This is a genomic window from Duganella radicis, from assembly GCF_009720825.1.
GTDB classification, from domain to species: Bacteria; Pseudomonadota; Gammaproteobacteria; order Burkholderiales; family Burkholderiaceae_D; genus Rugamonas; species Rugamonas radicis.
Genome location: NZ_WNKY01000012.1, coordinates 56,231 through 162,155, shown reverse-complemented (window position 1 = coordinate 162,155; position 105,925 = coordinate 56,231). Strand labels below are relative to the sequence as shown.

General features: G+C 62.9%; 96 protein-coding genes (1 of these 96 only partly in view). 30 read left to right on the top strand and 66 right to left on the bottom strand.

From position 1 onward, the window contains the following. The first annotated feature begins 172 nt into the window (after positions 1–172). From GM676_RS13680 to GM676_RS13660, 5 genes are all read left to right on the top strand, one after another. Positions 173–1,300 (top strand): hypothetical protein, encoded by a 1,128-nt coding sequence (locus tag GM676_RS13680; protein WP_155464153.1) that lies wholly within the window; start codon positions 173–175, stop codon positions 1,298–1,300. Continuing rightward, positions 1,291–1,896 carry an ABC transporter ATP-binding protein gene (locus GM676_RS13675; RefSeq protein ID WP_155464152.1) on the top strand — a complete coding sequence of 202 codons (606 nt, stop codon included), beginning with the start codon at positions 1,291–1,293 and terminating at the stop codon, positions 1,894–1,896. Before GM676_RS13680 ends, GM676_RS13675 begins: the two co-directional genes overlap by 10 nt. Before the next feature lie 83 nt (positions 1,897–1,979). Next, on the top strand, positions 1,980–2,462 hold the full coding sequence (locus GM676_RS13670; protein WP_155464151.1) for a cyclic nucleotide-binding domain-containing protein: 483 nt from the start codon (positions 1,980–1,982) through the stop codon (positions 2,460–2,462). After that, positions 2,459–3,592 (top strand): AI-2E family transporter, encoded by a 1,134-nt coding sequence (locus GM676_RS13665; RefSeq protein ID WP_155464150.1) that lies wholly within the window; start codon positions 2,459–2,461, stop codon positions 3,590–3,592. The genes GM676_RS13670 and GM676_RS13665 overlap by 4 nt, the downstream gene beginning before the upstream one ends. A 16-nt stretch (positions 3,593–3,608) precedes the next feature. Then, a complete protein-coding gene (locus GM676_RS13660; RefSeq protein WP_155464149.1) occupies positions 3,609–4,517 on the top strand; it encodes a hypothetical protein in 909 nt (302 codons plus the stop codon). A gap of 22 nt (positions 4,518–4,539) precedes the next feature. Here the strand turns inward: GM676_RS13660 and GM676_RS13655 are convergent, their stop codons facing one another. Next, entirely contained in the window at positions 4,540–4,773 is a 234-nt protein-coding gene (locus tag GM676_RS13655; RefSeq protein WP_155464148.1) for a hypothetical protein, read from the bottom strand. Positions 4,774–4,840: 67 nt separating this feature from the next. On the opposite strand from GM676_RS13655, the gene GM676_RS13650 reads away from it, so the two are divergent. Next, positions 4,841–6,205, top strand: coding sequence for an aminotransferase-like domain-containing protein (locus GM676_RS13650; protein ID WP_155464147.1), 1,365 nt, complete (start codon positions 4,841–4,843; stop codon positions 6,203–6,205). 52 nt (positions 6,206–6,257) lie between these two features. On the opposite strand, the gene ahpF is transcribed toward GM676_RS13650, so the two are convergent. The 12 genes from ahpF to GM676_RS13590 all read right to left on the bottom strand — a co-directional run bounded on the left by ahpF (position 6,258) and on the right by GM676_RS13590 (position 22,276). Further along, entirely contained in the window at positions 6,258–7,856 is a 1,599-nt protein-coding gene (ahpF, locus tag GM676_RS13645; RefSeq protein WP_155464146.1) for an alkyl hydroperoxide reductase subunit F, read from the bottom strand. 107 nt (positions 7,857–7,963) lie between these two features. Continuing rightward, positions 7,964–8,527: an alkyl hydroperoxide reductase subunit C gene (gene ahpC, locus GM676_RS13640; RefSeq protein WP_155464145.1), complete on the bottom strand. Its 564-nt coding sequence runs from the start codon at positions 8,525–8,527 to the stop codon at positions 7,964–7,966. An 86-nt stretch (positions 8,528–8,613) separates the two neighbouring features. Then, entirely contained in the window at positions 8,614–11,418 is a 2,805-nt protein-coding gene (locus tag GM676_RS13635) for an EAL domain-containing protein (protein WP_155464144.1), read from the bottom strand. Positions 11,419–11,511: 93 nt separating this feature from the next. Next, on the bottom strand, positions 11,512–13,005 hold the full coding sequence (locus GM676_RS13630; protein ID WP_155464143.1) for an RCC1 domain-containing protein: 1,494 nt from the start codon (positions 13,003–13,005) through the stop codon (positions 11,512–11,514). Positions 13,006–13,157: 152 nt separating this feature from the next. Continuing rightward, positions 13,158–15,575 carry a YgiQ family radical SAM protein gene (locus GM676_RS13625; protein ID WP_155464142.1) on the bottom strand — a complete coding sequence of 806 codons (2,418 nt, stop codon included), beginning with the start codon at positions 15,573–15,575 and terminating at the stop codon, positions 13,158–13,160. A gap of 220 nt (positions 15,576–15,795) precedes the next feature. Further along, positions 15,796–16,071 (bottom strand): DUF4404 family protein, encoded by a 276-nt coding sequence (locus tag GM676_RS13620; RefSeq protein ID WP_155464141.1) that lies wholly within the window; start codon positions 16,069–16,071, stop codon positions 15,796–15,798. Between the two features lie 37 nt (positions 16,072–16,108). Further along, positions 16,109–18,232 (bottom strand): M3 family metallopeptidase, encoded by a 2,124-nt coding sequence (locus GM676_RS13615; protein WP_155464140.1) that lies wholly within the window; start codon positions 18,230–18,232, stop codon positions 16,109–16,111. Positions 18,233–18,258: 26 nt separating this feature from the next. Next, the gene (locus tag GM676_RS13610) at positions 18,259–20,382 is read right to left on the bottom strand and encodes a M3 family metallopeptidase (RefSeq protein WP_229262669.1); all 2,124 of its coding nucleotides are present in this window, start codon (positions 20,380–20,382) and stop codon (positions 18,259–18,261) included. Positions 20,383–20,587: 205 nt separating this feature from the next. Further along, positions 20,588–21,154 (bottom strand): TMEM175 family protein, encoded by a 567-nt coding sequence (locus GM676_RS13605; protein ID WP_155464139.1) that lies wholly within the window; start codon positions 21,152–21,154, stop codon positions 20,588–20,590. Positions 21,155–21,306: 152 nt separating this feature from the next. Beyond that, positions 21,307–21,537, bottom strand: coding sequence for a PIN domain-containing protein (locus GM676_RS31830; protein WP_211923223.1), 231 nt, complete (start codon positions 21,535–21,537; stop codon positions 21,307–21,309). Beyond that, the gene (locus GM676_RS13595; RefSeq protein ID WP_155464138.1) at positions 21,537–21,770 is read right to left on the bottom strand and encodes a type II toxin-antitoxin system Phd/YefM family antitoxin; all 234 of its coding nucleotides are present in this window, start codon (positions 21,768–21,770) and stop codon (positions 21,537–21,539) included. The genes GM676_RS31830 and GM676_RS13595 overlap by 1 nt, the downstream gene beginning before the upstream one ends. A gap of 59 nt (positions 21,771–21,829) precedes the next feature. After that, positions 21,830–22,276 (bottom strand): SRPBCC family protein, encoded by a 447-nt coding sequence (locus GM676_RS13590; protein ID WP_155464137.1) that lies wholly within the window; start codon positions 22,274–22,276, stop codon positions 21,830–21,832. Positions 22,277–22,421: 145 nt separating this feature from the next. Here GM676_RS13590 and GM676_RS13585 point away from each other — a divergent pair, with 145 nt between their 5' ends. Continuing rightward, the gene (locus GM676_RS13585) at positions 22,422–23,624 is read left to right on the top strand and encodes a TonB family protein (RefSeq protein ID WP_170304291.1); all 1,203 of its coding nucleotides are present in this window, start codon (positions 22,422–22,424) and stop codon (positions 23,622–23,624) included. A 53-nt stretch (positions 23,625–23,677) separates the two neighbouring features. After that, entirely contained in the window at positions 23,678–24,145 is a 468-nt protein-coding gene (locus tag GM676_RS13580) for a heme-degrading domain-containing protein (protein WP_155464135.1), read from the top strand. Here the strand turns inward: GM676_RS13580 and GM676_RS13575 are convergent, their stop codons facing one another. The 3 genes from GM676_RS13575 to GM676_RS13565 are packed head-to-tail and all read right to left on the bottom strand — an operon-like array spanning position 24,146 to position 26,971. Beyond that, positions 24,146–24,361 carry a SlyX family protein gene (locus GM676_RS13575; protein ID WP_371866227.1) on the bottom strand — a complete coding sequence of 72 codons (216 nt, stop codon included), beginning with the start codon at positions 24,359–24,361 and terminating at the stop codon, positions 24,146–24,148. 38 nt (positions 24,362–24,399) lie between these two features. After that, complete coding sequence (locus GM676_RS13570) at positions 24,400–24,855, bottom strand: cache domain-containing protein (RefSeq protein ID WP_155464134.1); 456 nt, start codon at positions 24,853–24,855, stop codon at positions 24,400–24,402. Positions 24,856–24,907: 52 nt separating this feature from the next. Next, positions 24,908–26,971, bottom strand: a complete 2,064-nt coding sequence (locus tag GM676_RS13565; RefSeq protein ID WP_155464133.1) for a UvrD-helicase domain-containing protein — start codon at positions 26,969–26,971, stop codon at positions 24,908–24,910. A 118-nt stretch (positions 26,972–27,089) separates the two neighbouring features. Between GM676_RS13565 and GM676_RS13560 the strand changes: the two genes are divergently transcribed. Next, positions 27,090–27,572, top strand: a complete 483-nt coding sequence (locus tag GM676_RS13560) for an SRPBCC family protein (RefSeq protein WP_155464132.1) — start codon at positions 27,090–27,092, stop codon at positions 27,570–27,572. Here GM676_RS13560 and GM676_RS13555 read toward each other — a convergent pair. Both GM676_RS13555 and GM676_RS13550 read right to left on the bottom strand, forming a co-directional pair. Next, entirely contained in the window at positions 27,569–28,660 is a 1,092-nt protein-coding gene (locus GM676_RS13555) for an HD-GYP domain-containing protein (RefSeq protein ID WP_155464131.1), read from the bottom strand. The genes GM676_RS13560 and GM676_RS13555 overlap by 4 nt on opposite strands. A gap of 54 nt (positions 28,661–28,714) precedes the next feature. After that, positions 28,715–30,157, bottom strand: a complete 1,443-nt coding sequence (locus GM676_RS13550; protein WP_155464130.1) for a dihydrolipoyl dehydrogenase — start codon at positions 30,155–30,157, stop codon at positions 28,715–28,717. 97 nt (positions 30,158–30,254) lie between these two features. Between GM676_RS13550 and GM676_RS13545 the strand changes: the two genes are divergently transcribed. Then, positions 30,255–31,145: an ArgP/LysG family DNA-binding transcriptional regulator gene (locus GM676_RS13545; protein WP_155464129.1), complete on the top strand. Its 891-nt coding sequence runs from the start codon at positions 30,255–30,257 to the stop codon at positions 31,143–31,145. Here GM676_RS13545 and GM676_RS13540 read toward each other — a convergent pair. The 3 genes from GM676_RS13540 to GM676_RS13530 all read right to left on the bottom strand — a co-directional run bounded on the left by GM676_RS13540 (position 31,142) and on the right by GM676_RS13530 (position 36,036). Beyond that, the gene (locus GM676_RS13540) at positions 31,142–33,157 is read right to left on the bottom strand and encodes a primosomal protein N' (protein WP_155464128.1); all 2,016 of its coding nucleotides are present in this window, start codon (positions 33,155–33,157) and stop codon (positions 31,142–31,144) included. The genes GM676_RS13545 and GM676_RS13540 overlap by 4 nt on opposite strands. Positions 33,158–33,891: 734 nt before the next feature. Beyond that, a complete protein-coding gene (gene hemE / locus GM676_RS13535; RefSeq protein WP_155464127.1) occupies positions 33,892–34,965 on the bottom strand; it encodes a uroporphyrinogen decarboxylase in 1,074 nt (357 codons plus the stop codon). Positions 34,966–35,025: 60 nt separating this feature from the next. Further along, positions 35,026–36,036: a DUF4351 domain-containing protein gene (locus GM676_RS13530; RefSeq protein WP_155464126.1), complete on the bottom strand. Its 1,011-nt coding sequence runs from the start codon at positions 36,034–36,036 to the stop codon at positions 35,026–35,028. Between the two features lie 283 nt (positions 36,037–36,319). Here GM676_RS13530 and GM676_RS13525 point away from each other — a divergent pair, with 283 nt between their 5' ends. The 4 genes from GM676_RS13525 (at position 36,320) to GM676_RS13510 (ending at position 44,758) form a co-directional block, all read left to right on the top strand. Next, positions 36,320–38,263, top strand: a complete 1,944-nt coding sequence (locus GM676_RS13525) for a S9 family peptidase (RefSeq protein WP_155464125.1) — start codon at positions 36,320–36,322, stop codon at positions 38,261–38,263. After that, a complete protein-coding gene (locus tag GM676_RS13520; RefSeq protein ID WP_155464124.1) occupies positions 38,260–42,417 on the top strand; it encodes a DEAD/DEAH box helicase in 4,158 nt (1,385 codons plus the stop codon). Before GM676_RS13525 ends, GM676_RS13520 begins: the two co-directional genes overlap by 4 nt. An 87-nt stretch (positions 42,418–42,504) precedes the next feature. Beyond that, positions 42,505–44,412, top strand: a complete 1,908-nt coding sequence (locus GM676_RS13515; protein ID WP_155464123.1) for a DUF885 domain-containing protein — start codon at positions 42,505–42,507, stop codon at positions 44,410–44,412. A gap of 103 nt (positions 44,413–44,515) precedes the next feature. Further along, the gene (locus GM676_RS13510) at positions 44,516–44,758 is read left to right on the top strand and encodes a hypothetical protein (protein ID WP_155464122.1); all 243 of its coding nucleotides are present in this window, start codon (positions 44,516–44,518) and stop codon (positions 44,756–44,758) included. Between the two features lie 11 nt (positions 44,759–44,769). On the opposite strand, the gene tatC is transcribed toward GM676_RS13510, so the two are convergent. The 30 genes from tatC to GM676_RS13360 all read right to left on the bottom strand — a co-directional run bounded on the left by tatC (position 44,770) and on the right by GM676_RS13360 (position 74,059). Continuing rightward, positions 44,770–45,525 carry a twin-arginine translocase subunit TatC gene (tatC, locus tag GM676_RS13505; RefSeq protein ID WP_155464121.1) on the bottom strand — a complete coding sequence of 252 codons (756 nt, stop codon included), beginning with the start codon at positions 45,523–45,525 and terminating at the stop codon, positions 44,770–44,772. Continuing rightward, positions 45,526–46,035, bottom strand: coding sequence for a Sec-independent protein translocase protein TatB (gene tatB / locus GM676_RS13500; protein WP_155464120.1), 510 nt, complete (start codon positions 46,033–46,035; stop codon positions 45,526–45,528). It lies immediately after the preceding gene. Between the two features lie 13 nt (positions 46,036–46,048). Continuing rightward, positions 46,049–46,252, bottom strand: a complete 204-nt coding sequence (gene tatA / locus GM676_RS13495) for a Sec-independent protein translocase subunit TatA (protein WP_072783665.1) — start codon at positions 46,250–46,252, stop codon at positions 46,049–46,051. A 91-nt stretch (positions 46,253–46,343) separates the two neighbouring features. Beyond that, positions 46,344–46,712, bottom strand: coding sequence for a histidine triad nucleotide-binding protein (locus GM676_RS13490; protein WP_371866226.1), 369 nt, complete (start codon positions 46,710–46,712; stop codon positions 46,344–46,346). A 12-nt stretch (positions 46,713–46,724) separates the two neighbouring features. Further along, complete coding sequence (locus GM676_RS13485) at positions 46,725–47,063, bottom strand: phosphoribosyl-ATP diphosphatase (protein WP_155464119.1); 339 nt, start codon at positions 47,061–47,063, stop codon at positions 46,725–46,727. Next, positions 47,060–47,485 (bottom strand): phosphoribosyl-AMP cyclohydrolase, encoded by a 426-nt coding sequence (hisI, locus tag GM676_RS13480; RefSeq protein ID WP_155464118.1) that lies wholly within the window; start codon positions 47,483–47,485, stop codon positions 47,060–47,062. Before hisI ends, GM676_RS13485 begins: the two co-directional genes overlap by 4 nt. Next, the gene (gene hisF / locus GM676_RS13475; RefSeq protein WP_155464117.1) at positions 47,482–48,255 is read right to left on the bottom strand and encodes an imidazole glycerol phosphate synthase subunit HisF; all 774 of its coding nucleotides are present in this window, start codon (positions 48,253–48,255) and stop codon (positions 47,482–47,484) included. The genes hisI and hisF overlap by 4 nt, the downstream gene beginning before the upstream one ends. Before the next feature lie 2 nt (positions 48,256–48,257). Continuing rightward, positions 48,258–49,046, bottom strand: a complete 789-nt coding sequence (hisA, locus tag GM676_RS13470; RefSeq protein ID WP_155464116.1) for a 1-(5-phosphoribosyl)-5-[(5-phosphoribosylamino)methylideneamino]imidazole-4-carboxamide isomerase — start codon at positions 49,044–49,046, stop codon at positions 48,258–48,260. A 30-nt stretch (positions 49,047–49,076) separates the two neighbouring features. After that, entirely contained in the window at positions 49,077–49,715 is a 639-nt protein-coding gene (gene hisH, locus GM676_RS13465; RefSeq protein ID WP_155464115.1) for an imidazole glycerol phosphate synthase subunit HisH, read from the bottom strand. Between the two features lie 10 nt (positions 49,716–49,725). Beyond that, complete coding sequence (gene hisB, locus GM676_RS13460) at positions 49,726–50,316, bottom strand: imidazoleglycerol-phosphate dehydratase HisB (protein ID WP_092280997.1); 591 nt, start codon at positions 50,314–50,316, stop codon at positions 49,726–49,728. A gap of 18 nt (positions 50,317–50,334) precedes the next feature. After that, positions 50,335–51,429: a histidinol-phosphate transaminase gene (hisC, locus tag GM676_RS13455; RefSeq protein ID WP_155464114.1), complete on the bottom strand. Its 1,095-nt coding sequence runs from the start codon at positions 51,427–51,429 to the stop codon at positions 50,335–50,337. A gap of 13 nt (positions 51,430–51,442) precedes the next feature. Further along, a complete protein-coding gene (locus GM676_RS13450; protein WP_155464113.1) occupies positions 51,443–52,234 on the bottom strand; it encodes a DNA-methyltransferase in 792 nt (263 codons plus the stop codon). Beyond that, positions 52,231–53,538: a histidinol dehydrogenase gene (gene hisD, locus GM676_RS13445; RefSeq protein WP_155464112.1), complete on the bottom strand. Its 1,308-nt coding sequence runs from the start codon at positions 53,536–53,538 to the stop codon at positions 52,231–52,233. The genes GM676_RS13450 and hisD overlap by 4 nt, the downstream gene beginning before the upstream one ends. Beyond that, positions 53,535–54,200 carry an ATP phosphoribosyltransferase gene (gene hisG / locus GM676_RS13440; RefSeq protein WP_155464111.1) on the bottom strand — a complete coding sequence of 222 codons (666 nt, stop codon included), beginning with the start codon at positions 54,198–54,200 and terminating at the stop codon, positions 53,535–53,537. The genes hisD and hisG overlap by 4 nt, the downstream gene beginning before the upstream one ends. 4 nt (positions 54,201–54,204) lie before the next feature. Then, positions 54,205–55,455 (bottom strand): UDP-N-acetylglucosamine 1-carboxyvinyltransferase, encoded by a 1,251-nt coding sequence (gene murA / locus GM676_RS13435; protein WP_155464110.1) that lies wholly within the window; start codon positions 55,453–55,455, stop codon positions 54,205–54,207. A gap of 2 nt (positions 55,456–55,457) precedes the next feature. Continuing rightward, entirely contained in the window at positions 55,458–55,694 is a 237-nt protein-coding gene (locus GM676_RS13430; RefSeq protein WP_155464109.1) for a BolA family protein, read from the bottom strand. A gap of 15 nt (positions 55,695–55,709) precedes the next feature. After that, a complete protein-coding gene (locus tag GM676_RS13425) occupies positions 55,710–56,477 on the bottom strand; it encodes an ABC transporter permease (protein ID WP_155464108.1) in 768 nt (255 codons plus the stop codon). Continuing rightward, positions 56,474–57,388: an ABC transporter ATP-binding protein gene (locus tag GM676_RS13420; RefSeq protein WP_155464107.1), complete on the bottom strand. Its 915-nt coding sequence runs from the start codon at positions 57,386–57,388 to the stop codon at positions 56,474–56,476. The genes GM676_RS13425 and GM676_RS13420 overlap by 4 nt, the downstream gene beginning before the upstream one ends. A 159-nt stretch (positions 57,389–57,547) precedes the next feature. After that, on the bottom strand, positions 57,548–57,982 hold the full coding sequence (locus GM676_RS32945) for an STAS domain-containing protein (protein WP_155464106.1): 435 nt from the start codon (positions 57,980–57,982) through the stop codon (positions 57,548–57,550). A gap of 9 nt (positions 57,983–57,991) precedes the next feature. Further along, on the bottom strand, positions 57,992–58,636 hold the full coding sequence (locus GM676_RS13410; RefSeq protein WP_155464105.1) for an MlaC/ttg2D family ABC transporter substrate-binding protein: 645 nt from the start codon (positions 58,634–58,636) through the stop codon (positions 57,992–57,994). A 31-nt stretch (positions 58,637–58,667) separates the two neighbouring features. Beyond that, entirely contained in the window at positions 58,668–59,471 is an 804-nt protein-coding gene (locus GM676_RS13405) for an MlaA family lipoprotein (protein WP_155464104.1), read from the bottom strand. Further along, positions 59,468–59,938: an outer membrane lipid asymmetry maintenance protein MlaD gene (mlaD, locus tag GM676_RS13400; RefSeq protein WP_155464103.1), complete on the bottom strand. Its 471-nt coding sequence runs from the start codon at positions 59,936–59,938 to the stop codon at positions 59,468–59,470. Before mlaD ends, GM676_RS13405 begins: the two co-directional genes overlap by 4 nt. 26 nt (positions 59,939–59,964) lie before the next feature. Then, positions 59,965–60,750, bottom strand: coding sequence for a lipid asymmetry maintenance ABC transporter permease subunit MlaE (mlaE, locus tag GM676_RS13395; RefSeq protein ID WP_155464102.1), 786 nt, complete (start codon positions 60,748–60,750; stop codon positions 59,965–59,967). Next, positions 60,747–61,562, bottom strand: a complete 816-nt coding sequence (locus GM676_RS13390; protein WP_155464101.1) for an ABC transporter ATP-binding protein — start codon at positions 61,560–61,562, stop codon at positions 60,747–60,749. Before GM676_RS13390 ends, mlaE begins: the two co-directional genes overlap by 4 nt. A gap of 253 nt (positions 61,563–61,815) precedes the next feature. After that, positions 61,816–63,279 carry a glutamate synthase subunit beta gene (locus tag GM676_RS13385; RefSeq protein WP_371866224.1) on the bottom strand — a complete coding sequence of 488 codons (1,464 nt, stop codon included), beginning with the start codon at positions 63,277–63,279 and terminating at the stop codon, positions 61,816–61,818. A 30-nt stretch (positions 63,280–63,309) separates the two neighbouring features. Beyond that, entirely contained in the window at positions 63,310–68,034 is a 4,725-nt protein-coding gene (locus GM676_RS13380) for a glutamate synthase-related protein (RefSeq protein WP_155464100.1), read from the bottom strand. Between the two features lie 226 nt (positions 68,035–68,260). Further along, positions 68,261–68,953 carry a transposase gene (locus GM676_RS13375; RefSeq protein ID WP_155464099.1) on the bottom strand — a complete coding sequence of 231 codons (693 nt, stop codon included), beginning with the start codon at positions 68,951–68,953 and terminating at the stop codon, positions 68,261–68,263. Positions 68,954–69,058: 105 nt separating this feature from the next. Continuing rightward, positions 69,059–69,739 carry a response regulator transcription factor gene (locus GM676_RS13370; protein WP_008443102.1) on the bottom strand — a complete coding sequence of 227 codons (681 nt, stop codon included), beginning with the start codon at positions 69,737–69,739 and terminating at the stop codon, positions 69,059–69,061. Between the two features lie 51 nt (positions 69,740–69,790). After that, the gene (locus GM676_RS13365) at positions 69,791–70,927 is read right to left on the bottom strand and encodes a PAS domain-containing sensor histidine kinase (protein WP_155464098.1); all 1,137 of its coding nucleotides are present in this window, start codon (positions 70,925–70,927) and stop codon (positions 69,791–69,793) included. A gap of 3 nt (positions 70,928–70,930) precedes the next feature. Beyond that, entirely contained in the window at positions 70,931–74,059 is a 3,129-nt protein-coding gene (locus GM676_RS13360) for a DEAD/DEAH box helicase (RefSeq protein ID WP_155464097.1), read from the bottom strand. A gap of 185 nt (positions 74,060–74,244) precedes the next feature. On the opposite strand from GM676_RS13360, the gene GM676_RS13355 reads away from it, so the two are divergent. The 3 genes from GM676_RS13355 to GM676_RS13345 all read left to right on the top strand — a co-directional run bounded on the left by GM676_RS13355 (position 74,245) and on the right by GM676_RS13345 (position 77,555). Beyond that, entirely contained in the window at positions 74,245–76,593 is a 2,349-nt protein-coding gene (locus GM676_RS13355) for a Tex family protein (protein WP_155464096.1), read from the top strand. A 67-nt stretch (positions 76,594–76,660) separates the two neighbouring features. Continuing rightward, entirely contained in the window at positions 76,661–76,978 is a 318-nt protein-coding gene (gene grxD, locus GM676_RS13350; protein ID WP_155464095.1) for a Grx4 family monothiol glutaredoxin, read from the top strand. Then, entirely contained in the window at positions 76,971–77,555 is a 585-nt protein-coding gene (locus GM676_RS13345; RefSeq protein WP_155464094.1) for a UbiX family flavin prenyltransferase, read from the top strand. The genes grxD and GM676_RS13345 overlap by 8 nt, the downstream gene beginning before the upstream one ends. Here GM676_RS13345 and GM676_RS13340 read toward each other — a convergent pair. Both GM676_RS13340 and GM676_RS13335 read right to left on the bottom strand, forming a co-directional pair. Next, a complete protein-coding gene (locus tag GM676_RS13340; protein WP_155464093.1) occupies positions 77,552–77,734 on the bottom strand; it encodes a hypothetical protein in 183 nt (60 codons plus the stop codon). The genes GM676_RS13345 and GM676_RS13340 overlap by 4 nt on opposite strands. Positions 77,735–77,952: 218 nt before the next feature. Continuing rightward, entirely contained in the window at positions 77,953–78,360 is a 408-nt protein-coding gene (locus GM676_RS13335; RefSeq protein ID WP_155464092.1) for a hypothetical protein, read from the bottom strand. Between the two features lie 302 nt (positions 78,361–78,662). Here GM676_RS13335 and GM676_RS13330 point away from each other — a divergent pair, with 302 nt between their 5' ends. The 6 genes from GM676_RS13330 (at position 78,663) to GM676_RS13305 (ending at position 85,282) form a co-directional block, all read left to right on the top strand. Then, a complete protein-coding gene (locus GM676_RS13330) occupies positions 78,663–79,046 on the top strand; it encodes a MerR family transcriptional regulator (RefSeq protein ID WP_155464091.1) in 384 nt (127 codons plus the stop codon). A gap of 140 nt (positions 79,047–79,186) precedes the next feature. Further along, the gene (locus GM676_RS13325; protein WP_155464090.1) at positions 79,187–80,371 is read left to right on the top strand and encodes an isovaleryl-CoA dehydrogenase; all 1,185 of its coding nucleotides are present in this window, start codon (positions 79,187–79,189) and stop codon (positions 80,369–80,371) included. A gap of 88 nt (positions 80,372–80,459) precedes the next feature. Then, positions 80,460–82,277 carry a bifunctional isocitrate dehydrogenase kinase/phosphatase gene (gene aceK / locus GM676_RS13320; RefSeq protein WP_155464089.1) on the top strand — a complete coding sequence of 606 codons (1,818 nt, stop codon included), beginning with the start codon at positions 80,460–80,462 and terminating at the stop codon, positions 82,275–82,277. After that, positions 82,270–83,469, top strand: a complete 1,200-nt coding sequence (locus GM676_RS13315) for an acetyl-CoA C-acyltransferase (RefSeq protein WP_155464088.1) — start codon at positions 82,270–82,272, stop codon at positions 83,467–83,469. The genes aceK and GM676_RS13315 overlap by 8 nt, the downstream gene beginning before the upstream one ends. Then, the gene (locus tag GM676_RS13310; protein ID WP_155464087.1) at positions 83,469–84,137 is read left to right on the top strand and encodes an SDR family oxidoreductase; all 669 of its coding nucleotides are present in this window, start codon (positions 83,469–83,471) and stop codon (positions 84,135–84,137) included. Before GM676_RS13315 ends, GM676_RS13310 begins: the two co-directional genes overlap by 1 nt. 17 nt (positions 84,138–84,154) lie before the next feature. Beyond that, positions 84,155–85,282: an acyl-CoA dehydrogenase family protein gene (locus tag GM676_RS13305; protein ID WP_155464086.1), complete on the top strand. Its 1,128-nt coding sequence runs from the start codon at positions 84,155–84,157 to the stop codon at positions 85,280–85,282. On the opposite strand, the gene GM676_RS13300 is transcribed toward GM676_RS13305, so the two are convergent. The 5 genes from GM676_RS13300 to GM676_RS13280 form a co-directional block, all read right to left on the bottom strand. After that, the gene (locus GM676_RS13300; protein ID WP_155464085.1) at positions 85,279–85,854 is read right to left on the bottom strand and encodes a flavin reductase family protein; all 576 of its coding nucleotides are present in this window, start codon (positions 85,852–85,854) and stop codon (positions 85,279–85,281) included. The two genes, GM676_RS13305 and GM676_RS13300, sit on opposite strands and share 4 nt — an antisense overlap. Positions 85,855–85,864: 10 nt before the next feature. After that, positions 85,865–86,776: a signal peptidase I gene (lepB, locus tag GM676_RS13295; protein ID WP_170304290.1), complete on the bottom strand. Its 912-nt coding sequence runs from the start codon at positions 86,774–86,776 to the stop codon at positions 85,865–85,867. A gap of 61 nt (positions 86,777–86,837) precedes the next feature. Further along, positions 86,838–87,062 carry a hypothetical protein gene (locus GM676_RS13290; protein WP_155464083.1) on the bottom strand — a complete coding sequence of 75 codons (225 nt, stop codon included), beginning with the start codon at positions 87,060–87,062 and terminating at the stop codon, positions 86,838–86,840. A 401-nt stretch (positions 87,063–87,463) separates the two neighbouring features. Next, positions 87,464–88,381, bottom strand: coding sequence for a YihY/virulence factor BrkB family protein (locus GM676_RS13285; RefSeq protein WP_155464082.1), 918 nt, complete (start codon positions 88,379–88,381; stop codon positions 87,464–87,466). Between the two features lie 20 nt (positions 88,382–88,401). Beyond that, positions 88,402–90,045, bottom strand: a complete 1,644-nt coding sequence (locus tag GM676_RS13280) for an ABC transporter substrate-binding protein (RefSeq protein ID WP_229262668.1) — start codon at positions 90,043–90,045, stop codon at positions 88,402–88,404. Positions 90,046–90,164: 119 nt separating this feature from the next. On the opposite strand from GM676_RS13280, the gene GM676_RS13275 reads away from it, so the two are divergent. Both GM676_RS13275 and dacB read left to right on the top strand, forming a co-directional pair. Beyond that, positions 90,165–91,403 carry a spore maturation protein gene (locus tag GM676_RS13275; RefSeq protein ID WP_155464081.1) on the top strand — a complete coding sequence of 413 codons (1,239 nt, stop codon included), beginning with the start codon at positions 90,165–90,167 and terminating at the stop codon, positions 91,401–91,403. Next, the gene (gene dacB / locus GM676_RS13270) at positions 91,387–92,931 is read left to right on the top strand and encodes a D-alanyl-D-alanine carboxypeptidase/D-alanyl-D-alanine endopeptidase (protein WP_155464080.1); all 1,545 of its coding nucleotides are present in this window, start codon (positions 91,387–91,389) and stop codon (positions 92,929–92,931) included. The genes GM676_RS13275 and dacB overlap by 17 nt, the downstream gene beginning before the upstream one ends. Here dacB and GM676_RS13265 read toward each other — a convergent pair. Next, entirely contained in the window at positions 92,891–93,790 is a 900-nt protein-coding gene (locus tag GM676_RS13265) for a LysR family transcriptional regulator (RefSeq protein WP_170304289.1), read from the bottom strand. The two genes, dacB and GM676_RS13265, sit on opposite strands and share 41 nt — an antisense overlap. A 103-nt stretch (positions 93,791–93,893) precedes the next feature. Here GM676_RS13265 and GM676_RS13260 point away from each other — a divergent pair, with 103 nt between their 5' ends. The 3 genes from GM676_RS13260 (at position 93,894) to ampC (ending at position 97,850) form a co-directional block, all read left to right on the top strand. Then, positions 93,894–94,871, top strand: coding sequence for an aldo/keto reductase (locus GM676_RS13260; protein ID WP_155464079.1), 978 nt, complete (start codon positions 93,894–93,896; stop codon positions 94,869–94,871). A gap of 68 nt (positions 94,872–94,939) precedes the next feature. Beyond that, on the top strand, positions 94,940–96,685 hold the full coding sequence (gene blaOXA, locus GM676_RS13255; protein ID WP_155464078.1) for a class D beta-lactamase: 1,746 nt from the start codon (positions 94,940–94,942) through the stop codon (positions 96,683–96,685). 40 nt (positions 96,686–96,725) lie between these two features. After that, positions 96,726–97,850, top strand: coding sequence for a class C beta-lactamase (ampC, locus tag GM676_RS13250; protein ID WP_155464158.1), 1,125 nt, complete (start codon positions 96,726–96,728; stop codon positions 97,848–97,850). Here ampC and GM676_RS13245 read toward each other — a convergent pair. The 7 genes from GM676_RS13245 to GM676_RS13215 are packed head-to-tail and all read right to left on the bottom strand — an operon-like array spanning position 97,847 to position 104,837. Continuing rightward, entirely contained in the window at positions 97,847–98,461 is a 615-nt protein-coding gene (locus GM676_RS13245) for a M15 family metallopeptidase (protein WP_155464077.1), read from the bottom strand. The two genes, ampC and GM676_RS13245, sit on opposite strands and share 4 nt — an antisense overlap. Before the next feature lie 7 nt (positions 98,462–98,468). After that, the gene (locus tag GM676_RS13240) at positions 98,469–99,341 is read right to left on the bottom strand and encodes an N-acetylmuramoyl-L-alanine amidase (RefSeq protein WP_155464076.1); all 873 of its coding nucleotides are present in this window, start codon (positions 99,339–99,341) and stop codon (positions 98,469–98,471) included. 18 nt (positions 99,342–99,359) lie between these two features. After that, complete coding sequence (locus GM676_RS13235; RefSeq protein WP_155464075.1) at positions 99,360–100,259, bottom strand: N-acetylglucosamine kinase; 900 nt, start codon at positions 100,257–100,259, stop codon at positions 99,360–99,362. Positions 100,260–100,261: 2 nt separating this feature from the next. Further along, complete coding sequence (locus GM676_RS13230; protein WP_371866223.1) at positions 100,262–101,923, bottom strand: glycoside hydrolase family 10-like protein; 1,662 nt, start codon at positions 101,921–101,923, stop codon at positions 100,262–100,264. Positions 101,924–101,955: 32 nt separating this feature from the next. Continuing rightward, complete coding sequence (locus tag GM676_RS13225; RefSeq protein ID WP_155464074.1) at positions 101,956–103,215, bottom strand: MFS transporter; 1,260 nt, start codon at positions 103,213–103,215, stop codon at positions 101,956–101,958. Next, the gene (locus tag GM676_RS13220; protein ID WP_155464073.1) at positions 103,212–104,093 is read right to left on the bottom strand and encodes an N-acetylmuramic acid 6-phosphate etherase; all 882 of its coding nucleotides are present in this window, start codon (positions 104,091–104,093) and stop codon (positions 103,212–103,214) included. The genes GM676_RS13225 and GM676_RS13220 overlap by 4 nt, the downstream gene beginning before the upstream one ends. 3 nt (positions 104,094–104,096) lie before the next feature. Continuing rightward, positions 104,097–104,837 (bottom strand): GntR family transcriptional regulator, encoded by a 741-nt coding sequence (locus tag GM676_RS13215; RefSeq protein ID WP_155464072.1) that lies wholly within the window; start codon positions 104,835–104,837, stop codon positions 104,097–104,099. Between the two features lie 100 nt (positions 104,838–104,937). Here GM676_RS13215 and GM676_RS13210 point away from each other — a divergent pair, with 100 nt between their 5' ends. Together GM676_RS13210 and GM676_RS13205 are read left to right on the top strand one after the other, a co-directional pair. Continuing rightward, positions 104,938–105,375, top strand: coding sequence for a YchJ family protein (locus tag GM676_RS13210; RefSeq protein ID WP_155464071.1), 438 nt, complete (start codon positions 104,938–104,940; stop codon positions 105,373–105,375). Positions 105,376–105,484: 109 nt separating this feature from the next. Further along, positions 105,485–105,925, top strand: the 5' end (the start) of a protein-coding gene (locus tag GM676_RS13205; protein WP_155464070.1) for a carboxyl transferase domain-containing protein. 1,167 nt of this gene lie beyond the right edge of the window; the window shows 441 of its 1,608 coding nt (coding positions 1–441); its start codon is at positions 105,485–105,487; its stop codon lies off the right edge, out of view.

The window sequence follows — 105,925 nt, the reverse complement described above, 5'->3', positions numbered from 1 at the left end:
CCAAGCGGCTACATGCAGCTCTACAATACAAAACGCCCGATGAAGTTCATCGGGCGTCTTTGCTGGAGCTTAATTAACGGGTAACGAAAAAGGCGGTTACCCGTCAACTTATTCCAGGACTAGTCACTGCTTTTCATTTTCAATTCAGAAATGCGATGTAAGCTGATTGGCAATGAAAAATTCCTATCTTCACTTCCGCATCCGGCTGGCGCGGCACGCGCTGCTGCAATTTGCCCGCAGCCTCCAGAGTTCGCTTGAATATATTTTGCTGGGCTTCGGCACGGTGCTGGTGGGATTGCTGGCGGTGATCGCGCTGCCTGGCATGTTTGCCGCCACCCAGCCGTGGCCTGAGGCACTGGGCTTGTTTGGCGGCCAAACCTTGCTGGTCAGCGCACCGGTGTGGCTGCTGCGCAAGCGCTTGCTGCCATCCGATGTGCTGGCGTGGAGCAGGCCCTTGCCCATTGCGGCGCGCAGCCGTTGGGGCGCGGATGCCGTCGTCGCCGGCATGATCGTCGGGCCGCTGAGCGCGGCTTATGCTGTCTCCGCCGCGATCTGGCTGCACCAGTGGCCGGACTGGTTGCGTCCCGTCGACGTGCAAGCCGTGGCGCTGACCGTGGCCTCGCTGCTGCTGGCCTGGCTGCTCTCGACGCTGACGCTGGCCCACCGCAGCCGCACACCCGCAGCCCGCAAGCCGGCCCGCGCCCGCCCCGCCGCCACCGCCTATGCGCCCTCCGCCACGGCGCGCCGCATCGCCGCCACGACGCCCGGCCGCGGCCTTCTCGCGCTGGCTTACTATTGGCGGCAGCTGTTCTGGCTGCCGTTCTGGCGTTCCGAGAACGTCGTCGGTGTGCAGCAAACGCTGCTGCTGGCCGGGGCGCTGGCCAGCATCGCTGTCTGGCTGTGGCATCCGCCGCTGGTGCCGCCGGCGCTGTGGGGCGCCTGCGCCGCCCTGTTCACCATGCTGCTGACCGACCGCGGCGACAAGGCCGTGACTGAACAGATCGCCCTGCTGCGCCCGGTCTCCGCGCAATGGCCGCTGCGCGCCGAACACCTGTACCGCCTCGCCATCGGCTTCACCCTGCTGCCCGGCCTGTGCGTGCTCGGCTGGTTCGCCCTGCTGACGCTGGGCCGCGCCTCCGCCGGCTACAGCCACACCGTCGCCACCGTCTGGCTGTGCTTCGCCGCCACCGCCCAAGTCGCCGTGGTGGCCCTGCGCCGCCTGAGCGTGCGCGGCCGCGTCGGCCTGGTGATCGGCGCCATCGTCATCCTGACCGCCATTGGAAGCGAATTATGGAACTAAGAATCGAACAACTCACCTTCGAATACGCCAGCCACCCGCTGTTCAAGCAATTCAACCTCACGCTGGGCAACGGCATCACCTGGCTGCGCGGTGAAAACGGCGCCGGCAAGACCACCCTGCTGAAACTGGCCGGCGGCGCGCTCAGTCCGCACAGCGGCAAGATCTGGCTGGACGACATCGAAATCCACGCCCAGCCGCTGACCTACCGCCTGCACTGCTACTACTGCGGCGGCGACACGCCCCAACTGCCCTGGCTGACCGTGCGCGAAGTGCTGGACATGCACATCGCCCTGTACGCCGGCGCCGATGCCGAGCGCCTCAACGCCGAACTGGCCGCCTTCCACTTGCTGCCGACGCTGGACCAGCCAGTCACCACGCTCTCGCTCGGCCAGCACAAGAAAATGCAGCTGGCGCTGGCCCTGTCGCTGCCGGTCGGCCTGCTGCTGATCGACGAGCCCTTCAACGGGCTCGACGCCGACGCGGTAGCCTACCTGCGCCAGCAACTGTCGGCGCCGGAGCGGCTGGCGCGCCAGTGCATCCTGCTGACCAGCCACGTCGAGCCGGCCTTGCCGCTGCTAAGCACCGTGCAACTGTGATTTCTTAACAACAAACATGCAGCGGCGGGGCAAAACCGGCGACAATAACAGGCACTGTCCCTGTTTCCGTCCCTGGAGTTCCCTTGATTTTCGGTTTTCTCAAATCGCCCGAGCTGTCGCCGCGCCTGCTGCGCCTGAAAGATTCGGCCCTGTTCTCGTCGCTGACCCCGCTCGAACTGAAAATCGTCGACGGCCTGATGCACGAACGCCGCTACCTGACCGACGAAATCATCTTTGACGAAGGCGAGGAAGGCCAGGCCCTGTACCTGGTGATGTCGGGCCGCGTCATCATCAGCCGCCAGCTGGGCGCGGGACGCGAAGTGGTGGCCGAACTGTCGGCCGGTTCCTTCTTCGGCGACCTGGCGCTGCTGGACAATTCGCCGCGCAACGCGCAGACGCGCGCGCTGGAAAACTGCGAACTGGCGGTGTTCTTCCGCGCCGACTTCATGGGCCTGATGGAAACCGACCCCGTGATCGGCTACAAAATCTCGCTGGCCCTGGCGCGCCACATCGGCCGCCGCCTGCGCGACTGGATGACCGGCAAGCCGCAGATCGAGGCCCTATGAACCTGCTGCCCTCCCAACAGCGCGGCGGGCCGGTGGTGTGGAGCGGCATCATCGCCGCCACCTGCGTGCTGCTGTTCCTGCTCCAGCAGATGCTGTTCCTGGCCATCCCCTTCCTGCTGGGCATCGTGCTGTACTACATCCTGCAACCGCCGGCGCAGCGGCTGGTGCGCATGGGCTTCAGCCAGAACGGCGCCACGCTGCTGGTAGGCGCCGTGTTCGTGCTGATCGTCACGCTGGCGGTGGTGGCGGCCGTGTTCTGGAAAACCTCGCCCACCACCTCGTGGCAGGACATGCTGGGCATCTACCTGGCGGGCGGGCTGGAGTTCGTGCGTCACACGCTGGTGGCGCTGGAGGAACAGTTCCCCATCCTGCATCAGGTGCAGCTGGCCGACACCATCAATCAGCGCATGACCGAATACACCGGCGACTTCCTGCAATCGCACCTGACCGACATTCTGGTGTCGGTGGTGGAGTGGCTGCCGTCGCTGCTGCTGGCGCCATTCCTGACCTTCTTCTTTTTGCGCGACGGCCTGCGCTTCAAAAAATTCCTGGCGCGCGCCGTGCCGAACGCCTTCTTTGAACGCACCCTGTGCCTGCTGCACGAAGTCGACCAGACCGCGCACCGCTACTTCCAGGGCCTGATCCGCCTGACCATGCTCGACACCGTGGTGCTGGCGTTTGGCCTGTGGGCGATCGGCGTGTCCTCGCCGCTGGTGCTGGGCTTGATTTCGGCGGTGCTGGCGTGGGTGCCGTATGTGGGCTCCATAGTCGGCTGCGTGCTGGTGGTGATGGTGGCCTCGACCGATGCGCCGGCCGATCCCTCGGTGGCCTATCTGGCCATCGGCGTGTTCATCATGGTGCGCCTGCTGGACGACTTCGTCTTCATGCCATTGACCCTGGGCCGCAGCCTGCACATCCATCCGCTGATCACCGTGCTGATGATCTTCATCGGCGGCTCGGTGGCCGGCGTGGCGGGCCTGATGCTGGTGCTGCCGCTGCTGGGCGTGGTGATGGTCGTCGGCGAAACGCTGGGCCGCCTGATCACCGACCCGCGCCTGCGCGCGCGCCACCGCAACGCCATGGAACTACGCGCCAGGCAAGCCAGCTACGACCTGACGTCCTGGGAATAACTCAAGAGGGAGCGCAATGACAAGTGGAAGCCTGATCGGCATCGCCGCCATACTGATCGTTTTCGCAGGCCCCTTATCACTTGCCTTGGCGGGGCGGTCGCCAGCATCTGGCGCATCACCTGCCTCGGCCCGGATCAAGCCGTGGGAACTGACGCTGATGTCGGTGCTGATGTATGCGGTGGCTTTCAATCTCACGTTTTTCATCCAGGAGCTGTTTCTGGTATTGCCCAAGGCCTTTACGCCGGGGTTGCGGCCGACGCTGTTTCACAACAATCACAGCTGGGAGGGCGCCAACCCACTGGCCAGCCTGTTCCAGGGAAGCGGCGCGCTGGCAACCTTGCTGAGCGGTGGCCTTTGCGCGATGTTGCTCGGAAGAGGCGTTGGCCGGTCCGCGGCGCAACGCCTGTTTTTATTCTGGATGGCTTACAGCGGCGTGTTCATGGCGCTGCCTCAGATCGTGATTGGCGCCCTCAGCGACCAAAGCGATATCGGCATGGCGATGGCCTATTTCGGTCTCGGCACGACCAGCAAAACGCTCGCTGCCCAGGCCGCGCTGGCGCTCATTCCGCTGGCTGCCGCCCGGCTCGGTCGCCTGCTGCTTGACCAGTGCGGCGGCCCGGCCCTGGCCGCGAGCGCGACAGAACGGCAACGTTTTGTGTTCGGGTCGGCCACCTTGCCGGCATTGTTGGCGTTGCCGCTCATCGTCTTGTTCCGCATACCGCGTGAGTGGATCGAAGTGCTGCTGGTGCCGGTGGTGGTCAGCGTGGTCGGCGTGGTGTGGATCCAGGCTGGCGCCTGGCGCTCCTCCGGCAAGGCCGTCGGCAAGCGTGCCGTGGTTGGATCCCTCGCAGCGCCGCTGGTCGCGGTCCTGAGCTTGCTTCTCGTATTCCAGCTCTTGCTGAGGCCGGGAATACGCTTCTACTGAAGAACCCGCATCGGCTGCGGCGTCATGGGAAGGTCAAGTCCATGCCCAGCATCCTGACCAAGGCGAAGGTGACCAGTCCGAGGCCCAGCAACGATAGCACGAAGATCGCGGCCACCTGGCCGCTCGCGCGCAGCACCGCCCGCTGCGGCTTGCCCTTCTTCCCCTGGTCGTAATGCCACTTGACGGCATAGAACATGCCCGTGACCAGCACAAGCGCCTTGAACGCAACGAAGATTACCGGTATCCATTCGATCATTTTGAGTGCTTCCAGATTATTCCTTGATGCATACTACTTAAAAACAATTTCCATACATTGAGACAAAATGTCCCAGTTGAAATCCATACAAGGCTGGTCGCCGCGATTGGCCATGCAAGGCGGGCCGCGTTTCTTGCAGATCGCGGACGCCTTGCAGGCGGCGGTGGCGGACGGCTCGCTGAAACCGGGCGACCGCCTGCCGCCGCAGCGCCAGCTGGCGGCACAGCTGGACGTCGATCTGACAACGGTCACGCGCGCCTACGACGAAGCCCGGCGCCGCAACTTGCTGGAAGGGCGCGGTGCGCGAGGCACTTATGTCGCGGCGCCCAAAGTTGAATTGAACGCCATCCTTGATCTGAGCATGAATACCCCGCCACCGCCGGATGGCGTGGACTTCGACGACATGTTGAAACAAGGCCTGTCGCAAGTACTGATGAGGGCAGACAATGCATCGCTGATGACTTACCACCTGGCGGGCGGAAGCGATGCCGACCGCCAGGCCGGCGCCCTATGGCTGGCGCCGATGCTGGGGCAGCTGGAGGCATCGCAGGTACTGGTCTGCCCGGGCGCGCAGGCGGCAATCGCCGCCTTAATCCTGGCGCTGACGGAGCCTGGCGATGTCATCCTGGCAGAGCCAATGACCTATCCCGGCTTGCGTGCCGCCGCCACCCAATTCGGCCGGCGCCTGGTTGCGGTGGAAGCGGACCAGCACGGCATGATTCCCGAGATGCTTGCGCAAGCCTGCCGCCAGCACCAGCCCGGACTGGTCTACCTCAATCCGACCTTGCAGAACCCGACCGCCATCACCATGCCGGAAAGCCGGCGCAAGGAACTCGCCAGCATCGCCAGGCACTGCCAGGTACGCATCGTCGAGGACGATCCCTACTGGCTGCTGGCCGACGCCCCGCCGCCAACTATCGCCAGCCTGGCACCGGAACAGGTGATCTACCTCGCCACCCTGTCGAAATGCCTGACGCCCGGCTTGCGGGTGGCCTTCGTGCTGATCCGCGACCCGCAGGAACGCGAACGCTTCCTGGCCGCGCTCAGATCATTCGCGCTGATGGCGGCGCCGCTGTCGGCCGCGCTGGCCACGCAGTGGATACTGGACGGTTCGGCGAGCAGCTTGATGGCAGGCGTGCGCAAGGAGGCCCGGCTGCGCCACCGCATGGCCCGGGATATTCTGGCGGGCCGCTACAGCGGCGCCGGAGACGGCCTGCATGTATGGCTGGAGTTGCCGGCGTATTGGAAGTCCGCCCAGCTCGCACACGCGGCCGGCAGCGAAGGCATCGCCGTGACGCCGGCCGAAGCCTTCGCAACCGGCAGCGCCGCCATGAATGCCATCCGCATCTCCCTGGGCAGCATCCAGGACCGTGGCCGCTTGCAGGCGGGTCTGCAACGGCTATCCCATCTGCTTGCACAGCGGCCAGAATAACAAAGCCCCGGGGCTGTTTCCAGCGCCGGGGCTTTGATGACGGGAGGCGAGCTTAAGCGGTCAGCGCTTGCTTGGCGGCCGATTCGTCGACGGTTTCTTCATCGTCCGAGCGGATCAGGTGGTCGAAGGCGGACAGGGCCGCTTTCGCACCTTCGCCGGTGGCGATGATGATTTGCTTGTACGGCACCGTGGTGACGTCGCCGGCGGCAAACACGCCTGGCACCGAGGTCTGGCCACGGGCGTCGACTTCGATCTCGCCGTGACGCGACAGGGCCACCGTGCCTTTCAGCCACTCGGTGTTTGGCACCAGGCCGATCTGCACGAACACGCCTTCCAGCTCGACCTGGTGCGACACATTGGTGTTGCGGTCGGTGTAGCTCAGGCCGGTCACTTTCTTGCCGTCGCCGTGGATCTCGGTGGTTTGGGCCGAGGTGATCACGGTGACGTTCGGCAGGCTGCGCAGCTTGCGTTGCAGCACGGCGTCAGCGCGCAGTTCGGCGCCGAATTCGATCAGGGTCACGTGCTTGACCAGGCCGGCCAGGTCGATCGCCGCTTCCACGCCGGAGTTACCGCCGCCGATCACCGACACGCGCTTGCCCTTGAACAGCGGACCGTCGCAGTGCGGGCAGTAGGCCACGCCGTGGTTGCGGTATTCCTTCTCGCCCGGCACGTTGATCTCGCGCCAGCGGGCGCCGGTCGCCAGAATCACCGACTTGGCTTTCAGCACGGCGCCGGAGGCGGTCTGCACTTCCACCACTTTACCAAGCGGCACCAGCTTGCTGGCGCGCTGGGTGTTCATGATGTCGACTTCGTATTCCTTGACGTGCTGTTCCAGCGCGACAGCGAATTTCGGGCCTTCGGTCTCTTTCACCGAAATGAAGTTCTCGATCGCCAGGGTGTCCAGCACCTGGCCGCCGAAACGCTCGGCCAGCACGCCGGTGCGGATGCCTTTGCGGGCGGCGTAGATGGCGGCCGCCGCGCCGGCGGGACCGCCGCCGACCACCAGCACATCGAACACGTCTTTCTTGCTGATCTCCGCTGCCTGGCGCACGCCGGCGTTGGTGTCCAGCTTGGCGAGGATTTCCTCGACCGAGGTGCGGCCCTGGCCGAAGTGCTCACCGTTCAGGAACATCATCGGCACCGCCAGGATCTGGCGCTCTTCCACTTCCCTGGCGAACAGGCCGCCGTCGATGGTGGTGACTTTGATGCGCGGGTTAATCACCGACATGGCATTCAGCGCCTGCACCACGTCCGGGCAGTTATGGCAGGTCAGCGACATGAAGGTTTCGAACGCGTAATCGCCTTCCAGATTGCGGATCTGTTCGATAACGGCTTGGTCAAATTTGATGGTGTGGCCGCCGACTTGCAGCAGCGCCAGCACCAGCGAGGTGAATTCGTGGCCCATTGGAATGGCGGCGAAACGCACGCCAATCTCGGTGCCTGCACGGTTGATGCTGAACGACGGGGTACGCACGCCAGCTTCGGTGCGCTCCACCAGCGAGATCTTGTCGCTCAACTCGCTGATTTCGAGGAGCAGTTCTTTCATCTCACGGGCTTTGGCGCTGTCATCGAGAGAAACGACCAGCTCAAGTGGCTGAACCACTTTCTCCAGGTAGGCTTTCAACTGGGTTTTGAGGGTAGCGTCCAACATGATTTTCTTCCTTTTCACAAATATTTAGGCGTATGCCGGGCCGGACGCCCGGTCCGGCATCGCGGTAACTACTTGTTTGCTGCTTTGTTGCTCAAGCTAAGCCGAACTTAGATCTTGCCAACCAGGTCCAGCGATGGGGTCAGGGTGGCTGCACCCTCGGTCCATTTGGCTGGGCAGACTTGGCCTGGGTGCTCTGCAACGTACTTGGCGGCTTTTACTTTGCGCAGCAGTTCGGTGGCGTCGCGGCCGATGCCGTTGTCGTGCACTTCCAGCACTTTGATGAAGCCTTCCGGATTGATCACGAAGGTGCCGCGCAGGGCCAGGCCTTCTTCTTCGATCATCACCTGGAAGTTACGCGACAGGGTGCCGGTTGGGTCGCCGATCAGCGGGTAGTTCACTTTCTTGATGGCGTCCGAGGTGTCGTGCCATGCTTTGTGCGCGAAGTGGGTGTCGGTCGACACGCCGTACACTTCCACGCCCAGCTTGGCGAATTCAGGTTGTTGCTCGGCCAGGTCTTCCAGTTCGGTTGGGCACACGAAGGTGAAGTCGGCTGGGTAGAACATCAGAACGGACCACTTGCCTTTCAGGGACTCGTCGCTCACGTCGATGAATTTACCTGCGTGGTATGCGGTGGCCTTGAATGGTTTGATTTGGGTATTGATCAGGGACATTGTGGTTTCCTCGTTGGGTTGTGAATCATTGAGACGCCAGTTTAAGGGCTTTTACCCTATTTGCAAAATTGATTGTTCCAATAGTTTCAATTGGATTTGACTATCGATGCTGCAAACGGGATAGCATTATCTCGCAGGAAAGCATCGAACTGGGCGGCGGGCATGGGTTTGGCGAACAGGTAGCCCTGGCCGTAGTCGCAGCCGGCGGCGGCCAGCAAGTCGCGCTGTTCCGGCGTTTCCACCCCTTCGGCGATGACTTTCAGGTCCAGCTTGTGCGCCATGACGATGATGGCTTCCGACAGCGCCATGTCGCTGGAGTCGGGCGCCAGGTTGCGGGTGAAGGAGCGGTCGATTTTCAGGTAGTCGATGTCGAATTTTTTCAGGTAGGACAGCGAGGAATAGCCGGTGCCGAAGTCGTCCAGCGCCACCTGGATGCCGGCGTCGCGCAGTTGCAGCAGGCGGTTACTGACCGAATTGCTGGCGTCCAGCAGCAAGCCTTCAGTGATTTCCACCACCAGCGACTGGCCCGGCAACGCCAGCGATTGCAGGTGCGCCAGCCAGCATTCATAGGACAGGCCCTCGCGCTGGAATTCCAGCGGCGACTGGTTCAAGCTGACCTGGAAGTCCGGATGCACCTCCTGCCGCCAGCGCCGCACCCAGCGCGCCGATTCGCGGAACACCCAGGCGCCGATCTCGACGATCAGGCCGCTGGACTCGGCCAGCGGAATGAATTCCATCGGGCTCACCACGCCGCGCTGCGGATGGTTCCAGCGGATCAGCGCCTCGGCCTTGTGGATGGCGCCGCTGTCCAGATGCACGATGGGCTGGAAGTACAGCTCGAACTGCTCGCCCTTGAGCGCGTTGCGCAAGTCGTTGGTCAGGCGCATGCGGCTGAGCGCCGCCACCTGCAAGGTCGGGGTGAAATAACTGTAGCGGTTGCGGCCGGCGCCCTTGGCCGCGTACATGGCCTGGTCGGCGTGCTTGAGCAGGTTGTCGACGTCCAGCGCATCGTCCGGGTACAGGGTGATGCCGATGCTGGCCGACACGAAGGCCTGCTCCGCCCCCAGCTCGAACGGCTGCAACAGCCGGGTCAGGATGTCCTGGGCGATGCGCTCGACACGCTCGGTGCTCTCCAGCTCGCACAAAATCACGGTGAACTCGTCGCCGCCCAGCCGCGCCACCGTGTCCGACTTGCGCACGCAGGCGCTGATGCGGCGCGCCGCGTCCACCAGCAACACGTCGCCCTGCTGGTGGCCCAGCGTGTCGTTGACTTCCTTGAAGTGGTCGAGATCGATGAACAGCAGGGCGATGCGCGAGCGGTCGCGCTGGCTCTTGAGCATGTCGTGCGCCAGCCGGTCGAGGAACATGCGGCGGTTGGGCAGATGGGTCAGGGTGTCGAAATTGGCCTGCTGCCAGATCAGCGCCTCGCTCTGCTTCTTGGCGGTGACATCCTCGATCATGCACAAATGATGCGGATGGTTGCCGGCCTCGGCATCGATGGCGTTGACCGAGACCTCGATCCAGGCCACGCTGCCATCCGGCTTGAACAGCCGGCTGAGCGCCTTGAAGCTGCTGATCTGCCGTGTGGTCAGCAAGGCCATTTGCGCCCTGATCGGCACCACATCGTCCGGATGGCCGACCTCCAGCCAGCGGATGGCGCGCAATTCCTGCTGGGTGCGGCCCAGAATCTCCTGGTAGCGCGCATTGATATCGCTGTACTCGTAGGTCACCGAATCGATCAGGGCGATGCCCACCGGCGCCGCCTCGAACATGGTGCGGAAGCGCTGCTCGCCCTGACGGATGGCTTCCAGCGCGCGCTTGCGCTCGCGCGCCAGCAGACTGAAATGGATGGCCGCCCCCAGCACCAGCACCAGCGCGGCCGCGCCCAGCACACGGTACAGCCACAGGCGGTTGCCGCGGCTGTTGTCGACGCGGTACATGAAACCGTCGAAGCTGGCGCGCTTGGGCAGCATCCCCAAGCTGGCGTAGACGTCGGCGATATGTTGCCAGCGGTCCGGATTCATGTAGCCGATCTCCACCAGCACCGGCTGCACCAGCGGCACCATTTGCCGCGCCTCGTACAGCAGATGCTGGCGGTCGGCGCGGCGCGTATATTTGTTGAGGATGAGATCGGCCGCTTCCTCGTGGTGGCTCATGGCCCATTGCCAGCCGCGCATGCTGGCGGCACGGAAGGCTCGCACCCGCTCAGGATGGTTGGCAATCTCCTGCTCGCTGGTGAACAGGTTGTCGCCATAGAAATCGATGCCGACCGCGCGCGGGCTGTAGATATCGTAGGGGAAGCCCAGCCGGTCGAAGGTGTCCGGCTCGTTGGTGGTGTAGATCGCCATCGCGTCGACCTTGCCGCTGATCAGGTCTTGCGGGTTGAAGCTGTGGTCCACGCGCTGGAAGCTGCTGGCCGGCACGCCTTCCTTGGCCAGGTAGGCCAGCAATTCATCGGCGTTGCTGAGGCGGTCGGTCGACAGGCCGATCATGGCGCGCTTGCCGATCAGGCGGCGGATGTCCGGATCGCCGCCGGTCTGGCCCATCGCCAGCGCATACGGCGAATGCTGAAAGATCACCGCCAGCACCACCACCGGCTTGCCGGCTAGCCGCGCCAGCAGCAGGCTGCTGCTGCCGGTGGCGTATTGCGCCTTGCCGGCCACCACGTCGCGCTCGGGCGCATCGCCGTCCTGTCCCTCCAGGATGCGCACATCCAGCCCGGCTTCCTTGTAATAACCCAGCTCCTGCGCCGCATAGTAGCCGGCAAACTGGAACTGGTGCCCGTACTTGAGCTGCAAGGTGACTTTTTCCAGCGCCATGGCGGGGCCCGCGGCCAACCACAAGGCAGCGGCGGCGCACAAGCTGGCAAGGAGGAAGGAGCGGGAGCGCATGGCTCTAGTGTAACGTAAGCCATCCCGCCCGTACAAAAAGCAACGGACGGCCAGGCTGACGCCTGCCGTCCGTTGTTGCGGAAAAAAAACCGCTTAGTTTGGTGTCGGGTTAGGAATGTTCACCGGGATCGAGGAATTGAGGTTCTTGCCGTTGCCCAGCTGGCCGTCAGTATTGCGGCCCCAGGTCCACAGCGAGTTGTCGGCCTTCAGGCCGGTGCTGTGGCCGTCGCCAGCGCTGATCGCCACCCAGGTGCGGTCCAGGCCGATCTGGCGTGGCGAAATCGCGTCGTCGGTGCCGGTGCCGTCGCCCAGCTGGCCGTCGAGGTTGGCGCCCCAGGCCCACAGCGTGCCGTCCTTGCGCACCGCCAGGGTGTGCAGGCCGCCGGCCGAGACCAGGTTCCAGTCCGAGTCCGGGCTGATCTGGCGTGGCGCGGTCACGGTGCCGCCGGTGGTGTTGTTGCCCAGCTGGCCGTTGCTGTTGCCGCCCCAGCCCCACAGGGTGCCGGTGGTGGCGATCGCCATCGAGTGGCTGGCGCCGGCCGACACCAGGTTATAGGTGGCGGTGCCGATCTTGGCCGGGGTCGAGACCGGGGTCGAGCCGCTGGTGGCGTTGCCCAGCTGGCCGTTGGTGTTGTCGCCCCAGGTCCACAGCGTGCCATCCTTCTGGATGCCCATCGAGTGGGTGCCGCCGGCGGCAAACCCGATCCACACGGCGGTGTTGGTCTTGTCGGTGCCGCCCACCTTGACCGGTTCCTGGCGGCCCAGCAGGGTGGTGTCGCCCAGCTGGCCTTCGCTGTTGCGGCCCCAGGCCCACAGCGTGCCGTCGGCCTTCAGGGCCAGCACGTGGTACTTGCCGGCCGAGACCGATACCCAGGTGGCGTCGGTGCCGACCTGTTTCGGCACCGAGGAGTTGATCAGGTTTTTCTGGCCCAGCTGGCCGTTGTTGTTCAGGCCCCAGGCCCACATGGTGCCGCCGGTGGTGGTGCTGCCGGTGCCGGCGCGGATGCCGACCGCGAACTGGTCGCCCACCGCCACCTGTTTCCAGGCGGTGGTGCCGGCGCCGTTGTTGACCGCGACCGGAGCGTTGCGGGCCAGGTTGCTGTTATCGCCCAGCTGGCCCCAGTTGTTCTGGCCCCAGGCGTACAGCTTGCCGTCGGCGCGGCGGGCGATGGTCTGGAAGCCGCCGGCCGACACCTGGGTCCAGGGCGCCGTCACGGCGATGGTGACCGAGCCCACCACGCTGTCCTGGGTGGCGGTGATGGTTTCCGAGCCGACCGCGATGCCGGTCACGCGGCCGGTGGCGCTGGCCACGGTGGCCACGGCGCTGCCGCCGCTCTTGGTGGCCCAGGCCAGGCCGCCGGCCACGGTCAGGGTCTTGGTGCTGCCGTCCGAATACGTGCCAGTGGCGGTCGCGTCCTGGAAGGTGCTGACCGGGATGGTGGTCGAGCCGATGGTGATGGCGATGCTTTTCAGGGTCGGCGTGGTGTTGGTCGAGCCGCTGTTACTGCTGCCGCCACCGCCGCCGCACGCCGCCAGCACGGCAAACAGCGGGGCCAGCAACAAAGATGAGAATTTAAAGTTTTTCATGATCTTCCAGTTCACAGAATAAGGTCTGCTGAGCGGCTAGTGTAACCGCGCGCCGCCGCGGCGCATCGCCCAAGCAGACCTGAATTATCCACGCATTTGCGCGGATAAGGAAATTTACAACATTTCCCCTGAGAACGTCGATCTCAACTTCTTTACTTCCGGCCGCGTGGCGCCGCCGCCCGGCCCGGATTGCCGCCCTTGGCGGGCGCCGGCGCCTTCTTGATCTTGATGGTGTCCAGGATCGATGGCTTGGCCTTGGTTTCCACCGTCTGGCGCGCGGTCAGCGAGCCGGTCAGGGCGTTGGCCTTGCCCCGTCCGCCCGCCATCGGCAGGCCCTTGCCGCCGCGCCTGTCCGCGCCCGGCGCCAGCATCGGCATCGCGCGCTTGCCCTGTGAGGCCTTGAAGTTCTCCTCGCCCGGCGTGTACGGCGGAATCAGGTGACGCTCGCCGGTGCCGATCAGGTCGCCCCGGCCCATGTTGCGCAAGGCTTCGCGCAGGATAGGCCAGTTCTTCGGATCGTAGTAGCGCAGGAAGGCCTTGTGCGCCTGGCGCTGCTTGAGGCTGCGCGGCGTGAACACTTCCTCCGAATCCTCGGTGACCTTGTGCAGCGGATTGCGGCGCGAGTGGTACATGGCGCTGGCCATGGCCATCGGCGTCGGCATGAAGGTCTGCACTTGGTCGAGGCGGAAATTGTTCTTCTTCAGCCACAGCGCCAGATTCAGCATGTCCTCGTCGGTGGCGCCCGGGTGGGCGGCGATGAAGTACGGAATCAGGTACTGCTTCTTGCCCGCTTCCAGCGAATACTTCTCGAACAGGGCCTTGAACTCGTCGTAGGCGCCGATGCCCGGCTTCATCATCTTGCTCAGCACATTGGATTCGGTGTGCTCGGGCGCGATCTTCAGCAGGCCGCCGACGTGGTGGGTCACCAGCTCCTTGACGTATTCGGGCGAACGCACCGCCAGGTCGTAGCGCAGGCCGGACTGGATCAGGATTTTCTTCACGCCCGGGATTTCACGGGCGCGGCGGTACAGCTTGATCAGCGGATTGTGGTTGGTGCCCAGGTTGACGCAGATCGACGGATACACGCACGACAGGCGGCGGCAGGTCTGCTCGATTTCCTTGTCCTTGCAGGACAGGCGGTACATATTCGCGGTCGGGCCGCCCAGGTCGGAGATGATGCCGGTGAAGCCCTTGGTCTTGTCGCGGATGTGCTCGATCTCGCGCAGGATGGACGGCTCGGAACGGCTCTGGATGATGCGGCCTTCGTGCTCGGTGATCGAGCAGAAGGTGCAGCCGCCGAAGCAGCCGCGCATGATGTTGACCGAGAAACGGATCATTTCCCATGCCGGGATATTGGCGTCGCCATAGCTCGGGTGCGGGGCGCGGGCGTAATTCATGTCGTAGACGTTGTCCATCTCGTCCATGGCCAGCGGCAGCGGCGGCGGGTTCATCCACACGTCGCGGTCGCCATGGCCCTGCACCAGCGCGCGCGCGTTGCCGGGATTGGATTCCAGGTGGAACACGCGCGAGGCGTGCGCGTACATCACCGGATCGCTGGACACGGTTTCAAACGACGGCAGGCGCACCACGGTCTTGTGGTGTTTTTCCAGCTCCATGGCGCGGCGTTCCTCGCGGCTCATGATGCGGATCGGCTTGTACTCGGACGGCGCCGGAATCGGCTCGGGCTCGGGCGCGGAAACCGGCCCGGCGGCGGCCTTGGTCGGCTCGACCATGGCCGGGTTCACTTCATCGGCCGGCTTGCCGTTCGGGTCGCTGCTGGTGGCGCAGGTCGGCGAGTTCGGTTCGACCATCAGGTAAGGGTCGACGTGCTTGTCGATCTTGCCCGGCGTATCGACGCGGGTGGAATTGTGCACGCCCCAGTCCTCGCCCGGCATCCAGCCGGCCGGCACCAGGAAGGCGGTGCCGCGCAGGTCGCGGATGGTCTTGATGTTCTCGCCATCGGCCATGCGTTTGGTCAGGTCGACCAGCGCGCGTTCGGCGTTACCGAAGATCAGCATGTCGGCCTTGGACTCGAACAGCACCGAGCGGCGCACCTTGTCCGACCAGTAATCGTAGTGGGCGATGCGGCGCAGCGAGGCTTCGATCGAGCCGATCACCACCGGCGTGCCGGGGAAGGCTTCGCGGCAGCGCTGGGCGTACACCGACACCGCGCGGTCCGGGCGCTTGTTCGGCTCGCCGTTTGGCGTGTAGGCGTCGTCCGAGCGCGGCTTGCGGTCCGCCGTGTAGCGGTTGACCATGGAGTCCATATTGCCGGCGGTGACGCCGTAGTACAGGCGCGGCTTGCCGAGCGTGCGGAAAGCGTCGGCCGATTGCCAGTCCGGCTGGGCGATGATGCCGACGCGGTAGCCTTGCGCTTCCAGCAGGCGGCCGACCAGGGCCATGCCGAAGCTCGGATGGTCGATGTAGGCGTCGCCGGTCACCAGGATGACATCGCACTGATCCCAGCCGAGGGTGTCCATCTCTTGACGGGACATCGGCAGGAAAGGCGCAACGGGAGCGCGTGCAGACCGCTTCGGGACGGCCGCAAATAAATTGGTAGGGGGATTCATGGGGCGGTATTGTACCGGAAATGCGTGCGCTACGCTCACCGCCAAATAAATTTTCTTTTACTATTCAATCACTTGCAAGAAATGATGTCAGTCTCGCATTGAATTGGGGTGGATCTTTGCTATAACGGAGGAGCGGCAGGACACTTCTGCCAGCAATCGCCGGTGTTTAAGTAACACTGGCCGCCCGGGGACCTGGCTTCCCCGGGTTTTTTATTGCCTTTTAAATACCCATGTTCGACAGGATGGTGCCCAGTTCACGCAAGGCCGGCTCCAGCTGCGGATGCTTGACGGCGAACTTGGCCGACAGCTCCTGCGAGCGCTCGGCCAGGCCATAGGTGGAGGTCTCACCGGGCGGCGCCTCGGTGCCGCGCTCCAGCAGCGCCTTGATGTCGCTGTCCAGCTGGAGCAGCAGCTCCTGCAATTCCTCGTCCACCGGGCCGGCTTGCGCCAGCCGTGCGTGCAGAGTCTTGAGCGATGCTTTCAGGTTGCCGTCCATGGTGAGTCCCCTGTCGTTTTGGCCTTTCGAGTATATCTTACTCGGTCAGGCCACGGCGCTCCAGCAGCGGTTGGATCTTGGCATCGCGGCCACGGAAGTTGCGGTACATCTGCATCGCGTCCAGCGTGCCGCCCTTCGACAGCAGCATTTTGCGGAAGTAGTCGCCGTTCTTGCGCAGCATGCCGCCGTTTTCGATGAACCATTCGACCGCGTCGGCATCCAGCTTCTCGGCCCACACGTAGCCGTAGTAGCCGGCCGAATAGCCGCCGGCGAAGGTGTGCGAGAAGTAGGTGGTGCGGTAGCGCGGCGGCACCGGCGCGTAATCGACGCCGGCCTCTTTCAGCGCGGCGGCCTCGAAGCCCAGCACGTCGGTCGGGATCTGGTTCACGCCCAGCTGGTGCCATTTCTGGTCCAGGATGGAGGCGGCCAGGTACTCGGTGGTGCGGAAGCCTTCGTTGAATTTCTTCGAGGCGATCACCTTGTCCAGCAATTCCTTCGGCATCGGCGCGCCGGTCTGGTAGTGTTTGGCGTAATTGGCCAATACTTCCGGCCATACCGACCACATCTCGTTGACCTGCGACGGGAACTCGACGTAGTCACGCGGCACACGGGTGCCGGAGAAGCGTGGGTATTTCACGTTGGAGAACATGCCATGCAGCGCGTGGCCGAACTCGTGGAACATGGTGCGCAGTTCGTCGTAGGTCAGCAGGGTCGGCTCGCCGTCGTTCGGCTTGGGAATGTTGAGGTGGTTCGCCACCACCGGACGGGTACCCATCAGCGACGATTGCGACACGTAGGCATTCATCCAGGCGCCGCCGCGCTTGTTGGAGCGGGCGTAGAAGTCGGCGATGAAGATGGCCAGCTGTTTGCCATCGGCATCGAACACGTCGAACACGCGCACGTCCGGGTTGTACACCGGCAGGTCCTTGCGCTCCTTGAACGACAGGCCGTACACCTTGTTCGCCGCAAAGAACACGCCGTTGGTCAGCACATTGTTGAGTTCAAAGTACGGACGCAGTTCGTTGGCGTCGAAGTTGAAGCGCTCGGCCTTCACCTTGTCGCTGTAGAAGGACCAGTCCTGCGCGGCCAGCTGGAAGCCGCCGTTTTCCTTGTCGATCACCTTCTGGATTTCGGCGCCTTCCTTCCTGGCGTTGGCCACCGCGGGGCGGGTCAGCTCGGCGAGGATTTTGTTGACGGACCCGGTGTCGTGCGCGGTCTGGTCGGCCAGCGCGTAGGCGGCATAGTTAGGATAGCCCATCAGCGCGGCCTTCTCGGCGCGCAGCTTGACCAGCGACAGCACCACTTGCGTGTTGTCGAATTTGCCGCCATGGCTGCCGCGCGCCAGCGACAGCGCCATCAGCTTTTCGCGCACGGCGCGGTTGGTCAGCACGGCCAGATTGGCCTGGCCGGTGGTGTTCACCACCGGGATCAGGAATTTGCCGTCCATGCCCTTGGCCTTGGCGGCGGCAGCGGCGGCGTCGATCGCCTTGTCCGACATGCCGGCCAGTTCCTCGCGGGTGTCGACCACCAGCGCCGAGGCGTTGGCCTCTTCCAGCACGTTCTGGGCAAAGGTGGTTTGCAGCTTGGCCAGTTCGCCGTTCATGGCTTTCAGTTTGGCCTTGTCGGCATCCGACAGCTGGGCGCCGGCGCGCACGAAGTCAGTGTGGTAGCGTTCCAGCAGGTACTTGGATTCGGCATCCAGGTGCAGCTTGTCGCGCTTGTCGTACAGCGACTTGATGCGGGCGTACAGCTTGCCGTTCAGGCGGATGGCGTCGTTGTGTGCCGCCAGCTTGGGCGACAGCTCGCGCTCCAGCGCCTTGAAGGTGTCATTGGTGTTGGCGCCGGACAGGCTGTAGAACACGGTCGATACGCGGTTCAGCAGCTGGCCGCCTTTTTCCATGGCGACGATGGTGTTGTCGAAGGTGGCCGGCTTCTTGTTGTTGGCGATGGCGTCGATTTCGGCGGCTTGCTGGCGCATGCCTTCTTCAAATGCCGGTGCGTAGTCTTCGTTCTTGATCTTGTCGAAAGCCGGATAGCCGAACGGCAGGGTGCTTGGCTTGGCGAACGGGTTCGATGCCGGCAGCAGCGAGGCCGGTTCCGCGTGGGCGAGGCTGAAAACAGCCGCCACGCTGGCGGCGATGATGAGGTTGGTGTGGTTCATGCGGTTATCCTTATAAACTGTTTATATTATTTCAGGCCACGACGGTCCAGCAGCGGCTCGATGACAGGATCGCGGCCACGGAAGTTGCGGAACAAATTCATCGCATCGTCGGTACCGCCGCGCGACAGCAACTTGGCGCGGAACCAGTCGCCGTTCTTGCGTTGCAGGCCGCCGTTTTCCTTGAACCATTCGACCGTGTCGGCATCCAGCTTCTCGGACCACAGGTAGGCGTAGTAGCCCGCCGAGTAGCCGCCGGAGAAGCTGTGCGAGAAGTAGGTGGTGCGGTAGCGCGGCGGCACCGGCGCGAAGTCCACGCCCATGTCCTTCAGCGACTGCGCTTCAAAGGCCAATACATCGGTCGGGATTTGCGCCGGCGTCAGCTGGTGCCAGCGCTGGTCCAGCAGCGAGGCCGCCAGGTATTCGGTGGTCATGAAGCCTTGGTTGAATTTCTTCGATGCGATCACCTTGTCCAGCAGCTCCTTCGGCATTGGCGCCCCGGTCTTGTAATGCTTCGCGTAATTGGCCAGTACTTCCGGCCATACCGCCCACATCTCGTTCACTTGCGATGGATATTCGACGAAGTCGCGCGGCACGCTGGTGCCGGAGAAGCGCGGGTACTTCACGTTGGAGAACATGCCGTGCAGCGCGTGGCCGAATTCGTGGAAGGCGGTCTTCACCTCATCGTAGGTCAGCAGCGTCGGCTCGCCGGCCGGTGGCTTCGGAATATTCAGGTGATTCGCCACCACCGAGTGATTGCCCAGCAGCGCCGACTGCGACACGTACTCGTTCATCCACGCGCCACCCTGCTTGTTGGAACGGGCGTACATATCGGCGATGAAGATGGCCAGCTGCTTGCCGTCGGCGTCGAACACATCGAACACGCGCACGTCGGGGTTGTAAACCGGCAGATCCTTGCGCTCCTTGAAGCTCAGGCCATACAGCTTGTTGGCTGCGTAGAACACGCCGTTGACCAGCACATTATCCAGCTCGAAATAGGGCTTGAGCTGGTTCTCGTCGAAGGCGAAGCGCTGCGCACGCACCTTGTCGGTGTAATAGGCCCAGTCGGCGGCGCCGATCTGGAAGCCGCCTTTTTCCGCATCCACCACGGCTTGCAGATCGGCCGCTTCCTTCCTGGCGTTGTTGACGGCCGGCTTGGCCAGTTCGCCCAGCAGCTTGTTGACCGAGGCGGTATCGTGCGCGGTCTGGTCTTCCAGCGAGTAGGCGGCGTAGTTGGCGTAGCCCAGCAGGGCGGCTTTCTCGGCGCGGGCCTTGGCGATTTTCAGCACCAGCTCGCGGCTGTCGAATTCGCCGCCATGGCTGCCGCGCGCCAGCGACAGCGCCATCAGCTTCTCGCGGGTGGCGCGGTTGGTCAGATCGGCCAATGGCGGCTGACCGGAGGTGTTGACCACCGCCACCAGGAACTTGCCGTCCAGGCCCTTGGCCTTGGCGGCAGCGGCTGCGGCGTCGATGGCGGCATCGCTCATGCCAGCCAGTTCGGCGCGGCTGTCCACCACCAGCGACGAGGCGTTGGTTTCCTTCAGTACGTTCTGGGTGAAGGCGGTTTGCAGCTTGGCGATGTCGCCGTTGATGGCTTTCAGCTTTTCCTTGTCGGCGGCGGACAGCTTGGCGCCGGCGCGCACGAAGTCGGTGTGATAGCGTTCCAGCAGGTGTTTGGATTCCGCATCCAGCTTGAGCGCATCGCGCTTTTCGTACAGCGCATTCACGCGCGCCCACAGTTTCGGATTCAGATAAATGGCGTCATTGTGCGCGGCCAGCTTGGGCGACATTTCGCTGTCGACGGCATCCAGCTTGTCGTTGGTGTTGGCGCCTTGCAGATTGTAGAACACGGTCTGCACGCGGATCAGCAGCGCGCCGGATTTTTCCATCGCCACGATGGTGTTGTCGAAGGTGGGGGCGGCCTTGTTATTGGCGATGGCCTCGATTTCCTTCAGCTGCTGGCGCATGCCTTCGTTGAAGGCCGGAATGAAGTGCTCGTCCTTGATCTTGTCGAACGCCGGATAGTGGAACGGCAGGCTGCTGGCGGTGGCCAGCGGATTGCCGGCCAAGGCGGCGGCCGGTGCCGCCAGGACGGTTTGCGAAAACGCCACGCCAAGCGCAGCGGCAATGACAAGCATGTAAGGACGGTTCATAAGGCTTCTTTCTCAATAGAAGCCGACGATCATAGCAGGGGAATTAAGCGGGAGTCACCCGCAAACCATGCTGCACTGCAATTGATCGGAAACCGCCGTGGTTTTCCAAACATTGCTTGGCGAAACTGGTATTTGAGCGTGAGATACTGGACGAGCCAGCAATTTCACCGTGGAAACGCACGCCCGGACAACACCGTCAGCTCACTCAGGATTTGTAACGTGATTCGATGCGGCGGTCTGGCAGGAACCAGATCACCGCCACCAGCACGTAGACGCCAAAGCCCAGCAGCGGATAAACGAAGGACAGGCAGACGCCGACCAGATACATCAGCATCGAGATCTTGCCCTTGCGGTCGCTGCCGAGCGCAGCCTTCACCGCCTCGTTATTAGCCTCCAGGCAGCGCACCAGCAGCAGGTAGGCAAAGCTCGACATGAACAGCACGAAGCCGTAGCACGCCAGCGGCACCGCCGCGAGATGATGTTCGCCGATCCAGCTGGTCACGAACGGAATCAGCGACAGCCAGAACAGCAAATGCAGGTTCGCCCACAGCACGCCGCCGGTGGTCTTGGTCACGGCATGAATCAAATGATGATGGTTGTTCCAGTAGATGCCGACATAAATAAAGCTGAGCACATAACTCAGGAACACCGGCAACAGCGGCGCCAGCGCCTCAAACTCCGCCCCATGCGGCACCTTCAACTCCAGTACCATAATCGTGATAATGATCGCGATCACGCCATCGCTGAACGCTTCCAACCTGCCTTTGCCCATACCTGCTCCCATCAAAATTTCCGCAAGCTTAACTGACCTGCCTCAATTGTGCGAGCTATGCGACCACGGATTTCCGCATTCTGTTCGGCGTCAATCTGACCGCTGCCATCGGCACCTTCCTCATCTTCGTCAAAATGCAGGGCTGGTTCTGATTACAGCAGGATGACAGGCACACCAAGCTTTGGGCCGGCAGCTGCCATTTTGCGGTCCAAAGTGTAGACGGTAGATCCGTGCGCCGAGGCTATGGCCAAATGAAGACTGTCGTCGGTCCAGCTGCTAACCACCAGCATTCCGCCAGCGCTTAGCATGAATGCCTCGGCGGTTTGGCTATGTGGTTCAGGCGTCAGATAAGAAACCAGTACGCTGGTGTCGACATAGCGCATCAGTATCGCTCGCTATCCCGTAATCTGCGTATAAAATCGCCTGCCGATTCGGTTTGCATCGGTAGCCTTGCCCTTAGATCGGCAAGGCTGGGCAACTGCTGCAAGAGGCGTGGAGCCGCCATCCTTGCGACAGGATGCCCATCCAATGTGATGGTCACTTCTTCGCCTGCCGCAATCAGATCGATCAGCTTGTCCAGCTGCTTTTGTGCTTGCTCTAGCGTGACTGTCTTCATGATGGCCTCCCCGGTCTTTTGAGCTTAGCACTCTGACGCAGGAAGGACATGAGATTTGTCTACTCGCGGATTTCCGGTTCCACCAGCTGGGCCAGCAGAGTCAGTGATTCCTGCCAGCCGAGGTAGCAGGCCTCGGCCGGGATGACGGCGGGGATGCCTTCCTGCACCACGTGCATCTCCACGCCGCAGAACACTTCGCGCAAGGTGACGGTGGTTTGCATCCGGCCCGGCAGGTTGGGGTCGTCGAATTGCGCGGTGTAGCGCAGCTTGCGGCCCGGCTCCAGTTCCAGGTATTCGCCGCCGAACGAATGGCTGCCGCCGGTGGTGAAGTTGGTAAAAGACATGCGGTACTTGCCACCCACTTTGGCGTCCATTTCATGCACAGTGCCGAAAAAGCCATGCGGCGGCAGCCATTTGGCCAGCGCGTCCGGATGCAGGAAGGCCCGGTACACGCGGTCGGCAGTGGATTTCAGCACGCGATGCAGTTGTATGGTGTTGGTCGTCATGATCGATTCCCTTCAAAGAAGTCAGAGGACAGCCCTCTACATCCTACGACGAACCAAGGTACCGCAAATCGACAATCGCGGACAAGATGGACAGATTACTATTTTCACAATAAGATCATCCGCTCCAACACTATACATGCCCCCAATGCGCCTGCTCGTCCCGCTTCTGCTGACAATTTCCGCCCTCAATGCCACTCACGCCGCCGAGGCGCCCGTCAAAACGCCTGCCACCGTCGACTTCAAAACCTGCGACAAACCGGAATGGCCGAAAGAAGCCTTGCGCAAGGAACAAACCGGCACCGTCATGCTCGGTTTCCTGATTGGTGAAGAGGGCAAGGTCATCGATGCCGTCCTGTATCAGTCGAGCGGCTTCCCTCTGCTGGACGAGGCTGCCCTCAACGGCATCAAGCGTTGCCAGTTCATTCCGCGCAAGATCAATGGCGTGGGCATCAGCAGCTGGACCCGGATGCAATATGTGTGGGTGCTGGACACTCCGGAAAAAGTCAAACGCACCCTGGCCGACGCCGAAACCTACCGCACGGCCGCGCTGGCCGGCGACACCACGGCGTTGTATAAACTGGCCCGCATTTTCCGCGATGGCGTCGGCATCCAGCATGACAACGAGCATTACTCGAAACTGTTGCGCGGTGCTGCCGACCGCGGCAACGCGGAAGCCGAAGCTGAGCTGGCCAGCAACTACTTCTACGGGCAGGCTGGCATCAAGAAAGACACGGCGCAGGCACTGGCCTGGTATCAGCGCGCCGCCACCCACGGTCATGCTTACGCCCAGCTGCGTATCGCCAATGTCTACAACGCGCCTAAGGCCACGCCGGCCGAGCTGGCGCAGGCGGCTGACTGGTATCGCAAGGCCGCCGAGCAAGGAAATCAGGACGCGGCGTACAAGCTGGGCCTGCTGTATGAAAACGGACGCGGTGTCGCACAGGATTATGCCGAAGCAGCCGCCTGGTACCGCAAGGGAGCGGAAGGCGGCGATGCCGCCGCCAGCTATGGCCTCGGCACGCTCTACCTGCGCGGCCTGGGCGTCGAGCGTGATCCGGTCCAGGCGGCCACCTGGTTCAGCAAGGCCGCGGGCAAGCGCATGCCGTCGGCCGAGGCGGCATTGGCCAATTTGTATTTCACCGGATCGGGCATGCCGCAAAACGATGAGGAAGGCGTGAAGTACCTGCGCCGCGCGGCCATCGCCAGCAATCTCGGCGCCATGCGGCAGTTGGGACAAATGCTGTCGCAAGGCGACCATATGCTGGCCGACCCGGCCGAAGGCGCAGTCTGGCTGGACAAAGTGGCGCGTTTGAGCGGCCCGCTGACCGAAACCGAAGGCGACTGGTGAAGCACAGCTACGCTACACTTCGGTCTGGCTACGATCAACCTCGGGAATACGGAATGGAAAACTACGCGGAACTGCTGCAAACGCTCACGCAGCAGGAACAGGAATTGCAATTTACCGCGTTCAGCAGCGACACCGCGCTGACGCTGGGCCTCAAATTGGTGGAACTGGCCAGGGCCGGCAATAAAATCATCACGATTAACATCACCATCAATGGCAAGGTGCTGTTCCATCACGCCATGCAGGGCGCCTCGGCCGACCAGGCCGACTGGATACGCCGCAAGAACAATGTGGTGGCGCGCTTTGGCCGCTGCTCGTTCTACGTCGGCATCGACCACAAGCATCGCGGCGTGGTGTTTGAAGAGATCAAGTATCTCGATCCGAAGGACCACGCGGCCAACGGCGGCGCCTTCCCGATTACGCTGAAAGGCACCGGCATCGTCGGCACCGTCACCGTCTCCGGCCTGCGCCAGGCCGAAGACCATGCGCTGGTGGTGGAAGCCCTGCGCGCCGTGCTGGCGTAATCAATAATGCGGCGGGCGCTCGTGCGGCAGCTGGGCGCCGCCGCCGTTGTTTTGCGCCAGGGTGCGCACGTGCTGGACCAGCGAGGCGCACATCTGCTCCAGCTTGTCGATCTGCTGTTGCTGCTGGTGGATGCGCTGGCTCAGCGAGTCCACCATGTCCTCGGCATACGCCAGCTTGATTTCAATGTCGATGAAGCGGTCTTCGGTATTGCTCACGGTCTTACTCCTGCCTGAAAGCAGGCATTGTACCGCCCTTACTTGAGGTAGACCCCGCCGCACACCACCATGTCGTCCTCGGGCACGCAATACATGGTCTTGGGCTCGATCTTGCCGCTGACCGGGTTGGTGAATTTGTAGTCCTGCCAGAACGGCTTGTTTTTCTTGGCCAGCTCGATCCGTTCCTTGATGAAGTACTTGCCGTCGACGTCCTTGATCTCCATCAGGTTCTTGCCGATCATCTTGCCGTTGGCGCCGTGCGCGCGCACCATGCCGTCCAGGCCGTACACCACCAGGTACAGGTCGCGGTCGGTAAATTGGCCGTCCTTCTTGCTGACTTCGGCATACAGCTTGTCCTTGCCATTGCCTTTCAGGTACTTGAGTGCCTTGCCCACCATGGCCTCGGCCTCGGGCTTGGTGACCACCTCCTCCGCCCGCGCCGCCGGCAGCAGGGCACAGGTCAACACGAAAGCAGCCAGAATTTGCACACGCATCATCATCTCCATCGGTAACGGGCAGGATCGCCCGCTTTGATGCTAGCACAGCCTAGGTCTTCGGTGTCGCTAAAAGTTCCTTCATCCGTGCCAGCCGCTCCTTGGGCGTCAGCACCTCGGACTCCATCGGCGGCGCCGTGCCCTCGTCCAGCTTCATCTCCTTGATGAAGCGCGACGGATCGCAGTGCACCTGCTCGCCGGCGCGCTTGCGCTTCTTGCACCAGGTGATGTGCAAGGTGCGCTGCGCGCGCGTGATGCCGACGTACATCAGGCGCCGCTCTTCCTGCACCCGCGCGGCGATCGATTCGGCCGGCGCATCGGCGTCGCCCTTGTGCGGCAGGATGCCTTCCTCGCAACCGACCAGGAACACGTGCGGATACTCCAGCCCCTTGGACGCGTGCAGGGTCGACATGCGCACCGCGTCGGGGTCCTCGTCCTGCCCTTCCAGCATGGACATCAGCGCCACCATCTGGGTCAGCTCCAGCACGTTCTTTTCCTCGCCGTCGCGGTCCTTGCCGCCACGCCCGCGGTCCTTCAGCCAGTTGACGAATTCCAGCACGTTCTGCCACTTGCTCTGGGCCGCGCGCTCGTCGAACATATCGTATAAAAAGTTTTCGTAGTTGATGGCTTCCAGCATGTCATCCAGCACCTGCGCCGCGTTGTCGCCGCTGCCCGACGGGCCAGGACGGCTGGCGCGCGATTCCAGGTTGTTGATGAAGTTGCAGAAGTCGCGCAGCGGATTGAGCTGGCGGTCTTGCAGCAAGCCTTCGATGCCGCCCTTGAACACCGCCTCGAACAGCGAGCAATTCCACTGGGCCGAGAAAGTGCCCAGCGTTTCCAGCGTCGACTGGCCGACGCCACGGCGCGGCGTGGTCACGGCGCGGATGAAGGCCGGATCGTCGTCGGTGTTGGCCAGCAGGCGCAGGTAGCTGATGATGTCCTTGATTTCCGCCTTGTCGAAGAAGGACTGGCCTCCGGAAATGGTGTACGGGATGCGCTCCTTGCGCAGCGCCTGCTCGATGATGCGCGCCTGATGGTTGCCGCGATACAGGATCGCGTAATCGGACCACTTGTTCTTGCGCGTGAAGTGGTCGACCGAGATCAGCATGGCCACCTGATCGGCCTCGGCGTCGTCGGTCGGCATCGAGGTCACCTGGATCGGCTCGCCCAGGCCGTGTTCCGACCACAGCGACTTCTCGAACAGCTTGGGATTGTTGCCGATCACCGCGTTGGCCGCTTGCAGGATGCGCGTGGTGGAGCGGTAGTTCTGCTCCAGCTTGATCACTTCCAGATCGGGGAAATCGGTTTGCAGGGTCTTCAGATTTTCCACCGAGGCGCCGCGCCAGGCGTAGATGGCCTGGTCGTCGTCGCCCACGGCGGTAAACATCGGCTTCTTGCCGATGCCGGTCACCATCAGCTTGACCAGTTCGTACTGGCAGGTGTTGGTGTCCTGGTACTCGTCCATCAGCAGGTAGCGCAGGCGGCGCTGCCACTTGTCGCGCACGTTCTCGTGGTTGCGGAACAATTCCACCGGCAGGCGGATCAAATCGTCAAAGTCCACCGCCTGATAGGCCGACAGGGTGGCGACGTAGCTGGCGTAGACGCGCGCCGATTGCGCCTGGTCCTCGTCCTTGGCCTGGTTGAGCGCCTGCACCGGATCGATCAGGCGGTTCTTCCACAGCGAGATATCGGTCTGGATGCGCCGCACCACCTGCTTGTCGGTGGTGATGGCCATGTCCTGGATCAGCGAGCCGCAGTCGTCGCTGTCCATGATGGAAAAACGGTCCTTGAGGCCCAGTTCGTTGCACTCCTGGCGCAAAATCTTCACGCCCAGCGAGTGGAAGGTGGACACGGTCAGCTGCTTGGCCTGTTTCGGCTGCTTGAGCAGCTTGCCGATCCGTTCCTGCATTTCCAGCGCTGCCTTGTTGGTGAAGGTCAGGGCGGCGATGGTGCGCGGATCGTAGCCGCGGTCCTCGATCAGGTGGGCGATTTTCTGCGTGATCACGCGGGTTTTGCCCGAGCCGGCGCCGGCCAGCACCAGGCATGGCCCGTCGAGATAGGTGACAGCCTGGCTCTGCGGCAAATTGAGGCCGAATACTGGAACTTTGGTGGACATAGCCCCACATTGTATCAGTCGCCGGGGCCGCTACTGACGTGCCGCATGAAGCGTCTGTGACATTTGCGTTACCATGCGGTGATCCAGGCCCCGGCCTAACCTTACATTGGTTGCAATCATGAAATTTGAACATTTAATCGAAGTCAACGACCCGCTCAATCCCCTGATTGACGCCCTCACCGTGCAGCAAGTCTGGCGCGGCCTGGTGCTGCGCGCCGAGTCGCCCAAGCTGTTCGTGCCGCACCTGGACGAGAGCACCATCGACCAGCGCACCGACAGCGGCTTCCGCCGCCGCCTGCGCTACGGCGAGCTGGTGGTGGAGGACACGGTGGAACTGGAACCGATGCGCAGCGTGCGCTACCGCGTGGCCGCGCAGCAGGACATCGCCGAATCCAGCCTGACCATGACCATCGAGACGCCGACCGAGGACACCCTGTTCGTGCGCTTCCAGTACGAGGACAGCCACGACGCCGCCACCGACGAGGCCAACGCCATGTACGACGAATTCCGCCGCTCGGCCTACGTGGAATCGGACATCGACACCATCGGCATGCTGCGCGAGCTGGCGCAGCAGGGCCGCCTGGACGCCCTGCTGAACTAAGTCACCGCCGCCCGCCCCCATACCTGCGCCATGCGCAGCGGCGGGACCTCCAGCGCCGCCACCTGGGCGTTGGTCAGCACTTCGCGGATGGCGTGCAGGGCGTGGCGGGTATCGCGTTGCAGGAACACCTCCAGCGGCGCGCCGCGCGGCCCGATCACCGACTCCACATGCGGCGTGGTCGATTGCAGGCCGCGCCGCGACACCACGCCCACCTCGCCATTCAGCATGCGCACGTAGGTGCCGATCGGGTAGATGCCCAGTTCCTTGATCACCAGCGACACCAGATTGGTGTCCAGCGTGGTGCGCGCCTCCAGCAGCATGTCGCGCAGGGCGCCGTGGGCCGCCATGGTGGGACGGTAGCCGCGCTCCGACACGCGGGCGCAATAGCGGTCGGCCAGCGCCACCAGCTTGGACAGCAGCGGAATCTGTGCCCCCACCTTGCCATGCGGGTAGCCGGTGCCGTCCTCGTTTTCGTGATGATGCAGCACGCAGTGCAGCCAGGCCTCGTCGTTGACGCCGGCCGCGCGCAGCAGGCGCACGCTGGCTTCCGGATGCGCCAGCTTGCGGGCGTGGTCGGCCGGGTCCAGCGCGGCGTGGCTGTCGTGCCAGCGCTGGTGGTGTTCCAGCATGCCGGCGTTCATGGTCAGCGCCGCCAGCGTCACCGTCATGACGTCGTTGCGCGAGCGCTGGCGGGCACGCGCCAGCAGCACCGCGATGATCGCCGTGTTGACGCTGTGGCGCGCCGCGTAGGGCGCCTGCGCCTGATTGTGCAGGATGCTGGCGGTGGCGATGTCGGCGTTGAGATCGACGGCGGCGTGCACCATCAGGGCGATCTCGTCCAGCTTGCGGCGGAAATCCGGCGGCGCGACACCCTGCGAGGCCGCTTGCAGCAGCGTATGCAGTTCCAGATAGGCGGCATTCAGCTTGCGCAGCACGGAGGGCGGGTCCGCCAGCACCGAGCGCGGCTCGCCATCCTCAAACACGCCGCGCTCGACCAGATACGCAATCTGGTTGGCGCTGGCGATCATATGTCCCTTGCGGACCAGCAAAGCACCGTTTTCACCATACACATCCCACGGTAGCAGCATACCCAACTCTAAATCTGCTGCTGTCACTTTGCGTATATTCATTTCCGCAGCATACTACGGCGCCGGCGTACAGTCCACGCAAGGGCAATCGTGTGCCGGCTCGTGCTGCAAATGGTGCGCCAGGTCGCGCAAGGCGGTGCGCACGCCTTCCTCCACCACCGGATGGTAGAACGGCATGTCCAGCATGGCGTCCACCGTCAGGCCGGCCTGCACCGCCCACGACAGCAGATGGCCGATGTTTTCCGCGCGCGGGCCGATCATCTCGGCGCCGAGGAAGCGGCCGGTCTGGTATTCGGCATAGACGCGCAGCAGGCCTTTGTTTTGCAGCATCACGCGGCTGCGTCCCTGGTTGTGGAACGAGACCTTGCCGACCGCGAAGCGGCCCGCATGCGAGACGCACAGCTCGCTGTAGCTGCTGCCCATGGTGGCGATCTGCGGCTCGGTGAAGGTGATGGCCAGCGGCGTGCGGCGCAGACCGGGCTGGACGTCCGGATAGCGCGCGGCGTTGTCGCCGGCGATGCGGCCATGGTCGGCCGCTTCCGGCAGCTGCGGGCGTTCGTCGTTGGCGTCGCCGGCGATGAAGATGGCGGACGTGCCGCACTGCATGGTGCGCTTGTCGTACAGCGGAATGCCGTGGTGGTCGCGTTGCAGGCCGGTGTTTTCCAGCCCCAGCTGATGCACATTCGGCCGTCGGCCAATGGCCGACAGCAGATAGCTGAAATGCTCGGTGTGCTGGTCGCCGTTGGTGTCTTCGCTGGTGACGGCCAGGCCGTCGCCCCGCGGCTCGACCTTGACCACGCGCGTTTTGAAGCGCACGTCCAGTTCATCGGTCATGGCGCTGCGGGCCACGTCCAGCACTTCGGGATCGCTCAGCTGCGCCACGCTGCCGCCGCGGCCGAAGATGGTCACACGCACGCCGAGGCGGTGCAGCGCCTGCCCCAGCTCCAGCCCGATCACGCCAGTGCCGGCCACCGCCACCGATTCCGGCAGGTCGTCCCAGTAAAACACCTCGTCGCTGGTGATCACGCGCGGACCGGCGGCACGCCACTCGTCCGGCACGATGGGCGTGGAGCCGGTGGCGATGACGAAGCGTTCCGCCTCCACCAGCGTGTGGTCGTCGACTTGCAACTGGGTCGGGCTGAGGAAGTGGGCATGGCCGTGCAGCTTGTCCTCGGCCGGGTAGCCCTCCACGCTTTCGACCACGAAGCCGACAAAACGGTCGCGCTCGCTGCGCACGCGCGCCATCACCGCCTTGCCGTCGATGCGCACCGCGCCCGCATGCACGCCGAAGCCGGACGCCGCGTGCAGCATGTGCGCCGCGTCGGCGGCGGAAATGAGAAGCTTGCTCGGCATGCAGCCCACGCGCGCGCAGGTGGTGCCGTAGACATTGCCCTCGATGAGCAGGGTTTGCCTGCCGCCGGCCTTGGCGGCGCGATAGCCGGTCATGCCGGCGGTGCCTGCGCCGATGACGGCGACTTCGGTGCGTAGAGTTTTCATGGTCAACAAGTCTACTCCGAACTGCCAATTACGTTTTACTTTGCAATAAAACGGTATTAGTATGACTTATTGTTTTCAAAATTTATAAGCTCAACTTATGGACAATCTGGATTACCGGGCGCTGGCGGTACTGGATGCGGTAGTCAGCCAGGGCAGTTTCGAGAAGGCGGCTTTGGCGCTGGGCATCAGCCAGTCCGCCGTCTCCCAGCGCATCAAGGCGCTGGAGGATGCGGCCGGCCGCCTGTTGATCGTGCGCGGCCAGCCGGCGGTGCCGACTGGATTGGGCCAGCGGCTGGTGTCGCATCACCGCAATGTGAAGCTGATGGAGGCCGCGCTCGATATCGATCTGGGCAACCAGGTCAGCATGCCGGAGATTTCGCTGGCGGTGGACGCGGCCAGCCTGGCGACGTGGTTTCCATTGAGCTTGCAACCGCTGCTGTCGCCGCCGCGCTGCCAGTTGCATGTGCAGCAGGCGGACACCGCGATGGCCTTGCATCTGGTGCGCGAGGGCAGCGTGTTCGGCTGCGTGGCGGCCGGATCGGCCGAGGGCCAGGCCAACGGCCCGCAAGTCACGCCGCTGGGCCGGATGCGCTACGTGTGCGTGGCCACCAAGGCGTTCGCGGGACATTGGTTTGGCGATGGCTTCTCGATCGAGGCGGCGCGGCTGGCGCCGGCCGTGGTCAGCGACCGTGACATGATGGCCGGCTTCCTGCATGCGGTGCTGGATCTGCGCGGGGCCTATCCGCATCACACGCTGCCGCTGTCGGCGGCCACCAGCGAATGCGTGTTCGGCGGCCTGGCGTATGGCCTGATGCCGTGGCGGCAAGTGGCGGCGGCGCTGGACGAGGAGCGGCTGGTCGACCTGGCGCCCGGCCATTTCGTCGACGTCGCGCTGAACTGGCATGCGTGGAATCTCGACACGCCATTCACGCGCGCGCTGAGCGAGCAGATCGTCGCCACCGCGCGCCGCTACCTGTTGCCTGCTTAAATATCGAGCGGATCGACTTCCAGCGACCACTTCACGCGGCTCTTCATCTCGCACAGCGCCTGCATCCACTCCTTGAGGAAGGCTTGCAGCGCCGGCCGCGAGGATGACTCCACCAGCAGCTGCGCGCGGTCGACGTTATGCACACGCGTCATGGTCATCGGAATCGGATCGTTGATGGTAATGCCCGGATGTTCGACGCAATCCTTGGCCAGGTTGAGGAATTCAATCGCCATCGCCAACTCGCGCGCTTCGGCGCGAAGCAAAGCCTGGAACAGATAGGGCGGTAAAGCGGCCTGCTCGCGCTCCTCCAGCAAGGCCGAGGCAAAGTGATCGTAATCGTGATGCACCACCGCGCCGTACAGCGGATGCTGCGGATAGCGCGTCTGAATCAGCACCTCGCTCGGAATACCCGCCCGTCCGGCGCGGCCGGCCACCTGCATCAGCTGCGCGAACAGACGCTCGCTGGCGCGGTAGTCCTGCGAGAACAGCGCCGTATCGGGATTGAGGATGCCCACCAGCGTCAACTTCTTGAAGTCGTGGCCCTTGGCGACCATCTGCGTGCCGATCAGGATATCCACCTCGCCCCGGTGCACGGTGTCGAAGGCCTCCTGCGCGCTGCCCTTCTTGCGGGTGGAGTCGGCGTCGATGCGCAGCACCCGCGCCTCCGGGAACAGCGCCTGCAAGCCTTCCTCCACGCGCTGGGTGCCGCGTCCCAGCGGTTGCAAGTCGACGTTGCCGCAGGTCGGGCAATGGCGCGGAATGCGCATCTCCAGGCTGCAATGGTGGCAGCGCAGCCGGTGCTCCGGACGATGCAAGACCATGAACGAGGTGCAGCGCGTGCATTCGCTGATCCAGCCGCAGGACTCGCAGCAAATCACCGGCGCATAACCGCGGCGGTTGAGGAACAACAGCGACTGCTCGCCGCGTTGCATGCGCTGTTTGATGGCCGCGATCAGCTGCGAGGTGAGGCCGTCCTGCGGCTTGTCGCGCTCCATGTCGATCAGCTTCACGGTCGGCAGCACGGCGTTCCGCACCGCGCGCTCGCGCAGCGGCAGCAGGCGATAGCGGCCCGACTGCGCGTGATGCCAGCTTTCCAGCGACGGCGTGGCGGAGCCCAGCACGATCGGAATCTGCAGCTGCCACGCGCGCCACACGGCCAAGTCGCGCGCCGAATAGCGCAAACCTTCCTGCTGCTTGTACGACGGATCGTGCTCCTCGTCGATGACGATCAACTTCAAATGCGGCAGCGAGGACAGGATGGCCAGCCGCGTGCCCAGCACGATGCGCGCCTTGCCCTCGTGCGCGGCCAGCCAGTGCAGCATGCGCTCGCCCTCGGACAGGCTGCTGTGCAAGGTGGCCAGCATCACGCCGGGGAAGCGCGCGCGGATATTGCCTTCCAGTTGGGGCGTGAGATTAATCTCGGGCACCAGGATCAGGATCTGACCATCCGGCTCGCGCGCCAGCACCTGGGCGCAGGCTTGCAGATAGACCTCGGTCTTGCCGCTGCCGGTCACGCCGTACAGCAAGGACGGCTTGAAGCCCTGCGCCCCGCCGATGGCGTCGGCCGCCGCCTGCTGCTGAGCGTTCAGGACCGGCATATTGGCCGGTGTGGGATCATGCGGCAGGTCCAGCTTGGCCAGCTTCTTGATGGCGCGGTCCAGCGCCACCGTGGTCAGCACGCGCAGATTCTTGGGCAGGCCCGGCAGCGCCACTTCGCCCAGCGGGCGCTGATAGTAGTCGGCGGCAAAGCCGGCCAGCGCCAGCCATTTGGCCGACAGCGGCGACAGCTGGCTGCGCACGGCCAGCGCATCTTTCAACTTATCCACCGGCACATCGGTCTCATCGGAAACACCGACGATCAGGCCGACCACCTCGCGCCGCGCGAAAGATACCAGCGCCAGCTGGCCGATTTGCGGGCGCTGATCGTCCTCGCATTGCCAGCGGTAATCAAAAACCGCATTCAGCGGCGTATCGATCGCGATTTGAAGGATGCAAGGGCGTGGATTATTCATGCTGCACCTTGCGAAATCCCGATGCTGTATGTATCCACAGTTTCTGTGGATAACTTTGTGGACAATGGAAACTTAATGCCCGGAAAGCATCGACATGCATGTGGATATCATCGGAAACCGGGCAAAAAATCAAAATTTTTTCTCTTTAAAATCAGTTACTTGAAAAATGCTTCCTAGGGGAGCCAAAAACGCCATCGCTCGCCTCCGGCTGTGCATAAGTGAAGTATTTAGGATATTTTTTTTGCCGAAATCAAGCACTTTTTGGGGTTTATCCACCATATTGCGCAGCACAAAAGCACCAAATTTTATACTTACGCTCAGACCAAGCTTTGTGCTTTGATAACTAGCTTGGCAAGCCTGCTATTTTTGCCTAAAAATCGTGCAACGCAACATGAATCTAAGGCGAAACAGCAATATTATGGCTAAGTCACGGTTTACTAAGTCATTTTATTTTTTATCCACAGTTTTTGTGGATAACTTTGTGGAAAATGAAGAAATAAACTACATGAAGCTTCGTCAGCGGGTTTACAGCTTGCCAAATGTTACACTATGAGTCACGAAATTTATCGTTATAAATCAGTTACTTGCGAAAGGCTCCCGGGCTAGCCAAAAGCAGCTGCCTATTATTTCCGCAGCAAAAAAATTTGTGCATAAGTCGCCATGACTAGTCCGTTCGCACCAATGAAAAAGGGCACGCCCCGACCAGAACGTGCCCCAATCAAAGCTGATGTCTCTTACGACGCGCGCTGCGCCTTGCTGTAGCTGTGAACGGCTTCCACCATCGCCGCCACGTTCTCCGGCGGCGTGAACTGCGAAATGCCGTGGCCAAGGTTGAACACGTGGCCATCGCCCTTGCCGAAGGCATCCAGCACCTTGTGGACTTCGGCGGCGATCTGCTCCGGGCTGGCGAACAGGATGGCCGGGTCCAGATTGCCTTGCAGGGCCACTTTATGGCCCACCAACTGGCGCGACTTGGCCAGATTGGCGGTCCAGTCCAGGCCCAGCGCATCGGCGCCGATGTCGGCGATCTGCTCGATCCAGTGGCCGCCGCCCTTGGTGAACACAATGGCCGGGATCTTCACGCCGTCTTTCTCGCGCTTGAGCAGGGACACCACCTGCTGCATGTATTTCAGCGAAAACTCCTGGTAAGCGCCATCGGCCAGCGCGCCGCCCCACGAGTCGAAGATCATCACCGCCTGGGCGCCGGCGTCGATCTGGGCGTTCAGGTAATCGGCCACCGATTTGGCGTTGACGTCGAGGATGCGGTGCATCAGGTCCGGGCGGTTGTACAGCATCTTCTTAATGGTGTGAAACTCGCGCGAGCCTTCGCCTTCCACCATGTAGCAGGCCAGGGTCCACGGGCTGCCCGAGAAACCGATCAGCGGCACACGGCCATTCAGCTCGGTGCGGATCTGGGTGACGGCGTTGAAGACATAGTCCAGCGAGCCGGGTTCCGGCGCGCGCAGAGCCAGCACATCGGCCTCGGTTTTGAGCGGACGCTCGAACTTCGGGCCTTCGCCTTCGACGAAGTGCAGGCCCAGGCCCATGGCGTCCGGCACCGTCAGAATGTCGGAGAACAGGATGGCGGCGTCCAGCGGGAAGCGGTCCAGCGGCTGGATGGTGACTTCGGTGGCGTAGTCCGGATTGGTGGCCAGGCCCATGAAAGAGCCGGCCTTGGCGCGGGTGGCGCGGTATTCCGGCAAATATCGCCCCGCCTGGCGCATCAGCCACACTGGGGTGTAGTCGGTAGGCTGGCGCAGCAACGCGCGCAGGAAGGTATCGTTCTTGAGCGGAGCAAATTGTGGCATGGAAGGCAATATAAGACGTTCAAAGGAGCTATTATCGCATCCCGCGCGGTTTTAAATCGTCTATTGGAAAACTTGCTTCAGCGATTGCGCCGTCGCCAGCGCATCGCTCCAGGCCTCCAGTTGCTCCAGACTGGCCTTGGCCAGCTTCTTCCGGACAGTTTGCGGCAGCGGCCCGAAACGCTGCTCAAGCAGCCGCGCCAACAGCGCCACAGCCCCCTCCTTACGGCCCTGCTCGATACCTTGCTCGATACCTCGCCCGATACCTTGTTCCAGGCCTTCCTGCCGACCACGCTCCCGCCCTATCCTGATGCCATCGTTGACGAGCATTTGCTCAAATGCGTTGTACAGTTTTTTCATTCCGCTCTCCGTTTGCAATCTACCTACGGCCTGTCTGTAGCGGTGTTCATAAGACTCAGGCAAGGCCATCATCCAATTAATCACACTGAATAAAACGATTATGCGCTTGCCGCTCCAGCGGTGCCGGAACAGTAGCTTGGTCAAGTGCAGCTTGGCCGCGTAAAGTTTGCCCGCATCATGATGAGCCTGCTGTGTACGCGAATGCGCCAGCGAAACCCAGGCAATTGGGTTGTGCGAGGCTTCCAGTGCATCCGCATTGGCTGCGTAATCAAGCAGCTTGGCCATACCAAAGGAGAACTCTGCCACCGTATCCCCCATTTGCTCGTGGAAGCGGCCCGGCCGCCAGTTGGGATGCTCGTCCGCCAGCAGCGCAAAACTGGCCACCGGCAATCCATATTCCTCGCCAATGCGGTAGTGGTAGTCGCGCATGCGGCGTGGCAAAGTGGCGTCGCGCTGCGACTGGATCTCGATGTGGATCAGCATCCTCTTGCCATCGTGCAGAGACACTTCGGCAAGCTTGTCGACCAACATCACATCCGGCTTGGCGCCGAAGCTGAGCCGCGCTAACTCCTTGTCCCGGAAACGGGGTCGCTGCCGCCAGTCGATGCGCGCGCTGAAATCGGGAAAGTAGAATTCCATGAAGGAGCGGAAGGCATGCGATAGCGCGGCTTTCCAGGGTAAATCGTAACGGGCGGATGGGGCGGCATTCGGCATCCGCCCAGTCTGCAACCAGCTGGTGCCGCGCCATATGACAAAATGCAAGGAGAAGCTTTTTTTTTCGCTGGCCTTTCTCTATCATGCCTAGTGGACTGTAACGCTCGAATCGGTAGTGCCTGCCGTGCCAGCAACGCGCATGGCGGCGTTGCAAATGCTCGCGATAGCCCGCTATCGCTGCGCTTTGCGCCTTGCCCTGCGCGCCGCTGGCGCGTCCTTCACTACCGATTCTTCCGTTACAGTCCACTAGCACCGCGTAAAAGACCCTTTCTGGAGCCGCCTCATGACCTCTCAAATATCCGCCGTCGCGCCGTTTGGCGCCTGGCCCTCGACCATCAGCGCCGCGCGCGTGGCGGCCGGGGCGACGCCGCTGTCTTCGCTGATGCTGGGCGGGGCCGATGGCAGCGATATTTTCTGGCTGGCCGGCCGCGCGGCCGAGGCGGGGCGCAATACGCTGTTGCGCTATCACGGCGTGACCACGCAGGAGTTGACGCCGGCGCCTTTCAATGTGCGCTCGCGCGTGCATGAGTATGGCGGCGGTGCGTTTGCGGTCGATGGCGAGACGGTGTATTTCACGCATTTCAAAGACAATTGCGTTTATAGCATGATCGCCGGCGAGCCGCCGGTGCAGGTGACGCAGGCCGGCAAGCAGCGGTTTGCCGATTTCGCCGTGGACCGCGCCCGCAATCGCCTGCTCGCCGTGCGCGAGCTGCATGGCGATGACGAACACGCGCAGCCGGGCAACACGATCTGCGCGATCAGCAGAGGAGCGTCGGGCGAAGGCTCGGCCGGCGATGCGGCGGGCGCTGAGACGGTGCTGGTACAGGGCGCGGACTTTTATTCCTCGCCGCGCGTGTCGCCGGATGGCCGTTCGCTGGCCTGGCTGAGCTGGGATCACCCACGCATGCCATGGCAGGGCACCACGCTCTGGCTGGCCGACTTCAACGACGACGGCACGCTCGCCGCACCAAAACGCATCGCCGGCGGCGCCGAGGAATCCATCTGCCAACCCGAATGGTCGCCCGACAATCTGCTGCACTTCGTCTCCGACCGCAGCGGCTGGTGGAATCTGTACCGACTGTGCCGCGATCGCCAGCGCACCGAAGGCCTGTGCCCTATGGAGGCCGAATTCGCCACCCCGCACTGGACCTTCGGCAACAGCATGTACGGCTTCCGCTCGGCCAGCGAAATCATCTGCACCTACATCGACAAGGGCGTCAGCCGCCTGGCGCGCCTGCTGCCGGCCAGCGGCAAGCTGGAATGCATCGCCAACCCCTACGAGGAAATCCGCGAACTGCGCGTCTCCAACGGCTATATCGCCATGCTGGCCGGCGGCCCGGCCATCCCGATGGAACTGGCCCGCATCGACTTCACCGAAGAAGGCGTGGAGATCCTCGCGCAATCGATTGAAGACCTGCCGGAGGAAGCCAACCTGTCCATCCCGGACAGCATCAGCTACACCAGCAACGGCCGCACCGCCCACGCTTTCTACTATCCGCCGCGCAACAAGGATGTGCAAGCACCGGAGGGCAGCAAGCCACCGGTGATCGTCATCGGCCACGGCGGCCCGACCGGCATGACGGTCAATACGCTCAATCTGAAAACCCAGTACTGGACCAGCCGCGGCTTCGGTGTGCTCGATGTGAACTACGGCGGCAGCACTGGCTTTGGCCGCGCCTACCGCGACCTGCTCAAAGGCCAGTGGGGCATCGTCGATGTGGAGGACTGCGTCAACGGCGCCAAGGCGCTGGTGGAGCGTGGCCTGGCCGATGCCGATCGCCTGATCATCCGCGGCAGCAGCGCCGGCGGCCTTACCACCCTGTGCGCCCTGACCTTCCACGATGTGTTCAAGGCTGGCGCCAGCTACTACGGCGTTTCCGACCTGAAGGGCCTGGACCAGGACTCGCACAAATTCGAATCGCACTACAACGAATACCTGATCGCGCCCAAAGCGCAGGCGGACGCGGTCTACGCCCAGCGCTCGCCAATCAACCACACCGACAAGCTGTCGCGCCCCATGATTTTCTTCCAGGGCCTGGACGACAAGGTGGTGCCGCCGCAGCAATCGGAAATGATGGTCGCCGCGTTGAAGAAGCGCGGCATTCCGGTCGAATACGTCGAGCTGGAAGGCGAAGGCCATGGCTTCCGCAAAGCCGAAAACATCATCCGCACGCTGGAAGCGGAGCTGGACTTCTATCAACGCATCTTTAGCCTCAACCACGCATGACCGATCCCAAGCTGCTCGCTGAATTCGACGCGCTGCCCTACAACGAAAAAGCGATCCTGGCGCTGCTCGCGCTGGTCGGCGAGCCTATGGGCCGCACCGCCATCCTCGATCACCTGCACCACGCGCGCATCGAATACAACGACGACGGCCAGCAGTACACGGTGGCGACGCTGGACGACGCTATCTCCAAACTGGAACGTCTGGCCTTCATCAGCGTGGTGACGGGACGCGGATTTGTCTGTAACGCCAAGTTGCGCTGGCCGGCGATCCGCTCCGCCATCGGCACCCACGCGATGGAAGACCTGTGCGCCGCCTACGCCGAACTGGTGCCGATGCGGCAGACCTGGAACAGCATGGAGCCGCGCAGCTACCGCGCCGGCATGGCGCGCCTGCGCATGGGGCTTTTGCGCGGCCACGGTCCGCAGCAGATCCAGCAAGTGCTGGCGTTCTGCCTTGGCAGCTACGAGGCGGCGCAGCTGCATCCTATCGTCGATATCTTTGGCCGCCCGTTCGAACCGGGCATGATCGCGCTGGTCAGCCCTTTGCTGCAAGACGATGTGCTGGCGGTGCTGATGCACCATTCGCAGCAGGAGCCGCAAACCGCGCCGGTGCTGCGTGAATACTGCGAGATGCACATGCAGCGCCGTCATGGCGACATCAACGCCGAGCTGCGCATGGCGATGGCGGAAGACGCGCTGCTGTGCGGCCGCCTCGATGACGCCAAGCGTTATCTGGAGCGCACCGCCGGCGCGCAAAGCCAGTACCTCGCCAGCATTGTGGTGCTGCTGCGCGGGGCCGGCAGCGCCGCCATCACCGGCTTTGACGTGGCGCTGAAAACACTGCGCCGCGACACCGGCAAACGCAAGCAGCTATTCACCGGCATGGGCGGCAATCTGTATCTGCTGTCGGCGCTGCGCAGCGGCGATCCGCGCCATTTGAAAGCGGCCGAGGCCTATCTCGACATCGCGGTCAAGCTGCCGAAGAATCACGACAGTTCGGTGCACCAGATGATTGACTTGCTGCGCCAGATCCGCGCCGGCGTGATGCAGGTCGATACCGTGTCCGCGCTGCCGTGGGAGCCGGGCCTGCAAACGCAGATGTTCCAGTTCCTGCTGTACTTCTGGCTCTCGCTGCCGCAGCTGCAAGAGCGCAAGGAGCAGTTGCAGGATCTGGTGAAAAACGCCGAACGCGCCGGTTATCTGTTCATTGCCGGCCAGGCCGCCGCGCTGCTGGGCCAGATGGGCGACAACGAGATGCAGATCCACGCGCAAGCCCTACGCTCGCGCCTCGGCTTCCCCGATATGACGACCTGGTTCGAGCGGCAGGAAGGCTGGCAGCGCCAGCTCACCGCGCTGATCAACCTTCAGCAGCCGGCGACCGCCGAAACAGCAGGCAGCACGCGGCTCGCGTGGTTGCTGACTTACGATAACCGCCACGGCCTGACCGACATCTCGCCGGTCGAGCAGAAGCGCGATGCGCGCGGGTTGTGGAGCAAGGGCCGCGCGGTCGGTCTGAAGCGCTTGCGCTTTGAAGCGGAGCAGTTCAGCTTCCTCACACCGCAGGACATCCGCGCGGCGGAAGCCATCACCGTGGCGCATCGCGGCTATCAGTCCACCGGCCTGACTTACGAGATCGATCCGCAGCGCGCGGCGCCGGCGCTGGTCGGCCATCCGCTGCTGTTCTGGTCCGATCTGCCGGACATGCGCGTGGAGATGCTGGCCGGTGAGCCGGAACTGCTGGTCAAGCGCAGTCCCGGCAACCTGGAACTGCGCCTGCAACCGCCCATTCCTGACGATAACGCCTCGGTGGTCATCACCAAGGAAACGCCGACGCGCCTGCGCGTGGTGAGCATCCTGGAAGAACACCGCAAGATCGCCGCCATCGTCGGCGATGCGCTCAATGTGCCGGCGCACGCGGAGCAGCAAGTACTGTCGGCCATCAGCGCCATTTCGTCGATGGTGACGGTGCAGTCGGACCTCGGCGGCGCCGCCCCGGACATGGAGCAGATGGAAGCCGATATGCGCCTGCATCTGCACCTGTTGCCTTACCAGCACGGCCTGAAGATGCAGATCCTGGTGCGCCCGCTGGTCAACGGCGCCTACTACAAACCGGGCGACGGCGCCGACAGCGTGATCGCCGACATCGGCGGCAAGCCGGTGCAGGCGCGCCGCAAACTGATCGACGAACGCGATGCGGAGCGCGATCTGATCGACCAATGCCCGGTGCTGGAATCGGCCGAGCAGGATCATGGCGAATGGCTGCTGGGGCAACCGGCCCTGTGTCTGCAACTGCTGGTGGAATTGCAGGCGCTGGACCCGGCCAGCATCGTCATCGCCTGGCCGGAGGGCGAGAGCTTCCGCGTGACGAACAAGGTGGAAACCAAGCAGCTGCGCCTCGCCATCAAGAGCAACAAGGACTGGTTCGCCGCCAGCGGTGAATTGCAGGTCGACGAAGGCAAGATCATCGACCTGCGTACGCTGCTGGAGATGATGGAAAAGAGCAATGGCCGTTTCGTCGAACTGGGCGAGAACCGCTACATGGCGTTGACCGAGGAACTGTACCGCCGCTTGCAGGAGGTGCAAGCCTACGGCGAAATCACCGCCGACGGCGTGCGCGTGCATCCGCTGGCGTCGTTCGCGCTGGAGGAACTGGCCGACGACGTCGGCGGCCTCAAATCCGACAAGCTGTGGAAAGCACATCTGGCACGCATGCAGGAGCAGGAAGCCTTCACGCCGGAACTGCCAAGCACCCTGCAAGCGGAGCTGCGCGATTATCAGCTGGAAGGCTACAACTGGCTGTCGCGCCTTGCGCATTGGGGCGTGGGCGCCTGCCTGGCCGACGATATGGGCCTCGGCAAAACGCTGCAAGCGCTGGCGTTGATCCTGTCGCGCGCGCCGAAAGGCCCGACACTGGTGGTCGCGCCAACCTCGGTCTGCATGAACTGGATGAGCGAAGCGGCGCGTTTTGCGCCGACGCTGAACATGCAGCTGTTCGGCCCCGGCGACCGCGCCGAAGTGCTGAACAATCTGCACGCCTATGATGTGGTGGTGACCAGCTACGGCCTGCTGCAACTGGAGTCCGCGCTGTTCGCCAGGGTCCAGTGGAATACCATCGTGCTGGATGAAGCGCAGGCCATCAAGAACGCCGCCACCAAGCGCTCGGCGGCGGTGATGGCCTTGAAGGGCGAGTTCCGCATCGCCGTCACCGGCACGCCGCTGGAGAATCATTTGGGCGAATTGTGGAACCTGTTCCGCTTCATCAATCCGGGCCTGCTGGGCAGCATCGAGCAATTCAACCTGCGCTTCGCCGCGCCGATCGAAAAGCCGCAGGACCACCGCGCCGAACTGGGCGCGCGCAAGCGCCTGCGGCGCTTGATCCAGCCTTTCATCCTGCGCCGCACCAAGTCGCAGGTGCTGACCGAGCTGCCGTCGCGCACCGAGATCACGCTGGAAGTCGACCTGTCGGCCGACGAAACGGCGCTGTACGAATCGCTGCGCCGCGCCGCGCTGGAGAATCTGGAAAAGGTGGAAGGACCGGCCGAGAAGAAATCGATCCAGATCCTGGCCGAGATCATGAAGCTGCGCCGCGCCTGCTGCAATCCGAACCTGATCGCGCCGGAGCTCAAGCTGGCCAGCAGCAAACTGTCGGCCTTCGCCCACTTGCTGGAGAACCTGCTGGACAACAAGCACAAGGTGCTGGTGTTCAGTCAGTTCGTCGACCATCTGGCGCTGATCCGCGCGCATCTGGATGAGCAGGGCGTGAGCTACCAGTACCTCGACGGCGCCACTTCCATGGCCGACCGCAAGAAGCGCGTGGACGCGTTCCAGGCCGGCGAGGGCGATGTGTTCCTGATCTCGCTGAAAGCCGGCGGCGTCGGCATCAACCTCACCGCCGCCGATTACGTGATCCACATGGACCCGTGGTGGAATCCGGCGGTGGAAGACCAGGCCTCGGACCGCGCCCACCGCATGGGCCAGCAGCGGCCGGTGACCATCTATCGTCTGGTGGCGCGCCACACCATCGAGGAGGGCATCGTCGACCTGCACCAGCACAAGCGCGACCTGGCCGACAGTCTGCTGGAGGGCAGCGACGTCAGCGGCCGCATGTCGTCGGCTGAAATGTTAGCGATGCTGCAAGAGGGCTTGAAAAAATAAAAGCAGAATGATTCGGCTTGTATCGAACGCTCTCAAGCGAGCAGATTAGTGATAATCTCCTCCGCTTCTGATACAAGGCTGCATATGATGATTAAGACAAAACTCGCACTGGCTGCGCTGATGGCGGCTTTGGCCGCCGCACCAGCCAGCGCCGCAACGCACCACCACAAAGCTTCGCCCACCAAGAAGAGCAGCGGCAAGGCCAGCTCCGGCAAAGCCAAGAGCAGCAAATCCTCCAAAAGCACTGGCAAGAGCAAAGCGTCCGGCAAGACCAAGGCCGTCGCCGCCGCGGCCGCCGTCCCGGCGCTGAAAGTGGCGTCCGAACGCTGGCAAGACCGCCAGTTCGACAACCTCGGCAACCAGTTCCTGAACGCGCTGTGGCGCATCGATTCGGAAAGCGCGATCTACGCCGGCAAGTACGACACCGCCGCCACCCTGACCGTGTTCGACAAGGCCGAGCAAGACAAGGAGCTGGCCTTCATCGACGACTGGAAGGCCAAGTTCACCGCCGTCAACGCCAGCAAGCTGTCGGCCAGGCAGCGCACCGACCTGGGCCTGCTGATCAACAAGCTCGATAGCGACCGCTTCCGCCTGACCACGCTGCGCGAATGGGAATGGAATCCGGCCAGCTACAACGTCGCCGGCCCGATCGACCTGATTCTGAACACCGAGTATGCGGCGCAGCCGCAGCGCCTGCGCACGCTGCTCAAGCGCATCGCCAGCATCCCGGCGTACTACGATGCGGCGCGCGCCAACATCGTCAATCCAACGCGCGAACACACGCGCCTGGCGATCAAGCAGGCGCCCGGCGTGCAGACCCTGCTGACCGAAGTGGACAAGGTGGCGCAAGCGTCCATCCTGACGCCGGTGGAGAAGCAGCTGTTCACCCAGCGCGTGAACGCGGCGCTGACGGCGGTGGATGGCTACGTGGCTTTCCTGACCGAGATGGACAAGCAGATGGACACCAGGGGCCGTCGTACCTTCCGTCTCGGCAAAGAGCTATATGAGCAGAAGTTCGCCTTCGATATCCAGTCGGCCAGCACCGCCGAGCAGACTTACCAGAAGGCGCTGGCCACGCGCGAGGAATTGCTGGCCAATATGGACAAGCTGTCCGACGAGCTGTGGGACAAGACCATGGGCGCCACCGCCAGGCCGAGCGACCGTTTCGCCAAGATCGGCATGGTGATCGACAAGCTGTCCGAACGCCATGTGGCGCGCGAGGATTTCGTCAGCGAGATCAAGCGCCAGATTCCGGTGTTGCAGGAGTGGGTGGTCAGCCACAACCTGTTGACGCTGGACCCGAACAAGCCGCTGGAAGTGCGCGCGACGCCGGCCTATGCCGCCGGTGTGGCGGGCGCCAGCATCGATGCGCCGGGGCCGTATCGTCCGCAGGACCGCACTTTCTACAACGTGACGCCGCTGGATGGCGCCACAGCCGAAGCCGCCGAGAGCAGCCTGCGCGAGTACAACCACTGGATCTTGCAGATCCTGAATATCCACGAGGCGATTCCCGGCCACTACGCGCAGCTGGTGTACGCCAACCGTTCGCCGTCCATCGTGAAGTCGATCTTCGGCAATGGCGCGATGGTGGAAGGCTGGGCGGTGTACGGCGAGCGCATGATGCTGGAGTCCGGCTATGGCGACAACGCGCCGGAGATGTGGCTGATGTATTCCAAGTGGAATCTGCGCAGCGTGACCAACACCATTCTCGATTACAGCGTGCACGTGCTGGGCATGACGGAAGAGCAGGCCATCGATCTGCTGACGCGCCAGGCCTTCCAGACACGCAGCGAAGCGGTGGAGAAGTGGCACCGCGTGCAGGTGTCGTCGGTACAGCTGACCAGCTATTTCAGCGGCTACAGCGAGATCATGGAACTGCGCGAGCAGCGCAAGCAGCAGCTGGGCGCGAAGTTCAACCTGAAGGAATTCCACGAGCAATTCCTCAGCTACGGCAGCGCGCCGGTGCGCGTGATCAAGGGCCTGATGACGCAATAACCCTGCGCTCGCTCAAACCGATGGGCATGTGATTCGATACGATGGAGAACGGCTGTAGTTCAGTCGTTTTCTGATAATCTCACATTGAGGAGGTATCATAATCATGGCCATCTTCGATACACTCAGCTACGTTAAGAAACTAACTGATGCGGGCGTGCCGTACGAGCATGCTGTTGCCCAAGCCCGGACCTTACATGAAGTGCTATCCCAAGCGTTAGTAGCGCCGGATGATGTGCTGATTCCCAAGACAGACTATATTGCCCGCTTAGAAAGCATCAAGCGCGACCTCGACATGCTGAGGCTCAAAGTGGAGGCGCTTCAGCAGGATCTAATCACTCCGGCGTAGGACCTAGCCCGTCAGGCTTTTTCTTCCGGGGCGGTGGAGATGCGGACGAACAGCGGCGCGACCAGCAGGCCCAGTTCGAACAGCAGGCACATCGGAATCGCCAGCGAGAACATCGACACGGCATCCGGCGGCGTGACAATCGCGGCGATCACGAAGGCGCCCACAATCGCGTAAGGACGAATCTCTTTCAGCTTGGCCACGCTCACCAGCCCCATGCGCACCAGGATCACCACCACCACCGGCACCTCAAAGGTCGCGCCAAACGCCAGGCACATCGACATCACGAAATCCAGATAGTTCTCGATGTCCGGCGTCACCGCAATCGAGGTCGGCGAGAATTCGGCAATGAACTGGAACACCCGGCCAAACACCAGGAAATAGCAGAACGCCACGCCGGCCATGAACAGCACCGACGAGGAAATCACCAGCGGTGCAATCAGGCGCTTCTCATGCGCGTACAAACCCGGCGCCACGAAGGCCCACAGCTGATACAGCACCCACGGCAAGGACAGGATAATCGCGATCACCAGGGTGACCTTCATCGGCACCAGAAACGGCGATATCACGCCGGTGGCAATCATCTTCGACCCTTCCGGCAGCGAACGGATCATCGGCTCGGCAATGATGTCGTAGATATGCGAAGGCCCCGGCCAGATCATCAGGCCGATACACACCAGCGCAATCCCGATCGATGCCTTGACCAGGCGGTCGCGCAGTTCGATCAGGTGAGAGATAAAGGTCTCTTCGCCCGGATTAGGTGTCGTCATTTAAAAGAAAGAGCTATTGGTAGGGCCGCGAGGACGGAAGCGGGCCACCCGCGCCGCGCCCGAGGTTACGTGCAGCTTGCCGCCATGGCGCTGCTTGTACCAGTTGGGAATGGCCGAGTTGCGCACCAACTTCTTGCGGCGGAACTCGCGCGCCTTGCGCGACAAATCTTCGGTGGTGACATGGCCGAACGAGACCGGCTCATACGACGGCGTGCCATCGTACGTGCTTTCGCTGAAGGCGTTTTCGACCTCGGACATGTTTTGCGCGATCGAATTTTCCACATCCGCCTTGATGTTCTGGGCAGCGTCCTGCACTTCCTTCTTCAGGTTGCGCAGTTCCTCCAGTTCGATTTCACGCGTGACTTCGGACTTCACTTCGTTCAGGTAACGCTGGGCGCGGCCGTACAGCGTCCCGGCCATGCGCGCCACCTTGGGCAACTTTTCAGGACCGATGACGACCAGCGCAACCACGCCGATGACAGCAAGTTTGGTAAGACCGAGATCGATCATAAGAAAAGGCTACTTACTTCTTCTCTTTCGTGTCGACGTCGATGGTGCCCGGTGCCGGAGCGGCCGGCTTGTCTTCGTCCGCGCCCTTCACGCCATCCTTGAAGCCCTTGACGGCCTTGCCGATGTCCGAACCCATGTTGCCCAGCTTCTTGGTGCCGAAGACCAGCATGACGATCACCAGTACGATCAGCCAGTGCCAAATACTAAAAGAACCCATCATATTCCCCTAAATTCGTTGATTCCAGGACTGCTGCCACAGTATAAGCGAAGCGCAGTGCCTGCGGTAAATGTAGTGATCCGGCGGCCGATTAACGCTGGCCGCGCCACGGATGCGCGCCGCCGATCACGTGCAGGTGTAAATGGTACACCTCCTGACCGCCATCCGGCCCACTGTTAATCAGCGTCTTGTAGCCGCGCTGCGGCGCGCCGCCGGCATCGTACCCTACCGCACAGCCGGCTTCCTCTGCCAGACGGGGGGCCAGCGCCAGCATCTTGCCCAGCAGTTCAGGCTCGGCGGCGGCGTCCTGCAAGGTCGAGAAATGTTTTTTTGGAATCACCAACAGGTGCACCGGGGCATGCGGGTTGATATCCTTGAACGCCAGCAGCTCGTCATCTTCGTACACCGTGGTCGAAGGGATTTTCTTTTCGGCTATTTTGCAAAAGATGCAGTTTTCCACGAAAGGCTCCGTTTATTCTTTGCGGGATGCTTTTTCCTCGATGCCGGACACGCCCTCGCGGCGCGCCAGTTCATCGAGCACCTGCTGCGGCTTGAGGTCGAACTGGGCCAGCAACACCATGGTATGGAACCACAAGTCGGCCACTTCGTACAGCACCTTGCCGCTGTCGCCGCCGGCGCGCGCGTCCTTGGCGGCCATCACAGTTTCGGTGGCCTCCTCGCCGATCTTTTTCAGGATGGCGTCGTCGCCCTTGGTGAACAGCTTGGAAGTGTAGGAGGTGGCGGGATCGCCGCCATTGGCCGGCTTGCGCGATTCGATCACGTCCGCCAGGCGGTCAAGAATGGTGCTCATTTGCCTGCCTTGTAAATATCGCTCGGGTCTTTCAGTACCGGCTCGGTGTTTTGCCAGTCGCCTTCCTGGGCGTCGCCCTCGAACTTCTGGAAGAAGCAGGAGTGGCGGCCGGTGTGGCAGGCGATGCCGCCGGCCTGCTCGATTTTCAGCAGGATCACGTCTTCATCGCAGTCGAGCCGCACCTCCAGCACTTTCTGCACGTGGCCGGACTCTTCGCCCTTGTGCCACAGCTTCTTGCGCGAACGGCTCCAATAGACCGCTTCGCCCAGCTCCACCGTCTTGGCCAAGGCCTCGCGGTTCATCCAGGCGAACATCAGCACGTCGTTGCTGCCGGCTTCCTGGGCGATCACCGGCACCAGGCCGTGCTCGTCCCACTTTACTTTTTTCAGCCAGGCTGCTTTTGGCTGGACAGGTGCATTCATCGCGCTGCTCCATCCAGGCGCATCGGAATGCCTTGCTGCGCCATGAAGCGCTTGGCTTCCTGCACCGTGTGCTGGCCATAGTGGAAGATGCTGGCCGCCAGCACCGCGTCGGCCTTGCCCAGCTTGACGCCGTCGGCCAGGTCTTGCAGGCCGCCCACGCCGCCGGAAGCGATCACCGGGATGCCGATCGCGTCGGACACGCCGCGCGTCAGGCCCAGGTCGAAGCCGGACTTGGTGCCATCCTTGTCCATGCTGGTCAGCAGGATTTCGCCGGCGCCCAGCTGTTCCATCTTTTTGGCCCATTCGATGGCGTCGATGCCGGTGGCCTTGCGGCCGCCGTGGGTGAACACTTCCCATTTGCCGGGCGAGGTCTGCTTGGCGTCGATCGCCACCACGATGCACTGCGAACCGTGCTTCTGCGAGGCTTCGTACACCAGTTGCGGATTCGATACCGCCGACGAGTTCATGCTGACCTTGTCGGCGCCGGCGTTCAGCAGGCGGCGCACATCGGCCACCTCGCGCACGCCGCCGCCCACGGTCAGCGGAATGAAGACTTGCGAAGCCACCGCTTCGATGATGTCGAGGATCAGGCCGCGGTTGTCGCTGGTGGCGGTGATGTCGAGAAAGGTCAGCTCATCGGCGCCCTGCTCATCGTAGCGGCGCGCGATTTCCACCGGGTCGCCGGCATCGCGCAGCTCGGTGAAGTTGACGCCTTTGACGACGCGGCCATCGGTCACGTCGAGGCAAGGGATGATGCGTTTAGCCAGCATGATTATTCGTCTTCTTCCTCGATCAGGTCGCCGCTCAGCACGTCCGCGCGCTCCTGCGCCGACGCCAGATCGATGGTGCCTTCGTAGATCGAACGGCCGCAAATCACGCCTTCGATGCCTTCATCCTGCACCGCGCACAGGGCTTCCACGTCACTGATGTTGTGCAGGCCGCCGGAGGCGATCACCGGAATCTTCACGGCTTGCGCCAGCTTGACGGTGGCTTCGATGTTGACGCCGCCCATCATGCCGTCACGGCCGATGTCGGTGTAGATGATGGATTCCACGCCGTAGGCTTCGAACTTCTTGGCCAGGTCGATCACCTCGTGGCCGGACATCTTGCTCCAGCCGTCGGTGGCGACCTTGCCGTCCTTGGCGTCCAGGCCGACGATGATGTGGCCCGGGAAGGCGCCACAGGCATCGTGCAGGAAGCCCGGCTCTTTCACGGCGGCGGTGCCGATGATGACGTAGGTGATGCCGGCGTCCAGGTAGCGCTCGATGGTGTCGAGGTCGCGGATGCCGCCGCCCAGTTGCACCGGGATCTCTTCGAGGTCGTTTTCTTCCGCGAAATCCTGCACCGCTTTCAGGATGGACTTGATGGCGGCCTCGTTCTTCGGCTTGCCGGCGAAGGCGCCGTTCAGGTCAACCAGGTGCAGGCGGCGCGCGCCTTGCTTCAGCCAATGCAGGGCCATCTCGGCCGGATCTTCGGAGAATACGGTGGCGAGTTCCATATCGCCTTGTTTCAGGCGAACGCAGTGACCGTCTTTGAGGTCGATGGCAGGAATGAGCAGCATGATGGTTTCAGATAAATTAGAAAATAGAAATCAAGGGTTCCAGTGAACAAAGTTCTTGTACAGCTGTAGGCCGGTGGCGGCGCTTTTCTCCGGGTGGAACTGGGTCGCGAAAATATTATCACGGGCCACGGCGCAGCTGAACGGCGCACCGTAGACAGTTTGCCCAACGGTGTGCGCGGCCTGCTCCGGCTGGGCAAAATAGCTGTGCACGAAATAGAAATACGCGTTGTCCGGAATATCCTGCCACATCGGATGAGACGCCGTTTGCCGCACTTGGTTCCACCCCATTTGCGGTACCTTGAAGCGCGAACCGTCTTCCTGCACCTGGCCGTCCAGCTGGAAGCGCACCACCTTGCCGGGCAGCAGGCCCAGGCCGGCGGCATTGCCTTCCTCGCTGACATCAAACAACATTTGCTCGCCGATGCACACTCCCATTAGCGGGACCTGTTTCGACGCCGCCAGCAGGGCTTCCTGGACGCCGGATTCGCGCAGGCTGCGCATGCAGTCCGGCATGGCGCCCTGGCCGGGCAGCACGATGCGGTCGGCGCTTGCGATATCGGCCACTTCGCCGGAAATCAGCACATTGGCTTCCGGCGCCACGGCGCGCAGGGCTTGCGCAACCGAACGCAGATTACCCATGCCGTAATCAACTACTACGATTTTTTTCATGATGGATGGCTTACAGGGTGCCCTTGGTCGACGGGATGGTGCCGGCGGCGCGCGGGTCCAGCTCGGACGCCATGCGCAGCGCGCGGCCGAAGGCCTTGAACACGGTTTCGCACTGGTGGTGGGCGTTGGTGCCGCGCAGGTTGTCGATGTGCAGCGTCACCAGCGCGTGGTTGACGAAGCCGCGGAAGAATTCCAGCGTCAGGTCGACGTCAAAGGTGCCGATCATGGCGCGCGTGAACGGGATGTGGTACTCGATGCCCGGGCGACCGGAGAAGTCCAGCACGACGCGCGACAGCGCCTCGTCCAGCGGAACGTAGGAGTGGCCATAGCGCACAATGCCCTTGCGGTCGCCGATGGCCTTGGCCACCGCCATGCCCAGCGTGATGCCGACGTCTTCCACCGTGTGGTGGTTGTCGATATGGATATCGCCGGTGGCTTCGACTTCCAGGTCGAACAGGCCGTGGCGGGCGATCTGGTCCAGCATGTGATCGAGGAAGGGCACGCCGGTGTTCAGTTTCTGTTTGCCGGTGCCGTCCAGGTTGATCGAGACACGGACTTGCGTCTCGTTGGTGTTGCGGATGATTTCTGCGGTGCGGTTCATGAAAAGCTCGCGATGGTGTCAGGCTGCCTGCGATGCAGCGAAGGCATCGAGGAAGGTGGAATTTTCTTCCGGGGTGCTAACGGTAATACGTAAACAATTGGCCAGCACACTGTGCATTTTACTCACATTTTTAATTAATACCTTGTGAGACAGCAGTTTTGCGTTGATGGCGTCGGAATCGGGCACGCGAATCAAGATAAAATTCGCCGCCGACGGAAATACCTCCACGCCCGGCATGGCGGCCAATGCAGCCGTCAGATCGGCGCGTGCGGCGCGCAACGCGGCCGCCTGCTGGTTCAGCACCTCCAGGTGGTCGAGCGCGAATTCGGCCGCAACCTGGGTCAATACGTTGATGTTGTAAGGAGGCCGCACTTTGTCGAATTCCGCCAGCAATTGCGGCGCCGCCGACATGTAGCCGAGGCGGATGCCGGCCAGGCCCAGCTTGGACACGGTGCGCATCACCACCAGATTGTTAAATTCCGGCAGGCGGTGCATCAAGGTTTGCTGGGCGAAGGGCTCGTAGGCCTCGTCCACCACGGCCAGCCCGAAACCGTCCAGCGCCTCGATGATGGCGATGATGTCGTCTTCGGCGAACAGGTTGCCGGTCGGGTTGTTGGGGTAGGACAGGAACACCAGCGCCGGCTTGTGTTTTGCGATGGTGGCCAGCATGGCCGGCAGGTCGAGCGTCATGTCGGCTTTCAGCGGCACGCCGATATAGTCCATGCCGGCGAATTGCGCCGAGCGCTGGTACATCACGAACGACGGCGTCGGCGCGACCACGGTGGCGCGGCGGTCCTGCATGGCGCAGGCCATGCACAGGATCGAGATCAGCTCATCCGAGCCATTGCCGAGAATGACGTCGTAACCGGCCGGCACCCCCAGCTTATCCCTGATGCGCTGCTTGATGCTGCTGTAGGCCGGCGCCGGATAGCGGTTGAGCGCCACGTCGGCCAGCCGATGCGCCAGGTCCTCGCGCAGATGATGCGGCAGGTGGTAAGGGTTCTCCATCGCATCCAGTTTGATAAAACCACTCGCGTCAGCGACGTGGTAGCTGGCTACAGCTTGTACGTCGGGGCGGATGGTGCTGTTGACCAGCGTGGCGATGGGGGACATCTTACTCGGGCTCCTATGAGTTGACTAAACTTCGGGACTTCTTGATCGGCACCTCCGGCGCGGCAAGGCGCTCGGCGATGATGCTGCAATACTCGGGATTCAGTTCGAATCCGACAAAATTCCGGCCGCAGCGCCGGGCCGCCACCGCCGTCGTACCGCTGCCCATGAACAGGTCCAGCACCACGCCGTCCGGCGGGCACGAGGCCTTGACCATGCGCTCGATAATCTCCAGCGGCTTTTGCGTGGGATGATCGGCGCGCTCCGGATGCTCACGGTGCAGGCGCGAGACGCTCCACACATCTTTAGGGTTGTAGCCCACTTCCAGCCACTTGGCGCCGATGAAGATGGAGCGCGTGCGGGCTTTCTTGGTCTCGGCGTCGTACGGGATGCGCACGGCGTCGAGATCGAAGTAGTAATCCTTGCGGCGCACGAAGAAACCGACGGTGTCGTGCACCGACGAGAAGCTGCGCACGCTGCCGCCCATCGACGGCACGCGGCGGTCCCAGATAATTTCGTTCATCATCGTCATGCGCTTTTTCAGCATGACGAAAATCTCCGGCGAAAAACGCCAGGTCAGGAAAATGTACAAGCTGCCGTTGGGCTTGAGCTTGGGCAGGGCGGCGTCGATCCACTGTTCGGTCCAGCGCAGGTATTCGTCTACCGTTTGCTGGTCCGAGCCATTGCCGTAGTCCTTGCCGAGGTTGTACGGCGGGTCGGTCAGAATCAGGTCGATGGAACCATCCGGGATGCGCGCCAGTCCGGCCAGCGCATCCTCACAGAAAACCTGATTGAGCCAATCACTCATTTGAGGCGCAACTCCGCGCTGCGGGCGTGCGCCTGCAAGCCCTCGCCGTAGGCCAGTTCGGCCGCGACCTTGCCCAGCGTTTGGGCGCCGGCTTCGCTGACGTGAATGATGGATGAACGTTTCTGGAAATCGTACACGCCCAGCGGCGACGAGAAACGCGCGGTGCGCGAGGTCGGCAGCACGTGATTCGGACCGCAGCAGTAGTCGCCCAGCGACTCGGACGAGAAGCGGCCGAGGAACATGGCGCCTGCGTGGCGGATCTTGTCGGCCCATTGCCGCGGCTCGACGGCGGAGATCTCCAGGTGCTCGGCGGCGATGCTGTTGGCGATGGCGCACGCTTGGTCCATGTCGCGCACTTTGACCAGCGCGCCGCGGTCGCCCAGCGAGGTCTTGATGACTTCCTGGCGCGGCATCTGTGGCAGTAGCTTTTCTATGCTGGCTTCCACCTTGGCGATGTAGTCGGCGTCCGGGCACAGCAGGATGGCTTGCGCCAGCTCGTCGTGCTCCGCCTGCGAGAACAGGTCCATCGCGACCCAGTCAGGATCGGTGGTGCCGTCGGCGACGATCAGGATTTCCGACGGGCCGGCGATCATGTCGATGCCGACGGTGCCGAACACGCGGCGCTTGGCCGAGGCCACGTAGGCGTTGCCCGGGCCGACGATTTTGTCGACCGCCTGTATGGTTTCGGTGCCGTAGGCCAGCGCGGCCACGGCTTGGGCGCCGCCGATGGTGATCACGCGCGTCACGCCAGCGATGGCGGCGGCGGCGAACACCATCTGGTTTTTCACCCCGTCCGGCGTTGGCACCACCATGATGATTTCTTCCACGCCGGCGACGTGCGCCGGAATCGCGTTCATCAGTACCGACGATGGGTAGGCGGCTTTACCGCCAGGGACGTAGATACCGACGCGGTCCAGCGGCGTCACGCGCTGACCCAGCACCGTGCCATCAGGCTCGGTGTAGGTGAAGCCGTTCAGTTCCTGCTTCTGGCGTTCGTGGAACACGCGCACGCGCTGCGCTGCGACTTCCAATGCCTTGCGCTGCGCTTCAGGAATCGCGGCCAGCGCCGCTTGCAGTTCTTCCTGCGACACGTCCAGCGCCGCCATGCTGGTGGCGCCGCCGTTCGGCAGGCGGTCGAATTTGTTGGTGTATTCGAGGACGGCGGCATCGCCGCGTGCTTTCACATCGGCGAGGATCTTGCCGACGGCAGATTCGATGGCGTCGTCGGTGCTGGCTTCAAACGCCAGCAGGGTGTCCAGACGCTGTTTGAAATCGGCCTGGCTGGAATCGAGCTTGGTAATCATTTTTTGGATGCGCGTTCAAATGCTTCGATAATCGGTTGCAGGCGCTCGCGTTTCATCTTCAGCGCGGCTTGATTCACGATCAGGCGCGAGGAAATATCCATGATGGCCTCGACCTCTTTCAGGTCGTTGGCGCGCAGCGTACCGCCAGTGCTGACCACGTCGACAATCGCGTCCGACAGGCCGACCAGCGGTGCCAGCTCCATCGAGCCATACAGCTTGATCAGGTCCACGTGCACGCCCTTCTTGGCGAAGTGCGCGCGCGCGGTTTCGACGAACTTGGTGGCCACGCGCAGGCGCGCGCCCTGGCGCACGGCGGTGTCGTAATCGAAGCCGTTGCGCACCGCGACCGACATGCGGCACTCGGCGATATGCAGGTCGATCGGCTGGTACAAGCCTTCGCCGCCGTGCTCCAGCAGCACATCCTTGCCGGCCACGCCGAAGTCCGCCGCGCCATGCTGCACATAGGTCGGCACGTCGGTCGCGCGCACGATCAGCACGCGCACGTCAGGGTCGTTGGTCGGCAGGATCAGCTTGCGCGAGGTTTCCGGATTCTCGGTGACGGTGATGCCGGCCGCTTCCAGCAGCGGCAGGGTGTCTTCGAAAATGCGGCCCTTCGACAGCGCAAGAATCAGCTGCTGGGAGTCGGCTTGAAAGGTGCTCATGGTTTTACTTGATTCGCTTGATGTTGGCGCCTACGGCGGAGAGTTTGACTTCCATCTGATCGTAGCCGCGGTCCAGGTGATAGATGCGGTCGACCAGCGTTTCACCGCGCGCAGCCAGGCCGGCGATCACCAGCGAAGCGGATGCACGCAGGTCGGTCGCCATCACAGGCGCGCCAACCAGCTGTTCAACGCCTTTGATAAAGGCGGTGTTGCCATCGGTTTCAATTTGCGCGCCCAGACGGTTCATCTCCTGGACGTGCATGAAGCGGTTTTCAAAAATGGTTTCCGTCACGCGGCTGGCGCCGTTGGCGATGGTGTTCACCGCCATGAATTGCGCCTGCATATCGGTCGGGAAGCCCGGGTATTCGGTGGTGCGGAAGGTCACAGGCGACGGACGCTTGTCCATCTGCGCACGGATCCAGTTGTCGCCGATGGTCAGCGTCACACCGATCTCGCGCAGCTTGTCCAGCGCCGCATCCATGATGTCCACGCGCGTGTTGCGGATGGTGATATCGCCGCCGGTGGCCGCGACGGCGCACAGGAAGGTGGCCGCTTCGATGCGGTCCGAAATCACGGCGTGTCTGGCGCCACGCAGTTCGCTCACGCCCTGAATCACCAGACGGTTGGTGCCGATGCCTTCGATTTTCGCGCCCATGGCCACCAGCAGGTTGGCAAGGTCGGTCACTTCAGGTTCGCAGGCGGCGTTTTCCAGCACGGTTTCGCCTTCGGCCAGCGTTGCGGCCATCAGCAGGTTTTCGGTGCCGGTGACGGTGATCATGTCGGTGACGATGCGCGCGCCTTTCAGCTTGGCGCACTTGGCGTAGATATAGCCGCCTTCAACGGTGATGTCGGCGCCCAGCGCCTGCAAGCCCTTGATGTGCTGATCCACCGGACGTGAACCGATGGCGCAGCCGCCCGGCAGCGAGACCTTGGCTTCGCCGAAGCGCGCCAGCAGCGGACCCAGTACCAGGATCGAGGCGCGCATGGTTTTCACCAGATCGTACGGCGCTTCCAGCTTGGTGATGGCGCTGCCGTTCAGGGTGACCTTGTCGCCGTCCTGCGTGACTTTCAGGCCGGTCTCGCCCAGCAGTTTCAGGATGGTCGATACATCGTGCAGGTGCGGCACGTTGGACAGTTCGACATCGCCGGAAGTCAGCAAACCGGCGCACAGGATAGGCAACGCCGCGTTCTTGGCGCCGGAGATGGTGATGTCGCCTTGCAGGCGGTTACCGCCTTGAATCAGAAGCTTGTCCATGCTTATCCTTGGTATTCGTCAGGGGTGAGGGTTTTCATCGACAGCGCGTGGATTTCTTCACGCATGCGGTCGCCCAGCGCAGCGTACACCAGCTGGTGGCGCTGGATCAGGCGCTTGCCGGCAAACGCGGGCGACACAATCACGGCCTGGAAGTGCTGGCCGTCGCCCTCCACTTCGAGGTGGGTGCATTCGAGGCCGGCCTTGATGTAGCCGTGGATGAGTTCTGGAGTGGTGACCATGATGAATCCTATGAATTAGTGGCGCAGGCGGTAGCCCGAGCGCAGCAAACGAATCGCCAGGAACGCCAGCACCACCAGGAAGGCCGCAACAATGGCCACGCTCACCAGCGGATTGACGTCGGACTGGCCGAAGAAACCGTAACGGAAGCCGTCGATCATGTAGAAGAACGGATTCAAATGCGATACCGCCTGCCATACCGGCGGCAGCGAATGGATCGAGTAAAACACGCCGGCCAGGAAGGTCAGCGGCACGATCAGGAAGTTCTGGAAGGCGGCCAGCTGGTCGAACTTCTCGGCCCAGATGCCGGCGATCAGGCCCATGGTGCCGAGGATGGCGGCGCCCAGCAGCGCAAACACGATGATCCACAGCGGCGCCGCGAACGACAAGTGGGCGAACCACGCGGTCACGAAGAACACGCCGCAGCCGACCACGATGCCGCGCACCATGGCGGCGATCACGTAGGCCGAGAAAATCTCCCAGTGCGACAAAGGCGTCAGCAGCACGAACACCAGGTTGCCGGTGATCTTGGACTGGATCAGCGAGGACGAGGAGTTGGCGAAGGCGTTCTGCAAGACGCTCATCATCACCAGGCCCGGAATCAGGAAGGAGGTGTAGTTGACGCCATCGTAGACGTTGACGCGACCTTCCAGCACGTGACCGAAAATCAGCAGGTACAGCATGGCGGTCAGGATCGGCGCGGCGATGGTTTGCGTCGCTACCTTCCAGAAGCGCAAGGTCTCCTTGTAGACCAGGGTGCGGAAGCCGGCGGAGAGGAAGTTCATACGGTACCTTTTTCCATGATCTGGATGAAGATGTCTTCCAGATCCGCTTGTTGCAGTTGCATTTCGTCGATGATGGCGCCCGACTCGCGCAGGCGTTTCAAAATCTGCTCGACTTCAGCGTATTCATTGATGCGCAGGCTGTACTTCTTGCCGTGCTCCGAGGTTTCCGGGTGCGTGATCAGCGAGCGCAGGTCGTCCGGCAGGTCGCCATGCGTCATGTTGACGATCAGCTGCGAGCCGGAGATGCGGCGGATCAGCGAGGCCATGGAGTCCAGCGCCACCACCTTGCCCAGTTTGAGCATGGCCACGCGCTTGCACATGGCTTGCGCTTCTTCCAGATAGTGCGTGGTCAGCACCACGGTGTGGCCTTCGCGGTTGAGACGCGAGATGAACTTCCACAGCGTCTGGCGCAGTTCGACGTCGACGCCGGCGGTCGGCTCGTCGAGCACGATCACGGGCGGCTTGTGCACCAGCGCCTGCGCCACCAGCACGCGGCGCTTCATGCCGCCGGACAGCGCGCGCATATTGGTGTCGGCCTTGTTGGTCAGGTCGAGGTTGTGCATCACCTCGTCGATCCAGGCGTCGTTGTTCTTCAGGCCAAAGTAACCGGATTGCAGGCGCAGGGTTTCACGCACGGTGAAGAAGGGGTCGAACACCAGTTCCTGCGGCACCACGCCCAGCTTCTTGCGGGCCGCGCGGAAATCGCTGACCACGTCGTGGCCGTGGATCTTGACCGAGCCATTGTCCGGGCGGTTCAAGCCGGCGATGATGGAAATCAGGGTGGTTTTGCCGGCGCCATTCGGGCCGAGCAGGCCGAAAAATTCGCCTTCTTCAATGTTCAGTGAGACGCCGCCCAGCGCCTGGAGCGACTTGTAGCGCTTCTCGACATTGCTAATTTGGATCGCTGTCATTCTTGACTTATCTATAAGGTTGCGGCGGCAGAACCGGCGCGAAGGAAGATGCTGCGGGCGCCACGGCTCTTCGACTGCGGCAACGTTCAATTATATTGGAATTTTGATCCGGCTGAGCCGGACCGGGGATTTACAGCAGGCGGCGGGGGGAGGCGGGGGTCAATGGTGATGGTGGGCGGCCGAGTTGTCGGCCGAATCGTTGCCCACCTGGGTCTTCTTGCTGAAGACCGATTCCGGCGCTTTCACCGGGGAGAATTCGTCGTGCGCGGGGTTGCGCGGGATGTTGCCGTCCTGTTCCAGCTTGACGTCGGTCGGGAACAGCAGCGTGCACACGCCGTACAGCTTGGTCAGGCTTTGCAGCGCCGGCGGCAGGTTTTTCAGTTGCAGCTGGACGCCCGCGGCCTGCGCGGCGCGCTGCCACGACAGCATCACCGACACCGCCACCGAATCCACCGTCAACACATGACGCAGGTCGAACACGGTCTGGCCGGCGCGCAGGGCGGCATAGCCGCGCTCCAGCGCCGCGGTGGCGTTGAGCACGGTCAGGGACGTGAGCGACTGCAAATTGTCGATGGGTTCGGTAACGGCGTTCATGGCGTCAGCTTACTTGGGTGCGTTGGTTTTCAGTGGCTTGCTGGCGAGCTTCTTGTTTTTCTCGGTCAGCGCCTTGATCAGGCCGTCCATGCCGCCTTTCGAGATTTCCGAGGCAAAGGTGCCCTTGTAGGTCTCGACCAGCCACGCGCCCAGCACGTTGATGTCGTAGATCTTCCAGCCTTGCGGGCCCTTGGCGACGCGGTAGTTCAGCGGGATCGGTTCGCCGCGCGGCATGTTGACCTGCGAGCGCACTTCCACCTCGGTGTCGGCCGGATCGGCACGCAGGGGCTTGAATTCGATGGTCTGATCCTTGACCTGCGACAGCGCGCCCGAATAGGTGAACACCAACAGCGAACGGAACTGTTCGGTCAGGGCTTTCTGCTGTTCCGGGGTGGCGTCGCGCCAGAAGCGGCCGGCGGCCAGCGAGGTCATGCGCTGGAAGTCCACGTACGGCAGGATCTTGGTTTCCACCAGGTCGATCACCTTCTTGGTGTCGCCGGCCTGGATGGCCTTGTCGGCCTTGGCGGTGTCGATCACGTCCTGGCTGATGCGTTTCACCAGCGCGTCCGGCGCCTCGTTGGCAGGGGCGGCGGCGTGCGCGTTGAAGGCGACGGCAACAGTTGCTAAAGCGATAAATTGTTTAATGAATTTCATCTTTTCTATGCCTTATGAGTGGTTCTCGGGGTCACTGGCTGTCAGGTTTTGCAGCCGGTGTGCCGGAGTTTAACTCTTTTGGGGCCGATTCGGATGACACGGGTGTGGAAGTTTCTGCGCTGTCATCTTTTTTAGGCTTGCTGGAGGGGCCGTCGCCGTCCGGGTGGATCTGGCTTTCGCGGCGCTGCAAATAGCCGTCGCGCAGGAATTCGTAGCGGTCCAGGGCGGCGTCTTCCAGCAGGGTGGAGGCGTCCAGCAGGCCGGCGCGGGTATCGATCACGCGCAGCGCGGTGCCGATGTTGCGCACGTTGGTCGGGTCCTTGTAGCGCCAGATGTCGCCCGAGATATCGACCGGCAGGGCCACCGTGTCGCGCACGGTGGACGGGCCCAGCAGCGGCAGCACCAGGTAAGGGCCGGAATCCACGCCCCACACGCCCAGGGTCTGGCCGAAGTCTTCCTTGTGCTTCGGCAGGCCGGCCTCGGAGGCGATGTCGAACAGGCCGACGATGCCCAGGGTCGAGTTCAGCGCGAAGCGGCTCAGGTCGGACATGCCGGCCTGGCCATTACCTTGCAACAGCTGGTTGATAGCGGTCCAGGCGTCGCCCAGGTTGCCGAAGAAGTTGCTGACGCCGGTTTGCACGAAGCCGGGCGTCACGTTTTTATAGACCGTGGCGGCCGGTTTCAGGGCGTAGGTGTCGACCGTGTCGTTGAACTCGAACATGGCGCGGTTGTAGCTCTCGTACGGGTCGCGCGGGTTGGGACCGGCGCAGCCGGCCAGCATCAGGGTGACGCCCAGCGCCAGCGCGGCCTGGCGGAATTTCGTGGTGCGGATCATTTATCGTCCTTTCCTTCGGCGGCTTTGCTGTAGATGAACTGATTGATCAGGTCTTCCAGTACGGCAGCCGATTGGGTGCGGGCGATCTTGTCGCCGGCAGCCAGATTGTTGGTGTCGCCGCCGGCTTCGATGCCGACATATTGTTCGCCCAGCAGGCCGGCGGTGAGGATTTTGGCCGAGCTGTCCTTAGGGAATTTGTAACCTTCTTCCATGTTCAAGGTTACCAGCGCCTGGTAGCTCTTGTCATCAAACTTGATCTCTCCCACACGGCCGACCACCACGCCGGCGGCCTTGACCGCCGCCTGCGGGCGCAGGCTGCCGATGTTGTCGAACTTGGCGGTGACGGCGTAGGTCTTGCCGAAGGACAGCGAGCTCATGTTGCCGGCCTTGAGCGCCAGGAACATCAGCGCAGCCACGCCGACAACGATGAACAGACCGACCCAGACATCCAGAGATTTGCGTTGCATATTCTTCTTCCTCAGTTTCTTAATCTTTATTTGCTGAACATCAGCGCCGTCATCATGAAGTCCAGCCACCAGATCATCAGCGATGAGATCACGACGGTACGGGTGGTGGCGCGCGCCACGTCTTCCGGGGTCGGCTGGGCTTCGTAGCCTTGGTACAGGGCGATGAAGGTGATGGCGATGCCGAACACCACGCTCTTGGCGAAGCCGTTGTAAATATCTTTCCAGATGTCGACGCCGGCCTGCATCTGCGACCAGAAGGCGCCGTCGTCGACGCCGATCAGCTGCACGCCGACCAGCCAGCCGCCCAGCACGCCGACCGCGCTGAACACCGACGCCAGCAGCGGCACCGAGATCACGCCGGCCCAGAAACGCGGCGCCAGCACGCGCTGGATCGGGTTCACGGCCATCATTTCCATGGCCGACAGCTGCTCGCCGGCCTTCATCAGGCCGATCTCGGCGGTCAGCGAGGTGCCGGCGCGGCCGGCGAACAGCAGGGCGGTGATGACCGGGCCCAGCTCGCGGGTCAGGCCCAGCGCCACCAACAGGCCCAGCGATTGCTCGGCGCCGTATTTATTCAGCGTGTAATAGCCTTGCAGGCCCAGCACCATGCCGACGAACAGGCCGGACAGGGTGATGATCAGCATCGAGTAATTGCCGATGAAATGCAGCTGCTCGACCACCAGGCGCGGACGCTTGAGCAGGCCCGGCGACAGGCCCAGCATGGCGCCGAAGGTGCGGGCGCCGAAGCCGATGCTTTCAATATAGTCGCGCAGGGGCGCGCCCAGCTTGGACAACCAGTTCTTTACACTCATACTTGCACTCCCAGGCCCAGATCGTCGGCCAGGGACTTGCCTGGATAGTGGAACGGCACCGGGCCGTCCGCTTCCGCGTTGACGAACTGCTTCACATACGGGTCGGTGGACACCATCATCTCTTCCGGCGTGCCGCTGGCGACGATCTTGCCTTGCGACAGGAAATAAACATAGTCGGCGATGGCGAAGCTTTCCTTGACGTCGTGCGACACCAGCACCGTGGTCGAGCCCAGCGCCGTGTTCAGGTTGCGGATCAGGTTGGCGGTGACGCCCATCGAGATCGGGTCCAGGCCGGCGAACGGCTCGTCATACATAATCAGTTCCGGGTCCAGCGCGATCGAGCGCGCCAGCGCCACGCGGCGCGCCATGCCGCCCGAGATTTCGCCCGGTTTCAGCCTGGCGGCGTTGCGCAGGCCCACGGCTTGCAGCTTCATCAGCACCAGATTGCGGATCAGCTCTTCCGGCAGGTCGGTATGCTCGCGCAGCGGGAAGGCGACGTTTTCAAACACGCTGAGGTCGGTAAACAGAGCGCCATGCTGAAACAACATGCCCATTTTGCGACGCAACAGATACAGGCCGGCGGTATTCAGCTTGTGCACCACCTGCCCCTGGACCTTGACATGGCCCTTTTGCGGACGCAATTGGCCGCCGATCAGGCGCAGCACGGTGGTCTTGCCGGAACCGGAGCCGCCCATGATCGCCACCACTTTCCCGCGTGGAAAGTCCATGTTCAAGCCCGTCAGGATCGCGCGCTTGCCATAGGTGAAGTGTAAATCACGGATTTCGACTAGATTAGCCACGACTGAACTCATTTTTTGGAATGCCGTATTGTAGTGCAGAAAGGTCAATCTCTGCTTGGAGCGCATCTAAAGCGCAAGATTAAGTAGCAGATAATACAACACTACTGAACCCAAAGTCAGTAATTTACACTCGGCACTAAATGTTACATTCTTGCGGTGCAGCAGACGGTACTTTCAAAAAAAAACCGGATACGGCTGGGGATCGCCCATCCGTACCCGGCAGGGAGTCAGGCGGAGCCTGAGCGCTGCGCTAAGCTACAGGAGATTAGCGTGGCAACTCGGAACTGCCCATCAGGAACTCGTCGACCGCGCGCGCGCACTGGCGGCCTTCGCGGATCGCCCACACCACCAGCGATTGGCCGCGGCGCATGTCGCCGGCGGCAAATACTTTGGGGGAGGAAGTCTTGTAGCAGCCTTCGCCATCGGTGCTTGCCTTGGCATTGCCGCGCGCATCTTTTTCAACGCCGAACGCGTCCAGGATGTTGGCCACCGGCGAGACGAAGCCCATGGCCAGGAACACCAGGTCGGCCTTCATTTCGAATTCCGAGTTCGGCACTTCGCTCATCTTGCCGTCTTTCCATTCGACGCGGCAGGCCACCAGCTTCTCCAGCTTACCGCCCTTGCCTTCCAGGCGCTTGGTGGCCACGGCCCAGTCGCGCTCGCAACCTTCCTCGTGCGAGGACGAGGTGCGCAGCTTGGTCGGCCAGTATGGCCATACCAGCGGCTTGTTCTCCTGCTCCGGTGGCATAGGCATCAGTTCGAACTGGGTCACCGAGGCGGCGCCATGACGGTTGGAGGTGCCGACGCAGTCGGAACCGGTGTCGCCGCCGCCGATCACCACGACGTGCTTGCCGGTGGCCTTGATCTGGTCTTTCAGCTTGTCGCCGGCGTTGACTTTGTTCTGCTGCGGCAGGAAGTCCATGGCGAAGTGCACGCCTTTCAGCTCGCGGCCCGGCACAGGCAGGTCGCGCGGCTGCTCGGCGCCGCCGGCCAGCACCACGGCGTCGAATTCTTTTTGCAGGTCTTCCGGGAAGATGGTTTCCTTGGCCCAGTTGTTGACGTTGGCCGGGAAATCCTTGCCGATCAGGACCGAGGTGCGGAAGGTCACGCCTTCGGCTTCCATCTGCTTGACGCGGCGGTCGATGTGCGACTTTTCCATCTTGAAGTCTGGAATACCGTAGCGCAGCAGGCCGCCAACGCGGTCGGCTTTTTCAAACACGGTCACGGCGTGGCCGGCGCGCGCCAGCTGCTGGGCCGCCGCCAAGCCGGCAGGACCGGAACCGACCACGGCGACTTTCTTGCCGGTTTGTCTGGCCGCGGGTTGCGGCACCACCCAGCCGTGTTCCCAGCCTTCGTCGATGATCTTGTGTTCGATCGACTTGATGCCGACCGGATCTTCGTGAATGCCCAGGGTGCAGGCGGCCTCGCATGGCGCCGGGCAGATGCGGCCGGTGAATTCCGGGAAGTTATTGGTCGAGTGCAGGGTGTCCAGCGCCTCGCGGTAGTTACCGCGATAAACCAGATCGTTCCAGTCCGGGATGATGTTGTTGACCGGGCAGCCGTTGTTGCAGAACGGGATGCCGCAATCCATGCAGCGCGCGCCCTGGACTTTGGCTTGCTCGTTGGTCAGCGGAATAACGAATTCCGCATAGTTTTTAACGCGCGTCGCTGGCGGCAGATAGCCTTCTTCCTGACGCTGGAATTCCATGAAGCCGGTGATTTTACCCACGATATATCCTTTAATTCTTTACAGCAGCGATTAAGCAGCGATCGGTTGAGCGGAAGCGGCTTCGTTCGCCACGTCTTCGGCCATCTCGGCCAGCGCGCGTTTGTATTCGCTTGGGAATACCTTCACGAACTTGGCGCGGCTCTCGGCCCAGTTATCCAGCAACAGGCGGGCACGGGTGCTGCCGGTGTGCTTGAAGTGGCGCTCGATCAAACGCTTCAGGATCACCTCGTCCGACTCGCGGCCGATATCCTTGTGCTGGATGTGCCAGGTTTCGCTCTGCGCCGCCTGTTCCTTAGTGGTCAGCACCGGCTCCAGCGACACCATCGCGGTGTTGCAGCGCGATTCGAAATCACCATCCGGATCGTAGACGTAAGCGATACCGCCCGACATGCCCGCCGCGAAGTTACGGCCGGTGTTGCCCAGCACCACAACGGTGCCGCCGGTCATGTATTCGCAACCGTGGTCGCCGGTGCCTTCGACGATGGCGGTGGCGCCCGAGTTACGCACAGCGAAACGCTCGCCGGCCACGCCGTTGAAGAAGGCTTCACCGGAAATCGCGCCGTACAGCACGGTGTTGCCGATGATGATGTTGTTCACCGCCCAGCCACGGAACTCGGTGTTCGGACGCACGATGATGCGGCCGCCCGACAGGCCCTTGCCGACGTAGTCGTTGCCCTCGCCCACCAGATCGATGGTGATGCCGTGCGCCAGGAAGGCGCACGCCGACTGGCCGGCCGTGCCTTGCAGCTGGATGTGGATGGTGTCGTCCGGCAGACCGGCGTGACCGTAGCGCTTGGCCACTTCGCCCGACAGCATGGTGCCGACGGTGCGGTTCAGGTTCTTCACCGGCGAGATGAAGGACACGCGCTCGCCTTTTTCCAGCGCCGCCTTGGCCTGGGCGATCAGCTTGTGGTCCAGTGCCTTGTCCAGGCCGTGGTCCTGTTCCATGGTGTGGTAGATGGCGTCGCCGTTCGGCACTTCCGGCTGGTAGAAGATGTTGCTGAAGTCCAGGCCTTGCGCCTTCCAGTGCGAGATGGCTTTCGACTTGTCCAGCAGATCCACGCGGCCGATCAGCTCGTCGTAGGTACGGATGCCCAGTTGCGCCATCAGCTGACGCGCTTCCTCGGCGACGAAGAAGAAGTAGTTGACCACATACTCAGGCTTGCCCGAGAACTTGGCGCGCAGCACCGGATCTTGCGTCGCAACGCCGACCGGGCAGGTGTTCAGGTGGCATTTACGCATCATGATGCAGCCTTCCACCACCAGCGGCGCGGTGGCGAAGCCGATTTCGTCGGCGCCCAGCATGGCGGCGATCACCACGTCGCGGCCGGTACGCATCTGGCCGTCGGCCTGGACGCGGATACGGCTGCGCAGGCCATTCAGCACCAGCGTCTGCTGGGTTTCCGCCAGGCCCAGCTCCCACGGGGTGCCGGCGTGCTTGACCGAGGACAGCGGCGATGCGCCGGTGCCGCCGTCGTGGCCGGCGACCACCACGTGGTCGGCTTTCGCTTTGGTCACGCCAGCGGCCACGGTGCCGATACCCACTTCCGACACCAGCTTGACCGAGATCGAAGCGCGCGGGTTGGCGTTCTTCAGATCGTGGATCAGCTGCGCCAGATCTTCAATCGAGTAAATATCGTGGTGCGGCGGCGGCGAAATCAGACCCACTCCCGGCACCGAGAAGCGCAGGGTGGCGATGTATTCCGACACCTTGTGGCCCGGCAGCTGGCCGCCTTCGCCCGGCTTGGCGCCCTGGGCCATCTTGATCTGGATCTGGTCGGCCGAGTTCAGGTAAGCGGCGGTCACGCCGAAACGGCCCGACGCCACCTGCTTGATGCGCGAACGCAGCGAGTCGCCCTCTTGCAGAGGAATGTCGACCACCATCTGTTCCTTGCCCATGACCGACGCCATGGTCTCGCCCTGCTTGATCTTGATGCCTTTCAGCTCCATGGTGTAGCGCGATGGATCTTCGCCGCCTTCACCGGTGTTCGATTTGCCGCCGATGCGGTTCATCGCCACCGCCAGGGTGGCGTGGGCTTCGGTCGAGATCGAACCCATCGACATGGCGCCGGTGGCGAAGCGTTTGACGATTTCCTTGGCCGGCTCCACTTCATCCAGCGGAATCGCCTTGGCCGGATCGATCTTGAACTCGAACAGGCCGCGCAGGGTCAGGTGACGCTTGCTCTGGTCGTTGATGATCTGGGCGTACTCTTTATAGCTGGCGTAGTTGTTGGCACGGGTCGAGTGTTGCAGCTTGGCGATGGCGTCCGGGGTCCACAGGTGGTCTTCACCGCGGATACGGAAGGCGTATTCGCCGCCGGCGTCCAGGTGGTTGGCCAGCACCGGGTCGTTGCCGAAGGCCAGGTTGTGCAGGCGCAGCGCTTCTTCCGCCACTTCAAACACGCCGATGCCTTCCACGTTGGAGGCGGTGCCGCGGAAATACTTGTCGACCAGCGACTTGTTCAGGCCGACCGCTTCGAAGATCTGCGCGCCGCAGTAGGACATATAGGTCGAGATGCCCATCTTCGACATCACCTTCATCAGGCCTTTGCCGATGGCTTTGGTGAAGTTGTAGATGGCTTTTTCAGCCGACATATCGCCCGGCATGCCTTGCGCCATTTCGGCCAGGGTTTCCATCGCCAGGTACGGGTGGATCGCTTCCGCGCCGTAGCCGGCCAGCAGGGCGAAGTGGTGGGTCTCGCGGGCCGAGCCGGTTTCCACCACCAGGCCGGTCGAGGCGCGCAGGCCTTTGCTGACCAGGTGCTGGTGGATGGTCGAGGTGGCCAGCAGCGCAGGGATGGCCACGCGGTCAGGGCCAACCGAGCGGTCCGACACGATCAGGATGTTGTGGCCGGACTTGACGGCATCGACCGCTTCCGCGCACAGCGACGCCAGGCAGGCTTCCACACCTTCCTTGCCCCAGGCCAGCGGGTAGCAGATGCCCAGTTCGTACGATTTGAACTTGCCGCCGGTGTGCTGGCTGATGCTGCGCAGACGCTCCATATCGTCGAAGCCCAGCACCGGCTGCGCCACTTCCAGGCGCATCGGCGGGTTGACGTTGTTGGTGTCCAGCAGGTTAGGCTTGGGACCGATGAACGACACCAGCGACATCACCATCGCTTCGCGGATCGGGTCGATCGGCGGGTTGGTCACCTGGGCGAACAGCTGCTTGAAATAGGAATACAGCGGCTTCAGCTTGTTGGACATGACGGCCAGCGGCGAGTCGTTGCCCATCGAGCCGGTGGCTTCTTCGCCGGCGGCGGCCATCGGCGCCATCAGGAACTTCAGGTCTTCCTGGGTGTAGCCGAAGGCTTGCTGGCGGTCCAGCAGCGACGGCACGGCTTTTTCGCCGGCGGCCGGCTTGTCCTTGGCGCGGTTGTGCGCCAGCTGGCTTTCGCTCAGCTTGATTTCGTTCAGCTTGATGCGCACCGCGTTGATCCATGCCTTGTAGGGCTTGGCGTTGGCGTAGGTGTCTTTCAGCTCTTTGTCGTCGATGATGCGGCCGGCTTCCAGGTCGATCAGGAACATCTTGCCCGGTTGCAGACGCCATTTCTGGATGATCTTCGATTCCGGAATCGGCAGCACGCCGGATTCCGAGGCCATCACCACCAGGTCGTCGTCGGTGACGATATAACGCGCCGGCCGCAAACCGTTCCTGTCCAGGGTGCCGCCGATATAACGGCCGTCGGTGAACGCCAGCGCGGCCGGGCCGTCCCACGGTTCCATCATGGCGGCGTGGTATTCGTAGAAGGCGCGGCGGTTGTCGTCCATGGTGCCATGGTTTTCCCACGCTTCCGGCACCATCATCATCATCGCCTGGGCGATCGGGTAGCCGGCCATCAGCAGCAGTTCCAGCGCGTTGTCGAAGCAGGCGGTGTCCGACTGGCCTTCGTAGATCAGCGGGAACAGCTTGTGCAGGTCGTCGCCCAGCACGGCCGATTTCATCACGCCTTCGCGGGCGCGCATCCAGTTGAAGTTGCCGCGCACGGTGTTGATCTCGCCGTTGTGCGCCAGCAGGCGGTACGGGTGGGCCAGCGGCCACTCGGGGAAGGTGTTGGTCGAGAAGCGTTGGTGCACCAGCGCCAGCGCCGACACGCAGCGCGCGTCTTGCAGGTCTTTGTAGTACACGCCGACCTGGTCGGCCAGCAGCAGGCCCTTGTAGACCACGGTACGGGCCGACATCGAGGCCACGAAGAATTCTTTGCCGTGGATCAGCTTCAGCGCCTGGATGGCGTGGCCGGACGATTTGCGGATCACGTACAGCTTGCGTTCCAGCGCGTCGGTCACCATGATGTCGGCACCGCGGCCGATGAAGATCTGGCGGATCACCGGCTCTTTGGCGCGCACGGTCGGCGACATCGGCATGTCGAGGTCGACCGGCACATTGCGCCAGCCCAGCACGATCTGGCCCTCGGCGCGCGCGGCGCGCTCGATTTCCTGCTCGCAAGCGATGCGCGAAGCGTTTTCCTTCGGCAGGAACACCATGCCGACGCCGTATTCGCCTGGCGGCGGCAGTTCCACGCCTTGCTTGGCCATCTCATCGCGGTAGTACTGATCCGGGATCTGGATCAGGATACCGGCGCCGTCACCCATCAGAGGGTCGGCGCCCACCGCGCCCCGGTGATCGAGGTTTTTCAAGATCAGCAGACCCTGTTCCACAATCGAATGGCTCTTGTTGCCCTTGATGTGGGCGACGAAACCGACGCCGCAGGCATCGTGTTCATTGGACGGATCGTAAAGACCTTGCGCTTTCATGGCTAAACTCCAGACTAATTGGCTCGAAGGCTAAGATTAGTGCAATGCAGCGTAAACCTCAACAACAACAATTAGGGTCGGAGTCGAATTAAATTTTCCTCAGAAGCTTATTTTTTTAATTGGGGACGGAGTGAATCCGGGGTCAGGTCCTCCATTTCCACACGGGCACAACCGTATCGCGCTCTACAGTTGTGCCCGTGTGGAAATGGAGGACCTGACCCCGGAGTTATGGCTTTATTTTGAATGGCCGGCCGCGTTTTGCCGGCAATACCTGACGTTTTACCTTGTTCTGGAGGGCGGTCTGGAATTGCTGCGAACCCAGTGGCCAGCCCTTGAGCAGGGATTTGCCGATCAACGTGATTTCCTCTTCGCTCAGCGGCGGCTGGGATAGCGCGCTGTAGGCGGCCTCGCGCTGGAATGGCGTGTTGCCCAGTTCCCAGACTTTGGCGTGGTCGGTCACCAGCCCGTCCGGGCGGATGCCGGCGTGGTGGCAGTAGCTGGACCAAGGGTAATCCTCGGCCCGCGCCACCATGCCGTTGCGTACCGGGTTGAATTCGATATAACGGCTGCACAGCATGAAGTAGGCGTCGGCGTCGATCAGCGAGGTTTTGTAGCGTCCGTTCCACAACGTGCCGCTACGGGCATACTTTTGATTGAAATAGGGCACGTAATAGCGGCCTATCCACTGCATCATCTGGCCCAGGCCGGTGGCGTCGGCGGGCGTGACCAGCAAATGCAGGTGGTTGGGCATCAAAACATAGCAGTGCACCGCGACTTTGTAGGTTTTGGCGGCGCTGCGCAGCCAGCCGAGGAAGGTTTGGTAATCCTCGGTATCGAGGAAGACATTCTGGTTGTTGGCGCCGGTCTGGATGACGTGGTGCGGCTGGTCGGGGACGATTAAACGGGGCAGGCGTGCCATGGAGAGAACAAAAAGGGGAATCGGAAGCCCGATTCTACCCTTGTTGACTGACTCCGTCCCCGATTAATTTCGCAAAACGGAAAATCGCGTTTGCTCTGTCCCTGTTTATGACAAGTTGAAGCTGGCGGACAGGCTGTAACCCTCGCCGTAGGCGCTGCGCAGCGGCAGATCCTGGCCCAGGCCGGTGCGCGCCTTCTTGCGCAGGCGGTACACCAGCATGTCGACGCGGCGGCCGGCGTCGGGATCGTCACCGCCGATGCCAGCCACGATCACTTGGCGCGGCACGGGACGGGTGTTAATCGTCAACAGATGCAGGAAGTTGCACTCTTTCTCGGTCAGGGTAATGGCCATGCCCTGCAACTCCAGCTGGCGGGCGCTGACCTTGAGCGTCCACTTGCTCGGCGCCGGAATGGTTTCCTGCGGGCCGACCCGACGGTCCAGCGCTTCAATGTGCGCCGCCAGTTCCGGAAATTTGATAGGCTTGGTCAAATAATGGTCCGCGCCCAGGCGCAAACCAAGAATACGGTTGTCGAACGCCACGCGGCCGGTCAGCACCAGCAGTCCGATTTGCGGGTACAGCTGGCGCATGCGCGGGATGACGTTGAAGCCGTCTTCATCCGGCAGGCCGAGGTCCAGCACGACCACGCCGACATTGCCCTGGCTGAGGGCAGACCACATATCGCTGGCGTTATTGGTGATGTGCACTTCGTGTTCAAGTTCAGTCAGGAACTCCGCCATTTCTTCGGCGTAGTCCAGATTGTCTTCCACGATCAGTATTTGCGTCATTGATGCGCCATTCGTTCGATTGTTGAGCAATTGTGCCCAGACCTGGGACAATCAGCTTGCGTCCGAGGAATTATCACTGCTGGCATCGGCAGGCGCAAGGTTTTTCCCGGCATGGACCGCGATCGGCAACCAAATCCGAAATTCTGTGCCGCTTTCAGAAACATTCCGTGCACTCACCGTTCCACCGTGCACATCCGCAATCGCGCGCGCCATGTACAGGCCCAGTCCCGATCCCGCCACGCCGGCCGCGTTGCTGCCCCGGTAAGCTTTACCGAAGATGAAGGGGAGTTCCGCCTCGGCGATGCCGGCGCCATGGTCGCGCACCAGAAATTCGACGCCACCTTCCGTTGCAATTCTTCCTGTCAATTCTATCGGAATCTTATCGTTTGTGTACTTTATTGCATTATCCAGCAAGATTTCAAGACACAAACGCATGCCGGCGGGGTCGCAGCGCATCCATTGCGGCAGGCCGGAGGTGTGCACGGTGATGTGCGGCCGCCGCAGCCGGGCCTGCTCGGCGGCGGCCTGCAACAAGGTGGACGGGTTGATTTCATTCGGCTGGCGCGCGCGGCCGATGCTGGCCATGCGCTCCGGCGACAGGTATTCGTCCAGCATGGCCAGCATGCGGTCGACCGCGGTCTGGATCTTGCGGTAGCGCTTGCGTGTGCCTTCGTCGTGATGGGCGCCGGTCATTTCCAGCCGCTGCACCGCGCCGTCGATGGTCGACAGCGGCGTGCGGAATTCGTGCGACAGCATGGAGGCGAATTTTTTCTGTTGCTGCGCCAGCTGGCGCCGGCCGCTCAGGTCGCGCAGCACCCCCACCACCGTGGCCGGCACGCCGGCCTCATCGAGGATCAGGGTCGATTCGATTTCCACCGGCACCGCTCGGCCGTCGCGGTGGAGCAGCTCGGTTTCGCGCAGCAGGCGCCGTCGGCTGAGGTCGCCCTTGGCGTAGCGCGCCAGGCGCGGCGGCAAATCCTTGAGCAGGCCGGCCGCCAGCGCTTGCGCGGTCTCCAGGGTGTAGCCGAACTGGCGTTCGGCCGCCGGACTGAGCCAGGTCAGCTGGAGCGTGGCGCAGTCGGCCATCCAGCTGATCTCGCCGCTGTGTTCCAGCAGCAGCCGGTAACGGGCCTCGTTGGCTTGCGATTGTGCTAGCGCCGCCTGGAGTTCCGCTATCGTCCGGCCCATGGCTTACTCCACCAGCGGGGCGAAGATTTGTTGCAAGTCTTCCTGCGTGAGCGCCATCTTCTGCGACTCGCCTTCGGCCAGGATGGATTGCGCCAGATCGGATTTCTTCTGCTGCAAGAGCTGGATTTTCTCCTCCAGCGTGCCCTTGGCGATCAACTTGTAGACAAACACCGGCTTGTCCTGGCCGATACGCCAGGCACGGTCGGTGGCCTGGTTTTCCGCCGCCGGATTCCACCACGGATCGTAGTGGATCACGGTGTCGGCCGCCGTCAGGTTGAGGCCGACGCCGCCGGCCTTGAGCGAAATCAGGAAGATCGGCACCGCGCCTTGCTGGAAGGCCGCCACCTGGGCGCTGCGGTCCTTGGTGTCGCCGGTCAGCAGCGCGTACGGAATGTCGCGCGCTTCCAGTTCTTCCTCGATCAGTTCCAGCATGCTGGTGAATTGCGAGAACACCAGAATCTTGCGCTTCTCCTCCAGCAAGTCCTCGACCATCTGCATCAGGTCGGCCAGCTTGGCGGAACCGGCGGCCTGCTGTTTCTTGGTGGTGGTTTTCACCAGACGCGGGTCGCAGCACACCTGGCGCAGCTTGAGCAGCGCCTCCAGGATCACGATCTGGCTGCGCGCCACGCCCTTGCGGTCGATTTCCTCGCGCACTTTCTGGTCCATCGCCAGGCGCACGGTTTCGTACAGGTCGCGCTGGGCGCCGGTCAGTTCGACCTTGCGCACCATCTCGGTCTTCGGCGGCAGCTCTTTCGCCACGCTGTCCTTGGTCCGGCGCAGCAGGAAAGGCTTAATGCGGCGGTTCAGCAGCGCGCGCCGCAGCGGATCGTCCTGGCGTTCGATCGGATGGCGGAACACGCTGTTGAAGTTCTTCTCGTCGCCGAGCAGTCCCGGCAGCAGGAAGTGGAATTGCGACCACAGTTCGCCGAGGTGGTTTTCCAGCGGCGTGCCGGACAGGCACAGCCGATGGCGCGCGCGCAGCAGGCCGGCGCTCTGGGCCGCCTTGGAGCGGGTGTTCTTGATGTAGTGCGATTCGTCCAGGATCACCAGATGGAAATCGTGCTCGCGCAGTTTTTCCTCGTCGCGCGGCAGCAGGGCGTAGGTGGTCAGCACCAGGTCGGCCTCGTCGATCTGGTCGAACTGGCCCATGCGGTCCTTGCCTTGCAACAGCAGCACTTTCAGGCCGGGGGCGAAGCGCGCGGCTTCCTCCTGCCAGTTGCCCATCAGGCTGGTTGGGGCGATCACCAGCGCCGGCGCGGTCAGGCGGCCGGCTTCCTTCTCGATCAGGATGTGGGCCAGCGTTTGCACGGTCTTGCCCAGGCCCATGTCGTCGGCCAGGATGCCGGCAAAGCCGTATTCGCGCAGGAATTGCATCCACGACAAGCCGTCGGTCTGGTAGTCGCGCAGGGTGGCTTGCAGGCCGGCCGGGGTGGTCACGCGCTTGACCGAACCGAACTGGTTCAGGCGCGCACCCATGTCGCGCAGCTCGGCGCCGCCGGTCCATGCCATGTCCACGTTGCGGGCCAGCTCGTCCAGGCGGGCGGCGTCCAGCGTGGCCATGCGCAGCGACGTCTTGATCTTGTCGCTGAAATACAACTCGCCCAGCGTGCCGAGGATGGGGCGCACCCGGCCCCAGGGCAGGGCCACGCGGCTGCCATCCGGCAGCGTGGCCAGCATCTGGTCTTCCTCGCCGTGGTTGGCGATCACCTTCGGATTGAAGTCGTTGGGCGCGGTGCGGATCAGCTGCACCAGCACCGGCAGCAGCGGTACCCGCTCCTGGTTGACCATGATGCCCAGTTCCAGATCGAACCAGGCGCGGCCACCGTCGGCCTCGTCTTCCACCACCTCGGCGTACCAGTCGCCGACTTCCACCGTGTCGTAGCGGTATTTGACGGTTTTTTCGATTTTCCAGCCGGCTTCCTTCAGCGCGGCGATGCCGTCGCGGGCAAAGCGCAGCCATTCCGCCTGGCTCGGCAGCAGCAGGCCGCCCTTGACCGCGCTCAGTGGCAGGGTGGCCGGCGCCACGAAATGGCGCTCGGTCAGCAGGGCCAGCGCGTCGTCTTCGGCGCCGCTGTCGCGCTGGATGATCTCGGTGACCTCGCCCTTCTGGCGCACCACTCGCTGCGACGGGTCGAACGAGACGCGCTCGCCGTCGTAGTCGAAGGACAACACGGCAAAGTCGTTCCAGCGTTGCAGCGAGCCGTCGGCCAGCATGGCGGCGTCCAGCGTCAGCACCGGACGCGGCTTGACGTCGTCGCGGATGCGCTGCGGCAGCGGCTGCGGCAGCGGCATCAGCCCTTGCAGCCCGTGTGCCAGCAGCAGCTGCGAGACGCGCATCTTGTCGTTGTTGGTCAGCAGCGGCGCCTGCGCCACCAGCGCTTGCAGGTCGGCCAGCGGAATCTGGGTGCCGCCCTGGTTCAGTTGCAGCACGCCGCACGACAGGTTGTCGATGTACCACGGCGGATCGGTCGGCAGCATGTAGTCGACCTGGTCGGCGCCAACGTGCTTGGCGCCCGGCGGCGGCGCCACCTGCCAGCCCAGACGCAAGCCCTTGCCTTCTTCGCGCCAGGCCAGATTGGCTTCGCGCAGCACGCCGCCTTTCAGCGGATAGACCAGGCCGTTGCCGACGTCGGCCCAGGAGTTGGCCCACAACAGCTTATCTTGCTCGGCGAGCATATTCAGCAGCGCGGCGCCGATCTTGCCGCGCGGTTCGGTGGCCGAACCGGTCTGGGAGTTCTGGCCGCTGCGCATGGCGACGAAGAAGCGGATCAAATCCTCGTCGGCCGGGGTCATGAACGTCGGCGGCGTCGACAGCAGCGAAAACACTTCGCTGACCGGACTGGCGGCCGCCACGTCGCCGTTCGGGCGCAGGCGGGCTTTGTACAGGCACAGGGCCACGTGACGGCCGCCACTGGTCGGGGCCATCACATAAATCAGTTTGTAATTGGTTTGCTTGGGGTCGTTCTCGACCGGCGGCGGGGTGAGTTTTGCTTTGGGGTGCGCTGCCGCATCCACACGCTGTAGCCAGGTGGCAACAGCGTACGACAATTGATTCGCAGGCGGCGCAGGGCGCGCAGGAGCCGGTGCTGGTGCAGCAGGGGCGGCAGGGGCGTCGTCGCGGGTAAAATCCATAGGTCGCATTGTTGTTCAAAGATGGTTCAAAAACGGCAACAGGCAATATTATCCGCCATTGAAGCGTTCGTGTTCACGTAATTCTTTATAAAAGCTGTCTGTCAGCGTGGGCTTGCCCACCTTCGTGGCCTTTTAGCCTGCCGATGTCGTATTATTCCGGCCTTGTCTGTCTAGGAATCATCACCATGTTGCCTTCCATCGAACAACGTCTTGCCCTGGAACTTTCCGCCAAACCGGCCCAGGTTGCCGCCGCCATCGCCCTGTTGGACGAAGGCGCCACCGTTCCCTTCATCGCCCGCTATCGTAAAGAGGCGACCGGGGGCCTGGATGATACTCAACTGCGTCTGCTCGAAGAGCGCCTGCGCTATCTGCGCGAGCTGGAAGAACGCCGCGCCAGTATCGTGGCATCGATCACCGAGCAAAACAAGATGACACCAGAGCTGTTAGATGCTGTCATGCACGCGGAAGACAAGACCCGCCTGGAAGACTTATATCTTCCGTACAAGCAAAAACGCCGCACCAAGGCCCAGATCGCCATTGAAGCCGGCCTGGCGCCGCTGGCCGAGGGCCTGCTGGCCAATCCGGAACTGAACCCGGAAACCGAGGCCGCCAACTATCTGCGCGAAGCCTTCACCACCGCCGACGGCAACAATCCGGGCGTGGCCGACACCAAGGCGGCGCTGGACGGCGCGCGCCAGATCCTGATGGAACGCTTTGCCGAGGACGCCACCCTGCTGCAATCCTTGCGTGAATATGTGCAAGAGCATGGCATTGTTGAATCGAAAGTTATTGAAGGTAAGCAAGAAGAAGGCGAAAAGTTCGCCGATTACTTCGATTATTCCGAGCCGCTGTCGTCCGTGCCCTCGCACCGCGCCCTGGCGCTGATGCGCGGCCGCCGCGAAGGCATCCTCGACGTCGCCCTGCGCCTCGATACCGAACCGGAAAAACCAAAGTGGGACGCGCCGCACAATCCGTGCGAAAGCCGCATCGCCGCCCGGTTCGGCATCAGGCAGGCTGGCCGGCCGGCCGACAAATGGCTGGCCGACACCGCGCGCTGGACCTGGCGCGTGAAAAGCTTCATGCACCTGGACACCGAACTGATGGGCGCGCTGCGCGAGAAATCCGAGCTGGAAGCCATCAACGTCTTCGCTACCAATCTGAAAGCCTTGCTGCTGGCGGCCCCGGCCGGGCAGCGCGCCACCATGGGTCTGGACCCGGGCCTGCGCACCGGCGTCAAGGTGGCGGTGGTGGACGCCACCGGCAAGGTGGTCGATACCGCCGTGATTTATCCGCACCAGCCGAAGAACGACTGGGAAGGTTCGCTGCACACGCTGGGCAAGCTGGCCATGAAGCACAATGTGTCGCTGATTTCCATCGGCAACGGCACCGCCTCGCGCGAAACCGACAAGCTGGCGCAAGACCTGCTCAAGCGCTTCCCCGAGCAGAAAATGAACAAGATCGTGGTGTCCGAGGCCGGCGCCTCGGTGTATTCGGCCTCCGAATATGCGTCGAAAGAGCTGCCGGACATGGACGTGTCGCTGCGCGGCGCCGTCTCGATCGCGCGCCGTCTGCAAGACCCGCTGGCCGAGCTGGTGAAGATCGATCCGAAATCGATCGGCGTCGGCCAGTACCAGCACGACGTCTCGCAGACCCAGCTGGCGCGCACGCTGGACGCCGTGGTCGAGGATTGCGTGAACGCGGTGGGGGTGGACGTCAACACCGCCTCAGCGCCGCTGCTGGCGCGCGTGTCGGGCCTGTCGAGCTCGGTGGCGCAAGCCATCGTCACCTACCGCGACCTGAAAGGCGCGTTCACCTCGCGCGCCGCCCTGAAATCGGTGCCGCGCCTGGGCGACAAGACCTTCGAGCAGGCGGCCGGCTTCCTGCGCGTGACGAACGGCGACAACCCGCTGGACGCCTCGGCGGTCCACCCGGAATCCTACCCGGTGGTAGAAAAAATCCTGGCCGACATCCAGAAGGACATCAAGGGCGTGATCGGCGACAGCGCCCTGATCAAGCGTCTGCAACCGGCCAAGTACGCCGACGACAAGTTTGGCGTGCCGACCATCACCGACATCCTGAAAGAACTGGAAAAGCCGGGCCGCGACCCGCGTCCGGAATTCACCACCGCCACCTTCAAGGAAGGCGTGGAGGAAATCAAGGACTTGCGCCCGGACATGATCCTGGAAGGCGTGGTGACCAACGTGGCCGCCTTTGGCGCGTTTGTCGACATCGGCGTGCACCAGGACGGCCTGGTGCACATCTCGGCCCTGTCCAACACCTTCGTCAAAGATCCGCACACGGTGGTGAAAGCCGGCCAAGTGGTCAAGGTGAAGGTGCTGGAAGTGGACGAAAAGCGCAAACGCATTGCCCTCACCATGCGTCTGTCGGACAGCGCGCCGCAAGCCGGTTCGCAGCCGCAGCAGCGCGGCGACCGCAATGACCGCCGCGCCATGGGCCAACAGCAGAAGCAGCAACACCGTGAGCCGGCCATGGGCGGCAGCATGGCGGCGGCCTTCGCCAAGCTGCGGGGGTAAAATCACGGGCGCCGGCATTTTCTTATAAAATGCCGGTATTCCACATCTTTACACCCTAGAGGCAGCTATGAGCGACGTACAAACCTGGATCAAAGAAACCGTGACCTCCACCCCGGTGGTGCTGTTCATGAAGGGCACCGCCCAGTTCCCGCAATGCGGCTTTTCCGGCCGTGCCATCCAGATCCTGAAAGCGTGCGGCGTTGAAAACATTGCCACCGTCAACGTGCTGGAAGATCCGGAAGTGCGCCAGGGCATCAAGGACTACTCGAACTGGCCGACCATTCCTCAGCTGTACGTGCGCGGCGAATTCGTCGGCGGCTCGGACATCATGGGCGAAATGTTTGAATCCGGCGAGCTGAAGGCCCTGTTGGACAACAATGGCTAATCCGCGGCGGATGGTCATCGCCATCACCGGCGCCACCGGCGCCGTGTATGGGGTGCGTCTGCTACAGCATTTGCAACATATCGCGGGGATGGAGACCCATCTGGTGATCTCCGAGGCCGCGGTCCTCACCCTGCACCAGGAAACCGGCTTGCAGCGGCGTGAAGTGGAAGCATTGGCCCACGTGGTGCACAAGGTGCGCGATGTCGGCGCCGCGATTGCCAGCGGCTCGTTCCAGAGCGACGGCATGATCATCGCTCCCTGTTCGATGAAAACCCTGGCGTCGGTGGCCCATGGCCTGTCCGACAACCTGATCGCGCGCGCGGCCGACGTGGTGCTTAAGGAGCGCCGCCGGCTGGTGCTGATGGTGCGGGAGACGCCGTTCAACCTGGCGCACCTGCGCAATATGACGGCGGTCACGGAAATGGGCGGCATCATCTTCCCGCCGCTGCCGAGCTTCTATCACAACCCCCAAAGTATCGACGAGATGGTTGACCACACCGTGGCCCGGGTGCTCGACCTGTTTGGCGTCGAACACGCACTGGCGCCGCGCTGGGCTGGGCTTAAAGCGGCAAATTAACGCTTGTCGTAGTAAGAGCTGGCGGCGCGCTTCAGCTCGCGCGCTTCCTCCACCATGCGGCGCTGGGCAATGCGCTTGCGCATCACTTCAGCATGCTGGGCGGCGCTCATGGGCGGGGCGGTCATCAAATCTTTCAGCTGGGCGGCATTGCTGTAATTGCTTTTGATCAAACGGCTCAAAGCGTGACTCCCCAAAAAGTAGGTTCTACCCTATTGTGCCTGAAATCCGTGTCGACACCATGACATTTCACAAAGATAGAAAAAATAAAAAGGGCGCTGCCTGTGGCGCGCCCTGTTCCGAACAAAAACCGGTAAATCGTGAAACTAGTTTCATGAAAGTATGACCAAGGAGGGTGCCCAACTGGTCAATATCTCTCGGTAGTACTACGTAAAAATATCTACTTTTGGTAGTTGACACGCACCAGCATGCGGATAAATTCACGGGCGATCTGGCGGTGATGCTCGTCCAGGCGCTGCAAATCGGCAATCAGCTTGACGTCGGCCGATTCAAAACGCGACAGGCCATTGCCGTCGCCGCCGCTCGGCGCGCCTTCTTCCGGGCCGCCAAAGCGCAGCCATTCGGCCGGCACGCCCAGCCATTGAGCGATCATGCGCAGCTTCTCCTGGGTCGGAATTGCCTCGCCCACCAGCCATTTCCGGGCCGCGTGGACGGTAATGGGCCGTCCGTCGAACCGGATATTGAATTCGCGCGCCAGCCGGGTCGGGCTGTCGGGCGAGTAATGGGCGTTTTTTAACGCCTGCTGCAGGCGCTGGCTAAAGCTTTCGCGTTCATTAGAAGAATTCATAATTGAACTATTTCACGTTGCGTCATGAAAGTCAGTCTCTGCGGCGGATCGCAACTGTGACCTTATTGGATTTTATAATTAACATTTTATCCTCTGCTGGGACGGCCGTGAGCGAAAACGCGCGGCGAATTTTATTCGGCGCGCCATAGCGGATGACTATAATCCTGCCGCGCGCTGTTTCACGTCGCACGATACCATTTTGCACGCCCCGTGGTCATGAATTGCCACCGACTCTACGTCGGCCGGTGGGTTTCGCGCTACAATGATTTGACGTTGACGTAAACGGAAATTCATCAGGAACCATGTCCACCTATACCATTACCGAACTGGCGCGCGAATTTGACATCACGGCGCGCGCGATCCGCTTTTACGAAGATCAGGGCTTGCTGAGCCCGTCGCGCGAAGGCGCCGGCGGCCGCAACCGCGTGTACACCGGGCGCGACCGCACCCGCCTGAAACTGACCCTGCGCGGCAAGCGCCTGGGCCTGTCGCTGGCCGAGATCAAAAGCCTGGTCGACATGTACGAAACGCCCAAGGACTCGGTGGCGCAGATGCACCGCTTCCTGAGCGTGCTGGCGCAGCACCGCGAAACCCTGGAACAGCAGCGCGAAGACATCGAAATGTCGCTGGCCGAGATCCAGGCCCACGAGGACGAGTGCAAGCGCCTGTTGGCCGCCCAAACCTGACCCGGGGTCAGTTCTTGCAATCCCACACGGGCTCATGCATGAATGCAAGAACTGACCCCGGGTTGATGTACTTGACGTTTACGTTAACGTCACATCGGCGTATCATGGCCGCTTCAAACCCATAACGAATAGAGGAAGACATGCTCCATCTCCCAGGCCTGACCTTTGACCATGGCGAGGACATCGCCGCGCTGCGCGAGGCCGTGCAGCAGTTCGCCGCCGCCGAGATCGCCCCGCGCGCGGCTGAAATCGACCGCAGCGATCAGTTCCCCATGGACCTGTGGCGCAAGATGGGCGAACTGGGCGTGCTCGGCATCACCGTGCCGGAAGAATACGGCGGCGCCAACATGGGCTATCTGGCCCACATCGTGGCGATGGAGGAAATCTCGCGCGCCTCGGCCTCGGTCGGCCTGTCGTATGGCGCCCACTCCAACCTGTGCGTCAACCAGATCAAGCGCAACGGCACCGACGAACAGAAGAAAAAATACCTGCCCAAGCTGATCTCCGGCGAACACGTCGGCGCACTGGCCATGTCCGAGCCGAACGCCGGTTCCGACGTGGTCAGCATGAAGCTGCGCGCCGATTTCAAGGGCGACCGCTGGGTGCTGAACGGCACCAAGATGTGGATCACCAACGGCCCGGACGCCGATGTGCTGGTGGTGTACGCCAAGAACGACCTGGAGGCCGGCCCGCGCGGCATGACCGCCTTCCTGATCGAAAAAGGCTTCAAGGGCTTTTCCATCGCGCAAAAGCTGGACAAGCTGGGCATGCGCGGCTCCCACACCGGCGAGCTGGTGTTCGAAGATTGCGAAGTGCCGGCCGAGAACGTGCTGGGCGGCCTGGGCAAGGGCGTCAACGTGCTGATGTCGGGCCTGGACTTCGAGCGCACCGTGCTGTCGGGCGGCCCGCTGGGCATCATGCAGGCATGCATGGACGCGGTGGTGCCCTACATTCACGACCGCAAGCAGTTCGGCCAGCCGATCGGCGAATTCCAGCTGATGCAAGGCAAGCTCGCCGATATGTACTCGACCATGATGGCCTGCAAGGCCTACGTCTACGCGGTCGGCCAGGCCTGCGACCGCGCCACCACGCCGGAGCAGGTGCGCAACCTGCGCAAGGACGCCGCCGGCGCCATTCTGTACAGCGCCGAGAAGGCCACCTGGATGGCCGGCGAGGCGATTCAGACGCTGGGCGGCAATGGCTACATCAACGAGTATCCGGTCGGCCGCCTGTGGCGCGACGCCAAGCTGTACGAAATCGGCGCCGGCACCAGCGAAATCCGCCGCATGCTGATCGGCCGCGAACTGTTTGCCGAGACCAAATAAGATAGACGTCGCACCGGCGCACGCCGGTGCCCATGCTGAGCTTGCTATGGGTACCGGCCTTCGCCGGTACGACGCTGACGGAACCGACATGACCCAGGCCGCTTTTCCAAAACTGCTGCGCTCGCAGATTGCGTTCGACATCGCCCGCACCATCCGCGACGGTTTCGACAAGCACTACCGGCTGTTCCGCGCGACCAGCCAGCAAGCCAGACAGCACTTCGAACGCGGCGCCTGGGCCGAAGCGCAGCAATCCGCGCGCGCCCGCATCGATTTCTACGACCAGCGCGTGCAGGAATGCGTGCAGCAGCTGGAGGACGAATACGAACCATCCGACCTGACCGATGACGTGTGGCGCGAACTCAAGCTGCATTACATCGGCATGCTGTCCGACCACAAACAGCCGGAGCTGGCCGAGACCTTCTTCAACTCGGTCTGCTGCAACATCCTGCACCGCCGCTACTTCCACAACGAATTCATCTTCGTGCGGCCGGTGGTCTCCACCGAATACATCGAAACCGCCGAACCGCGCCCGACCTACCGCGTCTACTACCCGGCGGACGGCATGCACTACACGCTCAAGCGCATCGTCACCAACTTCCAGCTGGAGGCGACCTTTGCCCATCTCACGCGCGACGTCGAGCAGGTGGAGGCGCGCCTCAAAGAAGCCTACGGCGACGCTCGCATCGAGCCGAATCACCAGATCCAGGTGCTATCGAGCCTGTTCTTCCGCAACAAGGGCGCCTACATCGTCGGCCAGAGCATCAACGGCAACCGCGTCTATCCGTTTGTGGTGCCGATCCTGCACAACCGCCACGGCGAGCTGATACTCGATACCGTGCTGTGCGACCCCGAGCAGATCGCCGTGCTGTTCTCCTTCACGCGCGCCTACTTCATGGTCGACATGGAAGTGCCGTCGGCCTACGTGCAGTTTCTGCGCGCGTTGATGCCGCGCAAACCGCGCAGCGAGATCTACACCATCCTCGGTTTGCAGAAGCAGGGCAAGGCGCTGTTCTACCGCGACTACCTGCAACACCTCAAGCACTCTTCGGATTTGTTCGACATCGCGCCCGGTATCAAGGGACTGGTGATGCTGGTGTTCGCGCTGCCATCCTTCCCCTACGTGTTCAAGGTGATCAAGGACTTCTATCCGCCGCCAAAGGAAACCACGCGCGCGCTGGTCAAGCAGAAGTACCTGCTGGTGAAGCACCACGACCGCGTCGGCCGCATGGCCGACACGCTGGAATACTCCAACGTCGCCTTCCCGCGCAGCCGCTTCAAGGACGAGCTGCTGGCGGAGCTCAAGCAGCACGCGCCATCGATGCTGGAGGAAGACGGCGACCAGATCGTCATCAAGCACCTGTACATCGAGCGCCGCATGGTGCCGCTGAATCTCTGGCTGAGCGAAAAAGAGCACGATGAAGCGCAACTGGAACACGGCGTGCTCGAATACGGCAACGCCATCAAGGAACTGGTGGCCGCCAACATCTTCCCCGGCGATATGCTGTACAAGAATTTTGGCGTCACGCGCCACCAGCGCGTGGTGTTCTACGATTACGACGAAATCGAATACATCACCGACTGCCACTTCCGCGCCATACCCGAGCCGCGCACCGAGGAAGAAGAAATGGCGTCGGAGCCGTGGTACCCGATCGGCAAACACGATGTCTTCCCCGAGCAGTTTGGCAGCTTCCTGCTGGGGAACCAGAAGATACGCAAGTACTTCCTCAAGCACCACGCCGACTTGCTCACGCCCGAGTACTGGCAGGCGCGCAAGCAGCGCATCGTGGATGGCGTGCTGGAAGACGTTTACCCGTATCCACAGCACATCCGCTTCTCGCACAAACACCTATTGAACATCCCTGCGGTGACACCACCGCCTTTTATGGAGACCTTTGAAAATGAATGATCCTATCGTCATCGTGGGCGCAGCCCGCACCCCCATGGGCGCCTTCCAGGGCGACTTCTCCGCCAAGTCCGCGCACGATCTGGGCGCCGTGGCGATCCAGGCCGCCGTTGAACGCTCCGGCATCGACGGCAAGCTGGTGGAACACGTCTACTTCGGCAACTGCCTGATGGCGGGCCAGGGCCAGGCGCCTGCACGCCAGGCGCTGTTGAAAGCCGGCCTGCCGACGTCCACCGGCGCCGTCACGCTGTCCAAGATGTGCGGTTCGGCCATGCAAGCCACCATCTTCGCGCACGACCAGCTGGTGGCCGGCAGCGCCGACGTGGTGATCGCCGGCGGCATGGAGTCCATGACCAACGCGCCTTATCTGATTCCAAAAGCTCGTGGCGGCTACCGCATCGGCCACGGCATGATGTTCGACCACATGATGTACGACGGCCTGGAAGACGCCTACTCGCGCAACGAGAAAACCGGCGAAGGCCGCTCCATGGGCACCTTCGCCGAAGAATGCTCGGCCAAGTACGCATTCACCCGCGAGGCACAGGACAACTTCGCCATCGAATCGGTGAAGCGCGCGCAAGTCGCCACCAACGAAGGCTGGTTCAAGTGGGAAATCGCGCCGGTCACCGTGACCTCGCGCGCCGGCGACACCGTTATCGACAAGGATGAAGGCCCGCTGAAAGCCAAAGTGGAGAAGATCCCGACCCTGCGCGCCGCCTTCAAGAAAGACGGCACCATCACCGCCGCCTCGTCGTCCTCCATCAACGACGGCGCCGCCGCGCTGGTGATGATGCGCGCATCGAAAGCCAAGGAGCTGGGCCTGACGCCGATCGCCCGCCTGCTCGGCCACGCCACCTTCGCGCAGGAGCCGAACTGGTTCACCACCGCGCCGATCGGCGCCATCGAAAAGCTGTACAAAAAAGTCGGCTGGGGCACCAAGGACGTCGACCTGTTCGAGATCAACGAAGCCTTCGCCGCCGTGCCGATGGCCGCCATGCGCGACCTCGACATCCCGCACGAGAAGGTCAACATCCACGGCGGCGCTTGCGCGCTGGGCCACCCTATCGGCGCATCGGGCGCGCGCATCATCGTCACCCTGCTGGGCGCACTGAAACGCACCGGCGGCAAGAAAGGCGTGGCCGCGCTGTGCATCGGCGGCGGCGAGGCGACCGCGGTGGCCGTGGAGCTGGTGTAATGGCGACGGCCTTGGTCATCGGCGCCTCGCGCGGCATCGGCCTCGAACTGGTGAAACAGTACCGGGCCGACGGCTGGCGCGTGATCGCCACCGCGCGCAAGCAGGAAGACTGCGACGCGCTGGCGGCGCTGGGCGCCGAGCCGCACAAGCTGGATGTGAACAACGTTGAAGCGGTGGCCGGCATCGGCTGGAAGCTGGATGGCGAAGAGCTGGACGTCGCCATCCTCAACGCCGGCGTGTACGGCCCGCGTCACGACGGCTTCCCGATGGAGACCGACTTCAACTCGGTCATGCACACCAATGTGCTGGCGGCCATGCGCCTGCTGCCCATCATCGCGCCGATGGTCAGCTCGGCCAAGGGCAAGCTGGCGGTGCTGTCCTCGCGCATGGGCTCACTGAGCGAGCGCAACTCGCCGGTGGGATCGCTGTACCGCGCCAGCAAGGCGGCCTTGAATTCAGTGCTGATCGATACGGCGCTGATACATGGCAAACAAGGTGCGACCTGCGTGGCCTTCCATCCAGGCTGGGTACGCACCGACATGGGTGGCGCAAGCGCGGATCTTTCGGTAGAACAGAGCGCGGCAGGCATCCGCAACACGCTGGCGACGCTACCCGCGTCCGACCAGGCGACTTATCGCAACTACGATGGCACAACCATCGGCTGGTAAAGAATAGAAGAGACATCATGATACTGACTCAGGAACACGAAATGATCCGCGACGCCCTGCGCGCTTTTGCGCAGGAACGTCTGGCCCCCAACGCAGCGCGCTGGGACAAGGAACACCACTTTCCGAAGGAGGAGCTGAAGGAGCTGGCGGCGCTGGGCGCCTTCGGCGTCGCCGTGCCCGAGGAACTGGGCGGGGCGGGCATGGATTACGTGTCCCTGGCTTTGGTATTGGAGGAGATAGCGGCGGGTGATGGCGGCACGTCCACCATCATCTCCGTCAACAACTGCCCGGTATGCAGCATCGGCATGATGTATGCGAACGCGCAGCAGAAAGAACAATGGCTGCGGCCACTGGCACAAGGCGAGATGCTGGGCGCCTTCTGCCTCACCGAACCGCACACCGGCAGCGACGCCGCCGCCCTGCGCACTACCGCCACGCGCGATGGCGACCACTATGTGCTGAACGGCGTGAAGCAATTCATCACCAGCGGCAAGCACGCCGACGTGGCGATCGTCATGGCGGTGACCGACAAAGCCGCTGGCAAGAAAGGCATCAGCGCGTTCTGGGTGCCGACGTCGACACCAGGCTACATCGTGGCCGGCATCGAACACAAAATGGGCCAGCACTCATCGGACACCGCGCAAATCGTGTTTGAAAACTGCCGCGTGCCGGCAGCGAACCTGATCGGCGAAGAAGGCCAGGGCTACAAGATCGCCCTGTCCGGGCTGGAGGGTGGGCGCATCGGCATCGCCTCGCAGTCGGTCGGCATGGCGCGCTCCGCATATGAAGCGGCGCTGAACTACGCGCGCGAACGCGAAAGCTTCGGCAAGCCGATTTTCGAACACCAGTCGGTGCAATTCAAACTGGCGGAAATGGCGATGCAGATTGAAGCCGCGCGCCAGCTGATCCTGCACGCCGCATCCATGAAAGACGCCGGCCTGCCCTGCCTGAAAGAAGCCGCCATGGCCAAGCTGTTCGCCTCCGAGATGGCGGAGAAGGTATGTTCTGACGCCATCCAGATCCACGGCGGCTACGGCTACGTGAGCGACTTCCCGGTAGAACGCATCTACCGCGACGCGCGCGTGTGCCAGATCTACGAAGGCACCAGCGACATCCAGAAAATCCTGATCGCCCGCGCGCTCTAAGTCTTCGCTACCACCGCCTCGCCGATGGCGTAGAAATTGCCGCCGGCGATATAGTGCAGGCTGCGCAGCGATGGATCGGCGGCCTCGAAATGCCAGTGGCCGTTGCTGAACACGCGGTCATCGGCATACGCTGCCACCACCTCGCCGATGAACAGGTCATACACCTGTTCATTGCGCGGCTCCGGCAGCACTTTGCACACCAACCAAGCCGACGATCCAGCCACCAGCGGCACCTCGTAACCATCCACGCGGAACAGCCGCACGCCGGCCTTGGCCAGCTTGTCCGGCGCATCGTTCGCGCTGACATGGCCGACGTCATAGGTGAGCTGCAACTGCCCCACGTTCGGCACCTGCAACACGAAATAGCCGCTCTTCTCCACCAGCGGTCGGGTGGCAGTCGCCTTGTCCAGCACCACCGTCACCTTGGGCGGCGCAAAATCCAGCGCGCACGACCATGCCGCCGACATCACGTTATCCACACCGCCATGCGAGGCCGACACCAGCACCGTCGGCCCATGATTCAACAGCCGATACGCCTTCGCCAGCTCCACCGGCTTGATATGCTGATCCAATCTTCACTCCTCAATGACGCGGCGCGGCGATGTAGACCACCTTGCCTATCACCGCCTTGGCCGGGACAAAACCCCAATAGCGGCTATCCAGACTATTGTCGCGATTATCGCCCATCACAAAATAGCTGTTGACCGGCACCACGCAGCTCAAGGTTTCACCATCATTCGTGCACTGCGGAGGCGTCGCGATTTCTCCTTGCGCCATGCGCGCCGGTGCGCTATCCGAGATCAGGATGTCATGTTCGATTTGACCCAGCTTTTCACGATAGCGCTTCATGTACGCCAGCCGTTCATCATCCAGATAATCGGCCAACTGCTTGCCACGCACATCCACGCCATTCACCAGTACATGCTTGTCGCGATAAACGATCTTGTCGCCAGGCAGGCCAACCACGCGCTTGAGGAAAGTCTGGCTCGGATCGCGTGGATAGTCGAACGCAATGATGTCGCCGCGCACCACCGACGCCGATAGCGCACCGTGGAACAGCTGGGCACCCATCGTGCCATAGTGCCCATATCCGTGCTTCTGCACCAGCACATTCGCGCCCACCGGCAAGGTCGGTTTCATCGCCGACGAAGGGACCTTAAACGGCTCATACAAGAATGCACGCAGCAGCACCGCGATCACGGCCCATGCAGCTGCGATCGCCACCAGTCCGTACCAGCGCGTATGCCATGGACGCCGCTCTTCGCCAGTGCGCTGGCCAATCAGGCGCAGCGCCAGCCAGATCCACAGCACCACCAGCGCCACCGATACCAGACCGAACACAATCTCGTGACCCGGCACGGCAAAGTTGAGCAAACCCAGTCCCGTCGACAGCACAAAACTGAGCAGCGCCCACTGCACCGAACCCAGATATAAAAACGCCAGCGGCGCGGTAAAAATACTCAACACGACTGCGATCCACTTTTTCGGCTTCAAATCATCTCCAGACCAGATAGAAAGATGCCAGCCTGACAAACAATTTAGACAAGGTCAAGTTTTAGCTCGGCTTGAAGTCGGAGCGGATGGCGATCAGTTCCGCTGTGGGGATGGCGCGCTCGACATCGGCGATCGCGCAGGACAACGCGGCGCCGGCGCTGTCGGCCTTGCGCAGGAAGTACAGCATGAGGTAGCCGGGCCGCGCCACGCCGGCCAGCGCATCGGCGCAATCGGAGGCCGCCAGCCGCAGGGCCAACTCGGCATAATTGCAATCTTGCTCCGCCAAACGGTATCTGAGAGTAAAAGCAAATTCCATCATCCACCTCCGTCAGCCTTCCAGAATAGGCTGACGCCGCCCACGCCATTTGGGCGAGCGCAAGCTGCGGACGAAAAAAAAGCCCGCATCGCTGCGGGCTTCGTTCCAATGTATTACCTATTCTTTAATCGTACCGGGCTCCCTGGCTATCTGCCAGGTGAGGCGGCGTCCCAGGCGCCCATGCTATCTGCGTGGTGCCCCTGACGTGTAAATCGACCAACGTATTCGGAATTACAACTCCAGCTTCCGCGTCACCTGCGCCATCGAACTTACACAACTCTGGGCGCGGCGCATCGGCCGGACGTGGGACTGTTTGCATGCAAACCTCAACCACAGACGTAGTCTATCACACTTTTTGTGCAATGCACAAATTATTTTATTTGTGTGGTTTCAGTGGTCATCGGCCGGGCGGCGCGCTTCGGCCGCTCGCGGCCCACGCGCTCGAATTCGGAAATCACCTGCGCACCAAACAGCAGCAGGGTGGCGCCGATTTCCAGGCTGAACATGACGATGATGGCGGTGGTCATCGAACCATACACCACGTTCACCTGCGACAGGGTGGTGAAGTACCACACCAGTATCCGCCGCGCCACCTCCCACAGCAACGCCGCCGTCACGCCGCCGATCAGCGCATGCGACAAGGAAAGCCGCCCGACCGGCATCACCAGGTAAATCGACGACAGCACCAGCACCTCGCCGCCCAGCCCCAGCAAGTACAGCAGCACGCCCGACACGCCATTCAGCGACCAGCTATAGCCAAACAGCTGCACGCTCTCCTGCCCCAGCACCTGCAAGCTGCCGGCCACCAACGTCACCAGCAGCATGCCCGCGCCCAGCGACAGGATGTAGCAGTAGGGCATGATGGCCGAGATCATGAAATGCCGCCGCCGTATCGCCACGCGGTGCTTGAAGATCACGCACATGGCGTTTTCCAGCACGGTGAACGCCAGCGAACTGAAAAACAGCATGCTGATCAGCAGCACGCCGCCCACCAGATCCCGATGCGCAAGAAACTGCGCCACCTCCGCCACAATCGGCTTGGACTGGCCCGGCACCAGCCAGTTCAGATAACGTCCGACGGTCAACAGTAATTCCTGCTGGTCGATCACATGCGAAAGCGCGACCACCACCAGCATCAACAGCGGCAGGATGGACAGCAGCGAGTAATACGCCACCGCGCCCGCCAGCAGCAGGCCTTGATTGGCGCGGAAGCCCTTCAGGCATTGCACCGTGAAATCCATGGGATGGCCGGCCACATAGGCCAGCGCCCTGCGGTTGAGTAGGTTCATGCTGTCATTCTAGGCACCGCTCAGTGTGCGGTATGTGCGTCTACGTCCAGATAGCGCCAGTTGGTGAGCTCCACCGGATGACGACGGTAATTTTTCAACCATGGCTGCTGCAAGTCGGCGGAAATGGGATGCGTCAACAGCACCCACGGCGTATAGGCGTGGATGATGTTCGCCAGCTCATCATACAGGGCCGTGCGCCGCGGCGACTCTCCCATCAAGCGGGCTTGCTCATAGCGCTGATTGTATGCCGGAAGGTTGAAGCGCGCATAATTGGCGCGGCCGGCGTTGGGGCCGTACAGCAATTGGTAGAAGTTATCGCCATCGGGGAAGTCGGCCACCCAGTTGGTTTCAAACATCATCACCGCGCCGAGGCGCGAGGCTTTGATGATCTCGGTTTTCTTGTCGCTCTTGAAGACGACTTTGAGGCCGATGGCGTTCAGGTTCTTGTGCCACAGCTCGTCGCGCAGACGGCCGACGGTCGAGGCTTCGCTGTGCATCACCAGCGTCAGCGGCTTGCCGTCCGGCTGGGTGCGGAAGCCATCCTTGCCCTTGCGATAGCCGTAGCGGTCCAGCAGGGCGTTGGCCAGTGCCGGATCGTAGGCGACCGGGCTGCGGTACTGCGGATCGTAGCCCAGCACATTGGGCGGCAGCGGCGTGATGGCCGGCAGGGCCAGGCCCTTTTTCATCATGCCGATGTCCTCGGCGCGGTCGTACCCCATCGCGATGGCGCGGCGCAGGGCGACTTTTTCCTTGCTGTAGCCGCCGATCAGCGGGTCATCCATATTCATCCACATGTAGTAGGTTTGCAGCACGGGGAAGGGCGCGAGGACCATGCCTTTGCGGGCCAGTTCGGGCTTGAGCCGGGCGTCGTCGGTGAGCACCATTTCCTTCATCGACTCCGGCAACTGTTCGAGGAAATCGAATTCGCCGTTCAGGAAGCCCAGCACGCGCGACTGGTATTCCTCGACGATTTTGATGTCGATGCGATCCAGTATCGGCAAGCGCTTCCCCTGGAATTCGGTCGGGCGGAACTCGCGGTTGGCCAACAGGACGATCTGGTCGCTGCGCTTCCAGCTGCCGATCCTGAACGGGCCGCTGCCCACCGGATGGTTGCCGGCTTGCGCGCCGTAGGCCTCCATCACCTCGCGCGCCACCACGCTGGTGGCCGGCATCGCCAGGTAGAACAGGAAGTTGGGATCGGGCGCATTCAGACGGATGCGCAGGGTGAGCTTGTCCACGGGCTGGATGTCGGCCACGCCGTCGAACAGGTACAGCCATGGCGACTTCAAGGCCGGGTCGTACAGGCGCTTGAGGCTGTAGACGTAGTCATCCGCCGTGACCTGGCGTTTCGTCCCCTTGAAGGCGGCGTCTGGCGTGAAATAGACGTCGTCGCGCAGGCGGAAGGTGTAGGTTTTGCCGTCGTCGCTCACCTCCGGCATGGCGGCCAGCGTGTTGGGGATCAGCTTGACCGGGCGGGCGAGATAGTCGTAGCGCAGCAGCGGATCGAACAGGTTTTCCAGCAGGCTGAGGGTGGCGATGTCCGACGCGACGGCAGGGTCGAGCGCGGTTTCGCCGGTGCTGAGGAAGGCATGCAGGACTTTTTGCTCATATTGGCCTCCGGCCTTCGCCGGAGCGACGGCGCAAGCGACGGCCGTTATCAGCATTGCTGCGCAAATTTTCAGCATCCGTTTCATGGCATCTCGCACGGTAAAGCGGCAGCTTATAACTTTTTGAGCTTGCTTACCCGCTATACTTTGCAAATCCATTACTGCACACAAGAAAAATGTCGCTCAATTACATCTGGTCCGGATTCTTCCTCGTGGGCTTTCTGGCCGCGCTGGCGCAATTCCTCTTCCTGGGCGACACGGAAATCTTCAAGCGCATCATCGACGGCACCTTCGACTCGGCGCGCACCGGCGTGATGGACATCGCCCTGCCGCTGGCCGGCGTGATGACGCTGTGGCTGGGCATCATGAACATCGGCGAGAAAGCCGGCGCCATCGACCTGCTGGCCAAGCTGATCGCACCGTTCTTCTCGCGCATCTTCCCGGGCGTGCCATCCAACCATCCGGCCACCGGCCACATGGTGATGAACTTCTCGGCCAACCTGCTGGGCTTGGACAACGCCGCCACGCCGTTCGGCCTGAAAGCCATGGAAAGCCTGCAAACGCTCAATCCCGACAAGGACCAGCCGACCGATGCGCAAATCATGTTCCTGGTGCTGCACACTTCGGGCCTGACGCTGATCCCGCTGGCCATCATGGCGCAGCGCTCCATCCTTGGCGCAGCCGATCCGTCCGACATCTTCATCCCCTGCATGGTGGCGACTTATGTGGCGACCATGACCGGCATCATCGCCGTGGCGATCCGTCAGCGCATCAACCTGTTTAACCGCGTGGTGGTGGGCTGGCTGGGCGGGATCACGGCTTTCATCGTGGCCGTGGTCTGGTACTTCACCCACTACCTGACCAAGGGCGAGATCGAAGTCGTCTCCAAGGTGTTCAGCAATTTTGTGCTGATGGCGGTGATCGGCGGCTTCATCATCGGCGCGTTGCGCAAGAAGGTGAATGTGTACGAAGCCTTCATCGAAGGCGCCAAGGGCGGCATCCAGACTTCGCTGACCGTGATTCCCTACCTGGTCGGCATGCTGGTGGCGATCAGCGTGATCCGCAATGCCGGCCTGCTGGGCTTTGTGGTGCAGGGCTTTCATTGGCTGTTCAGCGCCATCGGCATCAACACCGATTTCGTCGGCGCCTTGCCGACCGCGCTGATGAAGCCTTTGAGCGGCAGCGCCGCCAAGGCCATGATGATCGACACCATGCAAACCTATGGCGTGGATTCCTTTGTCGGCCGCCTGGCCTGCGTGTTCCAGGGCTCGGCCGATACCACCTTCTACATCGTCGCGCTGTATTTCGGCTCGGTCGGCATCCGCAAGACGCGTTATGCGATTTCGTGCGGGCTGATCGCCGATCTGGCGGGCGTGATTGCCGCGATTGCGATTTCCTATGTCTTCTTCCATTAAGTCCCTGCTGCTGGCGGCGCTGCTGGCCGCCGGCGTTGCCCATGCCGCCTTGCCGGAGCCGGTGGCGCAACTGATGCAGTCCTCGCAGATTCCGCAGGAAGCGGCCGGCATCATCGTGATGCGCGGCGATACCGTGCTGGTGTCGCACAACCCGACGCTGAGCATGCAGCCGGCATCCACCATGAAGCTGTTCACAACCATGACGGCGCTGGAGCAGCTTGGCCCGGTGTTCCGCGGCCGCACCGAATTCCGCAGCAATGCGGACGTGGTCAACGGCGTCTTGCAAGGCGACCTGATATTGCGCGGCGGCGCCGATGCGGATTTCAACGAGGACGCGCTGTCGCACATGCTGCAAGCGCTGCGCAACCAGGGCATCCGCCGGATCAAGGGCGACATCGTGGTGGACCGCCAGCTGTTCCAGCCATCGCGGCCGGACGCGGGGCAGCCGCCGTTCGATGAGTATCCATGGGCGTACTACAACGTCATCCCGAATGCGGCCCTGGTCAACACCAATCTGCTGAAAGTGGAAATGCGCTCCAGCGCCGACAAGCTGTCGCTGGTGATGATGCCGGAGCTGGACAAAGTCAGCATCCGCTCCGAGTTGAAACTCAGCGACGCCGCCTGCGCCGCATGGGAAAACGGCTGGCGCACGCCGGACTACGCGCGCAAGGGCGACCGCATCGAAGTCGTCCTGCACGGCAGCTTCCCGAAAGACTGCACCAAGTCCACCAGCATCAACGTGCTCGATAGCCAGGACTATCTCGCCCGCCTGCTGCTGGCCGAATGGCGCCAACAGGGCGGCAGCCTGACCGGCGAGGTGCGCGAGGCCGCAGCCCCGGCCGAGGTGCCCACCGGCTTGGCCGCACAGCCCTTGGCCGCGCCCGCGCCTGCCGGCCGCCTGCTGGCCGAACACGTCTCGCGCACGCTGCCGGAAATCCTGCGCGACACCAACAAGCAATCCGACAACACCCTGGCCCGCACCATCTTCCTCAGCCTGGGCAGCCTGGAAGCCGATCCGGCGCTGGGCAGCCGTCCGCTGGCCATGGATGCCGGCGGCGCCAGCACCGCCATGCGCGCCGAAACCGCGATCCGTGCCTGGCTCCAGCAGCACAACATCGACGGCAACGGCCTGGTACTGGACAACGGCTCCGGCCTGTCGCGCAGCGAGCGCGCCACAGCGGCGCAACTGGCCGGCGTCCTGCAAGCCGGCTTAAAAAGCCTGTGGATGCCCGAATTCCTGGCCAGCCTGCCGATCGCCGCCACCGACGGCACCATGAAGCGCCGCCTCAAGGAAAGTCCAGCCGCGCAGCGCGCGCGCCTGAAAACTGGTAGCCTGAAAGGCGTGATCGCAGTGGCAGGCTACGTCCCGGACGCCAGCAACCAGCCCTGCATCGTCGTCGCCATCCTCAACGACGACCACGTCGCCAACGGCGCCGGCCGCGCCGTGCTGGACGCGCTGGTCGACTGGGTGGCACGGCAAGGCGGCCCTACAGCGCAGGCGCCGCTTCCGCCACCAGATAATCGATAAAGGCACGCACCTTCAGCGCCAGGTGCGGTCCAGGCGGATACACCGCATATACGTTGCCGGCATAAGGCTCATCCAGCTCCCAGTCCGCCAGCACCTGCCGGACCCGCCCCTGTTCCAGCGCCGCCCGCGCCGTGAAGTTGGGCAGCAGGCCAATGCCGCTGCCAGCCTCCACCGCCGCCAGCAGCGCCACGCTGTTATTGATCGTCAGCCGCGACGGCACGCGCAGGGAGCTTGCCGTGCCGTCGCGGCGAAACGTCCATTCCTCGCCAAAGCGCGCATAACCCAGATAGCTGCAGGCATGCCGAGGCAGATCGTGCGGCGTGGCCGGCGTCCCATGCGCAGTCAGATACCGCGGCGACGCCACCAGCACATACCGCACCTTGCCCAGCGGACGGGCGGCCAGTCCCGGCGCCGGCTCGGTGGCGATACGGATCGCCAGGTCCACGCCTTCCTCGACCAGATCCACATTGCGGTCGACCAGGATCAGCCGCACCTGCACCTCGGGATAACGCTCCAGAAACACGGGCAGCCGCGGCGCCAGCCAGATCTGCCCTAGCGCGACCGGCGCCGTCACCGCGATCACGCCATTGGGACGGGCGCGATAACTCCCCGCCAGCGCGTGGATCTCGCGTGCGGTGCTCAGCATCCGCACGCAGCCGGCATGGACGTGCTGGCCCAGTTCCGTCAACGACAGGGCACGGGTGGTCCGGTGTAGCAGACGACCGCCCATATGCGTCTCCAGGCGCGACACATGACGGCTGACGGCGGAAGTGGTCAGGCCCAGTATCCGCGCCGCCGCCGAAAAGCCGCCGCTGTCGACCACCTGGGCAAACACCGCCATTTCTTTGAGCATTTCCATGATTCACCATTGCATCAGCTTCAACAATGTTTTGCATTTTAATGTAATTGTGTATTTTTTAGACGGGGTCCATACTCAACCCATCACATCGCAAGGAGCCATCATGAAACAACGCACATTGGGCAATCAGGGCTTGACCGTTTCCGCGCAGGGCTTGGGGTGCATGGGCATGACGCATGCCTACGGACCGTCCGACCAGCAGGAAGCCATCGCCACCCTGCATCGCGCGCTGGAGCTGGGCATCAATTTCTTCGATACGGCCGAGGTCTACGGCCCGTATAACAATGAGGAATTGCTGGGCCGCGCTTTTGCCGGCCGCCGCGGCGAGGCGATCATCGCCACCAAGTTCGGTTTCGACATCCGCGATGGCGCCACGGTGGGCGTCACCAGCGATCCGGCGCAGATCCGCGCGCACGTCGAGGGTTCGCTGCGCCGGCTGGGCACGGACTACATCGATCTGCTGTATCAGCACCGCATCGACCCCAAGGTGCCGATCGAGGAGGTGGTGGGCGTCATGGGCGATCTGGTGCGCGAAGGGAAGGTGCGCTATCTGGGGCTGTCCGAGGCTGGCGTGGCGAACATCCGGCGGGCGCACGCGGTGCATCCGATCAGCGCGCTGCAAAGCGAATATTCGCTGTGGGAACGCAATCTGGAAGACGACATCATTCCCGTGTTGCGCGAGCTGGGCATCGGACTGGTGCCGTTCAGCCCCTTGGGCCGCGGCTTCCTGGCCGGCACCGCCAAGCGCGCGGAGGAATATCCGCCGACCGACTTCCGCCATCAGGATCCCCGCATGCAGGGCACCAACTTCGACGCCAACATGGCCGCAGCACAAACGGTGCGCGACGTAGCGGCCGCCCGTGGCGTCGCGCCTGGCCAGATCGCGCTGGCATGGGTGATGCAGCAGGGCGCCGACATTGTCCCTATCCCCGGCACCCGCCGCCGCGCCAACCTGGAGCAGAACGCGGCGGCCGCCGCGATTCAGCTGGATGCGCAAGCAATCGCCACCCTCGAACGCGCGCTCCAACACATCGCCGGCCCGCGCTACAACCCGGAACGGATGGCCACCGTCGACCGCTAAACTCCGGGGTTGACCATTATGCGACACTTGTCGCATAATGGTGGCATCAGTCGCATGCGGAGTATTCGATGGCTCTCTCACACCTCTTTTCAGGCTTCGACCTGCTGACGCTCCAGTTCCTGCTGGCCAGTGGCTGCTGCGTGATCGCCGGCGGCGGCGTGTGGGCCGTGATGATGTTGTGCCGCCGCTGGCTGCCTGGCATCGCCGCCCAGCGCTCGGTGTGGCTGCTCGGCCAGTGCACCATCATCGCCGCATTCGTGCTGATCCTGCTGCCGCAAAGCGAGCGTCTGCGCCTGCTGCCGCCGATCGATATCGAAGAATTCGCGCCGCAACGCGTCGACGGCAGCACCCGTGATGCCGTCATCGCCAGCGCCACGCCTAGCGCCACCGCCGGCGCCGGTCCGCGCGCCTACCTGGCCCGGACCGCGCAGGGATGGCTGCTGCTCTACGCGGCCGGCCTGGCCTGCGCCATGGCCCGGCTGCTGCACACCCGCCGCGCGTTGCTGGCCCTGGCCGCCGCCGGCCGCAAGACCAGCGCGCAGCCGATGGATACCATCGAGGTCGACGCGCCGATCTCGCCCATGCTGTTTGGGCTGTTCCGTCCCCGCCTGCTGCTGCCACGCCACCTGCGCGACTTCGATGCCGACCAGCGCCAGTTGATCGTCGCCCACGAGCTTACCCACTGGCGCCGCCGCGACCTGCAATGGGCCAGCGCCGGCATCCTGCTGCAAACCCTGCTCTGGTTTAATCCCTTCATGCGCCTGCTGCGCCACCAGTTGTCCTGGGCGCAGGAGCTGGGCTGCGACCGCGATGTGCTGCGCGGCCGCCCTCAGGCCCAGCGCAAGGCCTATGCCGCGGCGCTGGTCGCGCAATTGAAGCTGCAGCAGGCGCCGATCGCCACCGCGCTCGCCTTCGGCAACGCCCCCCCGGACACGCTGGCCAGCCGCATCGCGCTGATACGCGATCCGCGCGGCGCCATGCAAAGCCGCTGGGCGCGCGCCGCCACCGTGATCGGCCTGGCCGGCGTGCTGGCCACGAGCCTGACATTGCAGCCGTCGCTGGCATCGCAGGCCGGCACGCAGCTCTCCTGCACCACGCTGATGGACGCCGCCAGCGGCCAGCGCCTGCGTCACGACGGCCAGTGCGATGCGCGCGCCACGCCCGCCTCCACCTTCAACATCGTGGTCAGCCTGATGGGCTACGACAGCGATATCCTGGTCGACGAGCACACGCCGGTCATGAAATACCAGCCTGGCCAGTCCGACTGGAACGCGTTGTGGCGCACCGATACCGATCCCACCAGCTGGATCATCAACTCCAACGTATGGTTCGCGCAGAACATCACCAAACAACTGGGCGAGGCGCGCTTCCAGCGTTACATCGACGGTTTCGATTACGGCAACCGCGATGTCTCCGGCGACGCGGGCAAGCGTAACGGCCTGACCATGTCGTGGATAGGCTCATCGCTGCAAATTTCTCCGGACGAGCAGATCGACTTCCTGCGCAAGATCGTCAACCGCCAGTTGCCGGTCTCGCCCAAGGCCTACGAGATGACCGCCCGCATCCTGCGGCCGCAAACGCTGGCCAACGGCTGGACCATCCGCGGCAAGACCGGCACCTCGTCGCCCGTGCTGGCGGACGGCCGCGACGACCACCAACGCCAGTACGGCTGGTACGTCGGCTGGGCCACCAAGGGCGCGCGCACCATCGTGTTCGCCCGCATGACGCTGGACCGCCGGCAGGAAGTCTACGCCGGCGCCCGCGCCAAGCAGGCCTTCCTCAGCGAAGTCGCGGCGCGGCTGGATACCCTTTAATCCCCCAACCCAAGGAGCTACCTTGTCTACTTTGAGCCGCATGGCATTTGCCATCGCCGCGTGCTGCTGCACGCCCATCGCCGGCGCCGCCGACCTGCAAACCGCGGTCGATCAGGCCATCCTGCCTATCATGAGGGAATATGATGTGCCGGGCATCGCGGTTGCCGTCACCGTCAACGGCAAGCCGTCCTATTTCAGCTACGGCCTGGCGTCGAAGGAAGACCACAAGCCCGTCTCCGAACATACCTTGTTCGAACTGGGTTCCGTCAGCAAGACCTTCACCGCCACGATGGTCACTTACGGTGTGGCGCAGGGCAAGCTGTCGCTGGACGATCACCCAAGCCGCCACATGCCGCAGCTGAAGGGCAGCGCCATCGACCAGGCCACCATGCTTAACTTCGGCACCTACACCGCCGGCGGCCTGCCGCTGCAAGTTCCGGACGAGGTAAAAAACACGGAAGCAAGCATGCTGGCCTTCCTGCGCGATTTCAAGCCGGTGGCGGCGCCGGATCAGGTGCGGAAGTATTCGAATCCGAGTCTCGGCGTGTTCGGCCACGCCGCCAGCCTGGCGATGAAGACCAGCCAGGCCGACATCCTCGAAAAGCGGCTCCTGCCGAAGCTGGGCATGCGCAACACCTACATCCGGGTGCCGCGCAGCGCGATGTCCAACTACGCATGGGGCTACAACAAGGATAACCAGCCGGTACGCATGCGAGACGAGCTGTTCTCGGTGGAAGCCTATGGCGTGCGCTCCAGCAGCGCGGACCTGATCCGCTACGTGCAGGCGAATATCGACCCAAGCCATCTGGATGACGCGGTGCGACGCGCGATTGAAGGCACGCACATCGGCTACTTCAAGACTGGCGTGAACACGCAGGGCCTGGGCTGGGAGCGGTATCCGTATCCGGTCTCGCTGGAGCATCTGCTGGAGGGTAACTCCAACACCATGAGCCGCGAGGTCAATCCGACCGTGCGCCTGTCGCCACCGCTGCCGGCGTCAAATAACACCTGGTACAACAAGACCGGCGCCACCGGCGGCTTCAGTTCCTACGTGGCCTTTGTGCCGGAAAAGAAGATCGGCATCGTCATTTTGGCCAACAGGAATTATCCGATCCCGGAGCGCATCAAGGCCGCCCACGCCATCCTGTCGTCGCTGGACAATTAGAGCACGCGGGTGTAGTGCTCGCGGACATGTTGACGGTCGCCGCAATCGAAGTGCCACCATTCGGTGTTGATGCCGTGCCAGCCGTTGTTCAGCATGGCGGCGCGCAGCCAGCGGCGGTTGTCGATATGCCGCTGTGAGAGCTCGCCGCGCGCGTGCAGCTGCTGTTCCAGCGCCGGATGGGAATGTTCACTCAAGTCGTCAAAGCCGGTGCCCATGTCGAGTTCACGGCCGTCGGCATCGCGTAGCGTCAGATCCAGCGCCATGCCGAAGGAGTGAATCGAGCCGCGCGTGGGCTCGGCGATGTAGGTCAGCAGATCGGTGCCTTGCAGCGCCGTCCACAGTTGTTCCTGCACGCGCTGCGGGCGCAAGGCGTCCAGCACCAGCAGCGTGTATTCCGGTTTGCGCGCGGCCAGCCAGGCCACCGCGCGTTCCAGCGCGGCGGCGGCGTCCTTGTGCAGCCAGTGGCAGTCCAGCGGGGAATACAGATCGCGGCCGACAAAATTGTCGGCCGTCGCATAGCGCAGGTCAACCGCGATGCCTGCGACGCTATCCAGCCGGCGGAAGTCGGGATGACCCGGGATCGCTTCGCAGGGAACGGGCGGCGCGGTCATGGCACGCTCAGTCCGATTCGGCCGGGACCGGCGGCGGGCTGTCGGCGGCCGGCTGCGGCGCACTGGCCGGCGCGGCCGGGATCAGCGGAACGGGTGTCGTCAAGACATCCATCATCGCCGCCGTTTCCGCGTCCGGCGTGCCGTCGAACAGCGATGGCCGGTACTTGGTCTGGAAGACCGAAATCACATTGCGCGTGGCCTGATCCAGTTCGCCGTTCTGCGGCACCGCGTAACCGATCTCCGCCAGCTTGCGCTGGAACCAGAACACGTCCGGCAACTGCTCCTGCAAGCCGGGGAGGCGCGCCGCCACGCGGCTCGGCTCCGGCCACGGGATCAAGCCGGCATCCGCCAGCTGCTTCCACGGAAACGCCGGCCCGGGGTCCTGCTTGCGCTGTGGCGCGATGTCGTTATGGCCGAGGATATTCCCCATCGGGATGTTGTGGCGCTTGACAATATCCTTCAACAGCAAAATCAGCTGGTCGATCTGCGCCTGCGAAAACGGCGCATACACACGTCCCTGCGCCGTCTCCTTGAAGCCCGGATTGACGATCTCGATGCCGATCGACGCCGAATTGAGCTGGTTGTAAATCTTCCAGCTGCTCAAACCCGCGTGATTCGACTGGCGCGGCTCATCCACCAGCGTGTAGAAAAACGGCTGCTCCGTATCCGTCAGCAGATAATGCGCGCTCACCTGCGTGCCATACGCCAGCGTGTTGATGGAACGCGGCAGGTCACTCACCGTGTAGTGCAGGATCACATACTTGATGCGGTCACTCTGCGCCTTCGCGGTCAGCGAGCGGTCGAAGCGCGGACCTTCCGGCGCCACCGTGGCGCAACCAGCCAGCAAAGCCGTCAAAGCGAGTAGCGGAACAATTTTCATAAGCGTGTCAGCATCAGTTCAATGATGGGAGTGTAGAGCAATCCGCGCCGCCGCGTGGTGCGCCAGTGTGTGCCGCTGCGTCATCGACAGTTCGGCAGGCAGCGCCGCCCGCATGCTTTGCGCGATCAGCGGATGCAGATGCGCCGCGCGTCCGCCCAGCGCGATCGGACGTACGCCGTAGCGGCCAACCAGCGCCAGCGCAATCCGCGCCAATTCGCTGCCGGCGCGCTCAAGGATGTTGCGCGCCACCGGATCGGTATCGGCGCTGGCGGCGACGGCCAGCGCCAGCCGCCCGATCGCACCGCGATCCTGGCCGTAAATGAACTGGCGCGACACCGACCAATCACTGCCGCCGATCTGCGCAAACACCGCGCGCGCCATGGCCGATTGCTGCCACACGCCGGGCTGCTCGTCCTCCAGCCGCCAGATGTGGCGCATGGCTTCGCGCGCGATCCAGAAACCACCGCCGCCGTCATCCAGCGTAACGCCACGGCCGCCGGCGCGGTGGAACTGGCCATCCGCATCGATGAACGCGGCGATCGAGCCGGTGCCGGCATAAATGAAGTAACCCTCGCCCGGCGCAAAGCTGTCCAGATACGCGATCTCCACGTCGTTGCGCATGCCGATGGACGATGGCGTCAGCTTCAGCACCTCCGCCAGCATCTGCGCGGCCTGCGTGCTAACGCCATCAAAGCCCGTCAGGCCGGCGCACACGCGTACCGGCTGGCCGGCCGCCAGCACCTGCGTCGCCAGCATGGCGAAGATGCCGCGCACCGCGTCGCGCCCGGCCGTGCTGCCCATCTGCGTGGCCGACAGGCCGGCCACGCTGCCCTCGGCCACAATGGCGCCTGCCGCATCGGCCAGCGCCCAGCGGGTTTGCGTGCCTCCTGCATCGATGCCCAGACCGAGATCGCTCATCATCAGCTCCGTGTATAAACGTTGATACGTTCACTCTCATTGCCAAGGCGGTCGACCGCGCTGACCACCACCGATTGCGCCACGCCACCCGCCGCGTCATCGGCCAGCAGCAGCACCGGACGCGATGCCGGCGCCACCGCAAAGCGCCACTCGCCGCCGTAGCGCGACCAGATGGCGTAGTGCGCCACCGGCTTGCCCACGCTGGCGGACAACTTCAAGGCCACGCCATTGCTCTCGCGGCGCGCGGCGGCCTGCGGCGCGGCCGGCGCTTCGGAGCCCAGCCACGGCGTGGCCGGCGTCAGCGCGGCGGTTTGATAAGCCTGCGATTTCAGTTGATCGGTGATGCCCTTGCGGTTCTCCATCAACGGCGCGATCGAGAAGTGCAGGTGGCCGCGCACGCCGTTGCGGCTGCGCGTGACGCCGATCTGCTTGACGATTTCCTCCGGCGCGAAGGCCTTGGCGCTGTTGTCGATGCGGCTGGTGTACAGGCCTGGCCACACATGGCGCGCGCGGGTGTTCTGCGCCAGCCAGTAATCGAGCAGCACATCGAACGCCTGCGGCGCCTGCGACACCGGCCAATACAGCTGCGGCGCGAGGTAATCGAGCCAGCCATTGGCCAGCCACAGTTCCGCGTCCGCATACAGCTTGTCGTACTGGCTGAAGCCGATGATGCCGGCCGGGCGCCGATCCGGGCGGCCGATGCCGAATGGGCTGATGCCAAAGCGTACCCACGACTTTTCCTTGCGGATGCCGAGGTACATGGCTTCGATCAGCGAATTGACGTTCTGGCGGCGCCAGTGGGCGCGGTCCAGCGTGCCGCCGCCCAGCAGGTAGCGCTGCCACGACGACTGGTCCGGAAACTCCAGCTCCTGTTTGGCGCCCACGCCGCCGTCCAGCGCCACACCTTCCGGCCCGGCCGCGTTCGGCGTATCGATCGGATAGGGATAGAAGTAATCGTCAATGTGGACGCCGTCGATATCGTAGCGGCGCACCACGTCCAGCACCACATCCAGCGTATGCTGCGAGGCGGCGGCTTCGCCAGGGTCCATCCACAGGTAGCGGCCATACGGCTTGACCACGTCCGGCTGCTTGCGGCCGATGTGGCCGGCCGCCAATGGCGATTTGGCGGTGGCATGACGCGCACGGTAGGGATTGAACCACGCGTGCAGTTCCAGTCCGCGCGCGTGCGCCTGCTCGATCCAGAACTGCAACGGGTCCCACGGCTGCGCCGGCGCGCGGCCCTGCTGGCCGGTGAGGAATTCCGACCACGGCTCCAGCTCGGACGGATAAATCGCGTCGGCGCTCGGACGCACTTGCAGCACGATGGCGTTCAGGTTCAGCGCCTTGGCGCGGTCGAGAATGGCGAGAGCCTCGGCCTGCTGCTTGCCGGTGCTCAGGTTGCCGCGGCTGGGCCAGTCGATATTGGCCACGGTGGACACCCAGGCGGCGCGGAACTCGCGCGGCGCCGGCGGCGGCATACTGGCGTTGACCACCGGCGGCACGGATGGCGTGCCCGCAGGCGCGGCCGGACTGCCCGGCGTGGTCCCGGCTTCCGGCATGGGCGCCATCGGCGTGCTGGAACATCCCTCAAGCAAGGCCGCGATGCCTGCCGCCACGCCGGCCGACAAGGTCAGCCGCTTCTTCGCATTAAAAACCAAAACCACTCTCCGAATCAGTCGAGATCGTATTGTAATAGCTATTTCCGGCCGAATTCGACCGGAATGCGCACCAGCGCGGCCATGGCAAACGCGGGCAGGGTGGAAATGCAAGCCCAGATGAAGAAATTCTGATAACCCAATTGCTGCTGTATCCAGCCGCTGACCATGCCCGGCAACATCATGCCGAGGGCCATGAAGCCGGTGCAGATGGCGTAGTGGGCGGTTTTATGCTCGCCGTCGGCCACCATCACCATGTACAGCAGGAAGGCGGCAAAGCCGAAGCCGTAGCCGAACTGCTCGACCGCCAGGCAGACCGACACCAGCGCCAGATTATCCGGCAGCGCCGTCGCCAGATAAACAAACACCAGATCCGGTACGTGCATGATGAACACCATCGGCAACAGCGCGCGCTTGAGGCCGAAGCGCGACACCGTCACGCCGCCGGCCAGGCCGCCGATCACCAGCGCGCAGACGCCGATGGTGCCGTACACCAGTCCGAAATCCGAGGTGCTGAGGCCCAGACCGCCCTTGTCGCGCGGATCGAGCAGGAAGGGCGCGGCCATTTTCAGCAACTGCGCCTCGCCGAGGCGATACAGCAGCAAAAAGCCGAGCGTGGTGAGGATGGCCGGCTTCTGGAAAAAACTGCGGAACGTGTGGACAACATCGCGCCACAGCGCGCCGCCGCTGGCATGGCTGCGGTCCGCATCGGGGCGCGGCAGCACGAACTGGTGCCAGGCGCACAGGGTAAAATACAACACCGCCATCAACGCGAATACCACCGACCACGCATGCGCCGGATCGCCGGACGACTTGATCAGCTCGCCGGCGATGTAGACCAGGCCGCCTTGGCCGCCGATCATCGCCAGCTTGTAAAACGCGCTGCGCACGCCGACAAATGCCGCCTGCTGATGCTGGGTCGGCAGGCCGAGCATGTAAAAACCATCGGAAGCGATATCGTGGGTGGCCGAGCTGAACGCCATCAGCCAGAAAATCACCAGCGTCCAGCGGAAGAAATCCGGCGCGTGCAAAGTCAGCGCGACCGCCGCCAGGCCGGCGCCGCCGACCAGCTGCATCAACACCGTCCAGCGCCGCTTGGTGCCCAACATCTCCACAATGGGCGACCACAGCGGCTTCACCACCCAGGGCAAATACAGCCACGCCGTATAAAACGCCAGATCGGCGTTGGAGATGCCGAGATTCTTGTACATCACGGTCGACAGCATCATCACCGCCACATACGGCACCCCCTGCCCGAACGACACACTTGGCACCCAAGCCCACGCACTGCGCTGCCTCATGCGGAGAGGGCGGCGCGGACGTTGCCGTTGGTTTGGTCGAGCAGGGACTGGGCCTGGTCGGCTGTCTGTTGTTTGAGCAGCATGATGATGGCGACTTTGACCTGGTATTGGCATTGTTCCAGCGCGGCGCGCGCGGCGGCGGCGTCCACGCCGGTGGCGTGCATGGTCAGGCGGATGGTGCGTTCGGTCAGTTTGGCGTTGGTGGCTTGCAGGTCGACCATCAGGTTGCCGTAGACTTTGTGCAGCCGCACCATTAACGCGCTCGACAGCGTATTCAGCACGATTTTCTGCGCGGTGCCGGCTTTCAGCCGCGTGCTGCCGGAGATGATTTCCGCGCCGGTGTCGAGGCAGACGCCGACATCGCAGCCGGCCAGCAAGGGCGTGCCGGCGTTGTTGGCGATGCCCACGGTCAGCGATCCCACCGTCCGCGCCGACTGCATCGCGCCCAGCACGTAAGGCGTGGTGCCGGACGCGGCCACCAACAGGATCACATCGTTGTAGGCGGGATAGAGCAGCCGCAGATCGGCGGCGCCCCGGCTGAGGTCATCCTCCGCGCCCTCGACCGCCTCGAACATCGCCCCCAGGCCGCCGGCCAGCAAGGCCACCGCCCGCTCATGCGGCCATGAAAAGGTCGGAAACAGCTCGGCGCTGTCCAGGATGCCCAGCCGGCCCGAGGTGCCGGCGCCCACGTAAATCAAGCGCCCGCCGGCCGCGATGCGCGGCGCCATGGCCGCCACCGCCGCGCTGATGCTGGCCGAGGCCGCCTTCACGGCGTGCACCGCCAGGGCCTGATCGTCGAGCAAGGCATCGACCAAGTCCTCTACCGGGTAGAGGTCCAGATCCGTATGCTGCGTGCTCGGCGTCTCGGTTTTCAGCATGGTTCAGTTTGCGCGGCGCATCTCCGCGACGAAATCATAGTGATCGCTATGGCAATACGAGTGCGTCAACTCCATCGCCTCGCCCGATTCCAGATAGGCGATACGGGTGATGTACAGCACCGCCTGCCCCTCCGGCACGCCCAGCTGCTTGGCCAGCTCGGCCGAGGCATTCATGGCGCGGATGTGCTGCAAGGCCCGCACCGGCGCCCTGTTGATGCTTTCCAGATACTGGTACAGCGAATTGCCGACCGCGTTCGGGTCGTTCAGCACGGTCTGCGGCAGCACCGACACCTCGTAGGCCATCACCACATCGTCGGCCAGGCGCAGGCGCTCCAGCCGCGCCACCTTGGAATACGGCGACAGGCCCAGGCTCAGCTGTTCCTCCGGCGTCGGCGTGACGATGGCGCGCTTGAGCCAGCGCGAACCGGGAATGTGGCCGCGCTGTTGCAATTGTTCCGAAAAACTGGTGAGGTTGGACAGCGGCTGCTCGATGCGCGGCGCAATATAGTTGCCCGATCCGCGACGGCGCACCACCAGCCCCTGGTCCACCAGCTGGTCGATCGCCTTGCGCGCGGTGACCCGCGACACGTTCAGCAACTCCGACAAGGTCCGCTCGGATGGCAGCGCCTGATCGACCTGGTAGCGGCCATTCAGCACATCGTCGCTTAATTTGCGGGCAATTTGCATGTACAACGGCGAACTGTCGTTGGCATCCGCCTTGAATTCAAAACTGGTCTGGCTCATTCATTTCTCCTCACGCCTCTAGTGTAATCCAAGGGCGGCGAAATGCCCGTATTTGGCGGATAATGCGGGGTTTGCACCATCTGCCCAGACTGTTCCGATCATGTCCAAGAAGTCCACCGCGCCCGCCGGCTGCCCCTGCGGCGGCCCCGCGCTTGCCACCTGCTGCGGCCCGTATATCGCCGGCACCGCCATCGCGCCGACCGCCGAGGCGCTGATGCGCTCGCGCTATACCGCCTACGGCCAGCGCAACGAGCCCTACCTGCTGGCCACCTGGCACGCCAGCACCCGCCCGAGCGAGCCCATCATGAGCGACGAGGAAAAGGTGCAATGGCTGGGACTTGAGGTAAAATCTGCTTTACGTTTACGTCAACGTAAAGCAGAAGATGCCGATCTGACCAAAGATACGGTGGAGTTTGTGGCCCGGTTCAAGATCAATGGCCGGGCCCAGCGCCTGCACGAGATTAGCAATTTTGTACGCGAACCGGCGGAAGGAGGAGACCTGCGCTGGTTTTACGTTGACGGTAGTTTTCCAGAATAAAGATTAAATTCAGGGTCAGCTCTGTCATTTGGACATTCGGGAACTAATTTGCATCAGTTTAGTTCCACAATGTCCAAATGACAGAGCTGACCCTCTGAAAGGAAAAGCAATGCCGCAGATTGAAAGCAAGCTCAACCCTCGTAGCGAGGATTTCAAGGCCAACGCCGCCGCCATGCAGGCCGTCGTCGACGATTTACGCGACAAGATCGCGAAAATCGCCCTCGGCGGCGGCGAGGCGGCGTCGGCCAGGCACGTCGCCCGCGGCAAGCTGCTGCCGCGCGACCGCGTGCAGATGCTGCTCGATCCCGGCACACCTTTCCTGGAACTGTCGCAGATGGCGGCCTACGACATGTACGACGATGCGGCGCCGGCCGCCGGCATCATCACCGGCATCGGCCGCGTGGCCGGGCAGGAGTGCGTGATCGTCTGTAACGACGCCACCGTCAAGGGCGGCACCTATTACCCGATAACGGTGAAGAAGCACTTGCGCGCGCAGGAAATCGCCGACCAGAATAATCTGCCGTGCATTTATCTGGTGGATTCGGGCGGC

What these genes read in the sequence shown, in the direction of transcription:
- GM676_RS13680 (WP_155464153.1), top strand. Translation starts at nt 173, where the DNA reads ATGAAAAATTCCTATCTTCACTTCCGCATCCGGCTGGCGCGGCACGCG.
- GM676_RS13675 (WP_155464152.1), top strand. Translation starts at nt 1,291, where the DNA reads ATGGAACTAAGAATCGAACAACTCACCTTCGAATACGCCAGCCACCCG.
- GM676_RS13665 (WP_155464150.1), top strand. Translation starts at nt 2,459, where the DNA reads ATGAACCTGCTGCCCTCCCAACAGCGCGGCGGGCCGGTGGTGTGGAGC.
- GM676_RS13660 (WP_155464149.1), top strand. Translation starts at nt 3,609, where the DNA reads ATGACAAGTGGAAGCCTGATCGGCATCGCCGCCATACTGATCGTTTTC.
- GM676_RS13655 (WP_155464148.1), bottom strand. Translation starts at nt 4,773, where the DNA reads ATGATCGAATGGATACCGGTAATCTTCGTTGCGTTCAAGGCGCTTGTG.
- GM676_RS13650 (WP_155464147.1), top strand. Translation starts at nt 4,841, where the DNA reads ATGTCCCAGTTGAAATCCATACAAGGCTGGTCGCCGCGATTGGCCATG.
- ahpF (WP_155464146.1), bottom strand. Translation starts at nt 7,856, where the DNA reads ATGTTGGACGCTACCCTCAAAACCCAGTTGAAAGCCTACCTGGAGAAA.
- ahpC (WP_155464145.1), bottom strand. Translation starts at nt 8,527, where the DNA reads ATGTCCCTGATCAATACCCAAATCAAACCATTCAAGGCCACCGCATAC.
- GM676_RS13635 (WP_155464144.1), bottom strand. Translation starts at nt 11,418, where the DNA reads ATGCGCTCCCGCTCCTTCCTCCTTGCCAGCTTGTGCGCCGCCGCTGCC.
- GM676_RS13630 (WP_155464143.1), bottom strand. Translation starts at nt 13,005, where the DNA reads ATGAAAAACTTTAAATTCTCATCTTTGTTGCTGGCCCCGCTGTTTGCC.
- GM676_RS13625 (WP_155464142.1), bottom strand. Translation starts at nt 15,575, where the DNA reads ATGAATCCCCCTACCAATTTATTTGCGGCCGTCCCGAAGCGGTCTGCA.
- GM676_RS13620 (WP_155464141.1), bottom strand. Translation starts at nt 16,071, where the DNA reads ATGGACGGCAACCTGAAAGCATCGCTCAAGACTCTGCACGCACGGCTG.
- GM676_RS13615 (WP_155464140.1), bottom strand. Translation starts at nt 18,232, where the DNA reads ATGAACCACACCAACCTCATCATCGCCGCCAGCGTGGCGGCTGTTTTC.
- GM676_RS13610 (WP_229262669.1), bottom strand. Translation starts at nt 20,382, where the DNA reads ATGAACCGTCCTTACATGCTTGTCATTGCCGCTGCGCTTGGCGTGGCG.
- GM676_RS13605 (WP_155464139.1), bottom strand. Translation starts at nt 21,154, where the DNA reads ATGGGCAAAGGCAGGTTGGAAGCGTTCAGCGATGGCGTGATCGCGATC.
- GM676_RS31830 (WP_211923223.1), bottom strand. Translation starts at nt 21,537, where the DNA reads ATGCGCTATGTCGACACCAGCGTACTGGTTTCTTATCTGACGCCTGAA.
- GM676_RS13595 (WP_155464138.1), bottom strand. Translation starts at nt 21,770, where the DNA reads ATGAAGACAGTCACGCTAGAGCAAGCACAAAAGCAGCTGGACAAGCTG.
- GM676_RS13590 (WP_155464137.1), bottom strand. Translation starts at nt 22,276, where the DNA reads ATGACGACCAACACCATACAACTGCATCGCGTGCTGAAATCCACTGCC.
- GM676_RS13585 (WP_170304291.1), top strand. Translation starts at nt 22,422, where the DNA reads ATGCGCCTGCTCGTCCCGCTTCTGCTGACAATTTCCGCCCTCAATGCC.
- GM676_RS13580 (WP_155464135.1), top strand. Translation starts at nt 23,678, where the DNA reads ATGGAAAACTACGCGGAACTGCTGCAAACGCTCACGCAGCAGGAACAG.
- GM676_RS13570 (WP_155464134.1), bottom strand. Translation starts at nt 24,855, where the DNA reads ATGCGTGTGCAAATTCTGGCTGCTTTCGTGTTGACCTGTGCCCTGCTG.
- GM676_RS13565 (WP_155464133.1), bottom strand. Translation starts at nt 26,971, where the DNA reads ATGTCCACCAAAGTTCCAGTATTCGGCCTCAATTTGCCGCAGAGCCAG.
- GM676_RS13560 (WP_155464132.1), top strand. Translation starts at nt 27,090, where the DNA reads ATGAAATTTGAACATTTAATCGAAGTCAACGACCCGCTCAATCCCCTG.
- GM676_RS13555 (WP_155464131.1), bottom strand. Translation starts at nt 28,660, where the DNA reads ATGCTGCTACCGTGGGATGTGTATGGTGAAAACGGTGCTTTGCTGGTC.
- GM676_RS13550 (WP_155464130.1), bottom strand. Translation starts at nt 30,157, where the DNA reads ATGAAAACTCTACGCACCGAAGTCGCCGTCATCGGCGCAGGCACCGCC.
- GM676_RS13545 (WP_155464129.1), top strand. Translation starts at nt 30,255, where the DNA reads ATGGACAATCTGGATTACCGGGCGCTGGCGGTACTGGATGCGGTAGTC.
- GM676_RS13540 (WP_155464128.1), bottom strand. Translation starts at nt 33,157, where the DNA reads ATGAATAATCCACGCCCTTGCATCCTTCAAATCGCGATCGATACGCCG.
- hemE (WP_155464127.1), bottom strand. Translation starts at nt 34,965, where the DNA reads ATGCCACAATTTGCTCCGCTCAAGAACGATACCTTCCTGCGCGCGTTG.
- GM676_RS13530 (WP_155464126.1), bottom strand. Translation starts at nt 36,036, where the DNA reads ATGCCGAATGCCGCCCCATCCGCCCGTTACGATTTACCCTGGAAAGCC.
- GM676_RS13525 (WP_155464125.1), top strand. Translation starts at nt 36,320, where the DNA reads ATGACCTCTCAAATATCCGCCGTCGCGCCGTTTGGCGCCTGGCCCTCG.
- GM676_RS13520 (WP_155464124.1), top strand. Translation starts at nt 38,260, where the DNA reads ATGACCGATCCCAAGCTGCTCGCTGAATTCGACGCGCTGCCCTACAAC.
- GM676_RS13515 (WP_155464123.1), top strand. Translation starts at nt 42,505, where the DNA reads ATGATTAAGACAAAACTCGCACTGGCTGCGCTGATGGCGGCTTTGGCC.
- GM676_RS13510 (WP_155464122.1), top strand. Translation starts at nt 44,516, where the DNA reads ATGGCCATCTTCGATACACTCAGCTACGTTAAGAAACTAACTGATGCG.
- tatC (WP_155464121.1), bottom strand. Translation starts at nt 45,525, where the DNA reads ATGACGACACCTAATCCGGGCGAAGAGACCTTTATCTCTCACCTGATC.
- tatB (WP_155464120.1), bottom strand. Translation starts at nt 46,035, where the DNA reads ATGATCGATCTCGGTCTTACCAAACTTGCTGTCATCGGCGTGGTTGCG.
- tatA (WP_072783665.1), bottom strand. Translation starts at nt 46,252, where the DNA reads ATGGGTTCTTTTAGTATTTGGCACTGGCTGATCGTACTGGTGATCGTC.
- GM676_RS13485 (WP_155464119.1), bottom strand. Translation starts at nt 47,063, where the DNA reads ATGAGCACCATTCTTGACCGCCTGGCGGACGTGATCGAATCGCGCAAG.
- hisI (WP_155464118.1), bottom strand. Translation starts at nt 47,485, where the DNA reads ATGAATGCACCTGTCCAGCCAAAAGCAGCCTGGCTGAAAAAAGTAAAG.
- hisF (WP_155464117.1), bottom strand. Translation starts at nt 48,255, where the DNA reads ATGCTGGCTAAACGCATCATCCCTTGCCTCGACGTGACCGATGGCCGC.
- hisA (WP_155464116.1), bottom strand. Translation starts at nt 49,046, where the DNA reads ATGCTGCTCATTCCTGCCATCGACCTCAAAGACGGTCACTGCGTTCGC.
- hisH (WP_155464115.1), bottom strand. Translation starts at nt 49,715, where the DNA reads ATGAAAAAAATCGTAGTAGTTGATTACGGCATGGGTAATCTGCGTTCG.
- hisB (WP_092280997.1), bottom strand. Translation starts at nt 50,316, where the DNA reads ATGAACCGCACCGCAGAAATCATCCGCAACACCAACGAGACGCAAGTC.
- hisC (WP_155464114.1), bottom strand. Translation starts at nt 51,429, where the DNA reads ATGTCCCCCATCGCCACGCTGGTCAACAGCACCATCCGCCCCGACGTA.
- GM676_RS13450 (WP_155464113.1), bottom strand. Translation starts at nt 52,234, where the DNA reads ATGAGTGATTGGCTCAATCAGGTTTTCTGTGAGGATGCGCTGGCCGGA.
- hisD (WP_155464112.1), bottom strand. Translation starts at nt 53,538, where the DNA reads ATGATTACCAAGCTCGATTCCAGCCAGGCCGATTTCAAACAGCGTCTG.
- hisG (WP_155464111.1), bottom strand. Translation starts at nt 54,200, where the DNA reads ATGAGCACCTTTCAAGCCGACTCCCAGCAGCTGATTCTTGCGCTGTCG.
- murA (WP_155464110.1), bottom strand. Translation starts at nt 55,455, where the DNA reads ATGGACAAGCTTCTGATTCAAGGCGGTAACCGCCTGCAAGGCGACATC.
- GM676_RS13430 (WP_155464109.1), bottom strand. Translation starts at nt 55,694, where the DNA reads ATGGTCACCACTCCAGAACTCATCCACGGCTACATCAAGGCCGGCCTC.
- GM676_RS13425 (WP_155464108.1), bottom strand. Translation starts at nt 56,477, where the DNA reads ATGAACTTCCTCTCCGCCGGCTTCCGCACCCTGGTCTACAAGGAGACC.
- GM676_RS13420 (WP_155464107.1), bottom strand. Translation starts at nt 57,388, where the DNA reads ATGACAGCGATCCAAATTAGCAATGTCGAGAAGCGCTACAAGTCGCTC.
- GM676_RS32945 (WP_155464106.1), bottom strand. Translation starts at nt 57,982, where the DNA reads ATGAACGCCGTTACCGAACCCATCGACAATTTGCAGTCGCTCACGTCC.
- GM676_RS13410 (WP_155464105.1), bottom strand. Translation starts at nt 58,636, where the DNA reads ATGAAATTCATTAAACAATTTATCGCTTTAGCAACTGTTGCCGTCGCC.
- GM676_RS13405 (WP_155464104.1), bottom strand. Translation starts at nt 59,471, where the DNA reads ATGATCCGCACCACGAAATTCCGCCAGGCCGCGCTGGCGCTGGGCGTC.
- mlaD (WP_155464103.1), bottom strand. Translation starts at nt 59,938, where the DNA reads ATGCAACGCAAATCTCTGGATGTCTGGGTCGGTCTGTTCATCGTTGTC.
- mlaE (WP_155464102.1), bottom strand. Translation starts at nt 60,750, where the DNA reads ATGAGTGTAAAGAACTGGTTGTCCAAGCTGGGCGCGCCCCTGCGCGAC.
- GM676_RS13390 (WP_155464101.1), bottom strand. Translation starts at nt 61,562, where the DNA reads ATGAGTTCAGTCGTGGCTAATCTAGTCGAAATCCGTGATTTACACTTC.
- GM676_RS13380 (WP_155464100.1), bottom strand. Translation starts at nt 68,034, where the DNA reads ATGAAAGCGCAAGGTCTTTACGATCCGTCCAATGAACACGATGCCTGC.
- GM676_RS13375 (WP_155464099.1), bottom strand. Translation starts at nt 68,953, where the DNA reads ATGGCACGCCTGCCCCGTTTAATCGTCCCCGACCAGCCGCACCACGTC.
- GM676_RS13370 (WP_008443102.1), bottom strand. Translation starts at nt 69,739, where the DNA reads ATGACGCAAATACTGATCGTGGAAGACAATCTGGACTACGCCGAAGAA.
- GM676_RS13365 (WP_155464098.1), bottom strand. Translation starts at nt 70,927, where the DNA reads ATGGGCCGGACGATAGCGGAACTCCAGGCGGCGCTAGCACAATCGCAA.
- GM676_RS13360 (WP_155464097.1), bottom strand. Translation starts at nt 74,059, where the DNA reads ATGGATTTTACCCGCGACGACGCCCCTGCCGCCCCTGCTGCACCAGCA.
- GM676_RS13355 (WP_155464096.1), top strand. Translation starts at nt 74,245, where the DNA reads ATGTTGCCTTCCATCGAACAACGTCTTGCCCTGGAACTTTCCGCCAAA.
- grxD (WP_155464095.1), top strand. Translation starts at nt 76,661, where the DNA reads ATGAGCGACGTACAAACCTGGATCAAAGAAACCGTGACCTCCACCCCG.
- GM676_RS13345 (WP_155464094.1), top strand. Translation starts at nt 76,971, where the DNA reads ATGGCTAATCCGCGGCGGATGGTCATCGCCATCACCGGCGCCACCGGC.
- GM676_RS13335 (WP_155464092.1), bottom strand. Translation starts at nt 78,360, where the DNA reads ATGAATTCTTCTAATGAACGCGAAAGCTTTAGCCAGCGCCTGCAGCAG.
- GM676_RS13330 (WP_155464091.1), top strand. Translation starts at nt 78,663, where the DNA reads ATGTCCACCTATACCATTACCGAACTGGCGCGCGAATTTGACATCACG.
- GM676_RS13325 (WP_155464090.1), top strand. Translation starts at nt 79,187, where the DNA reads ATGCTCCATCTCCCAGGCCTGACCTTTGACCATGGCGAGGACATCGCC.
- aceK (WP_155464089.1), top strand. Translation starts at nt 80,460, where the DNA reads ATGACCCAGGCCGCTTTTCCAAAACTGCTGCGCTCGCAGATTGCGTTC.
- GM676_RS13315 (WP_155464088.1), top strand. Translation starts at nt 82,270, where the DNA reads ATGAATGATCCTATCGTCATCGTGGGCGCAGCCCGCACCCCCATGGGC.
- GM676_RS13310 (WP_155464087.1), top strand. Translation starts at nt 83,469, where the DNA reads ATGGCGACGGCCTTGGTCATCGGCGCCTCGCGCGGCATCGGCCTCGAA.
- GM676_RS13305 (WP_155464086.1), top strand. Translation starts at nt 84,155, where the DNA reads ATGATACTGACTCAGGAACACGAAATGATCCGCGACGCCCTGCGCGCT.
- GM676_RS13285 (WP_155464082.1), bottom strand. Translation starts at nt 88,381, where the DNA reads ATGAACCTACTCAACCGCAGGGCGCTGGCCTATGTGGCCGGCCATCCC.
- GM676_RS13280 (WP_229262668.1), bottom strand. Translation starts at nt 90,045, where the DNA reads ATGCTGATAACGGCCGTCGCTTGCGCCGTCGCTCCGGCGAAGGCCGGA.
- GM676_RS13275 (WP_155464081.1), top strand. Translation starts at nt 90,165, where the DNA reads ATGTCGCTCAATTACATCTGGTCCGGATTCTTCCTCGTGGGCTTTCTG.
- dacB (WP_155464080.1), top strand. Translation starts at nt 91,387, where the DNA reads ATGTCTTCTTCCATTAAGTCCCTGCTGCTGGCGGCGCTGCTGGCCGCC.
- GM676_RS13265 (WP_170304289.1), bottom strand. Translation starts at nt 93,790, where the DNA reads ATGGAAATGCTCAAAGAAATGGCGGTGTTTGCCCAGGTGGTCGACAGC.
- GM676_RS13260 (WP_155464079.1), top strand. Translation starts at nt 93,894, where the DNA reads ATGAAACAACGCACATTGGGCAATCAGGGCTTGACCGTTTCCGCGCAG.
- blaOXA (WP_155464078.1), top strand. Translation starts at nt 94,940, where the DNA reads ATGGCTCTCTCACACCTCTTTTCAGGCTTCGACCTGCTGACGCTCCAG.
- ampC (WP_155464158.1), top strand. Translation starts at nt 96,726, where the DNA reads ATGGCATTTGCCATCGCCGCGTGCTGCTGCACGCCCATCGCCGGCGCC.
- GM676_RS13245 (WP_155464077.1), bottom strand. Translation starts at nt 98,461, where the DNA reads ATGACCGCGCCGCCCGTTCCCTGCGAAGCGATCCCGGGTCATCCCGAC.
- GM676_RS13240 (WP_155464076.1), bottom strand. Translation starts at nt 99,341, where the DNA reads ATGAAAATTGTTCCGCTACTCGCTTTGACGGCTTTGCTGGCTGGTTGC.
- GM676_RS13235 (WP_155464075.1), bottom strand. Translation starts at nt 100,259, where the DNA reads ATGAGCGATCTCGGTCTGGGCATCGATGCAGGAGGCACGCAAACCCGC.
- GM676_RS13225 (WP_155464074.1), bottom strand. Translation starts at nt 103,215, where the DNA reads ATGAGGCAGCGCAGTGCGTGGGCTTGGGTGCCAAGTGTGTCGTTCGGG.
- GM676_RS13220 (WP_155464073.1), bottom strand. Translation starts at nt 104,093, where the DNA reads ATGCTGAAAACCGAGACGCCGAGCACGCAGCATACGGATCTGGACCTC.
- GM676_RS13215 (WP_155464072.1), bottom strand. Translation starts at nt 104,837, where the DNA reads ATGAGCCAGACCAGTTTTGAATTCAAGGCGGATGCCAACGACAGTTCG.
- GM676_RS13210 (WP_155464071.1), top strand. Translation starts at nt 104,938, where the DNA reads ATGTCCAAGAAGTCCACCGCGCCCGCCGGCTGCCCCTGCGGCGGCCCC.